Annotated in this window: 100 protein-coding genes and 1 other RNA gene (2 of these 101 running past the window's edge); 13 read left to right on the top strand and 88 right to left on the bottom strand. The window is 49.5% G+C overall.

Going from position 1 to position 115,343, the window contains the following annotated elements; all coding sequences use genetic code 11:
* The 3 genes from FGB90_RS09640 to FGB90_RS09630 form a co-directional block, all read right to left on the bottom strand.
* Positions 1-939: the 5' portion of a sodium:solute symporter family protein gene (locus FGB90_RS09640; RefSeq protein ID WP_138810602.1), read on the bottom strand. Its footprint begins 714 nt before the window's first position; only the first 939 of its 1,653 coding nucleotides appear in the window; the start codon lies at positions 937-939; its stop codon lies off the left edge, out of view.
* 94 nt (positions 940-1,033) lie between these two features.
* The gene (locus tag FGB90_RS09635; protein WP_138810601.1) at positions 1,034-1,339 is read right to left on the bottom strand and encodes a DUF4212 domain-containing protein; all 306 of its coding nucleotides are present in this window, start codon (positions 1,337-1,339) and stop codon (positions 1,034-1,036) included.
* Positions 1,340-1,384: 45 nt separating this feature from the next.
* Positions 1,385-1,567, bottom strand: a complete 183-nt coding sequence (locus FGB90_RS09630) for a hypothetical protein (protein WP_138810600.1) — start codon at positions 1,565-1,567, stop codon at positions 1,385-1,387.
* A 476-nt stretch (positions 1,568-2,043) separates the two neighbouring features.
* Here FGB90_RS09630 and FGB90_RS09625 point away from each other — a divergent pair, with 476 nt between their 5' ends.
* Entirely contained in the window at positions 2,044-2,586 is a 543-nt protein-coding gene (locus FGB90_RS09625) for a methyltransferase family protein (protein WP_138810599.1), read from the top strand.
* A 68-nt stretch (positions 2,587-2,654) separates the two neighbouring features.
* Here FGB90_RS09625 and FGB90_RS09620 read toward each other — a convergent pair whose 3' ends face one another.
* The 5 genes from FGB90_RS09620 to FGB90_RS09600 form a co-directional block, all read right to left on the bottom strand.
* The gene (locus FGB90_RS09620; RefSeq protein WP_138810598.1) at positions 2,655-3,248 is read right to left on the bottom strand and encodes a PH domain-containing protein; all 594 of its coding nucleotides are present in this window, start codon (positions 3,246-3,248) and stop codon (positions 2,655-2,657) included.
* Between the two features lie 99 nt (positions 3,249-3,347).
* Positions 3,348-7,130: a 5'-nucleotidase C-terminal domain-containing protein gene (locus FGB90_RS09615; RefSeq protein WP_138810597.1), complete on the bottom strand. Its 3,783-nt coding sequence runs from the start codon at positions 7,128-7,130 to the stop codon at positions 3,348-3,350.
* A gap of 623 nt (positions 7,131-7,753) precedes the next feature.
* Complete coding sequence (secY, locus tag FGB90_RS09610) at positions 7,754-9,055, bottom strand: preprotein translocase subunit SecY (RefSeq protein WP_138810596.1); 1,302 nt, start codon at positions 9,053-9,055, stop codon at positions 7,754-7,756.
* A gap of 329 nt (positions 9,056-9,384) precedes the next feature.
* Complete coding sequence (locus FGB90_RS09605) at positions 9,385-9,546, bottom strand: Fur-regulated basic protein FbpA (protein WP_138810595.1); 162 nt, start codon at positions 9,544-9,546, stop codon at positions 9,385-9,387.
* A gap of 97 nt (positions 9,547-9,643) precedes the next feature.
* On the bottom strand, positions 9,644-10,657 hold the full coding sequence (locus FGB90_RS09600) for an STAS domain-containing protein (protein ID WP_138810594.1): 1,014 nt from the start codon (positions 10,655-10,657) through the stop codon (positions 9,644-9,646).
* 371 nt (positions 10,658-11,028) lie between these two features.
* Here FGB90_RS09600 and FGB90_RS09595 point away from each other — a divergent pair, with 371 nt between their 5' ends.
* On the top strand, positions 11,029-11,697 hold the full coding sequence (locus tag FGB90_RS09595; RefSeq protein ID WP_138810593.1) for a C40 family peptidase: 669 nt from the start codon (positions 11,029-11,031) through the stop codon (positions 11,695-11,697).
* Positions 11,698-11,746: 49 nt separating this feature from the next.
* Here FGB90_RS09595 and FGB90_RS09590 read toward each other — a convergent pair whose 3' ends face one another.
* The 17 genes from FGB90_RS09590 to rpoN form a co-directional block, all read right to left on the bottom strand.
* Complete coding sequence (locus FGB90_RS09590) at positions 11,747-12,496, bottom strand: glucose 1-dehydrogenase (RefSeq protein WP_138810592.1); 750 nt, start codon at positions 12,494-12,496, stop codon at positions 11,747-11,749.
* A 110-nt stretch (positions 12,497-12,606) separates the two neighbouring features.
* Positions 12,607-12,970, bottom strand: a transfer-messenger RNA (tmRNA) gene (gene ssrA, locus FGB90_RS09585).
* A 170-nt stretch (positions 12,971-13,140) separates the two neighbouring features.
* Positions 13,141-13,605: an SsrA-binding protein SmpB gene (gene smpB, locus FGB90_RS09580; protein WP_138810591.1), complete on the bottom strand. Its 465-nt coding sequence runs from the start codon at positions 13,603-13,605 to the stop codon at positions 13,141-13,143.
* A gap of 161 nt (positions 13,606-13,766) precedes the next feature.
* Positions 13,767-14,102 (bottom strand): four-helix bundle copper-binding protein, encoded by a 336-nt coding sequence (locus FGB90_RS09575; protein WP_438502688.1) that lies wholly within the window; start codon positions 14,100-14,102, stop codon positions 13,767-13,769.
* 166 nt (positions 14,103-14,268) lie between these two features.
* A complete protein-coding gene (gene rnr, locus FGB90_RS09570) occupies positions 14,269-16,608 on the bottom strand; it encodes a ribonuclease R (RefSeq protein WP_138810590.1) in 2,340 nt (779 codons plus the stop codon).
* Positions 16,609-16,648: 40 nt separating this feature from the next.
* Positions 16,649-17,395 (bottom strand): alpha/beta hydrolase, encoded by a 747-nt coding sequence (locus FGB90_RS09565; protein WP_138810703.1) that lies wholly within the window; start codon positions 17,393-17,395, stop codon positions 16,649-16,651.
* Between the two features lie 111 nt (positions 17,396-17,506).
* On the bottom strand, positions 17,507-18,232 hold the full coding sequence (locus tag FGB90_RS09560) for an alpha/beta hydrolase (RefSeq protein ID WP_138810589.1): 726 nt from the start codon (positions 18,230-18,232) through the stop codon (positions 17,507-17,509).
* Between the two features lie 228 nt (positions 18,233-18,460).
* Positions 18,461-18,691, bottom strand: coding sequence for a preprotein translocase subunit SecG (secG, locus tag FGB90_RS09555; RefSeq protein ID WP_138810588.1), 231 nt, complete (start codon positions 18,689-18,691; stop codon positions 18,461-18,463).
* Positions 18,692-18,845: 154 nt separating this feature from the next.
* Entirely contained in the window at positions 18,846-19,901 is a 1,056-nt protein-coding gene (locus FGB90_RS09550; RefSeq protein ID WP_138810587.1) for a Gfo/Idh/MocA family protein, read from the bottom strand.
* 774 nt (positions 19,902-20,675) lie between these two features.
* Entirely contained in the window at positions 20,676-21,962 is a 1,287-nt protein-coding gene (eno, locus tag FGB90_RS09545) for a phosphopyruvate hydratase (protein WP_138810586.1), read from the bottom strand.
* A gap of 87 nt (positions 21,963-22,049) precedes the next feature.
* Positions 22,050-23,588 carry a 2,3-bisphosphoglycerate-independent phosphoglycerate mutase gene (gpmI, locus tag FGB90_RS09540; RefSeq protein ID WP_138810585.1) on the bottom strand — a complete coding sequence of 513 codons (1,539 nt, stop codon included), beginning with the start codon at positions 23,586-23,588 and terminating at the stop codon, positions 22,050-22,052.
* A complete protein-coding gene (tpiA, locus tag FGB90_RS09535; RefSeq protein WP_138810584.1) occupies positions 23,581-24,339 on the bottom strand; it encodes a triose-phosphate isomerase in 759 nt (252 codons plus the stop codon). Before tpiA ends, gpmI begins: the two co-directional genes overlap by 8 nt.
* Before the next feature lie 230 nt (positions 24,340-24,569).
* Complete coding sequence (locus FGB90_RS09530; protein ID WP_138810583.1) at positions 24,570-25,754, bottom strand: phosphoglycerate kinase; 1,185 nt, start codon at positions 25,752-25,754, stop codon at positions 24,570-24,572.
* A 213-nt stretch (positions 25,755-25,967) separates the two neighbouring features.
* On the bottom strand, positions 25,968-26,975 hold the full coding sequence (gene gap / locus FGB90_RS09525) for a type I glyceraldehyde-3-phosphate dehydrogenase (RefSeq protein WP_138810582.1): 1,008 nt from the start codon (positions 26,973-26,975) through the stop codon (positions 25,968-25,970).
* Between the two features lie 84 nt (positions 26,976-27,059).
* On the bottom strand, positions 27,060-28,091 hold the full coding sequence (locus FGB90_RS09520) for a sugar-binding transcriptional regulator (protein ID WP_138810581.1): 1,032 nt from the start codon (positions 28,089-28,091) through the stop codon (positions 27,060-27,062).
* A 235-nt stretch (positions 28,092-28,326) separates the two neighbouring features.
* Complete coding sequence (locus FGB90_RS09515) at positions 28,327-28,581, bottom strand: glutaredoxin family protein (RefSeq protein ID WP_138810580.1); 255 nt, start codon at positions 28,579-28,581, stop codon at positions 28,327-28,329.
* Between the two features lie 19 nt (positions 28,582-28,600).
* Positions 28,601-29,959, bottom strand: coding sequence for an RNA polymerase factor sigma-54 (rpoN, locus tag FGB90_RS09510; RefSeq protein WP_246056123.1), 1,359 nt, complete (start codon positions 29,957-29,959; stop codon positions 28,601-28,603).
* A 365-nt stretch (positions 29,960-30,324) separates the two neighbouring features.
* On the opposite strand from rpoN, the gene clpP reads away from it, so the two are divergent.
* On the top strand, positions 30,325-30,912 hold the full coding sequence (clpP, locus tag FGB90_RS09505; RefSeq protein ID WP_138810579.1) for an ATP-dependent Clp endopeptidase proteolytic subunit ClpP: 588 nt from the start codon (positions 30,325-30,327) through the stop codon (positions 30,910-30,912).
* A 111-nt stretch (positions 30,913-31,023) separates the two neighbouring features.
* Here clpP and FGB90_RS09500 read toward each other — a convergent pair whose 3' ends face one another.
* From FGB90_RS09500 to FGB90_RS09430, 15 genes are all read right to left on the bottom strand, one after another.
* Complete coding sequence (locus FGB90_RS09500) at positions 31,024-31,281, bottom strand: HPr family phosphocarrier protein (protein ID WP_138810578.1); 258 nt, start codon at positions 31,279-31,281, stop codon at positions 31,024-31,026.
* Between the two features lie 255 nt (positions 31,282-31,536).
* Positions 31,537-32,484, bottom strand: a complete 948-nt coding sequence (gene whiA / locus FGB90_RS09495; protein WP_138810577.1) for a DNA-binding protein WhiA — start codon at positions 32,482-32,484, stop codon at positions 31,537-31,539.
* Positions 32,485-32,562: 78 nt separating this feature from the next.
* Positions 32,563-33,507 (bottom strand): gluconeogenesis factor YvcK family protein, encoded by a 945-nt coding sequence (locus FGB90_RS09490; RefSeq protein WP_138810576.1) that lies wholly within the window; start codon positions 33,505-33,507, stop codon positions 32,563-32,565.
* A complete protein-coding gene (gene rapZ, locus FGB90_RS09485) occupies positions 33,504-34,418 on the bottom strand; it encodes an RNase adapter RapZ (protein WP_138810575.1) in 915 nt (304 codons plus the stop codon). Before rapZ ends, FGB90_RS09490 begins: the two co-directional genes overlap by 4 nt.
* 307 nt (positions 34,419-34,725) lie before the next feature.
* Positions 34,726-35,190, bottom strand: a complete 465-nt coding sequence (locus tag FGB90_RS09480) for an 8-oxo-dGTP diphosphatase (RefSeq protein ID WP_138810574.1) — start codon at positions 35,188-35,190, stop codon at positions 34,726-34,728.
* A 574-nt stretch (positions 35,191-35,764) separates the two neighbouring features.
* Positions 35,765-36,727 carry a thioredoxin-disulfide reductase gene (gene trxB / locus FGB90_RS09475; RefSeq protein WP_138810573.1) on the bottom strand — a complete coding sequence of 321 codons (963 nt, stop codon included), beginning with the start codon at positions 36,725-36,727 and terminating at the stop codon, positions 35,765-35,767.
* Positions 36,728-36,874: 147 nt separating this feature from the next.
* The gene (locus tag FGB90_RS09470; RefSeq protein WP_138810572.1) at positions 36,875-37,945 is read right to left on the bottom strand and encodes a tetratricopeptide repeat protein; all 1,071 of its coding nucleotides are present in this window, start codon (positions 37,943-37,945) and stop codon (positions 36,875-36,877) included.
* A gap of 431 nt (positions 37,946-38,376) precedes the next feature.
* Positions 38,377-39,042 carry a bifunctional phosphoribosyl-AMP cyclohydrolase/phosphoribosyl-ATP diphosphatase HisIE gene (gene hisIE / locus FGB90_RS09465; RefSeq protein WP_138810571.1) on the bottom strand — a complete coding sequence of 222 codons (666 nt, stop codon included), beginning with the start codon at positions 39,040-39,042 and terminating at the stop codon, positions 38,377-38,379.
* Positions 39,039-39,797: an imidazole glycerol phosphate synthase subunit HisF gene (gene hisF, locus FGB90_RS09460; RefSeq protein ID WP_138810570.1), complete on the bottom strand. Its 759-nt coding sequence runs from the start codon at positions 39,795-39,797 to the stop codon at positions 39,039-39,041. The genes hisIE and hisF overlap by 4 nt, the downstream gene beginning before the upstream one ends.
* Positions 39,794-40,519, bottom strand: a complete 726-nt coding sequence (hisA, locus tag FGB90_RS09455; RefSeq protein ID WP_171051768.1) for a 1-(5-phosphoribosyl)-5-[(5-phosphoribosylamino)methylideneamino]imidazole-4-carboxamide isomerase — start codon at positions 40,517-40,519, stop codon at positions 39,794-39,796. Before hisA ends, hisF begins: the two co-directional genes overlap by 4 nt.
* A complete protein-coding gene (gene hisH, locus FGB90_RS09450; RefSeq protein WP_138810568.1) occupies positions 40,519-41,154 on the bottom strand; it encodes an imidazole glycerol phosphate synthase subunit HisH in 636 nt (211 codons plus the stop codon). The genes hisA and hisH overlap by 1 nt, the downstream gene beginning before the upstream one ends.
* Complete coding sequence (hisB, locus tag FGB90_RS09445; protein ID WP_138810567.1) at positions 41,155-41,760, bottom strand: imidazoleglycerol-phosphate dehydratase HisB; 606 nt, start codon at positions 41,758-41,760, stop codon at positions 41,155-41,157.
* Positions 41,741-43,039, bottom strand: coding sequence for a histidinol dehydrogenase (hisD, locus tag FGB90_RS09440; protein WP_138810566.1), 1,299 nt, complete (start codon positions 43,037-43,039; stop codon positions 41,741-41,743). Before hisD ends, hisB begins: the two co-directional genes overlap by 20 nt.
* Entirely contained in the window at positions 43,036-43,725 is a 690-nt protein-coding gene (hisG, locus tag FGB90_RS09435) for an ATP phosphoribosyltransferase (protein ID WP_138810565.1), read from the bottom strand. Before hisG ends, hisD begins: the two co-directional genes overlap by 4 nt.
* The gene (locus FGB90_RS09430; RefSeq protein ID WP_138810564.1) at positions 43,722-44,924 is read right to left on the bottom strand and encodes an ATP phosphoribosyltransferase regulatory subunit; all 1,203 of its coding nucleotides are present in this window, start codon (positions 44,922-44,924) and stop codon (positions 43,722-43,724) included. Before FGB90_RS09430 ends, hisG begins: the two co-directional genes overlap by 4 nt.
* A 294-nt stretch (positions 44,925-45,218) precedes the next feature.
* Between FGB90_RS09430 and cax the strand changes: the two genes are divergently transcribed.
* Positions 45,219-46,274: a calcium/proton exchanger gene (gene cax, locus FGB90_RS09425; RefSeq protein WP_246056122.1), complete on the top strand. Its 1,056-nt coding sequence runs from the start codon at positions 45,219-45,221 to the stop codon at positions 46,272-46,274.
* A 135-nt stretch (positions 46,275-46,409) separates the two neighbouring features.
* Here cax and FGB90_RS09420 read toward each other — a convergent pair whose 3' ends face one another.
* From FGB90_RS09420 to cspD, 22 genes are all read right to left on the bottom strand, one after another.
* On the bottom strand, positions 46,410-46,940 hold the full coding sequence (locus tag FGB90_RS09420) for an acyltransferase (protein WP_138810563.1): 531 nt from the start codon (positions 46,938-46,940) through the stop codon (positions 46,410-46,412).
* 99 nt (positions 46,941-47,039) lie between these two features.
* Positions 47,040-47,726, bottom strand: coding sequence for a pyrophosphatase PpaX (ppaX, locus tag FGB90_RS09415; RefSeq protein ID WP_246056121.1), 687 nt, complete (start codon positions 47,724-47,726; stop codon positions 47,040-47,042).
* 48 nt (positions 47,727-47,774) lie between these two features.
* The gene (locus FGB90_RS09410) at positions 47,775-48,734 is read right to left on the bottom strand and encodes a nucleoside recognition domain-containing protein (RefSeq protein WP_138810699.1); all 960 of its coding nucleotides are present in this window, start codon (positions 48,732-48,734) and stop codon (positions 47,775-47,777) included.
* Positions 48,735-48,869: 135 nt separating this feature from the next.
* The gene (lgt, locus tag FGB90_RS09405) at positions 48,870-49,715 is read right to left on the bottom strand and encodes a prolipoprotein diacylglyceryl transferase (protein ID WP_138810562.1); all 846 of its coding nucleotides are present in this window, start codon (positions 49,713-49,715) and stop codon (positions 48,870-48,872) included.
* Positions 49,716-49,791: 76 nt separating this feature from the next.
* On the bottom strand, positions 49,792-50,730 hold the full coding sequence (hprK, locus tag FGB90_RS09400; RefSeq protein ID WP_138810561.1) for an HPr(Ser) kinase/phosphatase: 939 nt from the start codon (positions 50,728-50,730) through the stop codon (positions 49,792-49,794).
* 181 nt (positions 50,731-50,911) lie between these two features.
* Complete coding sequence (locus FGB90_RS09395; protein WP_138810560.1) at positions 50,912-51,268, bottom strand: phage holin family protein; 357 nt, start codon at positions 51,266-51,268, stop codon at positions 50,912-50,914.
* Positions 51,268-51,465 (bottom strand): PspC domain-containing protein, encoded by a 198-nt coding sequence (locus FGB90_RS09390; RefSeq protein ID WP_138810559.1) that lies wholly within the window; start codon positions 51,463-51,465, stop codon positions 51,268-51,270. The genes FGB90_RS09395 and FGB90_RS09390 overlap by 1 nt, the downstream gene beginning before the upstream one ends.
* Before the next feature lie 157 nt (positions 51,466-51,622).
* Positions 51,623-52,780: a DUF4097 family beta strand repeat-containing protein gene (locus FGB90_RS09385; RefSeq protein ID WP_246056120.1), complete on the bottom strand. Its 1,158-nt coding sequence runs from the start codon at positions 52,778-52,780 to the stop codon at positions 51,623-51,625.
* A gap of 414 nt (positions 52,781-53,194) precedes the next feature.
* Positions 53,195-56,074: an excinuclease ABC subunit UvrA gene (gene uvrA, locus FGB90_RS09380; protein WP_138810558.1), complete on the bottom strand. Its 2,880-nt coding sequence runs from the start codon at positions 56,072-56,074 to the stop codon at positions 53,195-53,197.
* A 7-nt stretch (positions 56,075-56,081) separates the two neighbouring features.
* Complete coding sequence (uvrB, locus tag FGB90_RS09375) at positions 56,082-58,082, bottom strand: excinuclease ABC subunit UvrB (protein ID WP_138810557.1); 2,001 nt, start codon at positions 58,080-58,082, stop codon at positions 56,082-56,084.
* Positions 58,083-58,326: 244 nt separating this feature from the next.
* Entirely contained in the window at positions 58,327-59,682 is a 1,356-nt protein-coding gene (locus tag FGB90_RS09370) for a hypothetical protein (protein ID WP_138810556.1), read from the bottom strand.
* A 143-nt stretch (positions 59,683-59,825) separates the two neighbouring features.
* Positions 59,826-61,337, bottom strand: a complete 1,512-nt coding sequence (locus tag FGB90_RS09365) for a S41 family peptidase (RefSeq protein WP_138810555.1) — start codon at positions 61,335-61,337, stop codon at positions 59,826-59,828.
* Between the two features lie 253 nt (positions 61,338-61,590).
* Entirely contained in the window at positions 61,591-61,956 is a 366-nt protein-coding gene (locus FGB90_RS09360; protein ID WP_138810554.1) for a hypothetical protein, read from the bottom strand.
* A 135-nt stretch (positions 61,957-62,091) separates the two neighbouring features.
* Positions 62,092-63,504 carry a murein hydrolase activator EnvC family protein gene (locus tag FGB90_RS20110; protein ID WP_138810553.1) on the bottom strand — a complete coding sequence of 471 codons (1,413 nt, stop codon included), beginning with the start codon at positions 63,502-63,504 and terminating at the stop codon, positions 62,092-62,094.
* 139 nt (positions 63,505-63,643) lie between these two features.
* Positions 63,644-64,537 carry a permease-like cell division protein FtsX gene (ftsX, locus tag FGB90_RS09350; RefSeq protein ID WP_138810552.1) on the bottom strand — a complete coding sequence of 298 codons (894 nt, stop codon included), beginning with the start codon at positions 64,535-64,537 and terminating at the stop codon, positions 63,644-63,646.
* Complete coding sequence (gene ftsE, locus FGB90_RS09345; RefSeq protein WP_138810551.1) at positions 64,527-65,213, bottom strand: cell division ATP-binding protein FtsE; 687 nt, start codon at positions 65,211-65,213, stop codon at positions 64,527-64,529. Before ftsE ends, ftsX begins: the two co-directional genes overlap by 11 nt.
* A gap of 800 nt (positions 65,214-66,013) precedes the next feature.
* Entirely contained in the window at positions 66,014-66,385 is a 372-nt protein-coding gene (locus FGB90_RS09340; protein WP_138810550.1) for a c-type cytochrome, read from the bottom strand.
* A gap of 72 nt (positions 66,386-66,457) precedes the next feature.
* Positions 66,458-67,354 (bottom strand): YitT family protein, encoded by an 897-nt coding sequence (locus FGB90_RS09335; RefSeq protein ID WP_138810549.1) that lies wholly within the window; start codon positions 67,352-67,354, stop codon positions 66,458-66,460.
* 318 nt (positions 67,355-67,672) lie between these two features.
* A protein-coding gene (gene prfB / locus FGB90_RS09330; RefSeq protein WP_138810548.1) for a peptide chain release factor 2 occupies positions 67,673-68,777 on the bottom strand; the annotation gives its coding sequence in 2 pieces (ribosomal slippage) (positions 67,673-68,704 and positions 68,706-68,777; 1,104 coding nt in all).
* 223 nt (positions 68,778-69,000) lie between these two features.
* Positions 69,001-71,532, bottom strand: coding sequence for a preprotein translocase subunit SecA (gene secA / locus FGB90_RS09325; protein WP_138810547.1), 2,532 nt, complete (start codon positions 71,530-71,532; stop codon positions 69,001-69,003).
* A gap of 334 nt (positions 71,533-71,866) precedes the next feature.
* The gene (gene hpf / locus FGB90_RS09320; protein ID WP_138810546.1) at positions 71,867-72,436 is read right to left on the bottom strand and encodes a ribosome hibernation-promoting factor, HPF/YfiA family; all 570 of its coding nucleotides are present in this window, start codon (positions 72,434-72,436) and stop codon (positions 71,867-71,869) included.
* 761 nt (positions 72,437-73,197) lie between these two features.
* A complete protein-coding gene (cspD, locus tag FGB90_RS09315) occupies positions 73,198-73,395 on the bottom strand; it encodes a cold-shock protein CspD (RefSeq protein ID WP_110521111.1) in 198 nt (65 codons plus the stop codon).
* Between the two features lie 989 nt (positions 73,396-74,384).
* Here cspD and ssb point away from each other — a divergent pair.
* Complete coding sequence (gene ssb / locus FGB90_RS09310) at positions 74,385-74,834, top strand: single-stranded DNA-binding protein (RefSeq protein ID WP_246056119.1); 450 nt, start codon at positions 74,385-74,387, stop codon at positions 74,832-74,834.
* Positions 74,835-74,906: 72 nt separating this feature from the next.
* Positions 74,907-75,161, top strand: coding sequence for a hypothetical protein (locus FGB90_RS09305; protein WP_138810545.1), 255 nt, complete (start codon positions 74,907-74,909; stop codon positions 75,159-75,161).
* A gap of 193 nt (positions 75,162-75,354) precedes the next feature.
* Here FGB90_RS09305 and manA read toward each other — a convergent pair whose 3' ends face one another.
* Positions 75,355-76,305 carry a mannose-6-phosphate isomerase, class I gene (gene manA / locus FGB90_RS09300; protein WP_138810544.1) on the bottom strand — a complete coding sequence of 317 codons (951 nt, stop codon included), beginning with the start codon at positions 76,303-76,305 and terminating at the stop codon, positions 75,355-75,357.
* A gap of 248 nt (positions 76,306-76,553) precedes the next feature.
* On the opposite strand from manA, the gene FGB90_RS09295 reads away from it, so the two are divergent.
* The gene (locus FGB90_RS09295) at positions 76,554-78,332 is read left to right on the top strand and encodes an alpha-glycosidase (protein ID WP_138810543.1); all 1,779 of its coding nucleotides are present in this window, start codon (positions 76,554-76,556) and stop codon (positions 78,330-78,332) included.
* 242 nt (positions 78,333-78,574) lie between these two features.
* Here the strand turns inward: FGB90_RS09295 and FGB90_RS09290 are convergent, their stop codons facing one another.
* Positions 78,575-79,510 (bottom strand): ROK family protein, encoded by a 936-nt coding sequence (locus tag FGB90_RS09290; RefSeq protein ID WP_138810542.1) that lies wholly within the window; start codon positions 79,508-79,510, stop codon positions 78,575-78,577.
* A gap of 666 nt (positions 79,511-80,176) precedes the next feature.
* On the opposite strand from FGB90_RS09290, the gene FGB90_RS09285 reads away from it, so the two are divergent.
* Positions 80,177-84,649: a S8 family serine peptidase gene (locus FGB90_RS09285; RefSeq protein ID WP_246056118.1), complete on the top strand. Its 4,473-nt coding sequence runs from the start codon at positions 80,177-80,179 to the stop codon at positions 84,647-84,649.
* Positions 84,650-84,938: 289 nt separating this feature from the next.
* Positions 84,939-86,462, top strand: a complete 1,524-nt coding sequence (locus tag FGB90_RS09280; protein WP_138810541.1) for a sodium/proline symporter — start codon at positions 84,939-84,941, stop codon at positions 86,460-86,462.
* A 501-nt stretch (positions 86,463-86,963) separates the two neighbouring features.
* Here FGB90_RS09280 and FGB90_RS09275 read toward each other — a convergent pair.
* The 7 genes from FGB90_RS09275 to hag form a co-directional block, all read right to left on the bottom strand.
* Complete coding sequence (locus FGB90_RS09275) at positions 86,964-87,353, bottom strand: DUF8042 domain-containing protein (protein ID WP_138810540.1); 390 nt, start codon at positions 87,351-87,353, stop codon at positions 86,964-86,966.
* 21 nt (positions 87,354-87,374) lie between these two features.
* Entirely contained in the window at positions 87,375-87,728 is a 354-nt protein-coding gene (gene fliT, locus FGB90_RS09270) for a flagellar protein FliT (protein WP_138810539.1), read from the bottom strand.
* Positions 87,725-88,126: a flagellar export chaperone FliS gene (gene fliS / locus FGB90_RS09265; protein ID WP_138810538.1), complete on the bottom strand. Its 402-nt coding sequence runs from the start codon at positions 88,124-88,126 to the stop codon at positions 87,725-87,727. Before fliS ends, fliT begins: the two co-directional genes overlap by 4 nt.
* A gap of 26 nt (positions 88,127-88,152) precedes the next feature.
* Positions 88,153-89,754, bottom strand: a complete 1,602-nt coding sequence (locus FGB90_RS09260) for a flagellar hook-associated protein 2 (RefSeq protein WP_138810537.1) — start codon at positions 89,752-89,754, stop codon at positions 88,153-88,155.
* Positions 89,755-89,848: 94 nt separating this feature from the next.
* Entirely contained in the window at positions 89,849-90,214 is a 366-nt protein-coding gene (locus tag FGB90_RS09255) for a flagellar protein FlaG (RefSeq protein WP_138810536.1), read from the bottom strand.
* Between the two features lie 103 nt (positions 90,215-90,317).
* Positions 90,318-92,090 carry a tetratricopeptide repeat protein gene (locus FGB90_RS09250; RefSeq protein WP_138810535.1) on the bottom strand — a complete coding sequence of 591 codons (1,773 nt, stop codon included), beginning with the start codon at positions 92,088-92,090 and terminating at the stop codon, positions 90,318-90,320.
* A gap of 56 nt (positions 92,091-92,146) precedes the next feature.
* Entirely contained in the window at positions 92,147-93,031 is an 885-nt protein-coding gene (gene hag / locus FGB90_RS09245; protein ID WP_138810534.1) for a flagellin Hag, read from the bottom strand.
* Positions 93,032-93,690: 659 nt separating this feature from the next.
* Here hag and FGB90_RS09240 point away from each other — a divergent pair.
* The gene (locus FGB90_RS09240) at positions 93,691-94,176 is read left to right on the top strand and encodes a competence protein ComK (protein WP_138810533.1); all 486 of its coding nucleotides are present in this window, start codon (positions 93,691-93,693) and stop codon (positions 94,174-94,176) included.
* A gap of 162 nt (positions 94,177-94,338) precedes the next feature.
* Here the strand turns inward: FGB90_RS09240 and FGB90_RS09235 are convergent, their stop codons facing one another.
* The 13 genes from FGB90_RS09235 to FGB90_RS09175 form a co-directional block, all read right to left on the bottom strand.
* Positions 94,339-95,037 (bottom strand): response regulator transcription factor, encoded by a 699-nt coding sequence (locus tag FGB90_RS09235; protein WP_138810532.1) that lies wholly within the window; start codon positions 95,035-95,037, stop codon positions 94,339-94,341.
* A 186-nt stretch (positions 95,038-95,223) separates the two neighbouring features.
* Positions 95,224-95,460, bottom strand: coding sequence for a carbon storage regulator CsrA (gene csrA, locus FGB90_RS09230; protein WP_138810531.1), 237 nt, complete (start codon positions 95,458-95,460; stop codon positions 95,224-95,226).
* Between the two features lie 2 nt (positions 95,461-95,462).
* On the bottom strand, positions 95,463-95,912 hold the full coding sequence (gene fliW, locus FGB90_RS09225; RefSeq protein WP_246056117.1) for a flagellar assembly protein FliW: 450 nt from the start codon (positions 95,910-95,912) through the stop codon (positions 95,463-95,465).
* A gap of 179 nt (positions 95,913-96,091) precedes the next feature.
* The gene (flgL, locus tag FGB90_RS09220; protein ID WP_138810530.1) at positions 96,092-97,246 is read right to left on the bottom strand and encodes a flagellar hook-associated protein FlgL; all 1,155 of its coding nucleotides are present in this window, start codon (positions 97,244-97,246) and stop codon (positions 96,092-96,094) included.
* A 29-nt stretch (positions 97,247-97,275) separates the two neighbouring features.
* On the bottom strand, positions 97,276-98,826 hold the full coding sequence (gene flgK / locus FGB90_RS09215) for a flagellar hook-associated protein FlgK (protein WP_138810529.1): 1,551 nt from the start codon (positions 98,824-98,826) through the stop codon (positions 97,276-97,278).
* A gap of 18 nt (positions 98,827-98,844) precedes the next feature.
* The gene (locus tag FGB90_RS09210) at positions 98,845-99,330 is read right to left on the bottom strand and encodes a flagellar protein FlgN (protein WP_171051767.1); all 486 of its coding nucleotides are present in this window, start codon (positions 99,328-99,330) and stop codon (positions 98,845-98,847) included.
* 15 nt (positions 99,331-99,345) lie between these two features.
* The gene (gene flgM, locus FGB90_RS09205) at positions 99,346-99,603 is read right to left on the bottom strand and encodes a flagellar biosynthesis anti-sigma factor FlgM (protein WP_138810527.1); all 258 of its coding nucleotides are present in this window, start codon (positions 99,601-99,603) and stop codon (positions 99,346-99,348) included.
* A 14-nt stretch (positions 99,604-99,617) separates the two neighbouring features.
* Entirely contained in the window at positions 99,618-100,022 is a 405-nt protein-coding gene (locus tag FGB90_RS09200; RefSeq protein ID WP_138810526.1) for a TIGR03826 family flagellar region protein, read from the bottom strand.
* Between the two features lie 80 nt (positions 100,023-100,102).
* Positions 100,103-100,816, bottom strand: a complete 714-nt coding sequence (locus tag FGB90_RS09195; protein WP_138810525.1) for a ComF family protein — start codon at positions 100,814-100,816, stop codon at positions 100,103-100,105.
* Positions 100,813-102,387, bottom strand: coding sequence for an ATP-dependent helicase ComFA (locus FGB90_RS09190; RefSeq protein ID WP_171051766.1), 1,575 nt, complete (start codon positions 102,385-102,387; stop codon positions 100,813-100,815). Before FGB90_RS09190 ends, FGB90_RS09195 begins: the two co-directional genes overlap by 4 nt.
* A 293-nt stretch (positions 102,388-102,680) precedes the next feature.
* On the bottom strand, positions 102,681-103,532 hold the full coding sequence (locus FGB90_RS09185) for a DegV family protein (protein WP_138810523.1): 852 nt from the start codon (positions 103,530-103,532) through the stop codon (positions 102,681-102,683).
* Between the two features lie 198 nt (positions 103,533-103,730).
* Positions 103,731-104,429, bottom strand: a complete 699-nt coding sequence (locus FGB90_RS09180; RefSeq protein ID WP_138810522.1) for a response regulator — start codon at positions 104,427-104,429, stop codon at positions 103,731-103,733.
* A gap of 141 nt (positions 104,430-104,570) precedes the next feature.
* Complete coding sequence (locus FGB90_RS09175) at positions 104,571-105,719, bottom strand: sensor histidine kinase (RefSeq protein ID WP_138810521.1); 1,149 nt, start codon at positions 105,717-105,719, stop codon at positions 104,571-104,573.
* Positions 105,720-106,030: 311 nt separating this feature from the next.
* Between FGB90_RS09175 and FGB90_RS09170 the strand changes: the two genes are divergently transcribed.
* Positions 106,031-106,666 (top strand): YigZ family protein, encoded by a 636-nt coding sequence (locus FGB90_RS09170; protein ID WP_138810520.1) that lies wholly within the window; start codon positions 106,031-106,033, stop codon positions 106,664-106,666.
* Positions 106,667-106,750: 84 nt separating this feature from the next.
* Positions 106,751-107,068, top strand: coding sequence for a helix-turn-helix domain-containing protein (locus FGB90_RS09165; RefSeq protein ID WP_171051765.1), 318 nt, complete (start codon positions 106,751-106,753; stop codon positions 107,066-107,068).
* A gap of 681 nt (positions 107,069-107,749) precedes the next feature.
* Here FGB90_RS09165 and FGB90_RS09160 read toward each other — a convergent pair.
* Positions 107,750-109,828 carry a penicillin-binding transpeptidase domain-containing protein gene (locus tag FGB90_RS09160; RefSeq protein WP_138810518.1) on the bottom strand — a complete coding sequence of 693 codons (2,079 nt, stop codon included), beginning with the start codon at positions 109,826-109,828 and terminating at the stop codon, positions 107,750-107,752.
* Positions 109,829-110,093: 265 nt separating this feature from the next.
* Here FGB90_RS09160 and FGB90_RS09155 point away from each other — a divergent pair, with 265 nt between their 5' ends.
* Positions 110,094-111,101 (top strand): LCP family glycopolymer transferase, encoded by a 1,008-nt coding sequence (locus FGB90_RS09155; RefSeq protein WP_138810517.1) that lies wholly within the window; start codon positions 110,094-110,096, stop codon positions 111,099-111,101.
* 61 nt (positions 111,102-111,162) lie between these two features.
* On the opposite strand, the gene FGB90_RS09150 is transcribed toward FGB90_RS09155, so the two are convergent.
* The 3 genes from FGB90_RS09150 to FGB90_RS09140 form a co-directional block, all read right to left on the bottom strand.
* Complete coding sequence (locus FGB90_RS09150) at positions 111,163-112,767, bottom strand: bifunctional metallophosphatase/5'-nucleotidase (protein ID WP_138810516.1); 1,605 nt, start codon at positions 112,765-112,767, stop codon at positions 111,163-111,165.
* A gap of 428 nt (positions 112,768-113,195) precedes the next feature.
* Positions 113,196-114,140 carry an NAD-dependent epimerase/dehydratase family protein gene (locus FGB90_RS09145; protein ID WP_138810515.1) on the bottom strand — a complete coding sequence of 315 codons (945 nt, stop codon included), beginning with the start codon at positions 114,138-114,140 and terminating at the stop codon, positions 113,196-113,198.
* A gap of 51 nt (positions 114,141-114,191) precedes the next feature.
* A protein-coding gene (locus FGB90_RS09140) for a sugar transferase (protein ID WP_138810514.1) crosses the window boundary here: on the bottom strand, positions 114,192-115,343 show its 3' portion. Its footprint extends 228 nt past the window's final position; 1,152 of the gene's 1,380 nt are visible here — the last part of the coding sequence; its start codon lies beyond the right edge, outside the window; its stop codon occupies positions 114,192-114,194.

Genomic DNA, 115,343 nt, shown 5'->3' with positions numbered 1-115,343 from the left:
ATCGTTGATCGGCTGTCCGACAACGTTTGTCATGAGCACAAAGCGTGAAAATGCGGCATACGCCGGTGCAGACAGGTAAAGAAGACCGATAAAGAGAAGAGCCCACGCCCCGGACCATCTCGCTGCCTTCATCGTTGAAACCGTGTAAAAACGGACGATGACGTGGGGAAGTCCGGCTGTTCCCGCCATGAGTGTAAACATAAGCGCCATAAACTGCCACCTCGAAGCTTCATCGAACGGTGCAAAATACTGCGACAGTCCGAGATCGGCGTCAATTTCCCCGAGACGGGATACAATTTCCCCGTAACTGATCCAGGGGATAGGGTTGCTTGTGAGCTGAAGGCTCATAAAAATGACCGGAACGAGGTAGGCGATAATTAATACGATATACTGCGCCACCTGCGTCCAGGTAATCCCCTTCATTCCCCCAAAAGCAGCATAGAAGGAAATAAGCACTACCCCGATCAGTGTTCCAACCGCTGCATCCACTTCAAGGAGGCGTCCGATTACGACCCCTGACCCTGAAAGCTGCCCGATGGAATATGTAAAACTGATAATAATTGTACAGACCGCCGCAATAACACGGGCTGTGTGGCTCCCATACCGGTCCCCGATGAATTCCGGTACCGTATAGCGGCCGTATTTGCGCAGCTGCGGGGCCAGCAGGAATGTGAGAAGCAGGTATCCGCCTGTCCATCCCATAATGTAGGCAAGGCCGTCATACCCGAGCAGCATGACTGTACCGGCCATCCCGATAAACGACGCGGCACTCATCCAGTCGGCACCAATCGCCATCCCGTTAAAGACCGGTGGCACTCCCCGGCTCGCCACATAAAAATCAGAAGTCTGTTTTGCCTTGTTATAGATCGCAATTCCAATGTAAAGACCGAAAGTGAGCAATATAAACGTCAGTGAGACAAGAAACTGTTCATTCCCCAACCGTCCATCCTCCTTTGCGCTCCATACGAATGCACGCTGTCCGGATCCTGGTGCTTCCCTTTTTCATCCGTACGTCTTCTCTGAGATCACTTGTCTAGTGGTCTGCTGTTTTTCCGTAGCTGATTTTTTCGTTTTCCCCTTCGTCGATGCCGTATTTTCTGTCAATGCGGTCACTCACTTTTGCACTTATAAATAAGAGCAGGATGAACGTAAGAACCGATCCCTGCGCGCCCATCCAGTAGTGAAATGGAAACCCGAGCAGCGGCATCTCAAACTGAAGCCGGTCTGCAAACAGAACCACGCCGTACGAAACGAGAAACCAGATAGTCAGGAAGATAACAATGTATTTGTTTTTCTCCCTGTAATAGGCATCGGCGGTTTTTTTGTCGATCTTTTTCACAGGCTGCCACTCCTTTGTAAAAGTCGTCCAGTATTCCATGGAGGACTACTGAAGGTTGAAAATAAACCGTACTGTTTCCCCGAACGGGGCGGGCACCATGATAATCTGAACAATCACATAACCAAACATGGCCAGTACAGGCACGGTAAGCCAGAGCCCCTGCTTTCTCCGGATCATCATGAAAATACTGAATGCCGTTACTGCAAGCAGAAATAGAAGTATAAACAAAGCTGTCCCTCCACTTGTAAGCGCTTAAAATTCCGGCCTTTTAGGCTGTTTTCGGAAAGATTGCTGTTTTTCTACGCTACAGACCGACGTTTTCCGCGGCAACACCTCAGCCGGGTGAAAGTTTCCTGCTTCTTCCTCTGCCGGTTAAGCTCCGAAGAAGGCTGCGTCGAAGCAACTCGGAGATAACTCACGGAGTAATCGCTCGTCGCTGGAGTCGCGGCCTTTCGCTTCTAAAACCCAATAGCAGCAATCTTTACGAAAAGAGCTTTAAAATTGCCCCCTTTTCCGGAGTAAGGTCTAAGCGCCCAGTCTTGTTATAGTACAGAAATTTCAGTAAATTCTGTTAAATAACATTATGGTTAGTGCGTGCAGGAAAATCAACAAATATCCCTCAAATGTCTCCAATTACAACGTTTTTCCTAGAAACACACATACAAAAATGAGTAAAACGGGTTAGAAATGCAGAAAGTATCACTATGACTATTACAACTGCACTTTTCCTGACCGGACTGCTGCTGTGGGGAGCGGAATGGATTGTTTTTAAGGGAAGTCCCAATTCAAGAGGGGAGGTATTACAGGAATACAGGGTTGCAAGAATCCTCATTGCGTTCACCTTTATTCTGTCTGTGGCAGCGGCTTTCTACCTTGGCTCCAGAACAGAGGAGCCGATGAGCGCCACACATTCCTGCGGACTTTTCTTTCTGCTTTCCGGCGTGTTCCTCCGTTACTGGACTCTCTGGCTCCTCCGTGGAGACCGTGAGGGAACACAGCCGCTCTATTACCACGGCCCGTTCCGGCTGCACCGACATCCCTGTCAGGCCGGCCTGTTTCTCATTTCTTCCGGAATTTCGCTTCTGCTGAGCGGTCACTGGCTTTCACTCGCTGTCACTTTCACCCTCCTCGGCAGCGCCCTTCATTACGTTATGGCAAAAGAAGAGAACCACATGCGCCTTCACTACGGTGAAATTTACGAGTACTGGTGCCGCCACCGTTTCAGACTGTTTCCGTTCATTTACTGAAACGCCCTCTTCTTTCTGCGTGACAAAAACAAAGCAGGAGCCGCTCTGTGGGCAGCTCCTGCTTTTCGTTATGCTGACTCTCCTTTTTTTCTTGCTGCAAGGCCATCAATAAAAGCTTCGGGATTTTCCGGGCTGATAAGGACGGTATCGTGCTTCCTCTCAATCATCACCCCTTCATCAATGGCAGTGGAATAGACAACAAGTGAATTGAAATCCCTGCTCCAGGTGGGAGTTACCTCTTTGACCACCCAGTACTTCCTGCCGTACAGAGGCGCCTTCATCCCTTCCAGCTTTGAAGGATCGTCCAGCTCCTTCACTTTCCTGATTGTTGAGTAAGGAAGTCTTCCGATGACTTTTTTACCGAACCTAACGATCACTTCTGTATCCGTCAGCTCGTACGTCATCATCCCGTCCCTGCGCTGATTCCAGCCAAGGACGGCACTCCAGTTGAAGGTCGTCAGAAAGGCAAGGTATAAAATCCAGACTGTAATTACCGGCGCCTCAAAAAAGGAAAGATCCGGGTGGATAAGAAACGTCAGCAGAACTCCTATTAAAAATACCAGGAGGGTCCTTTCAAAAACAGACATCCGGAAGTCGCTCTTTTTCGCTTTTCCGGTGAGCCTCGTTTTCCGGGCTGTATACACGGAACCTGAGATACGCATCCACCTCCCTGCACAAAATATACTCCTTTTGTATTATACACCAGTTTCCATTTTCAGGCACTAAAAAACCGGCCCATACGGACCGGTTTTTTTCTTCATTTACGCTGCATCATCGATCTTCTTCCAGAAGCGGTCGCGTGCATTTTGAATCTGACGCTCGCGGACTTCTTCGTTGTCGATGTTTTCAAAGTTGCTGATTACATTGGATTTTACATTGTAGAAGTGCTCCTGCTGCTCATTAAACCCTTCAGTAAAGTCCTCTTCACCACGTGGTTTAAGCTGGAATGTACCGTTGAATACAGAGGACATTCCTGTCAAAGTAACGATATCGCCTTCACTGTAAGTGAAACCATCGAACTCGAGCCCTGTACGGTTATCCACACGTACTCTTACTTCAGAGTCATCTCTCGCGGATACGGCATCAAACTCAAACGTACCGAAATTGTTCACCTCTTCAAGGTTTTCGATTTTTACATACTCAAGGTTTACAAGCTGCCCCTGATTTTCCTCCCCCAGTTCACCAGGTGACAGTGTAACTGCTGCCGGCACGTCGACCTCATCTCCGGTCTCTACAGATGAAACCTCCGTGATCTGCAGTTCACCGTTAAAGCTGCCGATTTTTCCGGTTACAGTCACCTCGTAACCTTTGTTGACATCAGCATCCGTCGTGTAGACGTAAATTCCTGCCTGATCATTCTGCATGTAGAAGCCGTTCCCTCCCCATGCACCTGCGTCTGTCGTACTGATTCCGCTCACAGTGACAAGCGTACCTTCTTCAAGGTTCCGGGCTTCGTCAACGGAAACTTCCTCAGGAACGACTTCTTCTTTCTCTTCGGAAGCAGTAATATCCATTTCACCGCGTGGTTTTACCTGCGGTGTACCTTGGAACTGGCTCGATGCTCCAGTCACATCGACTACGTCTCCCTCTTCAAAGGAGAAGCTGTCGTAATCAAGCCCTGAACGATTATCCACACGAACAAGCACAGATTCTTCCCCATAAACGGCGTCGAATTCAAACGTGCCGAAATTACCCTGAGCCTGAAGGTTTTCAATCGTTACTTCAGAAAGTTTGACAAGCTGCGCTTCGTTGTCACTTCCAACTTCTGAAGGAGTAAGTTCAAGCGGTGCAGGTACATCGGCAGTTCCCGTAACTTCAAGGGATTCAAGATCAGTAATCTGCAGCTCGCCGTTAAATTCTCCGCGCTCACCTGTTAATTTAACAGTATCGCCTTTTGAAACGGCTTCTTCATCAAACTGGTAAACATAAATACCAGCAGTGTCATCCTGCAGATAGAAGCCCTGCGCTCCCCATGCACCAGGTGCGGACGTTACTGTACCTTCGACCGTTACTGTTTCACCGTTTGCCGCACTGCGTGCATCGGCAATGGAAACAGGTTCGGAAGGATCTACAGGCTCTTCCTCTCCTACAAACTCCATGGAAGATGGACTTCTAAGACCCGGCTGCTGGAAGTACGCTTCCAGACTTCCGTCCACAAGTACACGTTCCCCAATGTTTCCTGGATTTGTTTCCAGACCAAAATCTCCCCGGAATCCAGCAGGAACCTGTACATAAAGCATTTTGTCAAGGTCTGTTTCACCAGGCTCGTCAGCAATGGCAAAGTTAAAGTCGTTACCAAACGGTGCCTCAAAGTCAACGTTTGTGCCAGAAATAACATGCCCGACAATATATCCTACTACTTCAGCATCCTGTCCCTGTGCTTCACGGGCTTCTGCTACCGTAAGGGCATCTCCCGGAGCAGGTCCCGGACCGGGCTCTTCGCCTTCAGCGTAGTCAATTGTAATTCTTTCGCCTTCCACGTAGTCAATCGGGCCGTCGTGATTTTCCACGTACTCCACAATTGACTCCCAGACCTTGCCGTAGTCATCGTTTACATTTTCATTTCCAAGGTTGTAAAAACCCTGTCCATGCATGAAGTCGTTGTAACCTGCTGTAAATACATCGTCGTCCTTTATCTCAGTCCCGTCTGCAAAATAAAGGTTCACTGTATCAAAACGGCCTGAAGTTTCATTTCCTTCCACAAGTTCATACTTAAGGCCGGAAACCTGAACGTCAACACCGTTATGATAGTTTGCCTGACCAAGAAGAACTTCTTTCATGCGTTCCCCTGTCGTATCCACAGTGACGATTTCGTTTCCAAATCCATCAAGACCTTCAATCATCGCGTCTGTAATCACACCAGGCGCGATTGTGCCATCGATAGAGGAAGCATTCAGAATCGCAGCGTCCGCATCTGTTTTAGTACGAACGGAATCTGTATAGAGATTTCCAAGTCCGCTGTCACCTGCTGCGTTGTTTACAGAACTTAATCCGTTCTCTGTTTCCCCAATTACATTCCCCTCAACAGGGGCATCCGGAGATACTGCAATGCTGATCCGGCCTTCGTTAGCAGAGTAATCGATATACTCATCTTGATCGGTAAGGTAATTTGCGTACTCAATCATCGCTTCTGTCATAAAACCGGCATCACCAATAACTTCTCCTTCAAAGTTATAGCCTCCGCCGCCGGTGCCGATGTAATCAGCTGCAGCTACAGTATAGGTTTCATCCATATCAATGGGTTCACCATTTACAGTAAGCTCTGAGTCGTAATAGTTTCCTGAGTCGTATGTGAGAATGTCATAGTGGAGACCGGAAGTCTGTAAATCTACTGAATTTCGGCGTCCATATGAAAACTCGATAACATCCTGAATCGCTTCACCGGTCATTTCGATAACCATAATTTCATTGGCGAATGGTTCAACTGTATAGATATCACGTTTCGTAATTTCACCTGCGGAAATATCTGCACGGATTCCTCCGTTGTTTGTGAGTGCGATATCCGCATCTGCTTTAAAGGCCATGGCGTCTGTCCAGAAGTTGCCCAGCGGGGCATCCCGGACAGTCCGACCCGCTCTGGAAAGGCCAGTATTGGAGTAACCAATAAATACGTCCAGCCTTTCTCCCATTATTTCGTTCCAGTAGTCAATTAATTCCTGTGTCGGCTCGTATGTTTCAGTCAGTGCCGAAGTTGACTGTAGGAAACCGTCAATTTCCGTAATTTCACGGGTTTCTCCATCTAAAGATACTGTCACATTACCAACATCCAGACCATTCGAGCCTGCCTGAACTATTGATGTACCGTTTACAACCTGAGGAGCAGTCAGTCTCGTGTGGGAGTGACCTCCAATAATCAGGTCGAAAAAGTCAACGGCTTCGGCAAGCTTGCGGTCTTCACTGTATCCAATGTGTGTAAGGGCAATAAACACATCTACTTCATCCGCTTTATGCTCGTACTCAAGAGCTGTCTCGATCGGATCGATGAAGTCGAGTCCAACAATACCTGACGGAGCTGTTGAAGGAGGTGTTTCAGTAAGGCCAAGAACACCTACTGTCAGACCATCCAGATCAAATTCCAGATAAGGATCCGGCTGCTCAATGGCAATTGAGTCATCAACAACTACTGTGTTAGCACTGATCCACGGAAAGTTTGATTCATCTTCACGGGCAGCAAAGTTCTCCTGACCGTAGTCAAATTCATGGTTTCCAATGACCATTCCATCAAGGTTCATTGTATTAAGTACTTGGATAATCGGTTTTCCAAACTCTAAATCTACTACCGGGTTTCCACTGAAAATATCCCCGGCATCAAGGTATAGACTTCTTTCAGCTGCTTCTCTCTCTTCATTAATATAAGCTGCTGCTTTACCCAGTGGGTCAATGCCTGAATGAATGTCATTCGTATGAAGAATCTTCAGTTCAAGATCGTCACTTTCTTCCGCGTGAGCGGTTGTAACCCCAATTGCACCTGTCAACGTCTGGAAGACAAGGGCAAAAACCAAAAACATTGCAAACATCTGTTTAACACCCGGTTGTTTTTTCATATTTCCCTCCCAAAAAAATTGTCCTGCAAAATCAATAATATAACACAATTTTCGAGAATGTTTTACTATTATGTAAAATTAGTATGAAAGATTATAACTAAGAGGGCCTTTTTATTCATAATTATATGATCACAAAGTCACAAATAGTGACATTTTCATATTTTTTTGTCAATTATACACAAAAGAAATATCATGTTGTGAAACCGGAGATGTGGTATATATATACATCTTTTGATTTTCGTTTGCATGGAAACTTCCAGGTATACCACTGAGCTTTTTTCATGACATGTGGCCACCATTCTTCCAGGATTTAATATGATTCAGCCATTTTTGTATCAGGTCGCCCAACCTCTTCCTGCAATTTAATATGATTCAGCCTTTTTCATATTATGTCGCTTATCATCCTTCCGCGATTTAATACAAGTCAGCCTTTTTCATATCATTTCCCCCACCCTCATCCTGCGTTTTAATACGATTCAGCCCCTTTCATATCATTTCACCTTCCTCTTTAAAGAGTCTTAATACCATACAAGAGTGCACCATCCATCCTCAACCCCGTTTCCCATCACATTACAGCAAAAAAGCTCCCGGCCATAATACGGCCGGAAGCTTCAAAGTATTCCTTATGATGTTTTCTTAAGAAACCCGGTATACTTTCTGTCGATGAGCTGGCTTTCAATCCGCTTCATTGTATCGAGAGCCACAGCCACGACGATGAGAAGACCGGTACCACCGATATGAATTGAAGACGGAAGACCCATCCCTACAGTGAAGAGGACCGGAATTACTGACACAGTCGCCAGGAAAAGCGCCCCCACAAATGTAAGGCGGTAAAGCACTTTTGTGATGTAATCCTGAGTGGCTCTTCCCGGACGGATACCCGGAATGTAGCCCCCCTGCCTTTTCAGGTTGTCCGCCATCTGCTCAGGATTAACCTGAACAAAGGTGTAGAAATACGTAAAACCGATAATCAGGAGACCAAAAACGATAAACCCGACAGGCTTCGTCTGGTCAAAGTTCTGTACAATCCATGCAGCTGCAGCGCTGTCAGGGCCAAAGAAGTTGGCAATGGTAGGCGGGAAAATAAACAGCGACATGGCGAAGATAACCGGGATTACCCCTGCTGCGTTCACCTTAAGCGGCAGGTGAGTGGATTGCCCACCCATAGGACGCCCCCCTGCAGCCATTTTTTTAGCGTACTGAACCGGTATTTTACGCAGGGCCTGTACAACGAAAATCACTCCAACTACGAGCGCCAGAATAGCAGCGGCCAGAAGACCGATAATCACCAGATTCAGGAAAAGCTGTTCCCCTGCACCCTGAATGTAGGTAGCGTAAAGCTGGTTCACGCCTCCCGGAATTGCAGCAGCGATCCCCGCAAAAATCAGAATTGAAATCCCGTTTCCTACACCTTTCAGTGTAATGTGTTCACCGAGCCACATCAGGAAGGCTGTTCCCGCTGTCAGCGTCAGGGCAATCATCAGGTATGTAGCTACGGAGGGACTCGTTACAAGACCCGGCATAATATTGTTAAATCCGATGGACATGCCCAGTGCCTGCACGAAGGCAATTCCGATCGTTCCGTAACGGGTAACCTGGGCAAGTTTTTTCCGCCCTGCTTCCCCTTCTTTTCCCCACTGGGTAAATTTCGGAACAACGTCCATACGAAGAAGCTGTACGATAATGGAAGCTGTAATGTAAGGCATAATACCGGTGGCAAAAATTGAGAAGTTTTCCAGTGCTCCACCGCCAAACGTATTCAGAAACCCAAGTGCGGCCATTCCGTCAAAGTTAAGAACTTCCGCGTTCACCCCGGGAGCCGGAATATGCGCTCCAATCCTGAAGACTACGAGCATCAATAATGTGAAAATAATCTTGTTGCGAAGATCCCCCACACGAAAAATGTTACGCATTGATCCAAACATACGTGCACCTCAATCCCTTCTGATGTCCTCTCCTGCAAAGAAGCTGAATACTTCGGGTAATAGCTCCGGCTGATTTCGAGGCTGTCTCTTTTTTTTTCAGCTGAAATCGGCTCTGATACCCGCTTTCTCAATCTTTAAACGTAATATTCTATATTCTAGCACAAAATTCTGATATTTTTTGATTATTTTTTATATTCGACAAAATTAACCAGAATCTTTTCTGCAAACGCCAGGATTCATAATAAATACTGAAAGACTGAGTATTACCCAAAAAAAAGAGACACCTGGTTACCAGGTGCCCGTTTCAGAATCTTTATTTTCCCTCTCTCTTATGAAGAGATCGATGAATGATATTTAGTTACGCCATATTCCGAAAGAAGCTCGATCAGTTCTTCGATAGCGACTTCATATAACTGACGTCCGTCCGCAGACTTATAGATTCCAAGAGACAGGCACTCACTGATGACCGTTTCTTTTTTTGCTGTTGCCATTACTGCTCCTCCTTTAAAGAATCTTTCGCTTCCCCAAGTGTCTTATACCCCCATTGCAGGAATCAAAACCAACAAAAAGGAAAATTAAACTCTGCAGTCAGCAGATGCTCAGGCCTTCCTGTTTAAGGGCATAGGTAATGCCATGCTGAAGAGTTGAAAAACATTTTGTATCTGCAAACACATGACTCAGTTTCGTCATCTTCATGCTCAGTTCCGGGGAAATCCCGACGAGAACCGTTTCCATCCCCAGAAGATGTGTCACGGAGATGAGCTGCCTGATCATTGATATACCGTATTCACTGATTTCTTCGCTTAACCCGGTAAGATCCAGCAGAAGGTAACGTGCTCTGTAGCCGGAAATGTTCTGTGTTGTTTTTTCAACCAGCTCTTTTGAACGGAATTCATCGTATCTGCCGAGAAGTGGAACGACCACAACCTGGTCCAGAACAGGAATAATCGGTGAACTGATATCCTTAATAGTTTTGGAGAGCTCTTCTGTCCGCTTTATGACCTTTTTCTCCAGTTCTGCGATCTCTTTTTGTTCCTGCTGTCTGGATAAATCGTGAATGTTCTGGATCACTGTCACCTCTGAAGGGGCAAAAACAAATTCACAGTACTCCTCCCCTTCCGCCTGACTCGATAAAACGTCGTACCATATGTTCGTATTGAAAAAACCTGAAAACATGCCTGCAAAATGTCCCGGAATAAATGTTCCGCGCCTTTTTTTATTCTGCAGCTTATTCACCCGGTACTCCCAGCTGTTTCTCATCCGGATTACGGCAATAGATTCCTCACTGTCAAGGCTTACCAGTTCAAAATTCCCCCACCCCGCAGCTGAATAAACAGCAGGCAGAAATGACAGTACATCCTCCGGCTTCTGGTCAGTGTTGAAGAAATGTTCGCCGACGATCAGCCCCATACGATACCCGGTCGTCTCCAGCACAACGCTTGCCGCATCCTCCCCTGACACCTCATCGAGCGTATCAAGAAATGTTTTAAAAGCGGAATTGAGCCAGAACAGGATTGCATCCTCTCCCTCAAATGCAAAAGTCCCTCCTTTCTGTTTCCACTCAAACTTTGCCCCGTCCAGTACTTTAGTCTCTGAAGTCATAAACTCTCCCCTTCTCTGTTCTCTATCAATATAAGCCCGCTCCGTCTCCCCCACTTCCTAACAACTTCCATACATTCTTATTTTAACCTTCTTTTTTAAAAAAGAATCGACCGCCACCGGTCGATCCTTTATGCATTCATTAGACATTTGTCTATCATATATGTACTTTTGTCGATCTGAATCAACGAAATTCGACATAAACTTGGTGGATGTTTCGATAATATTACAGGAAGTTTTTAGTTTTATAACGAGTGCAGAAAACCCCTTTTCTTTTATACCCGATAGGGAGTAATATAAAACCTGTGAAAGAGACAAATAGAAAAAGAGAGATAAAATACCAAATACAAAGAAAAAAGGGAGAGGAAAGTATTATGAAAAAGGTCATTATGAGTGTAGCTTTGGCGGGAGGACTTTTGGCAGTACCATCAATTACAGAGGCATCTCTAAGTTCAGGAGACCGTGGTCAGGATGTAAGAGATCTTCAGGTTGCTCTTGCAGAAGAGGGATATAACGGTGGAACTCAGGGAATTTTCGGTCCAAGAACCCTGTCAGCTGTACAAGCCTATCAGCTTGATAACGGTATTTCCAGTCCTGCAGGGAACTTCTACGGAGTAGCAGGTCCAGCTACCCTCGGTTCTCTTGGTCTAAACGGTTCATCATCTTCACCAGCAGTAGCAGGTGTCAGCACAGGAAGTGCGTCCGGTGTGATCGGAACAGCTGAAGGCTACCTCGGAACACCATATCAGTGGGGCGGAACAACCAGTTCCGGCTTTGACTGCAGCGGATTTGTTCAGACAGTTTATGCTCAGCACGGTAAACAGCTTCCACGTACAACGTCCCAGATGTACAGTGCGACAAGCCACGTGTCAAATCCACGAGTTGGAGACCTTGTCTTCTTTGAAACACGTACAGGTCCATCCCACGTGGGAATCTACATGGGCAACAACGAGTTCATCCATGCGGGTGCTTCAACTGGTGTAACTGTATCCAGCCTGAACAGCTCTTACTGGAGCAATGCCTACCTGGGTGCACGCCGCTAATAATATCAAACATAGAAGATAAGCTGCAGGGAAATCTCCCTGCAGCTTTTTAATGCTCGTACATCATCTTTCTTGTCATTCCTCCGTCCACGATTATGTTCTCTCCATTTATAAAGTCATTTTCCGGATCCGTGAGATAGAAGCACGCCTTTAAAATATCCCGGGGTTTTCCGACTCTCCCGGAAAGGTGCTGACTGTGATCCACATGCCTGAGTTCTTTTTCATCACCGGTATGAATCCAGCCCGGTGATACAGCGTTAACCCTGATTCGGTATTTCGCAAGGGAAGCAGCAAAGGAATGTGTCAGCCCGAGAATTCCACCTTTGGAAGCAGCATAAGCCTCCGAATCAGGTTCGCTCATCAGTGCCCTTGTGGAGGCAATGTTGACAATTGAACCATGTATTCCCTGTTTCTCCATAGAGCGGGCAGCTTCCCTCGTACAGAGAAAAACCCCTTTAAGGTTTGTTCCCAGGATCCGGTCCCAGTCCTCAGCTGAAAAATCAAATGCAGGATGGAACTCTGAAACACCCGCATTGTTGATCAGAATCTCAATCGCCCCGTATTTTTCCTCTGTGTGTTTTACAAGAGCTTTTACTTCATCTTCTCTGCTCACGTCGATTTTGAAGAATGTCGCACTGCCATTTTCCCTGAGAATACCGGCAGCGGTCTGCCGGCCGTTCTGTTCATCGATGTCTGCAATGACCACATTTGCCCCTTCTTTTCCATAGCCCTCCGCCAGAGCTGCCCCAATGCCGTTTGCACCACCGGTAATTACTACTGTGCGTTTTGAAAAAGTCATTCCTGCATCCATCCTTTTCTTTCAGTTCCTTATCTATACCCGTCATTTCATACTGCAAAATGCAAAAATCCCTCCGGTCGGCTAACCGGAGGGATAAATATATTATGTATTGGTGGAGACGGTGGGAATCGAACCCACGTCCAGAGATAACGATACCTAAGCGTCTACGAGTGTAGTCAGTTTATTCGTATTTCGCCTTCACTTCAGCCAGCTGACAGGCTTCCATGAGGCTATCCTGATTGATCTCTTCCTTTTGTCCTCAGGCGGTGGACGCAAGGCGTATCCCACTATAAGTGAGTCCCTGATCCTTCACATGGGCGATGAAGGGAGGAACCGCAATAAACAGGTGTTACGCTGCTACTGCGAAGTTGTTTTCTTCTTTGCCAACTATAGGCGATGAGCGTTTTTACGAGGACACTCAGCTCGACCCGCAACTTAAGCTCGACCTATCCCTGTCGAATCCAGAACGTCCCCGTATAAATGGGAATCTGGAGAAACAGAAACAGATGCTATTCTGTTTTCAAATCTACTCAGCCCTCGGGAAGAACCACCATTTCTCCCGCTGACAATTCCTATTATAACACACTCGAATCTTCGGTCAAATGGAAAAGCTCTCCGCCGGTGGCAGTGCTTTCCCTGTAGAATTAACGGCCGAGCTGATGGTCTTTAAACGCACGCTCGATGTCACGTTTGGCTGCTTTTTTCTTCAGATCCTCACGCTTATCGTATTTCTTCTTACCTTTTCCAAGACCAACGAGAATTTTTGCATATCCATTTTTCAGATAAACCTTCAATGGTACAAGTGTATAGCCTTTTTCCCGGGTAAGGCCGATCAGCTGGCTGATCTGTTTCTTGTGCAGGAGAAGCTTCCTTGTCCGAACAGGATCGTGATTGTACCTGTTTCCCTGCTCATAATGACTGATATGCATGTTGTGCACCCATGCTTCGCCGTTGCTCACCCTTGCAAATGAGTCCTTCAGGTTGATACGGCCGGCTCTGATGGACTTGATTTCCGTCCCGGTGAGCACCATGCCTGCTTCATACGTTTCTTCTATATGATAATCATGCCTTGCTTTTTTATTCTGGGCAACCAGTTTTCCGTCCGCCATTTGCTATGCATCCTTTCGCACGTACTTCGATTCCTTTATCATACCAAAAACACAGTGTTTTGTTCAATAAAGGAGGCTGCACCAAAAAGGTGAGTATTACCTTCAGGTGCAGAAACACAGAATCTCTCACGCAAAAAGCGTCCTCCTGCAGCAGAAGAGCATTACTGAACGTAGGCCATGCAGAGTTCGCTGCACTTGTGACAGGCTTCGGCGCAGACCTGGCAGTGTTCATGATCATGTTTGGCGCACTCTTTTCCACATCGCTCGCAGATCTGTGCACAGAGCCTGAGAATGTCCTTCATGCTCGGGCTGTCTGTAATAACCGCTTTCATCGCCAGTTCACACATATCCGCGCACTCACGGTCTGTGCGGATACAGTCACGCATATGTGTCGGATCCTCATCATTCAGGCAGGCTTCGTAGCACTGATTGCAGGCACGGAGGCAGTCCTCCAGCGCTTCATATACTTCTTCAAGCTGGCCATTCATGTGGTTCATCTCTTATCATCTCCTTTTTCACCTTTTATAAGAAAGTTCTACTTTCGTTTTCCCCTCCTGCGCCTCTGAAAAACAGTAATTTTGCTCTGCTTTTGAACGCCCTCTTTCAAAAAGGACGCAGAGAAGCGTTCGGCTTCCCTGCGTCCGGTATTGTCAGTGGTATTAATCAGCGTTTTTTCTTTCCTTTTTTCCCTTTTGGAGCCCGGTCGTAAAAAGGTTTATCTTTTTTCGGGCCGTTTCCTTTTCTGCCTTTCTTTTTCTCCCCGCTTCCGCCGAGTTTCAGTCCTTTGTCTTCCCCGGCTCCGCCTTTCTTTTTACGGGGTGAACGCTTTCCGCCCTGGATAACTTTCGGACGGTCCTGTTTCTTCGCTTTCCGTTCTTTCATCCCTACGATTTCGAAATCAATGATCCGCTCGTCCACATTCACATTCACGACACGGATATCGATCTGATCGCCGATCCGGAAGACCTTTCCGGTACGCTCTCCGATCATGGCATACTGCTTCTCGTCGTAGTGGTAGTAATCATCGGTCAGGTAACTCACGTGTACAAGCCCCTCGACGGTATTCGGAAGTTCCACGAACAGCCCGAAACCGGTCACACCGCTGATTATCCCTTCATACTCTTCCCCGACTTTGTCCTCCATGAACTGCACTTTTTTCAGCTCATCGGTTTCACGGGATGCATCCTCTGCCTGGCGTTCCATCTGCGAGGAGTGATCTGTCAGTGCAGGGAGTTTTTCTTCCCAGTGTGCACGCGTTTTTTCGTCAGTCTTCTTTTCAATCAGGTACGTGCGGATGAGCCTGTGGACAATCAGGTCAGGATAACGGCGGATCGGTGATGTAAAGTGAGTGTAGAAATCCGCAGACAGGCCAAAGTGGCCGATATTGTCGGGATCGTACTTTGCCTGACGCATGGACCTGAGCATCACTGTACTGATGACAGCCTCCTCGGGCTCCCCTTTTGCAGCGTCCAGAATATCCTGCATGGCACGGGGATGAACGCTGTTGGCGCTTCCCTTAACGACATATCCGAAGTTGGTGATAAATTCGAGGAAATGGTTGAGTTTTTCCTCGTCAGGATCTTCGTGAATCCGGTACACGAACGGAAGCTTAAGCCAGTGGAAATGCTCAGCGACTGTTTCATTTGCCGCAAGCATAAACTCCTCAATCAGTTTCTCGGCTACCGAGCGATCCCGAAGCACCACATCAGTCGGCTTCCCTTCCTCGTCCACCAGTACTTTTGCTTCCTTGAAATCAAAGTCGATGGCGCCCCGGTCAAACCGCTTTTTACGGAGAATCGCAGCGAGCTCTTCCATCCGTTTAAAGAATGGAACGAGCGGTTCATAGCGCTGGATGACCTCTTCATCCTCGTTCTGAAGGATTTTCCGGACGTCTGTATACGTCATCCGTTCGGTCGTTTTGATTACACTTTCGAAAATCTCATGATTCACCACTTCCCCTGATGGATCAATCTCCATTTCACAGGCAAGCGTAAGACGGTCGACCTGGGGATTAAGTGAACAGATTCCATTGGAAAGACGATGCGGAATCATCGGGATCACCCGGTCAACGAGGTAGCAGCTTGTCGCACGTTCATAGGCTTCCTGGTCAATCGGCGAGCCTTCCTTCACGTAATGGGAAACGTCCGCGATATAAACGCCGAGCAGGTAGTTCCCGTTATCGAGTTTTTCAACCCGGACGGCATCGTCCAGGTCTTTCGCGTCGGCTCCGTCAATCGTAACAATCGTCTCATTCCTGAGATCGCGGCGCCCGGCAATCTCCTCTTCGCTGATTTCATCCGGTACTTTGTTGGCATGGTCGATGGTTTCCTCGGCAAACTCACCAGGCAGTCCGTGTTTGTGAATAATGGAGAGAATATCCACCCCGGGATCATTTTTGTGGCCGAGAATATCCACCACTTCACCTTCTGCGCTCATACGTCCTTCCGGGTATTTCGTAATACGGACGACGACTTTATGGCCGTCCACGGCTCCGCCCTCTTTTTTCTTCGGAATAAAGATATCGTTCGGAATCCTCTTATCATCAGCTACGACAAAACCGTAGTACTTGTCATCCACATATGTACCGACCACTTCTGTGACACCGCGCTCAATGATGCGGATAATCGTCCCTTCCGGCTTTGAGCCGCCCGATTTGTTATGAAGGCGGACGAGGACCGTATCCCTGTTCATGGCACTGTTCATCTCTGAAGCTGAAATATAAACATCGTCATGCCCTTCACCGGTGCGTACAAATGCAAATCCTTTTGCGTGCATGATAACCGAACCGCGTACAAGATTCATCCGTTCCGGAAGCCCGTACCGGTTACTCCTTGTCCGCACCAGCTGTCCTTCCTCTTCCAGTTCGTTCAAAAGCTTAACAAACTCCTTAAACTGTGAGGAATCGCTGATTTCCAGTGCCTCTTCCAGATCTTTTACCGAAAGTGGCTTGTCTGCCTGATCTCTCATATAATCAAGCACGTATTCTTTGCTCAGGTCTGTCATGATAACCGCTCCCTTCCCTGAAAAATCACATGCTGCGGATTCAGTCGTTCCAGTCCAGACTCTCGAGGAACTGGTAGACATCTTCGTGCAGCTGATCCTTTTCTTTATCAAGTGTAATAATGTGGCCGGACTCCTCGTACCATTTAAGGTCCTTCTGGTCCGATTCCACTTCGCTGTAGATGATGTTCGCACTGTCAGTATCAATCATTTCATCGTGTCTTGCCTGGACGACGAAGACCGGTGCATAGATCATATCCACATGATCCCTTACTTCCTGATTGAGTTCCTGCAGTGCCTTTAACGTATTCATCGGCGTTTTTTCAAATTCCTTCATTTCTTTCTCAATCTGCTCTTCCGGCTTTTTTTCGTAGCGTTTAAACTTACGTGCATACTCAAGTACTCCCTGATACATCGTTTCTTCACTTTTAATGTACATTGGGGCACACATCGGCACAATTCCCTTTACTGGTAGTGTGTACCCAAGCTTAAGGGAAAATACACCACCGAGGGACAAACCTGCTACGGCAATCTCCTCATGCCCCATGTCCTTGAGGTGGTTATACGCTTCCTGAACATCCTCCCACCAGTCTTCAGGCCCTGTATGCACCAGTTCCTCCGGTGGTACCCCGTGCCCTTTATACTGCGGAGCGTGACAGGTATATCCCCGCTTTTCAAGGTACCGTCCAAGCATCCTGACATCGGCGGAATTTCCCGTAAATCCGTGCAGCAGCAGAACAGCACGGTCTCCCCCTTTAAAAGTAAACGGTTTTGGCTGTGAAATTTTCATCATTTCTGAGTCTCTCCTTTTTTCTGTTCCAGTCTCTGAAGTCCTGCCTGCCACCTGCCTTTCCAAAGAATGATGGCAGTCATGCTCACCCTGCGATCTGGTGAGCATGTTTCAACACAGACCCTCACCGGCATCCGGCGGGGCCTTGTCCTCGGATAAAAAAGAATCAATCGTTGAGAATAGTTCCTCTTTTTGCTTCCCGAACCAGATGTAATGCTTCGCGTTTTGAATGTAGTATACCCTTTTATCGTCAGATTGAATGTGTTCATAAAGATACTCCGCACTTTTCCTCGGCGGTACGAGTTCATCACTTTCCCCCTGGATAATCAGCGTCGGGGTTGTTATATCCTTCAGAAGGGGTCTGGCAGAACGTACGACCTTTGTAAACTCATACGCAGCGGCAATTGGCGTGTCCTTAATTTTTCTCCGGTAGAATTCATAAAGTTCCGGATCAAAAACAGGCCCTTCAAAGCCTTCCACCGCCCAGTCCTTCACGTCCTGGAGCAGCTGCTTCGGATTAAGGTAATAGGCTGATGAACTGATCAGTACGAGCCGGTCAACGGGGTATTTTGCAGCCAGGAATCCCGCAAGCATACCTCCCATGGAAAAACCGATCACATATACTTTTTCGCAGCGTTTCAGCAGTTCCTCCATGGCCACACTGGCAGCGTACAGCCAGTGCTTATAAGTAACCTCCTTCATCCCATCCTTCGAGCCGTGGCCCGGAAGATTCGGTGAATAGACAAGCCACCCCTCCCGTTTCTGGAGGTGGTGCGTGATGTCTTTTACCTCATCGGGTGTTCCTGTGAAGCCATGAATACATAAACATCCAATCATTTGATTCACATCCATTTGTGAAGTCTTGTTCTATCATACGTAACGATTTCCCCCGTTGTCACGTGAAGAGCTTTCCTCTGTTTCTGCTTTTCCCTCCACTGCAGGGGCAGAAACATAGACAGGCTCGCAAATCCTGACGTGACGCTCTCCCGAAGCTGACAGGTCAGCTCCCTGCCCACAGCAAAAAGCAGCAAGGGCACTATGCCCTTACTGCTGTAAATGACGTTATTACATGAAAAACGCAACGGTAAGTGTGAGGACGAAAAACAGTACTGCAAGAACGATTGTTGTCTTGCTTAGAACTGCTTCCAGACCACGCGCTTTCTGTTTACCCACCATCTGCTCGGCACCGCCCGAAATCGCTCCGGCCAGTCCGGCACTGCGCCCGGATTGCAGAAGTACTACTGCAATAAGCAAAATGGAGACAATTACTAGAAGTATTGACGCAAATGTTCCCAATCTCTCCACCTCCATCCGACTCTGAAAAGGACGTTAAGATCTGACTCGTCCATTTAATCTAATTCTGAGTTTATCAGAGTTGAGGAGCCGACGCAACACTATTTCTGCGGTTGCAGTTTAATTTTCAGACTTTTTCAAAACCCAAGGTGTGAGGTCATATAAGGCTTACTGCAGAGCTTTTTGCAGAGGACTCGTAAATGGCATTAACAATCCTCTGGACTGTGGTTCCATCGGCCGGTGTGGCAAGGGGTCTGCTTTTATCGAGACAGCAGTCAATGAAATGAGTGATCTGCCGCTCATAGCTTGACCCGGAATCTGTTTTCTCCAGGAACGCGGGAGCTGAGTCGAACAACGCGCCGTACCTTTCCTCATACAGGCGGAGCGGTGACGTGTCGGCACCACCTCTGTCGCCAAGCAGCCTGACGTTCAGTGTTTCCTCATCCTGCTGATTGGCAGCAAAGGAGGTTTCGATCACCATGCTCATCCCGTTTTGAAAACGGACCATGCCGGAAGCGAGATCTTCCACATTGTAGTTTTCCGGATCCCACTGCCCCATCAGTCCCGTACCAGGGCGGTTCCCGATCCGCTTATGTGTGGCTCCCATCACTTCAACAGGTTCGGGATAGCCGGTAAGGTAGAGGGCCAGATCCAGCATATGCACTCCAACATCGATGAGAGGGCCGCCTCCCTGGAGCTCTTTTGAAGTAAAGACACCCCACCCGGGAATACCTCTCCTTCTCATCGCCTGAACACTGGTATGATAAATAGAGCCGAGATCCCCTGACTCGATCGCCTTTTTGAGCACCCGGGTTTCCGGATTATAGCGGTGGTGAAACGCGTAGACAAGGTGCCGGCCTGCTCTTTCGGCTGCTTCTTCCATTTCCTCTGCTTCCTCTGCGGTCATGGCCGGAGGTTTTTCACAGAGGACATGACATCCGGCTTCCAGTGATTTGAGTACCATTTCCCGGTGAAACTTATTTGGCGTGCATATACTTACGAGATCCGGCTTTTCCGCTTCAAGCATCGTATCTGCGCAGTCGTAGGCGGCGGGAATATGGAACTCTTCCGCAAATGCTGCCGCTTTTTCATGGGTGCGCGATACGACGGCAGCTATTTCCGTTCTGCTGTCTTTTATGTAAAAAGGCGCATGGGCCCCGCGGGCAATTCCCCCGGGGCCGATGATCGCTGCGCGGAGTTTTGGGCTGGTCATTTTAATAGCCTCCTGTAATACTGTCTGTATTGGACTTTCTCCAGATTAACTTAACGTAAAAAAGGTTCTGTTGCCAGTGGAGCAGAATGATTAAGCCCGGATGTGGTCAATTGTGTTGTTTGTGATTGCCGTGACAGCAATGGTGGATGTAAGTTATGCTTTGTTGAGTGGAGTGGAGCCGGGATGCATCATTACTCCTTGTTTAATCTGGAGTTATGATGCGACTCGCCTTCTATCGTATTAGTTCCACTTCATTTTCCATCGTTTTAATGCAATTCGGCGGTTATCGTATTAAGTTCCTCCCCCTATCTCATCGTTTTAATACAATTTGGCGGTTATCGTTTTAAGTCCCACTCCCTATCCCGTCGTTTTAATACAATTTGGCGTTATCGTATTAAGTTCCTCTCCCTATTCCTTCGTTTTAATACAATTTTGCGGTTATCGTATTAAGTTCCTCTCCCTATTCCTTCGTTTTAATGCAATTTGGCGGTTATCGTATTAAGTTCCTCCCCCTATCTCATCGTTTTAATACAATTTGGCGGTTATCGTATTAAGTCCCACTCCCTACCCCGTCGTTTTAATACAATTCCGCGGTTATCGTATTTAGTTCCACTCACTATCCCATCGTTATGATATGATCCGGCTTCCACCAGTTCTACCCTTGTTTCCAGAATTATTATGTGAACCGCTTCTCTGACCAGATAATATATAGTTACGTATAAAGCAAAAAACCTCCGCCGGTGTAACGGCAGAGGTTTTTGTATCAGCATAGATTTACTTTTTACCAAGGTGGTAGAAAGCGTCGCGGCCTGCATAGCGGCCGATTCCGTCGAGCTCGTCTTCAATGCGGAGGAGCTGGTTGTACTTCGCTACGCGGTCTGTACGTGACGGTGCACCTGTTTTAATCTGACCGGCGTTTGTTGCAACGGCAATGTCAGCAATTGTGCTGTCTTCTGTCTCACCGGAACGGTGGGAGATAACAGAAGTGTAGCCGGAACGCTTCGCAAGCTCGATCGCTTCAAACGTTTCTGTAAGTGTACCGATCTGGTTCACTTTGATCAGGATGGAGTTGCCCACACCCTGCTCGATGCCCTGGGAAAGCTTGTTTGTGTTTGTAACAAACAGATCGTCACCGACGAGCTGTACTTTGTCGCCCAGTGCGTCAGTAAGTTTCTTGAATCCGTCCCAGTCGTTCTCGTCAAGGCCGTCTTCAATGGAAACGATCGGATACTTGGAGCAGAGGTCCTCGTAGTAGGAAACCATTTCCTCGGAAGTTTTGACAACACCTTCACCTTTAAGGTTGTATTTACCGTCTTCGTAGATTTCGGAAGCGGCAACGTCCATGGCAAGAAGAATGTCTTCGCCAGGCTTGTAGCCTGCTTTTTCAACAGCTTCCATGATGGTGGAAAGGGCTTCTTCGTTGGAGGAAAGGTTAGGAGCGAATCCGCCTTCGTCACCAACAGCCGTGTTGTACCCTTTTGCACCGAGTACTTTCTTCAGGTTGTGGAAAACTTCCGCACCCATGCGAAGGGCGTCTGTGAACGTTTCAGCCCCTACAGGCATGATCATGAATTCCTGGATGTCCACGTTGTTGTCCGCGTGCTCACCGCCGTTAAGGATGTTCATCATCGGCGTTGGTAGAGTACGTGCGTTGAACCCGCCAAGATAAACATAAAGCGGAAGACCAAGTGCTTCTGCGGCAGCACGTGCAACAGCCATGGATACACCAAGAATGGCGTTGGCCCCCAGTTTACCTTTGTTTTCTGTACCGTCGAGAGCGATCATAAGCTGGTCAATTCCAGCCTGGTCTACAGCATCGTAGCCCACAAGCTCAGGAGCGATAATTTCGTTCACGTTTTCAACTGCCTGGGAGACACCTTTACCCATCCAGGCATCGCCTCCGTCACGCAGCTCAACCGCTTCGTATTCACCAGTGGATGCACCACTTGGTACAAGTGCACGGCCGAGAGCGCCGCTTTCTGTTGTTACTTCCACTTCTACAGTCGGGTTCCCGCGGGAATCCAGTACCTGACGTGCGTATACATCAATAATTGCTGTCATAAGTCAAACACTCCTTATTTTTTCAGGTTTTTGAAGAACCAAAAAACGTATTCGTTCCTGCATGTGCGTTTACCTGCCGGAAACACGTTACTTTTTGATTAATGTTTTCCCGGTCATTTCTTCCGGTTTGTCCACACCGAGCAGATTGAGCATGGTTGGTGCCAGATCGCCAAGAACCCCGTCTTCGCGAAGGGCATTTTGCTGGTTGGTAACGATCACCGGAACCGGATTCGTCGTGTGGGCTGTCATCGGGCCGCCTTCAGGAGTTTCGATCTCGTCGGAGTTTCCATGGTCGGCTGTAATAATGGCATTACCGCCTTTTTCGTGGATTTTTTCCACAACACGTCCGAGACATTCGTCCACAGCCTCAATCGCTTTTACCGTCGGCTCCATTTTCCCGGAGTGGCCGACCATATCCGGGTTCGCGAAGTTCAGGATGATCACATCGTGCTTGTCCTGATTAATTTCGCTGAGGAGAGCATCTGTTACTTCATAGGCGCTCATTTCCGGCTTCAGATCATAAGTGGCCACTTTGGGTGAATCGATCAGCACTCGCTCCTCGCCTTCAAACTTCTCCTCGCGTCCGCCGCTGAAGAAGAATGTAACGTGGGGATATTTTTCCGTCTCCGCAATCCGGAGCTGGTTCAGCCCCGCTTCGGATACGACTTCCCCGAGTGTATTCGCCAGGTTCTGGGGCTCGAAAGCCACATAGCCGTTTACCGTTTCACTGAAGTGGGTCAGGGTGACGTAGTGGACATCTTTTGGAAACCTGTGCCCTTTGTCAAAACCCTTGAACTCATCATTTGTGAAGACCTGGGACATCTGGATCGCACGGTCCGGTCGGAAGTTGAAGAAAATGATGCCGTCTCCGTCCTGAATCGTGCCTACCGGCGTCTCTCCGTCCTCTTTCGTCATTACAGAAGGGAGCAGGAACTCGTCGTGGATGTCATTTTTATAGGAATCCTCAAGTGCTTCGATGGCGCTTTGGTATTTCAGACCTTCACCGTAAACCATGGCGCGGTAGGATTTTTCAACCCGGTCCCATCGCTTGTCACGGTCCATCGCATAATAGCGCCCCTGGATCGAAGCAATTTCACCGAGCCCGAGTTCTTTCATCCGCTCTTCCGTTTCACGGATGTACTTCTCCGCTGACTGGGGGCCAACATCCCGGCCATCAAGAAAACCGTGGAGATAGACTCGTTCAATCCCTTTCTTCTTCGCCATTTCAAGCAGGGCAAACATGTGATTGATGTGGCTGTGGATGCCTCCATCCGACAGGAGCCCATAGATATGAAGGCTTTTATCATTTTCTTTCACATAATTCATAGCGTCCATAAACGTCTGGTTTGCCGCGAACTCCCCTTCACGGATACTCATGTTCACCCGGGTGAGACTCTGGTAAACAACGCGTCCTGCACCGATGTTCAGATGGCCGACTTCAGAGTTCCCCATCTGGCCTTCGGGAAGCCCAACAGCTTCCCCGGACGCTTCAAGCGTGGCGTGGGGATACTCATCCCAGTAGCGGTCAAAATTCGGCTTTTCCGCTTTTTTTACTGCGTTTCCCTTTGTTTCGTCTCGCAGCGCAAAACCATCAAGGATGATTAAGGCAGTCGGTTTCTTACTCATTTCCCGCCTCCACAAGCTGTAAAAAGGATTGTGGATCAAGGCTTGCTCCACCTACAAGGGCACCGTCAATATCGGATTTTCCGAGAAGTTCATTAATGTTGGCCGGTTTTACACTGCCGCCGTACTGAATGCGGACGGCTTGGGCTGCATCTTCTGAAAAACGGGATTTAACAACTTCGCGGATGACTGCGCACGTATCGTTTGCGTCGTCGGCAGAAGCTGTTTTTCCCGTGCCGATCGCCCAGATTGGTTCGTAGGCAATAACAGTCTTTTTGACCTGCTCGTCAGTAAGGCCGTTCAGTGCTTTTTCAACCTGCTCCGTTACCACCTGGGCTGTTTCATCCGCTTCTTTCTGTTCAAGGGATTCTCCTACGCAGACGATTGGCGTCAGGTTATGCTTAAATGATGCGTGGACTTTCTGGTTCACACTCTCATCTGTTTCCCCGAACAGTTCACGGCGCTCGGAATGTCCGAGTACAACATAGCTTACTCCGATATCGGCAAGTGCTTCCGGGCTTGTTTCTCCTGTGAATGCACCGCTTTCTTCAAAGTACATGTTCTGTGCTCCGATTTTAAGGTCTGTTCCTTCTGTTTCGTTAACGAGTGCGTCAAGGAAAAGAGCAGGAGAGCATACGACTGCGTCTACTGTTTCCGTTGAAGGAATCAGGCCTTTAATTTCCTGGGTAAAATCAAGCGCTTCACGCTTTGTTTTATTCATCTTCCAGTTTCCTGCAATGATTGGTTTACGCATTTTCAAGCCTCCTGTATTTGAATGGCTGTTTAATATTCCCGATGCAGTCTCCGCTTCGGCTGCCGCTTTCCGCGGGCAGGGCTTCAGCCTCCTCGGGAAGGGCCCCCTGCGGGGTCTTCCGCTCCTGCTTTTCCCGCAGGAGTCGGCCGCCTGCGCTCCACTCTTTTAAAAAAGCATGAGGCGATAATACAGCGGCAGCCTGCAACTTGGGTCAGCTCCGGTGTGTCTGCTTATTTATCGTTCAGTGCGACGACGCCAGGCAGGTCTTTGCCTTCCATAAATTCAAGGGAGGCACCGCCGCCTGTGGAGATGTGATCCATGCGGTCCGCCATACCGAACTTTTCAACTGCAGCTGCGGAGTCACCGCCGCCGATCACTGTGTACGTGTTCTCTGCGCTGGCAAGAGCTTCGCCCACAGCCTTAGTACCGTTGGCAAATGTTTCGAGTTCGAATACACCCATCGGTCCGTTCCACATGGCAAGTCTGGATGAAGAAATGACTTCTGCGAATGTTTCACGGGTTTTCGGTCCGATATCAAGACCTTCCCAGTCCGACGGAATGCTGTCGATGGCCACAACCTGGGTGTTTGCGTCTTCGCCGAAATCATCGGCAACAACAATATCTTCAGGCATATAAAGGTTAACGCCGTTTTTCTCGGCTTTTGCCATGAACTCTTTTGCAAGATCAATCTTATCTTCTTCAAGAAGAGATTTCCCAATTTCATAGCCGCGTGCTTTGATAAACGTGTAGGCAAGTCCGCCGCCGATGATGAGGTTGTCCACTTTATCGAGAAGATTTTCGATGACCCCGATTTTATCCTTCACTTTTGCACCGCCGATGATGGCTGTGAACGGGCGCTCAGGCTCTGAAAGGGCTTTTCCGAGAACATCAAGTTCTTTTTCCATCAGCAGACCTGCCACAGCTGGAAGGTGGTGAGCCACCCCTTCGGTAGACGCGTGTGCTCGGTGAGCTGCTCCGAATGCATCGTTTACATAAACATCGGCAAGCTCAGCAAAAGCACCGGCAAGCTCAGCGTCGTTCTTTTCCTCGCCTGCTTCGAAACGGACGTTTTCCAGAAGAACGATATCTCCCTCGCCAAGCTGTTCGATAGCTCTTTTCGGTTCATCACCATAGACTTCGTCTGTTTTGAGAACTTCTTTTCCAAGAAGATCACTGAGACGCGCAGCTACAGGGTCAAGGCGGAGTTCTTCCACTGTTTCACCCTTGGGACGGCCAAGGTGGCTGGCAAGGATCACTCTGGCCCCCTCTTCAGTAAGGTACTGAATGGTAGGAAGTGCCGCACGGATACGGGTGTCGTCAGTGACTTCGCCGTCCTTCATAGGCACGTTAAAGTCAACACGGCAAAAAACCCGTTTACCCTTAAGGTCGAGGTCACGAATTGATTTTTTGTTCATGAAGATGGCCTCCTCATACACTTGTATTTTTGACCGGCGATGCCGGAATCGCTTCAGGCTTGCGCTTTCCGCTGGTAACGCCGGAGTCGCCGCCTTGCGCTTCTTATTGGGTTGATAACCAATACAGTTGAAAATAGTTAAGTAAGGATGAAAGAGGAAAGCGGAGCAGTTCCGTTTCCTCTTTCGGAATATTGATGTGGAATCGCGGGAGGCTTACAGGCCTTTTTGAGCCATGTATTCAACAAGGTCAACAACGCGGCTGGAGTAGCCCCACTCGTTGTCATACCAGGAGATCACTTTTACCATGTTGCCTTCCATAACCATAGTGGAAAGAGCATCGATTGTGGAAGACTCAGGGTTTCCGTTGTAGTCACCGGATACGAGCGGCTCTTCGCTGTAACCGAGTACGCCTTTAAGGTCACCTTCAGCAGCTTCTTTAAACGCAGCGTTTACTTCTTCTGCTGTTACTTCTTTGTCAAGCTCGGCTACAAGGTCAACAAGGGATACGTTTGGTGTAGGAACACGCATCGCACCGCCGTTAAGCTTGCCTTTAAGCTCAGGAAGTACAAGTGCTACTGCTTTTGCAGCACCAGTGGTAGTAGGGATGATGTTTTCAGCTGCTGCACGGGCACGACGGTAGTCCTTGTGAGGAAGATCAAGGATCTGCTGATCGTTCGTGTAGGAGTGAACAGTTGTCATCATACCGCGGCGGATGCCGAATTTGTCGTTAAGTACTTTTGCAAATGGAGCAAGGCAGTTAGTCGTACATGACGCATTGGATACCACGTGGTGGTTTTCTGCATCGTACTGATTTTCGTTTACACCCATAACAACAGTGATGTCTTCTTCGGATGCCGGTGCAGAGATAATAACTTTCTTTGCTCCTGCTTCGATGTGCTTGGCAGCGTCAGCGCGCTTAGTAAAACGGCCTGTTGATTCCACAACTACCTCAACGCCAAGGTCGCCCCAGCCGAGTTTTGCAGGGTCGCGCTCAGCAAGTACTTTAATTTCCTTGCCGTTTACAACAAGATTGTCGCCGTTTACTTCAACGTTTCCTTCAAGCTTTCCGTGAACAGAGTCGTACTGCAGAAGGTGCGCAAGCATGTCTGCGTCTGTAAGGTCATTTACAGCCACCACTTCCACATTGTCGTTGTTTAATGCTGAACGGAACACGTTACGTCCGATTCGTCCGAAACCATTGATACCGATTTTTGTTGCCATAATAATAGCTCCTCCTTAAGTTGGTAAAGAAAGTTTTATATTTCAAAGGGTATTCCCCTTGATTCACATATTAAAAGCCTTTTTTCAGGCCTTGTCCGCTTTTCCCAGTATGGTCTTCGCGGCCCCTTCGTCCGTGACAAGAACTTCGCTCGGCCCCTGCTTCATGTAGGCGCGGATCGCATCTCCTTTTGACGATCCTCCGGCTACTGCAATTACGTTTGGCAGAGCAGCCAGATCTTCCATTTGAAGTCCGATCGTAAGCACTTTATGGATAATATCCCCGCTATGATCGAAATAATAACCAAACGCTTCTGCTGCCGCCTTTTTTCTCTGGAGCTTGTCAATAACGTCTGCCGGGGACTGCCTGCGCTCGGCCATCGTTTCTGCTTCCCCGATCCCGTGAACAACCATTGTTGCAGACCGTATAAGACTGAGTATTTCCCGAACGGAAGGTTCTTCAATCAGGGACTTATACGATCCCTGTCCCAGCTGGTCGGGGACGTGAAGCAGCCGGTACCTGCCGGAGGCTCTTTGGGCCATCTCGGCGCAGATAGTGTTGGCCTGGTTTTCCACCTGTTCCCCCAGCCCGCCGCGAGCCGGTACAAACAGTGCCTCCCGGAAACCGGCATCCGGTACCATCATCTCAGCCACCGCGGAAATGGAGGTCCCGCCGGTTACGGCAATAACGTCGCTTTCAGACAGGTTTTTTTTCATAAAGGAAACACAGGCGCGTCCCATTTCTTTTTTGACCCAGGGAAAATCATCACTGTCCCCTGGAACAATTACGACCTGTTTGAGCTGAAAAAGAGAAGCCAGCTGTTTTTCCATGGTGCTTAAATCAAACGTCTCTTTCATGACTTCTTCCAGCTGAACAAGTAAATTGTGCCCTTCTTCTGTCAGGGTCATTCCTGAAGTGGCAACGTTCAGGAGGCCCTGATCCTTGAGGAACATCACTTCACTTCTGAGCACACGCTCACTCATCTCCAGACTTGCTGCCAGGTTTCGTCTGCCAATCGGCTGCATTAACCGGACGAAGCGGAGAATCCGATATCTCATGCCCATCGTGTCCACGAGTTCGGGAAGCAGCTTTTTTTGAATATCCAGCAGTCGGTTCATAGGCTGCAGCTCCTTTTTTAATTTGTCCGTTTATATGTAACGATCCCCGGGCATAGTGAAACGAGCGAATACGCATAGCTCGGGATCGGGACACAAATAGTCCCTCATAGACATATTATGTCCCAACAGGTCGAAAAAAAAGATCCTTTTTCCTGCAATATGGAAATGATCTGCGGAAAATCGTTTTACGACTTTCCAAAGTCATTGTAGCAAGTAAAGAATCCTGATTCAAGAATTATATTGTTAACAGTTTGTTCAGATTATGTTTCAGCGTTTCCGTTGAAAGAATTCCTTCATCGAGAACCGCTCCGTTTTCAGCTTCCACCACCGGAATGCGGATCTGGTATTTTTCAAGATCGGCTTCATTGCGGTAAATGTCCACTTCCTCCACCTGAAAGCTGTACTCTTCCTGAAGGGAAAGAAGAAGAGCAAGACCGCCCTCACAGAGAGGGCAGTCTTTTTTTGTGTAAAAAGTAAGTGTTGTTTTCATGGTACATATCCTTTCCGGTCTATGCGTATCGTTTCCTTCTGGACGAGGAAGGAATGTGCATTTCATCACGGTACTTCGCTACTGTTCTGCGGGAGACATGAATGCTGTATTCCGATTTCAGCAGATCGGCAAGCTTCTGATCCGACAGAGGTTTATTTTTTGATTCCTGATCGATCAGGCGCTTCAAATAGATCTTCACCTTCTCGGAAGAATCTCCATCACCTTCTGCAGAACCTCCGCCTACACCGGAAGTAAAGAAATACTTAAGTTCAAACACGCCCTGGGGCGTCTGAACGTATTTTCTTGAGGTGGCACGGGAAACGGTTGACTCGTGTACATCCACCTCTTCGGCAATCTGCCTCAGGGTGAGCGGCTTCAGATGACCCGCCCCTTCGTCCAGAAAAGCTTCCTGACGTGAAACGATCGCTTCCGTTACTTTACGGAGGGTTTCCTGACGCTGGGCAATGCTTTTTATAATCCATTCCAGCTGTTCTTTTTTCTGCTTCAGATAGTCATTCAGCTCCGCATCCTTCTGCTGAAGCATCTTCTCATAATTGCGGTTCATGTGCACCTTCGGAAGATAGTGGTCGTTCAGCAGAACTTCGTACCGGCCTTCGACTTTCCTTACGGTCATATCCGGCGTAACGTATTCGGCAGGCTCATCGTAAAACGCAGCGCCCGGTTTTGGATTCAGCGTCTGGATCAGATCGGCGACACTCTGTACATCCTGAAGAGTGACCCCTTCCTGCTTTGCGATCTTTTTATACTGCCGGCCGGCGAGAAGATCAAGATCGTGCTCTACAACCCGCTCTGCAAGGGGGTCGCGGTTCTCAAGCCGTCTGAGCTGCAGAAGCAGACAGTCTTTAAGTGACAGGGCTCCGACACCTGACGGTTCAAGACTCTGCAGGATATAAAGGGCCGCCTGGGTATCCTCTTCCGTTTCATTCAGCTCTTCGGCAAACGTTTCAATGCCGTAGGGCAAATAGCCGTTTTCATCCACATTAAGCGCGAGATACACAACAATCCGACGCTGCTGATCAGCAATATCGAGAAACCTGATCTGATGAAGCAGTGCGTCCTGCAGCCCTTCTGTCCGGCTGCTTACATTATCTATAGGAGAATAAACATCATCCGAATCGTGATGGCTGTTACGGTTATCATACTGCGGTGTCTGAAGGTTCATACTGTCCCGGACGAGCTCTTCACGTGCCCGGTCCTCCTTCAGTTCAATAAGCGGATTTTCAAGCTGCTGTTCGTGTAAATAATGATTTAAGTCCAGCGCAGAGTACTGCAGGATCGTAATCGCCTGCCTCAGCTCGTTTGTCATTACAAGTTTCATTGTCTGCTGCTGGTAAAGCCCTAAATCCATATTCATCATGAGGTAAAACCTCCCTCACTTCAGTATACATGATGTGACAAAGTGTTGAAACAACCGCTCGGTCTCTAATGCGGCACGGGTTTATTCTATCATATAATGTATGCGCTTTCCCTCTGTAATATCTGTAAGTTAAAGGTCCGGGTGAGCAGGCGTTGCCTGTCCGGAGCAGTGATTTGTTTGACTTGCTCTATTATTGAGGATAAGGTGTTTGAACAGGCGTGGATTAGGCTATCATGAAAAGTGTCGATTTATTTATCACTTACATAGGGCGTAATTATTTGACCTTCATTGACCATTGCGGTTATGATAAAGGTACCTTCATCAGGAAAAATACGCCGTTAAAAAAGACCAGAGGAGGATTTTACATGAACTTAATTCCTACAGTAATTGAACAGACAAACCGGGGAGAACGTGCATACGATATTTACTCCCGCCTGCTTAAAGACCGTATCATCATGCTCGGATCCGGAATTGATGACAACGTGGCCAACTCCATCGTTGCCCAGCTTCTGTTCCTTGCAGCAGAAGATCCGGAGAAAGACATTTCACTTTACATTAACAGCCCGGGCGGATCCATCACCTCAGGTATGGCGATCTATGATACGATGCAGTTCATCGCGCCGAAGGTACAGACAATCTGTATCGGAATGGCAGCCAGCATGGGCGCCTTCCTTCTCGCTGCCGGTGAACCCGGGAAACGTTTTGCCCTTCCAAACAGTGAAGTCATGATTCACCAGCCGCTCGGCGGCACCCAGGGTCAGGCTTCCGATATCGAAATTCATGCCAAGCGTATTCTTGAAATGCGCGAAAAGCTGAATCAGATCCTTGCGGAACGTACCGGCCAGCCTCTTGAAGTCATTCAGCGCGACACAGACCGCGACAACTTCATGACAGCTGAATCTGCCAAGAAGTACGGTCTGATCGATGACGTAATGGCAAAAAAACCTGAGTAACTGATATTCTCTGTACACCACGAACGGGGTACCCCATGAAGGTTCAAACCTTCGGGGCACCCCGTTTTTTTGAATTCGGCTGCTGTGAAAACGGTTGCTCAGACCGTTACACTATTCCTCTTTCTCAACAAACTCCTTAAGTGCTGCCATGGCTTCCTCTTCGTCGCTGCCTTTAGCCGTGAGGGAAATGGACTTCCCTGCTCCGACAGCCAGACTCATAATCCCCATAATGCTTTTTGCATTCACCTTTTTGCCGTCCCGCTCGATAAAGATTTCAGATGTGAAGCGGTTTGCTTCCTGGACAAAAAGTGCTGCCGGCCGGGCCTGAAGTCCTGATTTTCTTTTTACCGTTACGTTTTCTTCGATCATGTCTCTTCCTCCCTTTTCCCCGTTTATCTGATTTATTTTTTGTGAGCCTGGCTAGCCGCCGGCCCGTTTTTCCGCTCTTAGCAGGTTTCACCTGTCTCTCGCAGGGGTTTAGTTGTACTATTTTGGGTTTACTTGTACTTAGCCGAATTGGTCCGCTCTTAGCAGGTTTTACCTGTTCCTGAGTGCTGCCGCCCCCGCCTCCCATAGACGGGCTAGTACAGCGCTTTCATATAAGGGCGGGAAAAGGGACAGCCGTTACGGCTGCACCTTCTCGCCTGCTCTCAGCTTCATAGCGTACTCGTCTATTTTCCGGAGGCGGTGGTTAACGCCTGATTTGCTCACTTTGCCGCTTTCCACCATTTCCCCAAGTTCCTTAAGTGTTACGTCCTGATGATTTACCCGGAGTTCTGCAATTTCACGAAGCTTGTCCGGGAGCACTTCAAGACCTACTTCCGCCTTAATGAATTTAATATTTTCCACCTGCCGGAGTGCGGCTCCGACTGTTTTATTCAGGTTTGCGGTCTCGCAGTTTACGAGACGGTTAACGGAGTTCCGCATGTCCTTCATAATCCGTACGTCCTCAAAACGCAGCAGGGACTGATGGGCCCCGATCACGTTAAGAAAGTCACTGATCCGCTCCCCCTCTTTCAGATAAAGGATGAACCCTTTCTTCCGTTCGAGCATTTTGGCATTCAGGTGGAAGTGGTTCATCAGTCTCCTGAGTGAATCGTTATGCTCCTCATAAAGAGAGAAGATCTCAAGGTGATAGGAAGACGTCTCGGGGTGGTTTACGGAACCCCCGGCAAGAAATGCACCTCTCAGGTAAGCCCGCTTGCAGCAGTCCGAGTCGATGAGATCCGGTGAAATTTCACGGGTAAAGGTAAATGCCTCATCCATGATTTTCAGTTCTTCAAGGAGCATCATCGCTTCCCGGGAGATCCTGACGACGTACACATTATTTTTTTTCAGTCTCATCTTTTTACGGACGAGAAGTTCTGCATGCAGGGGAAAACACGATTTAATCAGTGAATAGATCCGCCTTGCAATCGCAGCATTCTCGGTCTGAATATCGAGAATAAGCTGTTTGTTTCCAAATGACAGAGAGCCGTTCATCCGTATCAGTGCGGCCAGTTCCGCCTTCCTGCAGCACTGGTCCACTTCAAGCTGGGTAAGCTCCTTTTTTGTCATGGAAGCAAAGGACATATGCCCCACCCCCGACGCAGTCAGCTCTGCTGTCCAAAATGCTGACTGCCAATATAATTTAAGCTGTCCGGATGCACGTTACAGCATACTCACAAGCCTCTGTGACACTTTGCCCGCATCGTGCCTTAACAGTTGATTATTAAAGTATAACAGTTCATCCCCGATCACTTCCACTGCCAATGTTTTCAGACGGTCGGCGTCCACTTTTACTTCCATGGCACCTTCTCCCGCATAACGTTCGGCATAGGAATGGGGAATCGGCTGGGTGTTAACCAGAATTTTATCAAGCAGGTCATCTCCGACATGGTCCACGAGAGCCTGAACATGATCGCCGGCTGTAAAGTGATCGGTTTCACCCGGCTGGGTCATAACATTGCAGATGTAGACCTTTTCCGCTTTGGCCTGCTTGATGGCCCGGGTAATGCCGGGTACGAGAAGGTTCGGCAGAATGGAGGTGTAGAGGCTGCCGGGGCCGATCACGATCAGGTCCGCCTGCTCAATGGCTTGAACCGAGTCGGCAAGGGCCGATACATCCGCAGGTTCGAGAAACACACGTTTGATCCGCTTTCCTGCCTGGGGTATTTTTGACTCCCCCTCCACAAGGGATCCGTCTTCCATTTCCGCATGCAGCACGATACTCTGGTTTGCTGCCGGAAGTACTTTCCCTTTCACGTTCAGTACGCGGCTCAGCACCTGCACCCCTCTTGCAAAGTCACCGGTTATGGATGTCATTCCGGCAAGCAGGAGATTTCCAAGTGAGTGACCGGTAAGGCCGTTTCCATTCTCAAAACGATGCTGGAACAGTTCCTCAACTATCGGCTCCACTTCGGAAAGGGCCACAAGAACATTTCTCACATCCCCCGGAGGAGGAATATCCAGTTCCTTTCGCAATCGCCCCGAGCTCCCCCCATCATCAGCAACTGTAACAATCGCTGTGATGTCTACGGGAAACGATTTAAGCCCTCTCAGCAGAACGGATAATCCGGTTCCGCCTCCCAGGATGACGATATTGGCTTTCTTCAACCTTCTTTACGCCCCTTCTCAACATCCCGGTGGGTTACATAGGTCATGTAACCGTGATCGGCAATCTTCTTTTTAAAGTATTCAGCCAGAGTAACAGACCGGTGTTTCCCGCCTGTACAGCCGATGGCCACCACAAGCTGGCTTTTCCCTTCTCGCTTATAGTGGGGAAGCATGTAGGTAAGAAGGTCTTCAAGCTTGCTGTTAAACTGCTGAGTCTCCGTCCATTTCAGTACATAGTCGGACACTTCCTTATCGAGCCCGGTTTTCGGACGCATATGGTCAATGTAGTGCGGATTCGGCAGGAATCTTACATCGAATACGAGATCCGCATCAATCGGGATGCCGTGTTTGAATCCGAATGACAGAACCTGAACGGCAAACACCTGTTTTTCGGGTGAGGTGAACCGCTCAATAATTTTTTCCCTGAGAGCAAGTGGTTTCAGCTCGCTCGTGTCGAGAATATACTGGGCCTGCCCTTTCAGTTCATCGAGCATGGACCGCTCCAGTTTTATTCCCTCAAGCGGCGATCCGTCACCTGCGAGCGGGTGAGAACGGCGGGTTTCCTTGTACCTCCGGACGAGCACATCATCCTTGGCATCCAGAAACAGTATCTGTGGATTTACGTCCACTTCCGAACTGAGAAGATTGATCGTTTCAAAAAGTTCGTCAAAGAAATCCCGTCCACGCAGGTCAATGACGAATGCCACTTTATTCATTTTCCCCCCTGAGTTTTCAATCAGGTCGATAAATTTCGGAATAAGTGCCGGCGGCAGATTGTCCACGCAGAAATAGCCGAGGTCCTCAAAACTCTGTACGGCTACCGTCTTCCCGGCTCCGGACATTCCCGTAATGATGACAATTTCCATCTCGTCACCGTGCAAGTTCTCCTGTTTCTCTCTATTTTCAGTCATACTCCTCACCTCTCCCAGGTTCAGCTTTTATTTAAATCGCCTCTGTAACGCTTATTGTTAAGCTGTTTTCGGAATGATTGTTGTTTTATTCCGCTGCAGGCGGACGCTTTCACCACAGGCACAAGTACGACATCCGTTCATGCTTCACGGTGTCTTCTATGCCGCGGGCATCACTTCAGCCTCCTCGGGAAAAACGCCCTGCTGGGTCTTCAGCTTATGCTATTCCCGCTGGAGTCGCCGCCTTTCGCTGCATAATTAATTTGGTCAATAACAACAATCTATACGAACACAGCCTATTGTTAAGAGCCTATTCTTTCTCCGGATCCAGCTGATACGAGAGAAGCCGGTACTCTCTCGAATAGACAAAGGTGCCGTAAATGAGCCCCTCGTGATTCAGAATATGGTCAAAGAAGTAATGGTCTCCTGGTGCCATCGGCAGATTCTTAATGTTTTCCTGACGCTGCCACTCAAGGTGACCTTCAGGAGACTGTTCAAGTAGGGTGCCGCTGTAATTCTCCGCGTAGAACGTAAACAGCATCCATTCATCCACCGTTTCCCCGTCTTCTTCAATCACCACCGTGAAAACACCCCGGAGTGTCGGGGCATGCAGATCGATGCCCGTTTCTTCCTTATATTCACGAACCGCACTTTCTTTGACAGATTCTCTTGTTTCCATTTTACCGCCTGGTGCCACCCACCAGCCTCTGCTCGGCTTCCGGAGCATGAGCACCTGGTCCTGGTCGCGCAAAATACAGTTTGATACCCGTCTCATCGGGTTCACCTCAATCTTTCATGGCCTGTTCAGGCGCAACTCCCCGAACAATGCTCTGATTTATGGTTTGTTTTCGGAAGGTTAGCTGTTCTATGACGCTGCAGGTGGACGCTTTCCGCCCCAATATCAATTTATAGCAGCAGTCTGTACGAAAAGAGCCTATGGCTTTATATGCCGGAATGTATGATCATTTTTTCACAATGAATACTCTCAGATATATATCTGCTCTTTATTATACTATATTATGCCGACTGAACCAATGGAACGACAGGAGAATGCGTTCATCAGAACGGCAGGAGAAGAGGTGATCTGCAGCCGTCCTGCGTAATGAGGAGACCGGAAAAAAGGCAAAAAAAGGGGCACAGACAGCGAACGTCTGTGCCAAAATATATAAAAGGGGGTCAATTACTTATTATCTATATTACCCCTCCTGTGTTGCATAATTGTTACAGAGCGATTAAGACGGAGTTACGAAGCACGCATAGCGTCTGACTTCGCCCCCCCGGCACACACGTATACAGAACGCAAAAAACCGCACTCCAGTTCCATCTCTCCGGAGTGCGGCTGTTTCAGTTTATGACTGGCCGGCTTTTTCCTCTGCCAGCTCTTCTGCGAGGTTTTCCACGTAATGCTGGATGGACTGGGCAGCGATACTGCCGTCGCCTGTAGCTGTAACGATCTGACGAAGCGTTTTTTCCCGTACATCCCCGGCTGCGTAAATACCCGGAATTTTCGTCTCCATCTCGTCATTCGTTTCCACATAGCCGTCTTCGTTCGTGATGCCGATATTTTTAAACGGCTCATTCAGCGGCAGCATGCCGATATAAATGAACACACCGTCTGTGCTGAATTCTCGTTCGGAACCGTCTTTCGTACTGACAAGCGTGACGCTGCCCACTTTGCCGTCCTTATCGTTGATCTCTTTTACTGTCGTATCCCAGATAAAGTCGATCTTTTCGTTGGCAAAGGCACGGTCCTGAAGAATCTTCTGGGCGCGCAGTTTGTCACGGCGGTGCACAACGGTCACCTTGCTCGCAAAACGGGTCAGGTAGACCGCTTCCTCAACAGCAGAGTCACCTCCGCCTACTACGACGAGTTCCTTATCCTTAAAGAACGCACCGTCACATACGGCACAGTAGGATACACCGCGGCCGCTCAGTTCCTTTTCGCCTGGAACGCCCAGTGCCTTATATTCCGCACCGGTCGCGATAATTATCGAACGGGTTTTTAACTCACCGTTTCCAAGCACGATGCGCTTGTATTCTTTTCCGTCCACGATTTCTTTTACATCACCGTATTTATATTCCGCACCGAACTTCTGAGAGTGTTCGAACATTTTTGTGGAGAGGTCTGGGCCGAGAATGCTGTCATATCCCGGGTAGTTTTCCACATCCTCTGTGTTGGCCATCTGACCGCCCGGCATACCGCGCTCGATCATTACGGTGGACAGGTTGGCACGGGACGTGTAGACAGCCGCTGTCATGCCGGCAGGTCCTGCTCCGATAATGACAACATCGTAAATGGTTTCTTCAGTCACAACGTTCACTCCCTTAAAAAACATATTATTCTTTTGCCCGCAGGCATTAATTTCTGTTAGTTGAAAACCACATATATATCCTATGGCAAATGCGCAGTGAAGTCCAAAATCATGCTCACACGTTAGTGTGAGCTTTGACTGTGCTTATTATGAACGGACCGGTTCGGGGCTGAGACCGTACAGGAACCATTCCTGATCCGGAGACTCCACTCCCTGTTCAACCTGCCGGATACACCAGTCCGCAAACCCCTTCTGCTGACTGTCAAACTGGCCAACTCTTCTAAAGAGCTCTGCAGCTTTCGTAACCTTCCCGTTCATCCATGCTGCAACTGCCATCTGGTGGTAAAACCGCGGCCGTTTGGAAAAAGTGTGGCGGCGGCTCAGGCGGTTGAACCATTCGAATGCCCGTTCACTTTCACCGAGATGGAACCACGTTTTCGCCAGATGATAACTGTGCCAGTCATTTACCGGCCGGGCGATTTTAAGCCCCTCCGCGAGCATTTCCCAGCGGCTGTCGCCGGCGTTCTTCAGAAAAACAGCGGCGTTGCACCTTGCCATAAAGCCGGCTTCTTCTTTTTCAAGAAGATCGGAAAGAATTTTCATCGCCTGCTCTGTCTCCCCCTGGGCATGCATGGCTTCAGCCATATAGGCGTACAGCTCCCACTGCGTCGGCTCCTCTGACAGGGAGGTTGTAAGCTCCCGCTCCGCTTCCTCATACCGGCCGCGGTCGAGAAGATCTGCTGCACGCTCCATCCGGCTCTGGGCAAGCTGCTCTTCGGTCTCCTCAGTCTCTTCCAATTCCTCTTCCTCATCTTCAAGCATTTCAAGAAGTGTGGCGGCGTCCTCGGCAAAATCACCCTTCGGATCCAGCCTGAGGTACGTATGAAGATGTTTTACTGCCGTATCAAACTCCCCCGCGTGGGCAAGATTGTTTGCAAGGAAAAAATAGCATTCAGCCATGTTTTCATCAAGGTCGTTAATAACTTTTTCCAGCCATTCATTTGCCTCATCAAACTGGCCTTTTTCCGCAAGCACGATAGCCAGCTGACAGAGAAAAACCGGCTCTTCGGGTTCTATCCGTACAGCGCGGCGGATGTACTGCAGCGCCTGGCCCGTATTTCTGTTCTGGTAAGCTTCGATCCCTTTTTTATAGTAGTATGCACCGTCCTGCCAAAAAGGAAGAACCTGCCCTGTTTTCTGCTTGTTTATATTTCGCACTTAATTGTGCCCCCATTTCACCTTAAAACCTTTTATATCAATGAATAATCGTCAAAAAAACACATAGTCCAGTATAACACGGGGGAAGGGGACATTCTACCCTGTGAGGTATGGTTAACCTTTCCGGAGGTCGGGCTGAGACAGGGCGGAACTAAGGAGAGGAGCGTTCGCTTATTTGTATTTTCGCGTGTAAATCGGGATTTCCGCGCATATCTCCGGATTTTCATGTATAAATTTCCGGCAGGGTACAGGGGACAACTGTTCTCCATCCTTCCCCCCAGTCCTGAACAGCAAAACAGAGCAGGGCAAAAATCAGCCCTGCTCCGCGGTTATTTTCAGCTGTTTTCGGAAAAGATTCTTGTTTTTTTTGCTGCAGGCGGAGGCTTTCCGCGGGCGGGGACTCAGCTTCCTCGGGAAAATCACCCACAGCCTTATTTTTTCAGATGCTGTTTTCCGAACCGGTCCTCAAGCCGCTCCAGAATGCGGTCGAGGGGCAGCTTCTGCTCTTCAAGAAGAACGAGAAGGTGATAGAGAAGATCCGCCGTTTCCCAGGTGAGTTCTTCCTTTGAACGGTTTTTGGAAGCGATGATCACTTCCGACGCTTCTTCGCCCACCTTTTTCAGAATCTTGTCGACGCCCTCATCGAACAGATACGTCGTATACGATCCTTCAGGGCGGGACACTTCCCGTTCTTTAATCGTCCGCTCCAGCTGCTCGATGATCGCAAAACGGCCAGTGTCTTCCTCGGAGGCTGCATTCTCTTCTTCCCGGTTTTCCATAAGCGTTTCTGTAAAACAGCTTACCGTCCCCCGGTGGCACGCCGGCCCTTCCGGAGATACAAGTACAACAAGCGCATCCTGGTCACAGTCAAAACGGATTTCACGGATCGCCTGGGTATTCCCTGATGTGGCACCTTTATGCCACAGTTCCTGACGGGAGCGGCTGTAAAACCACGTTTCCCTGGTCTCCAGACTTTTTTGAAGTGACTCTTCGTTCATGTAGGCAACCGTCAGCACCTCTTTTGTGCGATCGTCCTGCACTACCGCCGGAATGAGGCCGGCACTGTCAAAATTCAGCTGTGAAATATCAAATGTCATCGTATATTCAGCCCCTTTTCCCTGAGCCAGTCCTTCACTTCCGCCACGCTCGTCTCCTTGTAGTGAAAAATAGACGCTGCAAGCGCGGCATCAGCTTCACCTTTCGTAAATGCATCGTAGAAGTGTTCTTTTGCGCCGGCACCACCTGAGGCAATGACCGGGACAGTGACCGCCCGACTGACGGCGCTTGTTAGGGAAAAATGGAACCCGGTCTTCGCCCCGTCCTGATCCATACTTGTAAGCAGAATTTCCCCTGCTCCAAGTGCGACTGCCTGTCTGGCCCACTCAACGGCGTCAAGATCTGTCGGAGTTCGTCCGCCGTGGGTGTATACCCGCCAGGAGCCCATCTCCTCATCCCACTTTGCATCGATTGCCACAACAATACACTGGGACCCGAAGTAGTCGGCTCCTTCCTTGATCAGTTCCGGCCGCTTTACCGCAGACGTGTTCATGGATACTTTATCCGCTCCGGCTCTAAGAACCCTTTTCATGTCGGCAAGCGAGTTAATGCCGCCGCCCACGGTAAACGGGATTGCCAGCTCACCGGCCACCTGCTCAATCACGTCAACCATCGTTTCCCTTCCTTCATGGGAAGCTGAAATGTCGAGGAACACAAGCTCATCGGCGCCCTGTTCATCGTAAAAGGCCGCCAGCTCAACCGGGTCCCCCGCGTCACGCAGACTGACGAACTGAACACCTTTGACCACACGCCCCTCTTTTACATCAAGGCAGGGAATAATCCTTTTGGTGATCATCGCTTCGCCTCCTTCAGCGCTTCATTCAGTGTGAACCGCCCTTCGTAAAGCGCTTTTCCGATGATTGCCCCTTCAATCCCGGCGTTTTCCTTCAGCCTGCCGAGATCTTCCAGGGAGCTAACGCCGCCTGAAGCGATGACATTTTTACCGGTAGCCTCCGCAAGCCCGGCAATGGCACCGGTGTTCGGTCCGCTCAGCATACCATCCCTGGAAATGTCGGTCATAACAAACCACTCCGCTCCGAAACGGGCCAGTTCGGCGGCCAGTTCTTCCGCCCTGACAGTGGATGTTTCCAGCCATCCGTGGGTTGCCACATATCCGTCGCGGGCGTCGATGCCGATTACAACCCGGTCACCTCCGTATGTACGAAGCATGTTTTTAACAAATTCAGGATCACTGATAGCGGAGCTGCCTAGAATTACCCGGTCCACTCCTGCATCCAGATAGCGGGCAGCCGATTCGGCTGACCGGACCCCGCCGCCGATCTGGATGCGTGCTTTAAGCTCTTTTGCCGCGCGGATTACGTGTTCATCGTTTACCGGGCGGCCCTCTTTCGCACCGTCTAAATCAACCATGTGAATCCAGTCCGCTCCTTCACGGTCAAACCGTGCAGCCATTTCAAACGGCGAGTCGCCGTAAACGGTCTCCTGATCGTAATCACCCTGCAGAAGACGGACACATTTTCCTCCCCGCATATCTATAGCCGGATAAATCGTAAACATCAGATCCTTCCTCCTTCTGCCGCCCGGGCAAAGTTATTGAGCAGCGTTACTCCTACAGGACCGCTCTTTTCCGGATGAAACTGCGTTCCCCATACGTTCTCCTTTGCGACTACTGCCGGTACACGCTCATAGTAGTCAGCATAGGCAATAAGATCAGACGGTTCTTCCCCGTTCACGGCGTAGGAATGGACGAAGTATACGTGTCCGCCGCTGAGATTTTTCATAAACGGGTGTCCGGGCTGGGTGACATGAAGCTCATTCCACCCCATATGAGGCACTTTGTACCGTTTTCCTGTGGCGCTCATACCTGTAAGCTTTTCCACACGCCCCCGGAGAAGGCCCAGTCCTTTCGTAAGCCCGTTTTCCTCACTTTCGTCAAAAAGCAGCTGCATACCAAGACAAATGCCGAGAAGCGGCTTCCCTTCAGCCGCCCATTCCCGGACAAAACCGGTCAGTCCCGACTCATCCAGCTCCGTCATGCCGTCCCGGAACGACCCTACTCCGGGTAAAATCAGGCTCTCTGCCCGCTCAAGCTCGGCTTTTTCACCTGAGATGACGTAGGGGTAACCAAGACGCTCAAGTGCTTTTGATACGCTGTGAAGATTCCCCATCCCGTAGTCGATAATTCCGATCATTTACAGTCGTCCTTTCGTTGACGGCACCCCTTTAACACGGGGGTCGCGCTGTGTCGCCTCATCGAGGGCCCGGCCCAGTGCCTTGAAAATTGCTTCAATGATGTGGTGTGTGTTGTGCCCATAAGGAACGTTTACATGGAGGTTCATCCGCGCCTCCAGCGCCAGTTTCCACAGAAATTCATGGACAAGTTCCGTATCAAACGTACCCACGCGGTCAGCCGGCATCTCAACCCGGTATTCAAGGTGCGGACGGTTGCTCAGATCAATGGTTACCTGGGCAAGGGCGTCATCCATCGGCACGAAGGCGTTTCCGTAGCGCCGGATTCCTTTTTTATCACCGAGCGCTTCGCGAATGGCTTCCCCGAGAACAATCCCGATATCTTCTGTAGTGTGGTGATCATCGATTTCCGTATCACCGTCTGCCTGTATCGAGAGATCGAAGAGACCGTGGCGCGTAAACAGATCCAGCATGTGGGTCAGAAACGGCACCCCGGTTTCGAGCTGGGACTGCCCGTCTCCGTCAATGCCCAGTGAGAGATTGATTCTCGTTTCGTTTGTATTTCTTTTTTTCGTCGCATAGCGCTGTTCAGTCTGTTTTGCTGTCATCCGGGTTTCCCTCCAGTCGTTTTTCCACTGCCCTTGCATGGGCTTCCAGTCCTTCCAGCCGGGCGAAAGTGGCAATTTTTGCGGCGTTTTCCTCCACTGCTTTCCGGCTGTAGGAGAGAATACTGCTTTTCTTCGTAAAGTCGTCCACGTTCAGCGGGCTCGAGAACCTGGCAGTACCGTTTGTCGGAAGAACATGGTTAGGTCCTGCAAAGTAATCCCCCACCGGCTCCGAGCTGTTTTCCCCGAGAAAAATCGCCCCGGCATGACGAATGGAACCGATAAGATCAAACGGAGCTTCTGTCTGGATTTCAAGGTGTTCCGGAGCCAGCTCGTTTACTGCCTCCACTGCTTCGTCGAGGGTGGCAGTTACATAGATCGCCCCGAAATCCCGAATCGAGTCTCCCGCAATCTCTTTTTTCGGCAGTGTAGCAAGCTGGCTCTCCACTTCTGCAGCCACTCGTTCCGCAAGCGGCCGGTCAGGTGTGACAAGGACAGCTGAAGCCATCGGGTCGTGTTCGGCCTGACTCAGCATATCTGCTGCAATATAATCTGCCCTTGCCTTACTGTCGGCAAGGACGACAATTTCACTGGGACCGGCAAACATATCGATATCAACGGTACCGTAAACGAGCTGCTTGGCAAGGGCCACGTAGATGTTTCCCGGACCGACAATTTTATCGACCGGTTCCACGGTTTCTGTTCCGTACGCCAGAGCCCCAACAGCCTGGGCTCCGCCGGTTTTGTATATTTCCTTTATGCCGAGTTCACTGGCAGTCACAAGAACGACATCGTTCAGGCTCCCGTCCGCCTGGGGCGGTGAGACCATAACAATCCGGGAGACACCGGCTACAATAGCGGGGATGGCGTTCATGAGGATGGTGGACGGGTACGAGGCACGGCCTCCGGGAACATATATCCCGACTGCATCAAGAGGGGTGATTTTCTGTCCGAGGATCGTCCCGTCCGCTTCTGTTGTAATCCACGTCTGCCGCTGCTGCCGTTCATGAAACCGGGTAATGTTCGCTTTTGCTTCCCGGAGAATAGCAAGTGTCTCCTGATCCACTTTTTCGTACGCGGTTTGGATTTCCTTTTCCGTAACCCGGCGGGTTTCCGAGGAGAGGTCTGCTCCGTCAAACTGCCTCGTGTACGCGTCAACCGCTGTGTCACCTTCTGCTTTGACACGGGCGAGAATGTCCTCCACTGCCCGGCGCTGGTCTCCTGTTCCCTGATCAACGGAACGCTTAATGGAGATGTCCCTGGAATAATCGACTATGTTCATGACTGGCCATCTCCTTCCACCACTTTTTCAAGTCGCTCGACCATATCATCGATCCGCTCCGCTTTCATACGGTAACTCACGGGATTAACGATGAAACGGGACGTTATCGGCATCATCGTCTCCGTTTCCACCAGGCCGTTTTCCTTAAGCGTCCGTCCGGTGGAGACGATATCCACGATCCGGTCAGCAAGGCCTATCAGAGGGGCAAGCTCAATGGAGCCGTTCAGTTTGATGATCTCCACCTGCTCTCCCTGCTCCCTGAAGTAGCCTGCTGCCAGGTTCGGGTACTTGGTGGCGATTTTCGGAGCAATATCAGCCTTGGAATCATACGAGGGAAGGGCAGCTACGGCCATATAGCATTCACTGATTTGCAGATCGAGCACCTCATACACGTCACGCTCCTCCTCGATCATCACATCCTTGCCTGCCACGCCTGCATCGGCGACCCCGTGCTCCACGTAAGTCGGCACGTCCATCGGTTTGGATAAAATAAAGCGGAGTTCCGCTTCCGGAACGTCGATAATGAGCTTTCTCGAATCGTCAAATTCCGGCGGCAGTTCATATCCCGCACGGCGGAGCAGGCCGAGTGCCTCTTCAAAAATACGTCCTTTCGGCATGGCCACCGTCAGGTAATTGTCCTCATTCGGTGAGGCCGGAGCTGTCTCCGGGTTGTAATTACGCGTCATAATACTGCACCTCCCCGGCTGTTTTCCGAACCATTGGTTCCGATCAGGTACTCCACGTTATCAAACTGGGCACAATAAGCGTCCAGATCCGCGATCCCGCGAACATCCTGCATGACAGCAGCCTGCCCTTTTTCCCGCAGCTCTGCTGCTTTTTTCATCGCTTCGGTACGCCGTTCGTTGCTGTAGACGATCGCATAGCTCACTGTAACGGATTCCTTGGCACGTCCGAGAGCCTCAGTCAGACGATCGAGGCGGACAGCAAATCCGGTTGCCGGCTCGGGCCGGTGAAATTTTTCAAGAAGCTCGTCGTAGCGTCCTCCCCCGCCAAGAGGAAAGCCGAGCTCGTCGCTGTATGCTTCAAATACCATTCCTGTGTAGTAGCTCATGTGCATGACCAGGTTGAGGTCAATTACAACCTCATCCTCCAGTCCGTAGGCACGAAGGACATCAAGAAGCGCCCGAAGTTCTCCGAGAGCAGCCGCTCCTGCTTCCGTTTCCACAAGCCTCTCGGCATCTTCAAGAATGTCAAAACCGCCTCTGAGGTTTAACAGTCCGCTCAGACGCTGACGGTCAATGGAGGAAAGCGGGAGCTGTTTTACTGCCTGCTTGAATCCGACATAGTTTTTTTCATATAAGTAACGGCGGAACGTATCGGCACGTTCTTCCGTACCGAGAATCTCCCTCAGAAGTGTATTTACAAAGCCGATATGACCGATTGCCACTTTGAAGTTCGGGAGTTCTGCTTTTTTAAGAGCTGCAATCATAAGGGCAATCACTTCCCCGTCAGCGCTTGCCGTACCGTCTCCGATCAGTTCCACTCCGAGCTGCTCAAACTCCGCAGGCTTTCCCCCTTCGCGCTGCTGGGCCCGGAACACGTTCGCATCATACGTAAGACGTGCCGGCCGCTGTACTTCCTCCAGGGTGGAAGCGGCAATCCTCGCAATCGGTGCGGTCATATCCGGACGAAGGACGAGAGTGTGCCCCTGCTGGTCCAGCAGTTTGAACAGCTGTGTGTCGGATGTAGCCGAAGCCTCCCCGATCGTGTCATAAAACTCAAGGGCCGGAGTGGCAATTGGGGCGTATCCCCAGCGGGCCACTTCCCCTGCCACAGTGCTTCTCACCTGCTGTCTGAGCAGGTACAGTTCAGGCAGCGTATCCCGCATGCCGACAGGTTTTTCAAACATAAACGGCTTTGTCATATCAAGTCACACCTTTATAGTAAAGTCAGTGCATCGCTTTAGTTCGCTAATGTAATATCGTAATAAAGTTATATACTGTAGTGTACAGACCTGCAGAACTTACGTCAACCGAAATGATATTCTTTTTCCAAACATTCTGCTTTCAGAATGTAAACTGTTTCTGCCCGTGCTGCGGGTGACCACGGGTGGTTTGTTGGACTTATGCACGAAATCTGCCCGATGTTTGTTGTTCCCGGTTTGTATTCCCGCTTTTCTGCCACACTAAGAGCAAATGATGTCCGGAGGTGCACCAATTTGCTTTTTACCTGGGTTCCCCGCATTCTCGTGTTCGGCGGCCTCCCGCTTGTTGCACTCGCAGACTGGCTCGGCTGGAATGTCAATTTGATGTTCGCCCTGTGTGCGCTCGCCATCGTCGGTCTCGCCGCTTACATGGGGCGTGCAACAGACAGCGTGTCCATCCACACCGGCCCGAGGATCGGCGGCATTCTGAATGCCACATTCGGAAACGCCGTTGAGCTGATCATCTCTATCTTTTCCCTAAAAGCAGGTTTCATCACTATCGTTCTTGCCTCCATGGCCGGTGCTGTGATCAGCAATCTGCTGCTCGTATCCGGTCTCGCCTTTCTCGTTGGAGGGATCCTTCATAAGCGCCAGGAGTTCAATATTTTTGATGCCAGGTTCCATGTCGGTATGCTTATGTTCGGGATCATCGTTGCCTTTGTGATTCCCAGAGTGTTTAATCTCGATGGGGTCGGCCGGGACGGGTTTATTCTGAGTGTGGCCGTGTCCATTATTCTCATTGTTCTTTATGTCCTCGGCATTTATTTCCGCCTGTTTGCCCAGCGGGGCGCGTACCCTGTTGATGAGGAAAGCCAGGACAAAGAGGATGCCGAATGGACGAGGAAGAAATCGATCGCCGTGCTTGTTGCTGCGACGGTCGGCGTCGGCTACGTCAGTGAAAACCTCGTGGACACTTTTGAAGTAGTTGTCGCCAGCTTCGGCTTTACGGAAGTGTTCGTTGGTGTCATTCTCATTGCGATTATCGGAAATGCAGCTGAAAATGCCTCCGCTGTCTACATGGCTTACCTGAACAAAATTGAAGTGAGCATCGAAATTGCCATCGGCTCCTGCATTCAGATCGCCATGTTTGTTCTTCCGCTTCTCGTGCTTCTATCCTTTGCTTTCGGCAATCCGATGCCCCTCGTTTTCTCCTTTCAGGAGCTTATCGCTATGGTTCTGGCAGCGCTTCTTTCCATCGTTATGATTAACGACGGCGACACCAACTGGTTTGAAGGTGCCACTCTTCTTGCAGCCTACCTCATAATCGGTATCGGGTTTTATCTTGTTTAGTTTTATGGGACGGACACCAGGTGACGGACAGTTCGCCGGGGGTTAAAAGCTGAATCGCCTTGAATAATCACCAAATCAGACCCTCACTCGGGAACAAATACAGCAAAACCTCCGGCAATGGAGCCGGAGGTTCGTTTATGGGTCGGGATGTTCATTTTTTTCAGAGACAGCTGCCTCCATCTCCTCTTTCGTCCGGATCATCTGCATCGGGTTGCCCCCGACAAATGCTCCGGGCGGCACGTCTTTATGGACAAGGGTGGCAGCACCGACGATGGCACCGTCCCCGATCGTGACGCCTGGAAGAATAGTCGTGTTGGCGCCGATCAGAACATTGGAGCCGATATTCACCTCGCCGAGGCGGTACTCTTTAATCAGGTACTCGTGGGCCAGAATTGTTGTGTTATAGCCGATGACAGAGTTCTGTCCGATCCGGATTTTTTCAGGAAACATCACGTCCATCATGACCATCAGGGCCACGCTCGTTTCCTTTCCCACGTCCATGCGGAGAAAAGTCCGGTACAGCCAGTTCTTCATCCCGAGAAACGGTGTGTAACGGGCAAGCTGAATGACGATGAAGTTTTTGACCACTTTTAAAAATGGGACGGTCTTATACACGTGCCAGAGGGAATTGGCTGTTTTAACCGGATACCGTTTCGTATTCCTCATCGTTACACTCCCTGCTTTCCTTTCCCGGTACTGACTGGCTTCAGGCGCACCGGGACTATGATTTTAACGTTCTGATTCGTCGTCTTCTTTCAGTTAGGATCAGCCGCGGTTTCCGGCGTGGACGTTCAGCACTTTCAGAAGATCAGGCATCGTTTCCAGAAGCACGTCCGGCTCGTACATTTCCATGTACTCCCGGCCCTTGACGGACCATGCCACGCCTGCTGTTTTCGTACCGGTATTTTTCCCGCCGAGAATATCGTGGTGGCTGTCCCCCACCATCAGCGCCCGGTCAGCAGAGCTGCCCAGCTGCTTTAACGCTTTTTCCAGCGGCTCCGGGTGTGGTTTGTAATTTTCAACGTGATCCAGCGCCACAACCACATCAAAGAAACGGTCCAGTCCCATGAGTCTGAGTCCTTTCAGAGCCGTATCGGAGCGCTTTGTCGTCACGATCGCCATCTTGTAGCCCTGGCGGTGAAGGAGTTCCACCGTTTCATAGACACCTTCGTAGTCCTTTACCAGTTCGTCATGTTTCTCATGGTTGAACGTCCGGTACGTGTCGGTCATTTCCTGGATCCGCGCCGGGTCGAGCTTTTCAAACGTCTCGGACAGCGGCGGTCCAATAAAGTGAATCACGTCCTTTTCCTCGTACTCACCCGGATAGTAAGTTTCCATCGTGTGCATAAAGGAAGCCACAATCAGATCGACTGTATTTATGAGAGTCCCGTCGAGATCAAACAGAATCGTATCCACATGCTCCATCGGCTCAAACGCTTTATTATCTGTCATTATCATCAAGTCCTTTTTCAAAAAGATATCTGCCGGGAGGAAAAAGTTCTATGCTCCCGGATCGGTTTTCCATTCCTTATTCTGCTGCTGCTCATTCTTTTCCATTCGGTTCCAGATAAAGGCCACGGCAATCGTCAGAAGAACGGCTGTGACGAGCCTGATCGCCAGAAGCGGCCAGAGAGGGATCCCGAGCGGGGCAAAAATGAGTGTATCCTCAATGACTGCGTGACAGGCAACGAGAAAGATAAAGACAAGGTACAGATCCTTCTTACTCACGCCGTCCTCTTTTACAGCCTGAATCATAACACCGGCCCCGTAGGCAAGACCGAATACAAGCCCTGCAGCCAGGGTGGTACTCGTATTTTCACGGATACCGAGCACTTTCGTGAACGGACTCATCCACTTTGAAAATACGTCGAGCCATTTCAGATCCTTCATGATCTGGATGAAGACCATAATGGGAATAACAATCGCCGCGAGCTGGACGATCCCGAAAAAGGCACTTTCCATTCCCTGCATGAGGATCGCGCCAATGCCTGACGGCTCCTCCCGGGGACCTCCGCCGACAAATCCGTAGCGCGCTGTCTCGCCGCCTCCCTGCCAGACGAGGTGGATTACCCACGCCGAAAGTACAGCAAGGCCGATCCTTACAAGCAGAACCACCCAGATTTTCAGGCCGACCTTCTTCGCCACAGCCGATTCCACGATAAGATTATGTGAAAACGACAGCATCACTGCCAGGATAAACACTTCCTTGACGGTCAGATCCATGGTCAGGATGGCTCCGATTGCTGCGTATAAATTCAATAGATTCCCGAGTACAAGGGGGATGGCCGCTTCACCGGAGAGACCAATTGCCCCCATAAAAGGGGTCAGCAGCCCGACGACCCAGTCCATCACCGGTGTATAGCTGAGAACCGTCACGATCAGGGTAATCGGAAAGATGATTTTCCCTAATGTCCAAGATGTCTGAAGGCCGACTATCAGCCCTTTTTTCAATGTTTCGATCAACCTGACCGCTCCTTTCCGTACACATTTCGCCTCACTTAACATTATCATAAACCCGTTTCGGCATAAAGAATGGAAACACTCTTCCACCACAAACAAAGCCGGGACCTGCAGAAACAGTCCCGGCCATCATCATTATTTCTTCTTTTTATTTTTCTTCGGGGCAGGTTCATCATCGAGATACCGCTGGTCTGCAAGCCCCGTTTTTCTTCGGTAGACAATCAGGATGATTGAGCCTGCAATCAGAAGCAGGGACATAACCTGTGCTGTCTGGAGAAAACCGAACATCATCAGACTGTCTGTTCTCAGGGATTCGATAAAGATTCGGCCGAAGGAATACCAGATCAGGTACGTAAATAACAGTTCACCGTTGCGCAGATTGACCCTGCGAAGGTAAAGAAGCAGCGCCACACCGGCCAGGTTCCACAGCGATTCATACAAAAACGTCGGGTGATAGTAAGCCCCGTTAATGTACATCTGATTGATAATAAATTCCGGAAGCATGAGACTTTCAAGAAAATTCCGGGATACTTCTCCGCCGTGAGCTTCCTGGTTCATAAAGTTTCCCCAGCGTCCGATAGCCTGGGCAAGCAGGATACTTGGAGCAACGATATCCATCAGTTTCCAGAAAGAGACGTTATGCCTGCGGCAGAAAATGTAAGCCGTCAAAATTCCCCCGATCAGTCCCCCGTGAATAGCCAGACCGCCTTCCCAGATGGCAAAAATCTGGGCCGGGTTCTGGGAATAGTAGTCCCACCGGAAAATAACATAGTAAATGCGGGCCCCAATAATCGCAATCGGCAGGGCAAAGATCAGCATATCAGCCAGGAAGTCCTTAGGCAGCCCCCGCTTTTTTCCCTCCGCGTTGGCAATCAGGTAGCCGATGAAAGCCCCCAGACCGATCAGGAGACCATACCATGCGATGGAGATTGGCCCCAGTTCAAGTGCCACCGGATTCAGCGGCTGTATATTCAAAAGCATTCTCCTACACCTCGTTTAATTTTCTATTTCTTACTGATTTGTTAGCCGGAATCCGACTCCCTTCCAGTTCAGGAGATCAGAAATCCTCTTTGTCGCCTTCTTCAATAACACTGTTAAGCCGTTCTGTAAACTGCTGGGCAGCGTTAATGCCCATCCGCTTCAGACGGAAGTTCATAGCCGCCACTTCAATAATAACAGCGAGGTTACGTCCCGGACGCACCGGAACCGTCAGCTTCGGCACATCTGTCTCAAAGATGGTCATCATATCCTCATCGAGCCCGAGGCGGTCGTATTGTTTTTTCTGATCCCAAAGCTCAAGATGAATAACCATACCGATCCGCTTGTAGTTCCGTACCGCTCCCGCTCCGAAAAGCGTCATCACGTTAATGATTCCAAGTCCCCGGATCTCGAGAAGGTGCTTGATCAGATCCGGCGATGAACCAACAAGCGTTCCTTCGTGCTCCTGCTTGATTTCCACACTGTCGTCCGCTACCAGTCGGTGTCCACGGCGGACAAGGTCGAGTGCTGTTTCACTTTTCCCCACACCGCTCGATCCGGTAATCATGACACCAATTCCGTAAATGTCGATCAGTACGCCATGAATCGCCGTCATCGGGGCAAGCTGAATTTCCAGATAGTTTGTCAGCTGGGAACTCAGGCGTGTTGTCGTCATTTTTGAAATGAGAATCGGCACCCCTACCTCGTTGGCAGCCTCGATCAGCTCCTGTGGTGCTTCATTTCCCCTCGATAGAATAATTCCCGGCGTATCGTAAGTGGAAAGCCGGGTCATCCGGTCCACCTTTTCTTCCTCCGTAAGCTGACTGAAGAAAGTCAGCTCTGTTTTTCCGAGCAGCTGAAGACGTTTGGCCGGATAATAGGTGAAATACCCTGCCATTTCCATCCCCGGTCTTGAAATATCACTCGTGGTAATTGCTCTGAACACCACATTATCTTCGTCGTTTACGAGCTCCAGTTCAAATTCATCGATCAGGTCCTTTACAGTCACTTTGGACATTATGTATTACCTCCCGGCTTTTGGGCAGCTGTTTTTATCTGGATGGTGTGCCCGGCACTTGTCCAGCCAATTCTAACCACTATATTTTATCACAACTCCACAGTCTGCAAAAATCAGCTGAACCAGCCACGGAAAAAAGACGGAAAACAGCGTGAGCCGTCTTCCGTCCTCCCGGTCTGATTTACCTTTTTGTAATCGGATCCACAATAAATGTATGAATCAGCGCACTCAGTATGGCAAAAATGATCGCTGCTATGATGGCAAGACCAAATCCGTCAATCGTAAAGGCGCCGCCCATGAAAAACTGCGTGATCATCAGGGCAATGGCGTTAATGACGAACAGGAACAGACCCAGCGTCAAAATTGTAACCGGCAGTGTCAGTACAATGAGAATCGGTTTCACAATCAGATTCACGATGGCAAGAATAAAGCTTGCGAGGAGCGCTGCCATGACCCCGTCAATCTCAATGCCGGAAAATAAACGGGCGATAATCATCAGAACGACTGCGTTAACGACAATCTGAATCAGCCAGCCCATCAGTTCCGGGCATCCGTTTCATTCGGAATGATGAAGATGCCGATCACATACGCAAGAACGGTAGCGATATTTCCAAAGATTAGTGCAATAATGGCAATAATACGAACGAGGGTCGGATCAATATTAAAGTACTCACCGAGCCCGCCGCACACGCCGGCAAGTTTCCTGTCGTTTACAGTGCGGTATAGCCGTTTCATATGTTCACACCCTTTCAGATAGTCGTTTCTGCAAAATCGGAAGGAGAGCGTCCTTCATCCCTCCTGCCGGGACGAGCCGCTCTCCTTGTTATTCTGGCTCTGCACTTTAAATTTACCCCTTCTGTTTTCGCCCTAAACAGGAGTAAAAAACTTGAAACTAGCGGCTGCGGATATTCACCGAACCGGTGGTTGATTCGGCCTCCAGGTAAAACGGTGTTTCAGCATCCTTATTTGCAAGGAAACTCATACGCTTACTTGCAAACTCCTTCTTTTCATCGATCACCGTCATTCCCGGCAGGTCACAGTTCAGACCGCCAACCGAAGACTTGAGGTTCCCTTCCACCTTCAGGGCTTCAGGCAGCTCCACCGACACGCTTCCGGTCGTTGTCTTAAAGTAGGCTTTCGACTGAACCGGTTCTGTCAGCGTATAGTTGATCGTTCCGTTCAGCGTTTCCACATCAAGTTCTCCCCGTGCGACACGCAGATCAATGGTACCGTTCACTGTTTTCGCATCGCAGTGGTCCACCTCCAGGCTGTCGGTGGCAATGGTGCCGTTGACGGTTTCAAGGCGCACATCACGGCCCCTGATTGTTTCAAAACCGATTCTTCCATTGACTGTCTGTGCCTCTACATTGTCAGCCTCGATTGTCTCACCGGAGATTCTGCCGTTGAACGCGTAAAGCTTGATCTTTTCGAGATCCTTCCGCGGTACGTAAACAACTGAATTGACTTTCATGGACTTGGAAGGAGATTTAATTCTCAGACGCCCGTCAGTTACATCGAAAATGACTTCGTTGAGAAAATAGCGGCGCGCTTCGTCCCCGTCGTTCACTTTATAGACTTTTACGTTACATTCAACGCGCACGTCCGGTTCCTCCCATGGACGAAACAGGATGCTCCCGTTTTCCACATTAACGTCCACCTGACTGACTGATGCACCGGTATGCTGAAAAATATGCTCAATTTCCACTGAGGACCCAAAGTTGAAATCAAGGTCGAACTCTTTAATTTTATGAACCGCATCTTCAATAAATTCCGTGAAGCGGCTGGCAAAACCCGACTGCCTTGTACGCGAACGATACCCGCCATCGCCGTTTTCCCAATCCACCTTAGTCGAAATTTCAGTCTGCGGGTCCTTATGAGAGTCAGACTGATCCTGAGCTGCGCTCTTACCTGACTGTCCATCATCTTTGAGAGCATTCAGCAGCTGCAGCCCCTCTTCCGCCGAAATCTTCCCGTCCTCGATCATCTTAAGAATCATCTTCCGTTCTTCCTGCATGATCATCCCTCCAACCGGATTAAGTTCTACTTCCATCTTAATACGTCTTTACGAATTGAAAAAGAAAAAGTTTCTTAGAGGTTGACAGAAAAGGTAAGCTTCATCACCTTTTCTGTCAACCTCTTTCGCCCTGCGCGCAGCCGCTTCACGGTTTAGCAGTCAGACCGGTGCTCTTCCGGTCTGACCGAAGCGCGCTGAGCCAGGGCAGCTTCCAGGTAAGATTTTCAACCGGGGCTGTCAACCTCTTTCGCCCTGCGCGCAGCCGCTTCACGGTTTAGCAGTCGGACCGGTGTTCTTCCGGGCTGACCGAAGCGAGCGGAGCCAGGGCAGATTCCCGGCCGTAAGTAATTTTAAGACCTCTCTCCATGACATTGCCTCCTCCATGAAAATAGCTGACACAAAAAACACCTGCACAGCTAAAGCCCATGCAGGTGGGGAAATACATATTCCCTACGAAGTCGATCCGACAGACTCCCGTTCTTTCATCCGCTTTTCCATCCGGGCCCGGTCACGCTCCAGAATCGGCTTCAGGTACTCCCCGGTGTAGGAGCCCTTCACCCCGGACACGTCCTCAGGCGTTCCGGAAGCGACCAGCTTCCCGCCTTTGTCGCCGCCTTCCGGACCAAGATCAATGATATGATCCACCGTTTTAATAACGTCCAGATTGTGCTCGATCACAAGAACCGTGTCACCGTTTTCCACGAGCCGCTGCAGTACTTTCAGGAGCCGGTCGATGTCATGAACATGGAGACCGGTCGTCGGCTCATCAAGAATATACAGCGTACGGCCGTTTGATCGCCGGTGCAGCTGGGAGGCAAGCTTGACGCGCTGTGCTTCCCCGCCGGACAGTGTTGTTGCCGGCTGGCCGAGCGTCATATAAGTCAGTCCCACGTCATACAGAGTCTGAATTTTACGCTTGATTTTCGGGATATTTTCAAAGAACCCGAGAGCATCTTCCACGGTCATAGCCAGTACATCGGCAATCGTTTTACCCTTGTACGTAACTTCGAGCGTCTCCCTGTTGTAGCGCTTGCCTTTACATTCCTCACACGGAACATACACATCAGGAAGGAAGTGCATTTCGATTTTAATAATCCCGTCTCCGCGGCAGGCCTCACAGCGGCCGCCTTTCACGTTAAAGCTGAAACGCCCTTTCTTGTAGCCACGGACTTTCGCCTCGTTCGTCATGGCAAACACGTCACGGATATCATCAAACACCCCTGTATAGGTAGCCGGATTAGAACGCGGTGTTCTTCCAATCGGGCTCTGGTCGATGTCCACCACTTTATCGAGATGATCGATCCCCTTAATCTTCTTGTGGGCACCGGGCTTCTCTTTTGCCGTCGTCAGCTTCAGAGCAAGTGATTTATAAAGAATGTCGTTAATCATTGTACTTTTTCCCGAGCCGGATACACCCGTCACGGCCACGAAAACACCGAGAGGAATGTCGATCGTCGTATTCTGCAGGTTGTTTTCCGTTGCCCCTTCGATTCTGATCGTTCGGCCGTCCTGCTTGCGCCGTTCAGGAGGAAGAGGAATAAATTTCCGGCCTGACAGGTATTCCCCTGTTAATGACTCCGGCTCGTCCATGATTTCCGACGGTGAACCGGCAGCGGAAATGTAACCGCCGTGGGCTCCCGCACCCGGACCGATATCCACGATATGATCCGCTGCAAGCATCGTATCCTCGTCGTGCTCCACGACAATCAGCGTGTTCCCGAGATCCCGCATTTTCTCAAGCGTCCGGATCAGCCGCGTATTGTCCCGCTGATGAAGCCCAATGGAAGGCTCATCGAGGATGTAGAGGACACCCATAAGCGAGGAGCCGATCTGGGTCGCAAGACGGATCCGCTGGGCTTCGCCGCCTGACAGCGTACCGGCCGACCGGGACAGCGTCAGATATTCAAGCCCGACATTGATGAGAAAGCCGAGACGTTCCTCGATCTCCCGGAGAATGAGGCGTGCAATGGTCATATCCTTCTCGGAAAGCTCCAGCCCCTCAAAAAACGCTTTTGCGTCCTTAACGGAAAGCTCCGTCACCTCACCGATCTGTCTTCCGCCCACAAGTACACTCCGGGATTCCTTTGTCAGACGGTAGCCTTTACAGGTCGGACACGGTTTCTGAGTCATGTACCCTACCATCTGTTCGCGGATATAGTCCGAGCTCGTTTCATGGTAGCGGCGGGAAATATTACTGAGAACGCCCTCAAAATAGATCTCTTTTTCCCGGACGTTGCCGAACTCATTTTCATAGCGGAAGTAGATCTTTTCCCGGCCGCTGCCCTGCAGAATTTTATCCATCTGATGCTTCGGCAGCTGCTCCACCGGCGCATCCATATCTATTCCGTAATGATCGCAGACACTTTTCAGAAGCTGCGGATAGTATTGGGAGCTTACCGGCTGCCATGGCACGATGGCATTCTCGTTAAGAGACCGGCTCCAGTCCGGAACCACAAGGTCCTGATCCACTTCAAGCTTGCTTCCCAGTCCGTCACACGACGTACAGGCACCGAACGGACTGTTAAATGAAAACATCCGCGGCTCCAGCTCGCCGATGGAGAAACCGCAGTGTGGACAGGCATGCTTCTGGCTGAACGTGAGTTCCTCGTCTCCGATCACATCCACAACGACCCGTCCGTCAGCCAGGTTGAGTGCTGTTTCAAGAGAATCTGCAAGGCGTGAATCCACGCCTTCCTTAATTACGATGCGGTCAATGACGACTTCAATGGAATGCTTTTTGTTTTTCTCCAGCTCGATCTCCTCAGCTGCTTCACGCATTTCCCCGTTTACACGGACCCGCACATACCCCTGCTTCTTAATATCCTCCAGGGTTTTGGCGTGGGTACCTTTACGTCCTGATACGATCGGTGCAAGAATCTGCATTTTCGTCCGCTCGGGATATTCGAGCATCCGGTCAGCCATCTGCTGAACCGTCTGGGAGCTGATTTCAATGCCGTGCACCGGACAGATCGGTTTACCGACACGGGCATAGAGGAGGCGCAGATAGTCGTAAATCTCCGTTACCGTTCCCACTGTGGAACGGGGATTCCGGCTTGTCGTTTTCTGGTCGATGGAAATGGCCGGGGAAAGCCCTTCAATGGCATCCACATCCGGCTTGTCCATCTGACCGAGAAACTGGCGGGCATAAGCAGACAGGGACTCCACATAGCGCCGCTGCCCTTCTGCGTAAATCGTATCGAAGGCGAGAGACGATTTCCCTGAGCCCGACAGCCCTGTAAAGACGACGAGTTTATTACGCGGGATCGTCACATCCACGTCTTTTAAGTTATGGGACCTTGCTCCCTTGATTTCAATGTTTTCAAGCGCCATGTAGTCCTCACCCTTCCGCTTTCAGTTCGATAATCACATCACGAAGTTCGGCAGCACGTTCGAAGTCCAGTGCTCTCGCTGCTTCCTTCATTTCCGTCTCCATCCGCTCTATCACTTTTTCACGCTCTTTTTTGCTCATTTTCTCCTGAGGCTTCTTCACGCCGGCCTGCGCATCGTACTCTTCCCCGTCCTCAGCCGCATAAGTAGCCTGGATAAGCTCAGGAATGGCCTTCTCAATCGTCCGGGGAATGATGCCGTGCTTTTTATTGAAATCTTTCTGCACAGCCCGCCGGCGTTTTGTTTCCTCAATGGCAATCTCCATTGACTTTGTCATTTTATCGGCATACATAATAACGTGTCCGTTTGAGTTCCGGGCGGCACGCCCCATCGTCTGGATGAGAGACCGCTCGGCGCGGAGAAATCCTTCCTTATCCGCATCAAGGATGGCCACAAGTGACACCTCGGGAATATCCAGACCTTCCCGAAGCAGGTTGATCCCTACGAGCACATCAAAATCACCGCGGCGGAGATCCCGGATAATCTGGATCCGGTCAAGCGTTTTAATATCAGAGTGAAGGTACTTTACCCGGATCCCCAGTTCCTTAAAATAATTTGTCAGGTCCTCACTCATCTTTTTTGTCAGCGTTGTAACAAGAACACGTTCGTCCCGTTCTTTGCGGACGCGGATCTCCTCGATCAGATCATCAATCTGACCTTCGATCGGACGGACATCCACAGTAGGGTCAAGAAGACCTGTCGGCCGGATGATCTGCTCGACCATTTCAGGAGTATGTTCAATTTCATACGGTCCAGGCGTGGCGGAAACGAAAATCGCCTGATCGATGTGCTTTTCAAACTCCTCGAATTTCAGCGGTCGGTTGTCTTTCGCCGATGGCAGACGGAAACCGTGATCCACGAGCACACCTTTTCTCGCCTGGTCCCCGTTGTACATCCCCCGCACCTGTGGAAGCGTCACGTGGGACTCGTCTACAACGAGAAGGGAATCATCCGGGAAAAAGTCCATCAGCGTGTAAGGCGTCGCACCCGGTTCACGGAATGTAAGGTGACGGGAGTAGTTTTCAATCCCCGAACAAAATCCCATTTCCTGCATCATTTCAATGTCGTACCTGGTCCGCTGCTCAAGACGCTGCGCTTCCAGAAGCTTGCCTTCCTCGTGCAGCTTTTTCAGCGTCTCCTCCAGTTCTGCTTCTATGTTTACAATTGCTTTTTTCAATTTTTCCTCGCGGGTTACGAAGTGGGAGGCCGGGAAAATCGCCACATGGTTCCGTTCACCGAGCACCTCACCGGTGAGTGCATCCACCTCGGTAATCCGGTCCACTTCATCACCGAAAAACTCAATCCGCAGACAATGCTCATCCCGGGAAGCCGGGAAAATTTCCACGACATCCCCGCGGACTCTGAACGTTCCCCGGGTAAAGTTTATATCGTTACGCTCGTACTGGATATCCACCAGGTTCCGAAGCAGGGCGTTTCGTTCAAGTTCGACTCCTGTGCGAATCGACACGACGAGGTCGCGGTATTCTGTAGGCGAACCGAGGCCGTAAATGCAGGACACACTCGCAACGATAATGACATCATTACGCTCAAAGAGAGAACTCGTAGCAGAGTGACGCAGCTTATCAATCTCATCGTTAATGCTCGCATCTTTCTCGATGAACGTATCGGACTGCGGGATGTACGCCTCCGGCTGATAGTAATCGTAGTAGCTCACGAAATACTCAACAGCATTGTTGGGGAAAAACTCCTTGAACTCGCTGTAAAGCTGCCCCGCAAGTGTTTTATTGTGTGCAATGACAAGTGTCGGTTTGTTTACTTCCTTTATAACATTGGAAACTGTAAAGGTCTTACCCGTCCCGGTGGCACCAAGAAGCGTCTGGAATTTATCCTTACGCTGTACGCCTTCCACCAGTTTTCTGATCGCTTCGGGCTGATCGCCCTGCGGGTCGTATTTTGAAACCAATTCAAATACTTTTGATTCCCCGTCCAATGGAAACGCCTCCTTCAACTCGTCCACGTCCCGCCTGCAGAGAGCCGGGATCTTCCTTTTATCAAATATAAAAGCATCTCATTAATCCATTACCCATTCTTAACATATGTACATCATTATATCACAGATAGCGCTCAAAAAGACAAAAAACACGAACGTATGTTTCGTTATATTCGATCCTCAATTGTCTCTGTCCCATAATAAAAGGAAGCCCGCACGATGCGGACTTCCTGTTTAATTCCAATCAGTGACTTGCTGCCGGTGAGTCAGGCCGTTTCCTGCCCGCCGGCTTCTTTTTCCTCTGTTTCGGTGACTCCTTGGAAGCAGCAGCTTCACGGCTGTGTTCGTCTGCAGGACTGTCGGAAATCGCAGCCCGGTCACGCTGAAGGACGAGTGAATACCTCAGTGCCCGGTTTGACAGCGTTCCCTGATCCGGGTCAGGGACAAAGATCAGGCCAAGCTGGTAGTGATCATTTTCGTATAAGGAAGACTGAACAAACCTCACCTGTGCCTCACGGTCAATGACTTCCAGCCTGCAATAGGCACTGTTCAGCTGAAGTGCTTCATACAGTTCCACCTGGGTACTTACCGTTTTACCATTTACACGCTGTAATTGTTCCCCGATTTTCACACCGAGCTTGTCTCCGATCAGACCGGGGATAACACCGAGGACAACAAGGCCCTCTTCTCTTGCAAAAAAGAGCGTCTGCCGCTTTTTTCCCCGCTTCTGCTGAAAATAGGAAACGAGTTCCCGGCCCCCTAAAAGGACAGCCGGAACCGCCAGTGCAGCTGCAGGAAAAAACAGGGCAAGCGCTGCCAGTCCTGCTGCAGCAAGTGCCACAGCAAGCAGACCTGCACCTGTCTTCTTCACTTCCTCATCCGGGTATCCTGCCCCGGAGCGCACTTTGAAACCGAGAACAGCTGGAAACAGCAGCAGTCCGACTGCAGCAGCCCCGTCCGCAGTCAATGGCCATGCGCCCGCTTCAGTTAAGGCAATCCCGCCTGCCGGGAGTAAAAACATTGAAGGTGCAATCCACAGACGGTTCAGTTCATGAGAACCGGCCGTTTTACCACGCTTTGTTTTTACAAGCAGCGGGTTCGTCCGTCGAGGACCGCTGATGAGGACCAGCCCGGCTTCTGCAATCATGAGAAGAGCAAGCAGCCAGGCCATGCTCACAGCACTCATTTCTGCAATTGAAGTCAGCTGTGTATCAATCCAGGGGTTTCCCCAACCAGAAACGGGGAGAAATTGAGCAGCTATAAGCGCAATGCTTCCGGTAAACGTTAAACTGAGCCAGCGGCTATTCCGAAATGGAAGCAGAAGGACCCACACCGCCGCTATAAGAAAAAATATGGATGAAGGGATAACGATCCCGAGTCCCAGCACAGCCACAGTCAAAAATGCACCTGCAGCGAGCCCTGCCGTGACTGGGAAAAACAAATCATGAACCGTATCATAAATTCTCGTATGAAAATCATTACGCTCCCGCCTGACTCTCCGGATTCCGATCCAGAGTGCCGTGAGGACAGCGAGATAAAGCAGCGGCTGAGTAAACAGCCTGCCGATGCCCCTGATCAATTCCTGTATTAAGCCTTCCATATCCTCACCCCTTTTTTAAAAGCCTTGTCTTACTTCTCTCTGTTACGTTTCATTTTACTGGAAAAGCATCAAAAGAGCATCATTTTTTAAGAACAAAAAAGCCCAAAAGGCACAGGGGTACCTTTTGGGCTTTTAATCAGCCGTTATTGTTCGAAGAGTTCAAGTGCACGGTTAAGCTGACGGTCGTTTTCAGGGTCACGGACCATGTCGACGATCTCATCACGGAGAGCAAGAGCCGTATCCTCATCAATCACTCCTGTAACGTCCAGTTCCACGTCAGCCTGGAACTGCTCAACTGCTTCCTCTGTATCCCGGCTGAAATAGCCGTCGGTCCGTCCCGGGTCATACCCGAGACCTTCAAGCATGAGCTGGGCGTTTCTCACCTGCTCGGAGTTCTCGTCAAACTCAAGCGGTTCTTCTGCCTGAACCGGTGACAGATAGAAGTATTCGGGCTGCCTTACTTCTTCAGTAGGGTCTACGCCGACTTCATTAATATCATTGCCGCCTGCTGTGAGCCACTTAAATACGGTAAGCTTCAGTTCACTCTCGTCGCCAAGATCAAAGGTCTGCTGCACGGTTCCTTTACCGAACGTTGTTTCACCGACAACTTCGTGGCCGCCTGATTCCTTCAGGGCTGCCGCAAGAATTTCCGAAGCAGATGCGCTTCCTTCATCGATCAGGGTGACGATAGGATATTCCTTTTCACCTTCCTGGGTGGAGAGGTGACGAAGGATGTCCCCGTTGCGGTCCTGGCGCTGCACGATCGGCTCATCTTTCGGAATCAGCAGATTACCGATTTCCTCCACACTCTGGAGCAGACCGCCCGGGTTTCCACGGACATCAATCACAAGCCCGTCGATCCCCTGTTCTTCCAGCTCGTCGAGTTCCTCTTTAAATCGGTTTGCAGTATCCTGCGCAAATGAACGGATTTCCAGGTAGCCGATCTGTTTATCTCCGGCCTCGTACCGTTCACTCGTTACTGTCTCAACAGTAATTTCGTCGCGGATCACATCAATCTGAAATTCATCACTCATGCCCGGCCGTTCGATAGTAAGGGTAACGGTAGAACCTTTTTCCCCTCTGATTTTAAGAACCGCTTCATTAAGGGTCAGCCCTTCGATACTCTCCCCGTCCACTTCAAGGATCATATCGTTTGGCCGCAGTCCGGCGTCTTCTGCCGGCGAATCACGAATCGGGCTCACAATCGTTACCTGTCCATTAATCATATTGACTTCAGCCCCGATCCCCTCAAATGAAGGATCAAGTGACTCCATAAATTCACGGGCACTTTCCTCGTCCATATATACAGAATAAGGATCATCCAGCGTTTCAAGCATGCCGCTGATTGCTCCTTCCAGCAGCTCATCTTCATCAGGAGCTTCCACATAAGCTTCCATAATTGTGGCATATGCACGCTGGAATTTCTCCATCTTATCCTCTGAAAGTTTGCCTGAGGTTTCCACCGCAGCTGATGGTTCTTCTTCACCGGCATCTTCCCCCACTGCATCCGATCCCGTCTCCGGCTGGGCAGGTTCCTGCATAACAGGTTCTGCGGTCTCGCCACCGGTGACCTGAAGCGTGATAAACATCCCGGCTGCACCAAGCAGAACAGAAACGGCTACAATAATCGGAAGAAGTTTTTTCTCAACGTTCATGTCTTCACCTCATCACAGAATACAAGGTAACACCGGCTGCTTATGCTTCCCTGTTTAATCTTGTTTGCCACTGACTTGTCCAGCCGACTTTCATCTTTGTTCAATCATACCAAATGTAAGCCCGGGAATAAATTGCTTAGCTGAAAATTCTGCCGGGGCCCCTTGGTTATTATGCGGTCATCTCTTTCTGCAGCCCTGTGGAAACTTCTGTTAGTGTATGCCGGGAGCGGGAAGTTATGTAGAAGGGAGCTGTCTAATGAGGTTTTTTCTTCAGGTAGACAACGTTACTCCCTTTCACTGCGATATAACGCCGGAGGGATCGCCGAAACAGGAGGGCGACTACCGGATAGATGGACAGAAGAAAGGGCAGAGGTACGATGACAGAATGATAAAGAACAGGCAACCACCCTTCTGTGATCAGATCCGTCCCCAGGAAACCGCGGATGATCACTGATGGGAGTGCATACATCATCCAGCTGAACATGATGTTTGGAAAATGGAGAACGGCGAGACTCTGCTTCTCATTTGTAAAAACCCTTTCCAGAAGCACATGTATGTAAAGTGCTGTAAACATTGTGCCGATTGAAATGAACGCCGGAACAGCAACTGCTGCAGCCAATTTGATCCCTCCCCAGGTAAAACTGCCCTCGCTGTTATAATCCCCCCATTTAATAGAAAACAAAACCCGCACTACCGATTGTCTGACTTCGATAGTGCGGGCTGTGTCGTGTTCGACTTATTTCCCGGAAAATATTTAAAAATCTACATAGTTTCTCGGATCTACAGAATTGGACTTCGAGCTGTTCCAGCCTCCCGGATGCACTTCAAAATGAAGGTGCGGGCCGGTTGAGTTTCCTGTGTTACCCATGATACCGAGCTGCTGGCCGCGGCTTACACGGTCTCCCTGGGATACGTCAAACGAATCCAGGTGTGCATAAAGAGTAGTTACAGATTCTCCGTTAATCGTATGCGCCACCATTACGGTATTTCCATAGCCGTTCATATAGCGGGCAGAAATAACCTGTCCGGATTCAGCCGCAACGATCGGTACATTCGAACGTCCACCCTGGCCGATATCAATACCATGGTGCGTGCGTCCCCAGCGAGGACCATACTCTGATGTAACACGGCCCGTTGCCGGACGCATCATCGTACCACCACTGTCTGATGGTGAAGCAGATGATCCACCGGAGGAGGAGCTGTTTGAACTGGAGGAATTATCCGAGCTCGATGAATTACCCGAGCTGGAGGAACTTCCCGAATCTGAAGAAGAGGCTGCCGCTTCTTCTTCAGCACGGCGTTCTTCCTCGGCACGCTTTTCCTCTTCCTTGCGCTTTCGCTCCTCTTCTTCTTTACGCTTGCGTTCTTCCTCAAGTCTGCGCTGTTCTTCTTCCCACTCTTCCAGGTCCTGCTTAGCAGCGGCTTCCTGGGCAGCGAGAATGTCCTGCTCTTCTTCCAGAGAAAGAATCGCTTCTTTTATGTTTTCACCTTTTTCCTCAAGTTCCCCTACAAGACGGTCCTTTTCCGCGGACTGTCTTTCAAGCTCTGCCCGGAGGTCTTCAAGCTCGTGCATCTGCTCTTCAAGAGCATTCAGCTCGCTTTCAAGCTCTACCTTTGCCGCTTCAACAGCTTCCATATCTTCAATATGCTGCTCAAGAATATTCCGGTCCTGGCGGGAAATTGTTGAGAGGGCATTGATCCGCTCAATCAGATCTCCGAAACTCTGGGCCCCGAGAAGGACCTCGAGGTAGTTTACACTGCCCCCGTTCCTGTACATCGAGTTCACGCGGTCCTTAAGAAGCTCGTCACGTTCTGCGATCCGCTCCTGAAGCATCTCAATTTCCTCACGAAGCTCCTCTATTCTTTCGTTTGTGAGGTCTATTTCTTCCTGTTTGCTGTTTATATCACTATTAGTCTGCTGTGTCTTTTCATCAAGTTCGCGGATTTCATCGTATAGCTCTTCAATTTCCTCTTCCACTTCCGCAAGTTCTTCCGCTCTTTCCTCTGATTCTTCCTGTTTCTGCTGCTGTTCCTTCTGTTTTCTCTCGATTTCCTCTTTCAGTTCGTCTCCGGTGTTTGCTTCTGCTGTTGACCAGTGACTGGCTCCGGCAAAAGTCGAGAATGCCAGAATAACAGCAAGCGCCACAAGCGTCAGTCTGCGATTCATCGAAACAACTCCCCCTTAACTGCACATTTCTGCTTTATTTCTCCGGCAATAGACACAAGCCGGTACTGCTTTTTCTATCCTGTTATGTACGTGACAGGCAGGCTGTCAGAAGATGTGCCTGCCTGTAAAACTGTTAATCTTATACTTTAAGAAACTTCCGTACGCTCATCATACTTCCCCAGATACCGATAAACGCGCCGATCCCCAGTAACAGAGCTGCCATCTGCAGTGTCAGCGGGTTTGCAGGCAGCATCGTGAGAAATCCGAGTTCAGGCGTTCCTTCAACGAGGTCAACGAGACGGACATATCCGTAGGACAGTGCACTAACCGGGATTACTGCCCCCAGCAGGCCAAGCAGCAGTCCTTCCACAAAGAATGGCCAGCGGATAAAGCCGTTCGTTGCTCCTACAAGCTTCATAATCTGAATTTCCCTTTTACGGGCAATAATCGTGATTTTTATCGTATTGGCGATCAGGAACATCGCTGTAAACATGAGTCCGGCGATCACAGCAATACCTGCGTAGCGCAGAATATTTGTCACGGAAAAGAGCTGATCCACGATGTCTGCTCCGTATTCCACATCATCAACATTTTCCAGCGTCTGAATTTCATCGGCCAGAACCTGTGTCTGCTGTGGATCCTCAGCCTGGACGACGAATACATCATTCAGCGGGTTTTCCTCCCGGAGCGCCTCAAGTACCTGACCCTGATCCCCGAAACTGACGATCAGGTTTTCAAGCCCTTCCTCTCTCGGAACAAATTCCACTGTATCCACCTGACTGAGTCCGGCAATCTCCGTTTCAAGTTCATCCTGCTGTTCCTCATCCGCTGTCAGTTCAATAAAGACCCTGAGCTCAACATCGTCTTCAAGGGAGTCGGCAAAAGCATTCATGTTCATAATAAGCAGCAGAAATGCGCCTACCACGAACAGCATAATAGTTACGGCACTGACGGAGGCAAAAGTCATCCAGCCGTTTCTGCCGATATTTTTAGCACCTTCTTTTAAATGCCTTACGAATGTTCTACCTTTCATAACCGTAGTCCCCCTTAACCTCATCACGGGCAACCCGGCCGCCTTCGATGGCGATAACACGTTTACGGATGGTGTTTACAATCTCCTTGTTGTGGGTAGCCATGACTATAGTGGTTCCACGGTCATTGATTTCCTCGAGTATTCGCATGATTTCCCAGGATGTTTCGGGATCGAGGTTACCGGTAGGCTCGTCTGCAATTAACACAGACGGGTTGTTCACGATTGCTCTGGCAATGGCAACCCGCTGCTGTTCACCGCCGGAAAGTTCGTGCGGAAGAAAGCGGGCCTTGTTTTTAAGACGGACAATATCGAGCACCTGCATGACACGTCTTTTTATGTTTGCTGAGCTTTCCTCAATTACTTCAAGTGCAAAAGCGACATTTTCATAGACTGAGAGGGATGGAAGCAGTTTAAAATCCTGAAACACAACCCCAATCTTTCTTCTCAGACGCGGGATATGCCGCTCCTTGAGGTCTGCAAGCTGCTCCGTATCGATTGTAATCGTCCCCCGCGTCGGTTTTTCCTCGCGGTACATCAGTTTTATAAACGTTGATTTGCCTGCGCCGCTCGGACCGACAACGTAGACAAATTCACCCTTATCAATGTGTATATCAATGCCATTAATGGCCATAACACCGTTCGGATAGGTCTTCCAGACTTCATTCATCGTAATCACGTACATCACATCCTGATTTGTAAATCTCTATGGTGGTGTCTCCTGTTGAATTCCAGCAGTCACATTTTCGTATGTTTCTGAAGGATTTTGTCGAATAACAAAGAAAATCAGTGTCTTTTGTCAAACAAAACAGCAGGCCTGCAAGCTCAGCCTGCTTTTCCTTCTATATTTCAACATTATATCATCTTAAATGAACTGTGATTGGTTACTTTCTTTACAATTTCATTTCAAAACTGTCATCTCACGACAACATCAGACTTTATAACAGGGAAAAACCCTTCCACTGCAGGGAAGAGAACAGCTCCAGTCCTTCCCCGCAAAGCTTTTTTTACCATTTGCATTAGAAAATACCAATAACAACGCTCTTTTTGTAAAGCTGTTTTCGGATAGATTGTTTTTTTATTGCGCTGCAGGCCGATGCTTTCCGCAGGCATCGCTTCAGCCGGCAGAGTAGTTATCGTGCTTCTTCCTCTGCCCGAAACGCTCCGAAGCGTCTGTGTCGAAGCAGCTCGAAGCAATCACAGGCTGTAAACGCTCGCACCTGATGGTTTTCCCGCTGGAGTCACCGCCTTTCGCTCCATTAAGAATGTGACCAATAGCAACAATCTATACGAACACAGCCTTTCGTAAAGATTGCTGTTATTATGCCGCCGAAGACATCGCCTTTCGCTTCATATGTACTTGGCAGCAACCTTTACGAAAACAGCTTTTCAAAAGGTAAAAAACTCTGATTCATACCAGTAAGCACATAAAAAAACAGCCATCGACACAATGCGTCAAACAGCTGTTTCATTTGCTGATTAATCCAATTCCTGTTCCACGTACGCAGCTACGTGGTCCACTTCATCACCTTCAACGAGATCGGCCGGCATGCTTCCCGGTCCTTCCTGAATGGCTGAACGCACTTCATCCATGCTGAGTCCCTGGATTGCCGGTGCACTTGCGCCGCCGCCATCATCACCGTGACAGCTCAGGCAGTTCTGCTCATAAAGTTCCTGTCCTGCAGCAAGGTCAACCTCACCGTCTGCTGCATCCTCTTCCATGTGATCCTCTGTTTCTTCCATGTCGTCGCCGTCATCCACTGGTGCTGTATCATCGTCACCATCGTCTGCGCCGCCGCAGGCACCAGCGATCATCGCAGCTCCGAGCATGGCCATAAGCATTTTTTTCATCGTAACCCTCCTGTTCAGTAAACGTTGTTGGCAAATGTTTCTACACGCCAATTCCTAGTTATTATAACCGATTTACTCTTTATTGAAACCCTCCCCAAGTACCTCCGACGCATTGCTTACAATGACAAACGCCTGGGGGTCGATTGTCTGTATGGTCTTTTTGAGCTTTGCCACTTCGTTTCTGCCTACTACGCACATAAGTACAGGTTTCTCGTGATTTGTGTATCCGCCGTAGCCGGTCAGTTTCGTTACGCCTCTGTCAACCTGAGTAAGAAGTCCCTGACGCACTTCTTCCTCGTAGTCGGATATTATTATGGCCATTTTTGAATATCCAATTCCAGTCTGTACAATATCAATTGTTTTCCCAGTGGTAAATAGGCCAATGAGGGCATAAAGAGCGAATTCAAAACCGAACACAATAGCCGCAGCCGTAACGACAAGTCCGTCCATGAGAAATACACAGGCCCCAAGGGACATCCCTGTATACTTGTTGACGATCTGCGCAGCCAGGTCCGTTCCACCTGTTGAGGAATGAGATCTGAAGACAATTCCCAGACCCAGGCCAACCCCGATTCCCCCGAAAATGGCAGCCAGCAGCGGATCCATCGTTGCCGGTTCAAGGTTTCTCGTCATCAGAACGACAGCCGGAAGGAAAAGCGTTCCTGTAAGAGTTTTCAGGCCGTACATGAGGCTTCCTGCAATACTGCCCCCGAGAAGCAGGACACCTGCTATGAAGAGTGGTATGTTAAATGCCCACTGTGTGTAGGCAGGTTCAAACCCGAATGTGTACTCCACAAGCGTTGAAATACCCGCAACACCGCCTGAAGCAATCTGGTTTGGTAAAAGGAAAATATTAAAGCTGATCGCAACAATCGCTGAGCCGAGGAGAACGTGGCCAAATTCAAATAAAATTCTTCCCAGCGGACTGATCGGCTGCTGATCTCTTCGCCGTTTCATTGCTTTCATCATCTTACGTTCACCTGTTTCTTTTCAAAGTAGGGGGAACGTACAGTTTTTGAACTTTACGTACCCTTTAGCCTGCACCCGGAACAGCTGTATTATCCTGCCGCACCGAAGCAGACCCAGAGTAGTATAGCACCGCCCGCCCCCCTTGTAAACGCAATCAGGATACCGCGTTAGCGGGGTAAAGGGGGTGTGAAATTGAATAGCAGACAGGTGTCTCCGGAGGAGTTTTGACGCCTCTTTTACAAGGCGGGCGTGACCGGGATCAGCAATAATGGCCGGTAAAACAAAAAAGTGCCCTGCAATGTGCAGGGCAGCTTGTGATCAGTCTATTTTAGAGCGTAGATAGGCGTCGATAAACGGGCTCAGTTCCCCGTCCATGACTGCCTGGGTATTGCCGGTTTCATGGTTCGTGCGGTGGTCCTTCACCATGTTGTATGGATGGAACACGTAGGAACGGATCTGGCTTCCCCAGCCGATATCGGACTGTTCACCGCGGATTTCATCGAGCTCCTTCTGCTGCTGTTCGAGCTTCAGCTGAAGAAGCTTTCCTTTAAGCATTTTCATTGCCTGTTCGCGGTTCTTGATTTGTGAACGCTCGGACTGGCACGTGACTACTGTATTGGTCGGTACGTGGGTAATCCGGACCGCGGAATCGGTTGTGTTAACGTGCTGTCCGCCGGCACCGCTTGAGCGGTACGTATCGATTTTCAGCTCATCAGGTGAGACTTCAATTTCACTCACATTATCATCGAGTTCAGGCATTACTTCACATGAAGCAAACGAGGTATGGCGGCGTCCGGAGCTGTCGAACGGTGAAATACGGACGAGGCGGTGTACGCCTTTTTCCGCTTTCAGATACCCGTATGCATTGTGGCCCTTAATCAGGAGGGTTACGCTTTTTACGCCGGCTTCATCTCCCGGCAGATAGTCCATCGTTTCGACTTTAAATCCTTTGGACTCAGCCCAGCGCGTATACATCCGCAGCAGTAGTGATGCCCAGTCCTGGGACTCGGTACCTCCTGCTCCCGGATGAAGCTCGAGGATGGCGTTATTTTTATCGTAAGGCTCGCTGAGAAGAAGCTGCAACTCGAACTTGTTCATCTCTTCAACCATACTTCTAACACCGTCTTCAAGGTCTGCTTTCAGCTCTTCATCGCCTTCTTCCTTGACGAGTTCAAAGCTGACTTCAAGATCCTCGTACTCACTTTCGAGCTTCCGGTACGTTTCCGTTCCTTCTTTCAGCCGGTTACTTTCGTCGATCACCTGCTGGGCTTTGTCCTGGCTGTCCCAGAATCCCGGCTCGGCCATTAGTTCCTCGAGTTCGGCTATGCGGGTCTCTTTGTTTTCGAGGTCAAAGAGACCCCCTGAAGTCCGCTAATCGCTTAGCCATAGTCTGCAGTTCGTTTTTAATATCCGACATTTCCATTTACGAACACCTCTTTACCGAAAAGAAAGCCGCACTCCGGTTTTTGCCGTCCGCGGGCTTTCTCTTCTAATATTTTTTCCAAGCAGCCTGTCTTTCCTATTCCCGTAAAAATGGCGGTCCATTCGGGGAATTTATAAATTTACTCTGTCAATCTTCAGAACCCGGTTTCAGCACGCTTTCTCAAAGAGCTCCCGGTTTTCTGTCTGATTCCAGAAACTGCTGCTTATTCCGCTGCTGCTTTTCCGTGGCAGTTTTTATACTTCTTCCCGGATCCGCACGGACAAGGGTCATTGCGGCCGATTGTCTGGGCTTTCTGGAACGGCACTTTTTTCTTTTTCTCCTGCTGCTGGTTGTTGGCACTGCGGTGGACCGGTTTGCCTTCTGCTACAGGTTTACGTTCAAGGTTGGCTTCGATCTGCGCATTCATTACGTAGCGGGTGACGTTTTCTTCGATGGAGGCAACCATCTCTTCAAACATTTCAAATCCTTCAAATTTGTATTCACGAAGCGGATCGTTCTGTCCGTAGGCACGCAGGTGGATTCCCTGGCGAAGCTGGTCCATCTGGTCGATGTGGCTCGTCCATTTTGAATCAACCGTGCGAAGAAGAACGACTTTTTCGAACTCACGCATCCGCTCAGTCGTGAACTCTTCCTCACGGGCTTTATATTCTTCCATGGCACGGTCCGTAATGAGCTCGATCATTTCCTCCGGTTCAAGACCATTAAGATCCTTCTCTTCGATTTCCTTATCGTTCAGAACTGTGGCGTTAATGTAATCCACGATCCCCTGCAGGTTCCAGTCCTCCGGCACTTCAGCTTCCGGCGTATAGAGCTGGACGTTGCGCTCGATAGTGGATTGGATCATTTTTTCAACAATCGGACGGAGGTTATCGGACTCGAGCACTTCGTTCCGCTGCTGATAGATAATGTCACGCTGTTCGCGCATAACATCATCGTACTGCAGAAGCTGCTTACGTGCGTCAAAGTTGTTACCTTCCACACGTTTCTGAGCCTGTTCCACTGCACGGGACACGAGCTTACTTTCAATCGGCTGATCTTCCTCGAGGCCGAGCTTCTCCATCATATTGGCCATATTCTCACTTCCGAAGCGGCGCATAAGCACGTCTTCAAGAGACAGGTAAAACTGCGATTTACCCGGGTCTCCCTGACGTCCGGACCGTCCCCGGAGCTGGTTATCGATCCGTCGTGATTCGTGACGCTCGGTTCCGATCACATATAGACCGCCAAGCTCTTTCACGCCAGTGCCCAGTTTAATGTCCGTTCCGCGTCCCGCCATGTTTGTGGCGATGGTGACTGCTTTCGGCTGACCGGCGTTTTCGATGATTTCCGCTTCTCGGGCGTGGTTCTTCGCGTTCAGGACGTTATGGCGCACACCTTTTTTCTTAAGCAGGCCGGAAAGAAGTTCGGACGTATCCACACTCACTGTACCAACGAGAACCGGCTGGCCGCTCTCGTACAGTTCCTTGATTTGCTCCACGATGGCCTTGAATTTCCCGTCCATTGTCTTATAAATCAGATCCGGGCGGTCATCACGTGCAATCGCTTCGTTCGTCGGGATCGAGTACACGTTCATATTATAGATGTTACGGAACTCCTCTTCCTCCGTCTTGGCGGTTCCGGTCATCCCTGCAAGCTTTGCATACATCCGGAAGTAGTTCTGGAACGTGATGGATGCCATCGTCATGCTTTCGCGCTTAATTTCGAGACCCTCTTTCGCCTCGATCGCCTGGTGAAGGCCGTCACTGTACCGGCGGCCTTTCATGATCCGTCCGGTAAACTGGTCGATAATCGACACTTCACCTTCCTGAACCACGTAATCATCGTCACGCTTCATCACTACGTGCGCCTTAAGTGCCTGATTGATATGGTGGTTCAGCTGAACGTGAGCCTGGTCAAACAGGTTGTCGATTTTAAATACACGTTCTGCTTTGCTGACCCCTTCGTCCGTAACCTGGACGTTTTTTGTTTTTTCATCGTATGTGTAATCTTTCTCTTCCTCGAGCATTTTCACAAATGAGTTGGCTGCCGTATAAAGCTGTGTCGATTTTTCAGCAGAGCCGGAGATAATGAGCGGCGTCCGGGCTTCGTCAATTAAAATGGAGTCAACTTCATCCACAATGGCAAAATTCAGTTTGCGCTGGACTTTCTGGCGGGAGTAGATCACCATGTTGTCTCTCAGATAGTCGAAACCAAGCTCGTTGTTTGTTGAGTAAAGCACATCACATTTGTATGCTTCACGCTTTTCGTCCTTGGACAGGCCGTTGTAGTTCAGCCCTACGGTGAGACCGAGAAATTCGTAGAGTTTACCCATTTCAGTTGAGTCACGGCGGGCAAGATAATCGTTGACCGTTACGACGTGAACTCCGTCTCCGGAAAGAGCGTTCAGATAAACGGCGAGTGTCGCCACGAGCGTTTTACCTTCACCGGTTTTCATTTCCGAGATATCGCCTTTGTGGAGGCAGATCCCCCCGAGAAGCTGCACGTCAAAGTGAGTCATGCCGAGCACACGGGTGGACGCTTCACGACAGACCGCGAAGGCTTCCGGAAGCAGATCGTCGAGTGATTCTCCCTTTTCACAGCGTGACTTGAATTCTTCCGTTTTGTTTTTCAGGTCATCATCCGAGAGCTTTTTTACACTCTCGCCGAGTTCGTTAATTTCATCCACCGTTTTCTGCCATTTTTTAATCTGGCGTGCATCGGTGTCACCAATCACTTTCTTCAGTAAACCTAGCATTGGACATTGCTCCCTTATCGTATATTCCGATGGGCGATTCCCATAATGAATGCGTCAAGCTTCGCGCAGTCGCGTGTGAAACCGTCTGACAATTAACTTTCATTTTATCAGTTTCACGCCCCCCTTACAAGAAGAGCAGGAAGCGGGGAGCAGAGGGAAGTCCCTCGGAACAGCCGGATTTTTCACCGGAAAATAAAAGTACTGCGTCGTCACTCCTGTAAAACGCCAGGATAACGTAATTAGAGGGACACACCTGGGACAGAAGTGCTTTTAAAGAAGCCTATATAAAAGACGTTCCTTCTATTATAGAAGGAACGCCCACTTGAGATATTATTTATTCAGCTTCGATCAAGCCGTACTTGCCGTCTTTTCGCTTGTAGACGACGTTTGTGCCGCCGCTGACGGAATTTGAGAAGACGAAGAAGTTGTGGCCGAGCATGTCCATTTGAAGAACAGCTTCCTCGGCGTCCATCGGCTTCAGGTCGAAACGCTTTGTGCGGACGATATCAATGTCGTCCTCGTCCTCATACACAGGTGCGTCGTTCGGCACTTCTTCCATAGTCGGTTCAAGATCGTTTTTAAACATATACTTAAGACTGTTATCCTGACGGAATTTGCGGTTTACTTTTGTTTTATGCTTGCGGATCTGACGCTCGAGTTTTTCAATAACGAGGTCGATTGCCGCGTACATGTCAGTATGGGTTTCCTCGGCACGAAGCAGCAGCTTCGGCATCGGAATTGTAACCTCCACCCGCTGGTCGTTGTTAAGGATCTGCAGTTTAACATGCACATCAGATGATGGAGTCTGGTCGAAATACCTTTCAAGTTTGCCTACCTTTTTTTCAACATAGTCCCTTAGTGCGGGAGTCACCTCTACGTTTTCTCCTCGAATGTTGTAGTTCATAAGCAAACTCCTCCTTTTCCGTTATACAAATACTTATTCGATAGAACCAATTCATTATCCTGCTGAAAACGAGAAAAACATCAAATCTTTTTGTCGGATGCAGTCGGAAAGTTTAGGAAGAAAATGCACTGCCTCAGACTGCACTGCCATGCTCACTCCCTGCATGATTGGTTTCTCCCACAACTGGAGAGTACTCTGCTAATTCCACTATGCAGGTTCTGTTAAACCACGGATGTGCAGCTTCTTCTATTTACTGTCAGCGTAACAGTGTGCAAAAAGAGACCTCCCCGCAGAAAGGTGGGAAGGTTTGAAAAACTATAAGATCGCTGCTGCACTGCTGAACAAAAAGCTTCGCTTCGCGCGGTCCGTTCGCTTTCCGCGCGGTCCGGGGAGCCTCCTCAGGCCATCGCCCTGCGGGGTCTCCCCCTGTCCCCGACTGCCGCAGGAGTCTCACTGCCGGCGTGAAGCTCCGCATGTCTATATTTATTGGCTGTAGGTGCGCTTCACTCCTGCGGGAACAGCAAAGAACATCTGCTTCACTAGTAGCTGTAGTGGTTCCCTCGGAAAGGGAGAGTTATGAGCGTAAATCAACAATACAATAACGGGGTTCTTATTAATAAATTTCACGTACGAAAAAACCTGCCCGAAAGCCGGATTGGCTTAAGAGCAGGCTTTGTGTTCGCTTACATTTTACCCCTAACAAAAAGCTTCGTGCAATCGAATGAACGACCACTACCTCTATTTAAGGGAAGTGCGAATCATTAAAGCTTCGTTACGTTCGCTGCCTGAGGTCCGCGAGCACCTTCTACGATTTCGAACTCAACGTCCTGACCCTCTTCAAGACTCTTGAAACCTTCCTGTTCGATCGCAGAGAAGTGAACGAATACATCGTCTCCACCTTCGCGCTCGATGAAACCAAAACCTTTTTCAGCGTTGAACCATTTCACTTTTCCTTGCATGTTTCTAACACATTCCCTTCGTATTAAAATCTTGTGTGGCTTTGACCACACTTTTAATATAGCAACGGTACAATTCACAGTCAATTTCTTTCGACCGCCTTAATTCGACACCTGTCCATAAAAATGCAAATAAGCATGAGACCTTAGTTGCACATATTTATTTGCAGAATAATCCGGAAACCGGCACCCTGGGCACGGTTATTTCATATGATCCAGGTGCACAATTTGTAATTTTTTGAATATTTAACCGAAAAACAGTTGAATATATTTTCTCCTTCATCTACTATTGAAAGTAAGAACAGCGTCTTGCTCTCCAGTACACCCGGGCGCCGGTGTTCACTTAAGAGCACAGACCTGCCATCACGATTCACACCTGATCCTTCCTCTTCACTTCTCCTGTTACCGTTTTCCTGTCAGGATCCCCCCCTCTTCTTTCCCGACATGATACGGCCAGCCCTGCCAGCCCTTCCTCTGCAATGGAAGTTTTCACTGTCCCCACTGGTATGAGCTGAAAACCGTCTTCTGGTGACTGTTACCGGCACAAAATATGGACAATACAGATTTCAGGGTGTTTTTTCGCCACTGCGCTTTTTTTTGTCCGATTTCAGCCCTTTCACCAGCCACCACACGTTTTTGGCGTTTGTACACAAAATACTTAATGTTTCATTCAGCCAGCGTGAAGTTTCACCAGGGCAAACTTCATTTTTCCCGTTTGCCATACCGCTCCTGTTCACTGACCAGTAATAAGCCTTCATACTGCCCACCGCTGAAAGCACCCCAATTTGATCCTCAGGGAGTGAACCTCCGTGCCCCAATTTCCCCGTCAGTGGTTACAGGAAGCAGCAGCTCACCTTCTCTTCAGCTGCACCAGGTCCAGCCGTTTTTCAAGGCCATTCTGCACAATGTCCGAAACCCGCAGACTGGCCGCTCCTGCCTCGGCATTTACCGCAAGGAACCGGGCACCGCCTCACTCAAGGAGGTGAAAACTGATGTCTCTATTGAAAAGTGGACTGCCCGTCAAAAAATCTGATTTCAGGAGAGTGGAAAATATGCTGAACCAGGTAAGCCTTGTTGGAAGACTTGTAAAAGATCCGGATCTTTACTTCACGAAGGAAGGTGTAGCACTATCAAAATTTACAGTGGCCGTCCAGCGGAACTTCAGAAACCCGGACGGCGAATACGACGCCGACTTCATCCCCTGCATTATGTGGAAAGGGAGCGCCGAGCGTCTAACCTCAGTCTGCGGGAAAGGTTCCATGATTTCTGTCAATGGGCGGCTGCAGACAAGCAACTATACGAACAGCGAAAACCGGAGAATATTTAAGATGGATATGGTGGCAGAAGGTATTCACTTTCTGCAGATTAAACCTCCGGAATCGACGACGCTTAAAAAGGAACACGAAGAGGAGCAGGCCCCTGTCCCATCTGCTGCACCTTAAACTTTTCTTATCGCACGGCCCGTTTCCCCCGGCTTTACCCCAACATTAAACCGCCAAAGGAGCGATTCCCCAGTGACTGATACAGATCTTCTCAAAACCCTGATTCATAAAGTAGCCCAGATTGAAAAACGGATGACGTGCAAGGAGGATCTCGTGCCTGTGAAAAACGGCATCGGTGAAACGATTGAACAGATGGCTTTTCTACAGGAGGAAGTGGAGACGCTGAAAACGAGCGTGGAGTTAAAGCATATTGAGAATATTAATTCGGATGAAGTGATTCTTCATTCTTTTATGGAGATGGCCCATCAGGGGCCTTCGAAGGTATAAATCATGCAGGCGCCCCCTCTTCTTAGTTTGCTCTGGAGAGGGGGCGCCTTCGTGTTCCCGCATGCGGGTGCGGGTTTTCTTTTGGCTGTTCTCGGAAAGATTGTTGTTTTTCTGCGCTGCAGGCCGACGCTTTCCGCTCCAAAAATGATTTGCGAATAGCAGCAACCTGTGCAAAAACAGCTTTCTTTTATCCTCAGCGGGTGGTCTGGGAGGACATGATGGTCAGGCTGCCGCTCAGGTCATAGCTTCGGACGGTGGCGGGGATGATGAAGTGGTCGCCTTTTTTTAATTTTTGCGGTTCGCCGTCTGCAGTGATGGTGCCTTCGCCTTCGATGACGCTCATGAGCAGGTAATGATCGTTTGTCTGCGATGTCTGTCCGTTAAGTTCCCAGCGGTCCACAGTGAAGTAGCGCTCGCGGATGAGGCGGGTAACGCTGAGGTCGCCGTGCTGTGTTTCGGTACGCTCCGGGCGGACGTCTTCATGGGGAACCATTGAGCAGGCTACGGAATCTTCAATGTGAAGGTCCCGGGTGCTGCCGGTGTCATCGGTCCGGTCGTAGTCGTAGAACCGGTACGTAATGTCAGAGCTCTGCTGAATTTCAAGGATCATGATGCCTTTGCCGATGGCGTGAACGGTGCCGCTCGGAACGTAATAGAAGTCGCCTTTCTCTACAGGCACGTCGCGGAACAGTTCGTCCCACTGTCCTTTATCTACCATCCGGGAGAGTTCCCCGCGGGTTTCGGCGCTGTGGCCGAGGATCAGCTTTGCTCCGGGATCACGGTCCAGGATGTACCAGCATTCGGTTTTTCCGAAGGCGTAGTTTTCATGTTCCTTTGCGTACTCGTCGTCCGGGTGAACCTGTACGCTCAGGTCGTCCTGGGCGTCGATGATTTTGACGAGGAGCGGGAATTCATCCCCGGGTTCGCTGTTAAAAAGCTCTCTGTGGTTTTCCCATAGCGCGCGGACAGTTTTGCCTGCGTAAGGACCGCCAAGGACCTCATTTGTGCCGTTTTCATGGCCGGAAATTCCCCAGCACTCCCCGGTCTGTCCGGATGGAATCGGGTAATTGAACTGTTTTTCGAGACGGTCACCGCCCCAGATTTTTTCCTTGAAGACAGGTGACAGAAATAGGATGCTGGACATGTATATTCCTCCTGTATGTATCGATATCTGCTGGGCCCCATGGTTCGTGGACGCGCTTTCATGCACCGTGGTATACTCTTCGTAAGTGCCGGTTTTATTTTTTTGATCGAGTGCAAGCGGTTGCACTATTTTTCTATGCGCTTTACGGCAGCCGCCGCCTGTCTATTGTAGCCGGTATGCACGCGGGAATCAACGCGGCCCTGGAGGGCTGTGCAGTGAATAATAAAAATTGCAGGAGGGGTATCATCATGTTACTGGAAGCTGTGTTTCACCAGCCTAAATCACATTACGCCTATGCGTACGACAAAGAGACGCTCCACATCCGGATCCGTACGAAGCGGAACGATGTGGACCGTGTGTACGTGGTGCACGGGGACAAGTACAGGTTTGTTCCGGAGCACATTCAGACGACGAAAATGGAGAAGTTCGCAAGTGACAGCCTGTTTGACTACTACCAGGCTGCGGTGAAGCCGAAATACCGCCGCTTTGCCTACGCGTTCCGCCTGGAGAGCGGTGACGAAACCCTCTATTATAACGAGGTCGGTTTTCAGAAGGAGGGTGCCCAGTCCCAGGCCGGGATCGGGATGCTCGAGTCTCCTTCCGGTATGTTTGAATTTCCGTTTTTGAATCCGGTTGACGTGAACGAACCCCCATCCTGGGTGAAAAATGCCGTGTTCTATCAGATTTTCCCGGAGCGTTTTGCCAATGGGGATCCATCCCTGAACCCTCCGGAAACAGAAGAGTGGAAGCCTGACGGGGAACCGACGCGAGATAATTTCTTCGGGGGCGATCTTCAGGGTGTGATCGATCATCTGGGTCACCTCGAGGAGCTGGGGATTACCTGTATTTACTTCACACCGTTTTTTGAGGCGAAATCAAATCACAAATACGATACGATTGATTATCTGAAGGTGGACCCGCAGTTCGGGGACAACGAAAAAGCGAAGGAACTCGTGCGCGAGGCCCATAAGCGCGGGATTAAGATCATGCTCGATGCGGTGTTCAATCACAGCGGCTACTACTTCCCTCCGTTTCAGGATGTGCTGAAAAACGGCCGGAAGTCGCGGTTCGCCAGCTGGTTCCACCTCCGGGAAGACGAAGTGGTGACTGAGCCGGATCCAAACTATGACACGTTCGGTTTCGTGGCATCAATGCCGAAACTCAACACGGAAAACCGCGAAGTGAAGGCTTATCTTCTGGAAGTTGCCCGCTACTGGGTGGAGGATGTTGGTGTTGACGGCTGGCGCCTGGATGTGGCGAACGAAGTTGATCATCAGTTCTGGCGTGAGTTCCGCGATGTTGTGAAAAAAGCAAATCCGGAAGCTTACATTCTCGGCGAGATCTGGCACAACTCCCTCGCCTGGCTCGGTGGCGACCAGTTCGACGCCGTCATGAACTATCCGGTGACAAACGGCATTCTTGAGTTTTTTGCCATGCGGGAGATCGATGCGGAATCGTTCATGGGACGTCTCGACGCGATTCAGGTGGCGTATCCGAAACAGGTGAACGAGGCTGCGTTTAATCTGCTCGATTCCCACGACACGCCGCGCCTGCTGACGATTGCCGACGGCGACAAGGATCTTATGAAGCTTGCGGCCACGTTCCAGCTCACCTACACCGGTGCGCCTTGTATTTACTACGGCGACGAGTTCGGGATGGCCGGCGGACACGATCCGGGCTGCCGGGCGCCGATGATCTGGGACGAGGATCATCAGGACCGTGAGCTGTTCGATTTTTACAGGGAGCTGATTGCCCTGCGGAAGCAGCACCGTGCGCTTCGTGACGGCACATTCCGTTTTCTGTCCGCAGAGAAGGACAGCCGTCTGGTGGCGTACGAGCGGACCGATGACCACAGCCGATTTGTGTTCGTACTGAACAGTTCTGACCGTAAGGAAACGGTTACGCTGGACGGACTAGGGAAAGGCACGTTCCGCGCCGTGTTTGAAGAGGGTCGTTACGAGGTTAAAAAGGGCAGGCTCAAGGTGTCTGTTGAGCCGAAGAGTGGTGTGATTCTGAAGGAGCAGTAATTTTCCTTGGAGCGATTAGGCTGGGCTTTAGAGCGATTGGATTCTCCATTGGAGCGATTAGCTTAGACTTTAGAGCGATTGGATTCTCCATTGGAGCGATTAGCTCAGGCTTTGGAGCGGATAGTCCGGTATTTGGAGCGATTAATCCGAGTACTATAGAGGTTCAGCTTCTATTAGAACGTTATTCCACCTCTGCTGTCAAAGGAGGCTGATCACAGCGATCAGCCTCCTTCCTTTATTCCTTATTCATCCATCTGCCGGTACGTCGGCAGGAGCGCTGCGCCGATAACGCCGGCATCCTGACCGAGTGCAGCGGAGCGGATGTCGAGGGTGCCGGCGAGGCTCGGGTACAGACAGCCCCTCGTCAGCTCAGCCAGTTTTGGAATCACGCTTTTCTGCTTCATCACGCCGCCGCCGAACACAAACACATCCGGGTCGAGTGTGTTTGCGAGGTTTGCTGTGGCGATGGCGAGATAGCCGATGGCTCTGTCAATGATCGCCTGTGCCCCGCTGTTTCCTTCGCCAGCCAGCTCGAAAACCTCCTCCGCTTTACCACTCAGGCCAAGCTGCTCTTTTCCTGCAAGACCGATGGCAGTACCGGAGGCCAGCCTTTCCAGTGTGCCGCTGCCCATATGACCCGAAGAAGTTATCTGCTCGCCTGAAAATCCCGGGTCTACAATCATATTGCCGATTTCCCCTGCATTACCGGTTTTTCCGGATACGAGACGGCCGTTCAGCGTAATGCCGCCGCCTACACCGGTGCTGACAGTCACATAGACCGCGCTTTTTTCTCCGGAAGCTGCACCAAAATGTGTTTCAGCAAGAGCTGCGGCGTTTGCATCGTTATCGACCGTTACCTTCATTCCCGTCATTCGTTCCATTTCGTCTTTTAATTTTACCTGGTGAAGTCCTGCAAGGTTCGGCGGGTCGAGAATTGTGCCGGTAAACGGGTCGATCGGGCCGGGACAGCCGACGCCAATTTCGTCTGGACGTGCCTCAATCTGGCCCATTACCTTTTCAATCGCCTCCGAAGTTCTCGTTAAAAAGCTTTCTGCCCCTTCAAGTGGGTCTGTGAAAAAAGATTCCTTTTCGATAATAGTCCCATTTCCCCGGTCCACGGCGGCCACTCTCGTATTTGTGCCCCCGATATCGACGCCAATCGCTGGTGTGCCTGTCATTACGCTCTCTCCTTCGCTTAAATACTCTATAATCTATTATACTTTTTTTCATGATTCTGCGCCTCCCTCTGTCCGGTGGTTCGTACTGCGAAACAGTTTAATGTCCCATGGAACGAAAGCCCCCCGGATTCGACTGCAGCCATTCTGGCCCCCGTGAGAAAACTGGCAAATTATGCAATCCACCTATTCCTATCATGTTCTATTAGTCCTATAAAACGCATTAATATATACACCTTTGGATGTATACTCCTGGTCAGGCAATCGACACGAATCCCTACATCTTTTGGCATAAGTACGTCTTGTTTTTTGCTTATAGTGGTAAATAACTACATCTTTTCGACCTCGCCCCCTCTTCTCCCAAACTTACATCCTATTTGCGCCAATTTTCAGAATTCTTTAGCCTTATTTTGTCATTTTGCTAGTGATTTCCCTGAAATTGTTCTATAGAATGCACAATATCAGCAGGATTCACCTTCACCGACACGTTATAACGAAAGGAGGGCCGGATTTCCAGAAGCACAGCACGCGATCATCAGTGAGTATTTTTATTCACACAGGCTGCCGTACATAGGACTCTCGTTTCAGTGCGGATCCGCCACTTAATGAAGACCTGTTTTCACATTGCAGGGCATGCCCCGCAATGACAAAAAAAGAGGAGTGATTGATGTGCCGAGGAAACGAACGATGCGCCAGTGGATCATCTTTATGATGATTTTCGCGCTCATAGTGCCGCTCATGATTCCGCAGAACGCTGGAGCGCAAAGCTCTTCAGACAATGCGTCTGTCTCCTATCTGCAGGAAACGAACAAAGATGCGGCTGTTGAAATTAATGCCGATGTGGTAAAAGAGTTTGAGGATGAGAGATTCGTCTCCTTCCTGGTGAAGATGAAAGATCAGGTCGATACAGCAAAAGTAGCAGCCGACGTGGCGAATAATACAATCCAGGTAGCCAACACGTCGGATCAGACACTTGCACAGCGTACCGCTATTGTGTCTGAACTCCGTTCCACAGCAATGGAGTCCCAGAAGGAACTGAAAGCGTTCCTTGAAAAAGAACAGGAAGCCGGTAACGTTGAAAGCTTCCAGTCTTTCTTCATTGTTAACGGACTTGAAGTAACAGCTACAAAAGAGGTCCTTGAATCTTTGAAAGGATTTTCCGAGATTCTTGAAATTACGCCAAATGAAGAGTTTCATATTCTGAGTGCAGGCGGCCCCGGCCTTCAGGCAGAAGGTGCCCCTCTTGAAACACCGGAAACACAGAACGAAAACACAGAATGGAACATCGAGCAGATCGGTGCTCCTGAAGTATGGGATATGGGAATCGACGGTTCCGGCATCACTGTGGCCAACATGGACACCGGTGTTCAGTGGGACCACCCAGCCCTTAAAGAGCAGTACCGCGGATACGATCCGGCTACTGACACTGTGGATCATACATTTAATTTCTTTGACGCGGTAAACGGTCAGGAAGAGTCCTACGATGATCACGGTCACGGCACACACGTAAATGGAACTACACTTGGTGGTGAGCCGAACGGCACGAACCAAATCGGTGTCGCTCCAGGTGCAGACTGGATTGCGGTTAAAATCCTCAGTGCTTCCGGCGGCGGTTCTCAGGCCGACATCCTTGCCGGTGGTGAGTGGGTTCTTGCTCCTACTGATGAAGACGGCAACCCGCACCCTGAAATGGCTCCGGACGTTGTGAACAACTCATGGGGCGGTGCAGGCGGACTGAATGAATGGTTCCGTCCAATGGTACAGAACTGGCAGGAAGCTGGTATTTTCCCTGTATTTGCAGCAGGTAATACAGCAGGACCGGGAACAGTCGGCGTGCCGGCAAACTACCCTGAATCCTATGCTGTAGGTGCAACAGATGCAAACATGAACCTTGCAAGCTTCTCATCTCAGGGACCATCCCCTTACGATGAAATGAAACCTGATGTAAGTGCTCCTGGTGTCAACGTACGTTCTGCAGTACCGGGATCCGGTTATGAAGGCGGCTGGAATGGAACATCCATGGCAGCTCCTCACGTAGCAGGACTTGTGGCACTCATCAAACAGGTCAACTCCGATCTGTCACATGATGACATTGCTGAAATTATGGAAGAAACAGCTACACCACGTACGAACGATCAGTATCCTGAAGCACCGAACAACGGTTTCGGACACGGGATCATTAACGCTTACGATGCTGTAGCCGGTATCCTTGACGGACTCGGCTCCATCTCCGGAAGCGTCCTTCAGGAAGGTGAAGATACAGAAGCACCAACGTATCAGCACACTGCTCCTGAAGAAACTTACGAAGGCCTGAACCTTCCACTTACAATTGATGTTCAGGACAACGTAGCTATTACAGACGTCACACTGAGCTTTGAAAAAGACGGCGAGTGGCACGAGCTTGAAGCGAACCGCACAGGCGGAAACTACCGCGATGCCACGTATTCCGTAAACATTCCGGGAAGCGACATTGACGCCCCGGCAGTTGAATACTTCTTTACAATTGATGACTTCGGCGGTAACACCGTTGAAACTGAAGTATTTGAAGTGGCTGTAAACGAAGCCATTTCCACAGGCTACTACCAGGACTTCCAGACAACACCGATCGGCTGGATGAGCTTCGGTGAAAACGACAGCTGGGAGTGGGGCGAGCCGACGTCCGGACCGGGTGAAGCCTACACAGGTGACCATGTGTACGCGACAAACCTCGGCGGTGACTACGGTAACAACATGAACGCCACCCTGATCATGCCTCCGGTACAGGTTCCTGACGAAGGTGACTTCTACCTTGAGTATCAGGAATGGTACAACTTTGAAAACAACTATGACTACGGGTACCTTGTCGTATCCGATGACGGTATGGACACGTGGGAAACTCTTCACACGGTTAACGGAACATCCGGTGACTATGTGGATGCTTCCATCGACCTGAGCGAGTATGCAGGTGAAAGAATCGTGGTCGGCTTCAACGCCTACTCCGACTTCATCATCACACGCCCGGGCTGGTACATCGACCATGTATCCCTTACTGATGAAGCACCGGTTGAAGAAGACGAGTTTGGCGGCAGCGTCGGAATTATCGATTCCGGTACGAGCCTGAACGGTGTCAATTCAATGGCAGCCGGTATGGACATGGCGCCAATGAACCGCGGAAACGGCGTAGGTGTTGGTCTTGAGCGTAAGCGCACAAATCCTGAAGACCACGTTTCCCCATCCGGTAACGGAGCTGAATTCACTCCACCTGGACGCGGCGGAGACAATCCGGGACGCGGACGTGGTCCTGGTCGCGGCGGAAACGATCCTGATCCTGAACCGGGTAACGGCGATACTGCAAACGGCGGGCTTCCACTTGCTGCAACAGTACACGTGCTCGAGTCCGGACGCTCTGTTCAGACGAACCCGGCTGACGGAAGCTTCGGCATGATTCACCCTGCAGGTGACTACACAGTCCGTGCAGAAGCATACGGCTTCCATCCTGAAGAGGAAAGCATTGCAGTAGAAGCTGACGAAACTACTGAAGTTCACTTCGTCCTTGACGAACTGGATGCAGGTACTGTAGCAGGTACAGTATGGAACGAAGCAACAGAAGAGCCGATCGAAGGCGCAACGCTTCTTCTTAAAGAAGATCCGCGTGTAGCTCCGGCTCACACAGATGAAAACGGTGAATTCAGCATCGACGCTTACGAAGGTACTTACACCCTTCAGGTGTTTGCACCATCCTTCTACAGTGACGAAACTGAAGTTACGATCACTGGCGACGAAGTAACAGTTGCCGACTTTGCTCTTACTCCGTTCATCGGATTCCCTGGTGAAATCGGATACGATGACGGTACTGCTGAAAACGCACGTGCATTCTTTGATGCCGGCAATGGCTGGGCTGTCCGCATGAGCCTTGAAGAAGGACAGGACAGCGCACTCATTACAGGCGGTCTGTTCCGATTCTGGGATACAGAATGGCCTGATCCGGGCGGTACTGAGTTCCAGGTAGCAGTTTATGACGCTACAGGTACGAACGGTGCTCCAGGAAACATGATTGCAGGACCAGTTGATGCCGAAGCCAACCGTGACGGCACGTGGACTCAGGTTGATCTGTCTGCTGAAGGTGTTGTTGTAGAGGGCGACTTCTACCTCAAATACATCCAGACTCAGCCGAACCCATACGCTCCGGGTCTTGGAACTGACGAAGACGGTCCAAATGCCGAGCGCAGCTGGCAGTATGTGAGCGGTGCATGGTCACAGGCTCCTTCTGCTGAAGGAAACTACATGATCCGTGCCCTTGTGAACTACGAAGTAACGGTTCCGGAGATCACTTCTCCAGAAGACGGACTTCACACAAATGAAGACACTGTTCTTGTTGAAGGTGACGCTTCTCCTGGAGTTGACGTACACATCAGCAACAACGGTGAGGAAACAGCTCACACTGAGGCTGACGAAAGCGGACACTTCTCCGTTGAAGTCGACCTTGAAGCCGGCGAAAACGTTCTGACTGCTGCTGCAAGCACAGAAAATGGACGTACCGGTGAGTCTGCTCCGGTAACGGTAATTCTTGACCAGGAAGGTCCTGAACTTGTGGTTACAAGCCCAAGTGACGGTGATCTTGTGAACACGGAAACGGTCCGCGTTCAGGGTCAGGCAACGGATGAAAACCTCCGCCGTGTCAATGTAAACGGACAGCGTGCCGACATTGACGAGGACGGCAGCTTCAACCACCGTCTCCTTCTTGACGAAGGTGAAAACCTGATCCGCGTAGTGGCCATCGACCATGCCGGAAACCGTACGGTGGAAAGAATGACGATCCACGCTAACTTCGGTGACTATGAAATTACGAATGTGACACCTGAGGAAGATATGAATCTGAACGCAGGTGAAACCGTTCTTGTCAGCTTCAACGCTGAAGAAGGACTGGATGCTACGTTCGTAATCCGTATGCCGCTGACGAACCTGCCTTCTGCTTCCAACCAGACGCAGAACGCAACTGAGCTTCCGATGCAGGAAACTGAGCCTGGCTACTACGTCGGTTACTACACAGCCACTGCCAATGTGGAAGCACCTGGTGCCGAAGTGGAAGTAATCGCTCGTGATGACTACGGTAACGAGGTCAGAGAGCTTGCAGAAGGAAAGCTTTATATCAACGTTGAGTAACTCCTGATTGTTTTCAACTATTCCAGACCCTCTCCCATTGAAGCAGCACCCGGGCGGCATGCCCGGGTGCCTTTTTTTGCAGCTGGGTCAGAGGTGTCAATTTTCTGTATTTTCTGTTTTGTACTATACTAGTTAAAAAGGAGGTGAACGCGTTGACTTTTGGTATTTTCTTCGGGCTGATTATCGTACCACTGGCCATACTGGGCCTCGGTCTTGCATGCTACGCCATTACCGGGCGGCAGGATCAGCAGAACTGACAGCTTCAGAAAAACAAGAGGAGGAATGACAAATGGATATTACCGCACACCCGCTAACAGTAGGTGTACTCATCGCATACCTTGTGCTGCTCGTTGGCATCGGTATTTTCAGTTCGAAAAAAAGTTCTGGAGGACTGACGGATTTTTTCCTCGCCGGACGGAGCCTGAATAAGTGGACCGTCGCGCTCTCAGCCGTAAGTTCCGGCCGGAGCGCCTGGCTTGTACTGGGAGTCACCGGTACCGCCTATCTGACCGGACTGAATGCGGTCTGGGCCGTTGCCGGATACATAACTGTTGAAGTGTTTATGTTTTTCTTTGTCGCCCGCCGGTTCAGGACCTTCAGTGAGAAAACAGGGAGTATCACAGTGCCTGATATTCTGGAAAACCGTCTCGGTGACAGAACTAAGATTATCCGCCTTGTCAGCTCGCTGATTATCCTGTTTTTTATGGTTGCCTACGTAGGAAGTCAACTCGTCGCGGGCGGTACAGCCTTTTCCGGAAGCCTCGGCATTACGACCTCACAGGGCATGTGGCTTACAGCTGCAATCATTTTTCTCTATACCATTCTCGGGGGCTTTCATGCCGTCAGTAAGACCGACGTTCTTCAAATCGGCTTTATGTTCTTTTCACTCATCATTCTCCCGATTGTCGCCCTCATTCAGATGGGCGGATTCGGGCCGGTTCTTGATACGATGCAGGCAGAAGGCGGTGGGTTTACCAGCCCGTTTGCGTTTGCATTCGGAGCCATCATCGGACTTATCGGTATCGGATTCGGAAGTCCGGGTAACCCCCACATTATCGTTCGCTACATGAGTCTCAAAAACGTAAAGGAAATGCGTCAGGCAGCACTCATCGCAACGTTCTGGAATGTCATCATGGGCTGGGGCGCGATTATGGTCGGTCTCATCGGCCGCGTCTACTTCCCTTCCGTGGACATGCTTCCCGGCGAGAACAATGAGCAGATATTTACGTCACTCGGCGCTGAAGTCCTAAATCCGTTTTTTGCCGGGATCCTGCTCGTCGCCGTTCTTGCTGCTATTATGAGCAGTGCCGACAGTCAGCTCCTCGTTGGGGCAAGTGCTGTCGTACGTGATATTTACGACAAAATGTTTGCCAAAGGAAAAGAGATATCCCAGAAAAAGCTGATCGCTTTCAGCCGTCTCGTTATTGTCGTCCTGATGGGTCTTTCCATCTGGCTCGCCTCCACCGCGACGGATTTCGTATTCTGGATGGTGCTGTTCGCATTCGGTGGTCTCGGAGCGTGCTTTGGACCGGCACTGATCCTCAGCTTTTACTGGAAAGGGCTTTCCCGTGCCGGCGTGTTAACCGGAATGATTACCGGTCTTTTCACCGTGGTCATGGTCGCCCAGCAGCCGGAATGGACGTACGCGATTATCGACGTTCACGCGTTTTTGAACGATTATTTCTTCGGCATTACCTATGAAGCGGTACCAGGCTTTCTCGTAGCCACGTTCTTCACGGTGGTCGTGAGTCTGTTTACTAAAAAACCGGACAATGCCGATAGCCTTGTGGATGAAATGAAAGATGCAGGGTAAGTGAGGAGATAGGAGCCCGCCTTGATGGCGGGTTTTTTCTATTAAATAAGAGAGGGTTACGTGCAAAGTATATATTTCGCTGCAAGCGGATGCTTTCCGCGGGCAGGGTCTCAGGCGGCAGAGTAGTTATCATGCTTCTTCTGCCCGAATCGCTCCGAAGCATCTGCGTCGAAGCAGCTCGAAGCGAACTCACGATGTAAACGCTCGTCCCTGGGGGTCTTCTGCTCCTGCTTTACCCGCAGGAGTCACCGCCTTTCGCTTCATATACGTTTATGCGGGGGGCGAATCACACTAATAAATACAATTTAGTTAAACAAGCGGAGTGAAGCGTCAGCCGCGAGACTCCTGCGGCAGTCGGGGCCATGGTGAGACCCCGCAGGCGAAGCCGAGGAGGCTCACCGGACCGCCGCGGAAAGCGAGCGGATGACGTGTAACGGAGCATCATAATGCCCCAAATGACGTTTTTCTCTATTTTCCGGAACCAAAAAAAGAACCCTCACCTTAACCCGAGGATTCCATCTCACTCTTCTTCTTTTTCACTACACTGTACCACAGCTTATAACGTACAATCAGCACTTCATGAAGCAGATGCATGCGCTCGCCCGGGTCTTCAAGGTTCCCGGCATCGGCACCCTGCTGCGCTGCTTCGTGAAAACAGCCCAGCGTCTCAAGAGCTTCTTCCTCCTGCCCGAAGATCGACACGATCGTCAAGTTCTCCGGATGATACGGAAGCATCCCCTTCATCACGTCCGCGAGAAGACGGTCGCCGATTTCGTAATCGTCCTTAATGTAACACTCGCTTACATAGGCGAGCACATCATCCAGCTCCCCGAGCAGCTCCGCGTAATTGTTCAGAAACGCCAATTGGGCGCGGTCCAGTCTGGCAGTCATAGAAACCCACCTTTACATCTGTCAGTTCCTCCGGTCAAAAAATGCCCCGTCCACCTGCGCTGCCGTGTAAGGATTTTCGTAACGGCGGCCGGTTTCCCGTTTTACTTTCAGCCGGTTCATTTCTATCTTAATATCAGCCAGATCTTCTTTCAACCGCCCTTCGATCTCCCCGTTTAGAACGATCGCTTGTCGAAGGAGCGCTTCTTCCTCGCCCGGTGCGACAGTACCTTGCATCCCTGCAAGCACCTCTTCCCGCTCATGAAGGAGATCGGCCAGTGTTTCAATGTAGACTTCACGTTCATCATCGTCAGGTTTTCTCTGCACATTGTGATGCAGCGTCTGTGTAACAGCCAGGAGGCGGGCAGCTTTCGTCATACCCGGTTCGCACCTCCGAAACGGTTCTGTCTATCACGCTTAAGAGCCTCGACCCAAGTGTCACGGAACTCCCGTACAAACCGCTCCGCTTCTTTAAGCGCTGCCGGATCGTTTTTCATGTTCGCATCAACAAGACGGGACATAATGAAATCGTACATCTGCATCATGTTCCTGGCTACTTCCGATTCACCTTTAAGCGTAACCATGAGTTCGGAAATGATCGCCTGTGCTTTAATGAGATTTTCGTTTCGCTTTTCCACCTGATTGGCTTCCATCGCCTCACCGGCGCGACGGATAAACTTCAGGCAGCCATCGTAAAGCATGAGTGTCAGCTCTCCCGGTGACTTTGTCTGCATGTTCTGCTGCTGATAGTTTGCATACGGATTTTTCAATGCCATCTATATCTCCTCCTGTCTCACTTTTCCTACATCATTCCGCCCGGCATCATGGAAAACATCTGCTCTGCCTGGGAATTGAGCTGCTGTACCGCTTTTTCCATGGCGGTAAACTGATTCCAGTAGCGCTGTTCGGTCTGCTGCATTCGTCGCTCGAAATTACTGATCCGGTCGTCCATCCGGAGAATATCACGGCCGATGGAAAACTGCTGCGGCGTCCGTCCTTCCCGACCAGCTCGGTCCGTCACACCGTTTATTGCCGTCCGCAGATTGTCCCGTATCGATGGGATGATTCCCTGCTCCGACTGAGGGACTCTGCCGTTTTCGTCTTCGGTACCTGAAGCGTTAAAAAGCTGATACATATCCTCGGGATGGTTTTCGATCGCGTAGCGGAGCCGGTCCTCCCCGCTCCTTCTCACACCATCCGGCATGGTCATCTGCCGATCATCGAATACGATTTTGCCTCCGTCCCTGTAGTCACGGGAGGTTGTGAGACCGATCTGTGAAAGCTGATTGAATACACCGTCCACATTTTCCACGTTACTGAACAGGTTTGTACGCATCCGGTCCATGGCAGAGGAAAGCACCGGATCCCTGCGAAGGAGTCCGCTGTCGGACTTCTCTTCCCACAGTTCGATTTCGTGTTCGGTCATTTCTGCACGCTGTTCGGACGTGAGAGGCGGGTAATCCCGATGACGTTCCTCGTTGAGCTTCCCATTCACAAAATCAACAAGCTCGTTGTACTCGTCCACAAACGACATGATCTCGTCAAAGATCGCTTCTGAATCCGTCGACGTATTGATTCTCACCGGTCCGGTCGTTTCACCGTGGAGCGTGTAGCTCACACCGTTGATCGCGAACTCATTTGATTCCCGCTCCATGTTAAAGCCGTTGTATGTAAACTGAGCGTTCCGACCTTCAACTTCGAGGTGGTTCTCGTTGAGCGTTTCACCAGGTGCGGTCTGAAAACCGAGCGATGCCATAAAACTTCGGGTAGCCTCGTCACCGAATGCAAGATCGGCCCCTTTTCCCGTTGTCGTACTCGTCATTACCATCTGATTGCTCCGCTCATCAACAAAGGAGCTGACTCCAAGGGCAGAGCGGTTCATCCGGCTGATCACATCGTTGATTCTGTCGTTTTCATTCACCTGGATCGAGACGGTTTCCGGTTCCTCGGCACCGGGACGAGTGACCTGAAAAGCCAGTTCACTAGAGCCGTTTTCATCCCAGTCAAAATCCGGGCCGTCCTCCCACTCCCCAAGCCTGCGGGTGAACATTTCTTCATCTTCTTCAAACGTACCCGATACCCATGTGGACGCCTTGGCAAGCTGGGCCACTTCAATCTCGGCACTGGCGTTCTGTGCGTTAGCCGATCCCGTAGCCGTCACCTTCGATTCATCGGTACTGGTGACGATTTTCTGATTGAACGAGGAACGGAGCCCGAGACCGCTGGCAGAAAAAGAATCCCGGAGTGACATAAACTTAAGGTTCACTTCCCGGTATGCATCCCGCTGCATCTCCATCGTCGTTCTGTCCTGGACCATTTTCTGCATCGGAATACGCTCCGCCTCCATGAGCTGCCGCACCATATCCTGAGTGTCCATTCCGGACGCCAGTCCCCCTATCCTCATCGCCGTCCACTCCTTCTGTCTCTTCGTTACCCTTTATATCGGCTAAGGCCGGTAAAAATAAAGATGTGATGCTTTATATGCATCTTTCGAACTACTAAATCTTTTCGTCAATGATAATGCCGGCAAATTCAAGCATGGCCGATACCATATCGAGAAACTTTTCAGGCGGAATCTCTTTAATCACTTCCTCAGTATTCCGATCCACCACAGCTACGTATGTGCGGTTCAGATCTTCGTGGATGTTAAACCTGTAGGCTTTATCCTGGGCTTCGAGCATCTGATTTAACGCCTCTGCTTTTTCAAGTACTTCCTCTTTGCCTGCTGTACGCTGTGGTTCCCCGTTCTTCACGTCCTCCTGAACGCGGTTCTCCCCCTTCTGTGTCACCGGTTCAACCCTTTTATCAGCCCCGTAACCCAGACGGTCTGTCGATTCCCTGATCATAGACTTTGAAATTTCCATGCAAGCTCCCCCTATTCACTTTTTCTGTCAATTATATCGGCACATCACGTTAAGGTTTTTAGCAAAACAAAAAAGCCTCGGATAGAATCCGGGCTTCCAAACCTTAAACATGAGTTAGAGTTTTATCAGAAGCGTAAAAACTATTCTCCTTGAAACCAAGGTCTTTAACTCTTTCTATACCATTTAACTTAAAGAATATGTCAAACAGGGCTCCTGCCTGCAATTTACTGTAAACACCATTTTGTACCTGTGACCAAGACTCGACCAATTTCCGACGGACAATCCGAGGGTCTTTTTCAGACGTACTGAATCTAACTTTTATTTTTGAATACCCAAGACTAGCCATAACAGCTATTCGATGCTGCCCTTCTGTAATAACAAATCGATAATCATCTTTTTGTTTCAATAAGTATCCTGTTACATACCCGTCCGAGAATACTTCAGGGATATAGCCAACTTCTTTTATGTTTCTTAGGTTGGTAACAAGCCTCTTCAGTTCCTCGGCACCAAAATCCTCCGTATTGGGACCAAAGAAATGATTTCCCCCTTCCCTGGTTGTCCCTATCCATTCGTTCATTGATACCTGTTTTCCTCCACTTGAAACATGCCAAGGGTACCCAATCCAACCTCTTTTCAAATCTGTAAAAAAATCTTGTTGTAATTCTAGTGCATCATAAAGGTTTTCAGGTTGAAAGCATTCATAGAACCTATTAAGAACAGAATCTTTGTAATCTAAATTTGGTTTAACCTCTAATTGATTAACCGCTGCAACGAATGGGTGGAAACCACCGGGTCGATAGGAAAATCCATAGTTATCTATACATTTGTTGATATCTACTTCCATAATGCTTGAATTTCTCTTCCCAATATTGTCGGGTTGAGGAATAAAGAACCTGTTGTTGAGTACATCATTTCTTTCAAACAAACACAAAGCCTGACTTCCTTCTGTCAAAATTGGTTTCACTAAGTAAATTCCATTATATTTATTAACAATACAAGATAATTCAGTATTATCTACAAATGTGAATAGTTGTTTAACCCCTTTATACAAGAAATTAGATACAATGCTTTCGTGTAGGTCAGAGTTGCTTCTATAGCGTGAGGATTGTTTAGGTAAAAAGATAACAACATCGTAATGCTTCATTTTCGTAACATCCTCAGGTTTTACGCTTTTATAAAAATAGCTCGCTTTCTTTTGATCCGGGTTTCTTAAGTTTTCCTGCCACTCATTACAAAATATATCTAGTATCGACTTCCTATCAGCATCAACAGCTTCCACTTCATAACCATAGAGATTTAAGTTTTTACTGAGGACACCCGTGCCAAAATCAATTTCAAGTATGGTAACGGCATCTATTGATAAATAGGCTGAAATTGCGTTGAGATACCCTAAATGCTTTCTTGCTTTACTTAAGTCTCTATTAGTTTCAATTGTATTATCCCCACTGCTTATTCTGGTTACAATTTTATTTTGACTTGAGTCGAACCAGACCCACCCCTTAAAAAAAGGTTTTAATCGTCTTAGAGAAGAAACAATAATTTCTCTTTTATCTTTATCATTATTTACGTACTCACTTTTCATAAAAAAGTGATAAGCTTCTATATAATTTCCTTTTCTTTCATAAAATAAAGCAAGATTGATAAACAAATCCACTTCATGTGGAAAATTAACAACACCTTTTTTTAAATGTGAAATAGCACTATTTAGCTTATCTTGAGCACATAGGCACATTGCCTGTAGAGTATACATATCAGGATGTTTAATTTTTTTCTTTTCAAGCTCAGAAAGCAACAACTGCGCTTCTTTAATGTAGCCTTGCTCAACTAATTTGGATATCTTATTTAATATCCGCTGCAAACTTTTACTTGTACTCATATCTTCCCCTCCAGAAAACTACAAAGCCAGAGCGAATTGCTCTGGCTTCATTTATATTATCCCAGAAGCTGAAGAACCTGCTGTGGAAGCTGATTGGCTTGCGCCAGCATAGACTGTGACGCCTGATTTAGAATGTTGTTCTTTGTGAACTCCATCATCTCTGAAGCCATGTCTACATCACGGATGCGGGACTCTGCAGCTGTGAGATTTTCAGAAGCGTTGTTGAGGTTGGAAATAGTGTGCTCTAACCGATTTTGATTTGCCCCAAGTTCTGAACGCTGTGAAGACACCAATTGAATAGCACCATCAATTGCTTGAAGTTGTTCATCAAAACCACTAGTATCGGTAAATTCTGTTACATTAATATCGTCGATGGTGATTCCATTAGTATCTAACGCACCATTACTGTCTATCGCACCTAGAGCCGATGCACTCATATCATCTATATTCAGCTCCACCTGTTGGCTTGCGTTAGCGCCAATTTGAAGTATAAGTTCTGCACCTGTTGATTCCCCATCCCACTCACCATCTAATAGTGTTTTACCATTAAATTCAGTTCGCTCAGCAATTCCGTCAATTTCTTCCGCTAGTTCTTCAATCTCATTTTGTATTGTTTGCAGATCTTCAGTTTGATTTGTACCTTCATTCCCTGCCTGAACAGTCAGTTCACGAATTCTCTGAAGAATACTGTGTGTCTCATCAAGAGCACCTTCCGCGGTTTGGATTAAAGAAATTCCATCCTGAGCATTTCGGCTAGCCTGGTCAAGTCCATTGATCTGAGCACGCATTTTTTCAGAAATGCTTAGGCCCGCCGCGTCATCAGAAGCCTGGTTGATCCGCTGACCTGAAGAAAGTTTCTCCATAGAATTCTGCATGTGGTTCTGGTTGATCCCGAGCTGACGGTGAGCGTTCATTGCGCTCATGTTGTTGTTGATAATCATAATAAAATTCCTCCCTGATATTTGCTTCCGCCCACGTCCGTGTGATTGGAAGGTTCTTTAGTTTTGTCTACAATAGAGAACGATCGAGCGTACCTCCGTCGTAAACTATTATTTATATCGGCACAGTTCCTTTCATGTTTAGGAAAATTAAGAACTTTTTCCAGAAATCTGTGTTTATGTTCAATAAAGCTGATTGGAGCGAATGCGCGACACTCCTGCGGGAACAGCAAAGAACATCTGCTTCATGAGTATGCTGTGATCTGCTTCGACGCAGGCTGCTTCGGAGCTTTTCCTGCAGAGGAAGAGGCACCAACGGAAGACCCCGCAGGGACGAGCGCTTACATCGTGAGTTTGCTTCGAGCTGCTTCGACGCATACACTTCAAAGCGATACTGGAAGAGGAAGAAGCACGCTGACATATGTGCGGGCTGCAGTGGTGCCCGCGGAAAGGGAGCGCAGTGAGCGTAAATCAATTCTTTAACTCCACCAAATGTAAACCACAACCAAAATCCAGTAAACAAATATTACCAAATATTAAGGAATTGTAAATTTTACGTTAAAAACCTCAAAATAAATAGAAAATTGTAAAAATTAACAATAAAATGGTTATATGGTAGTATTTACCTACCTAGCTGAAAACAGAATAGGAGATGAAGCAAGATGAAAGAAGTATTCACTGAAGATTACCAAGCCGGTTACCAGACACTGATCCTGATGCCGAATATCGATCCGGTATATGTGTCCAAGGCTGTGGAAACAGACCGAGTGGTGTACATTGCCAAACCCTGCCTCAAAATTATCGAAGACGCCTGCCTGACCGGCGGTGCCTCTTATAACGGCAGAAGGGAAGCCGTCTTCTATCATACCGGATTTCAAAAGCGTGTTCCGGTACCTCTGTCCGTATCCAAAAGAGTTTGCGCGTTTCCTACTCAGTCACCAAACGTTCACGGATGTGCGTGGATCTTTTCCCAGCACCTCCGCAGAGTAACTGAGATTGAGAAAGAAACACCTGCGAAAAAACGCGCCCTCCGCTCCAGGGTTCACTTCTCATCCGGCCAGGAAATCGATGTGAATGTTTCAAAACATATACTCGACAAGCAGATGACGAGAGCCTCCCACTGCATGAACCTGTTCACGAAGCTTTAGGGAATAGGAAAGGACTTTCTCAATGGACTTCGAGGACAACAGCAGCGCAATAAGACTATACGAAAATAGCGGTATAAAAACCCATAAAAAAAAGAGACTTGCCAGTCTCCAATCAAAATCACTATTACCCGAGCGTTCACTTTTGTGAACGCTCTAGTTTAATTAACGGTATGCGTCGACCCAGCCGTTGCGGATGGAAGTGACCAGTGCATCCGTTCTGTCCGAAGCATTCAGTTTTTTTAATAAGTGGCTGATAATCGTGCTGATCGTTGAAGGGGCCAGAAACAGCTGCTGTGCAATATGTATATTATTATAACCTTCCAGAAGCAGCTGAAGGACGTTCTGTTCGTTCATCGTCAGTACACCCTCAACCTCCTCTTTCTGAAGCACCAGCCTTTTAATCGGCTGTTCTTTCAGCTTCACCCGTTCAATTTCCCGGATCAGCATAGCGTGAAAGCGCGGCTCGAGAAAAGCAGAGGCTCCGCTCTGTCTGAAAACAAAATCGAGCTCTTTTTGAAAGTATTCAAGGGACATAAGGCCCGTCAGGCTCTCGGCCATTAAGTATGGAAACAGGCTGACAGGCTCAGTTTCCGATGGTGCCATTACGAAAAGCTTTGTTCCCGGCACCGCTTCTGCCGCTGTTTCTATTGCATCTTTAGTTTCCCGTTTATATCCGTTAACAACGAAGACGATTGCTTCACAGTCATCTGTCGGCAGGGTGTATGTATCATGATGAAGGAACCTGTAATCACTGTTCGTTCCGGAAAGCTGGGAGAGGCCGCTATTTTCCAGGATATGTTCAGGATCAAGGAAAAGAATGGTCTTTGTACTTACAGCTGAAGTACTCGTCATCGTAATCATCGTCCTGTTCTCCTCTCTGTAAGTTCATAATACAAGACTATCAAACTCTGCTAAAATTAAACAAGATTCGATTGTCGTTGATTGTTTATGTCGGTACTAGGTCTATTTTTGATTTTTTACCCAGGAATAGCTCTTAAGACCGAAAATTCCGACTACTGTACTTTTTATCAGTGTCAAAGGTCCTGGTTATTTTGTTCTTTTCACAAATGCCTGGAGGTCATTAATCAGATCCTCCGAATGCGCTTTTGATGCTGCCCTGTTTTCGGCCTGGATCGCTTCGTAGACTTCCTTACGGTGAATTTCCACATCTGCAGGGGCTGTGATGCCGATTTTCACCTGGCCGCCGTCGGTTTCCACGATCCTCACTTCGATCTCATCACCAATTTTAATCGATTCACCCGGTTTTCTTGAGAGTACAAGCATGTCTAACGTCCTCCGTGTGCTGCCGGCTGCTGAATCCCGTGGCGCGTAGTATAGTCGGGGTTTTGAAGAACAAACTGAGAGCCCCTCATCGCTTCATTATTAATTACAAGCGGGCCTTTCAGGTTTGCCGTCGTTTTTTCAAACGGGCTCTGGACGGTAAGCATAACGAAAATCGATACATCCTCTTTTCGTACAATATGAAGCTTTTCCATGAGGGAATCGTTTAATTTCACTTCGTAGTCCGGGAAGAATAAAAACGGATCTGCCAGCACAAATGCGAGATCCGGAGTGTCCACCGATTGCAGCTGAAAAAATGGTGCGGCCTGTTCACCGAATGGAAGCAGTACAAACTGCCTTTCGTTTTCAAAGCTGGGGAGCCCCTGGGGGAAAAAGACGATGTCCTGCGGATCTATTTCGATGCTGCCCATATACTTCGTTGAAACGTTCAACATTATCACTCCAAACGTGCGTTATTTCTATTTTAGGAAAATTTTCCCCAAAAACCAAGTGTTTCTGCGATATTTTTACATATTTCTTCATCTACTTGAAATATTTAATCCATAACAACTCTACATCAGCCTTAATGGAATTTAAAAAACAGCAGCCGTTCAGAGCTGCTGTCGCATTCGTTCTACCTCAGAAAATCAAGAAGAGACGGCTGCATGATCCTGGCCGATGAGGCAAGGCTTGCCTGATGGATATTTTCCCTCGCCATCAACTCGGTGATCACTTTCGACATATCCGCGTCCTCGTTTTCGGACTGCATCCTTTTTGTGAGCAGTTCCTGGTCGTTCACGCGGTCGGTAATCATATCGACCCTCACCTGCCTGGCACCGAGTTCGGATCTTGCGTTTACCACCTCATCCAGACGTCCGTTTACCGTTCCGATCAGCTCGTTGAGGGTATCCTCACTTGTCTCCGGATTCCTCAATGCCTCCTCCAGTACCGTCAGGTCTGCAAAAAGACCGGCATTAAATACAGACTGGGGATCCACGTTGGCCTGGATATTTACGCCTTTCTGCATTTCAAAGGCAACAGGGTCGCCGTTCCGGGAAACCCCTTCCGAAGAGGAGAGAACAACTTTGTATGCTTCCACAGCTTCCGTCATCAGTGCCGGGCCTTCCTCCGTTTCCTCCGTCCATTCACGGGTAAAAGCAGGGGAATCAGGCAGTCCATCAACTGTAATCCGTTCACCGTTTTCATTGCGGAATGCAATCTGCTCATCACCGGTTTCAAATTCATAGCGCTCACCGCCGAAATATACCGCGTAAGGCCCTGCTTCTTCCCCGCCTTCCTCAAGCCAGTCCGCAAACGGCCCTTCAGTAAATGACAGGCTGAGCATGTCGTCGTTTACCGGCTTACTGCCTGTATCAGTACCGTTAAACAGATACTTGCCGTTTGACTGTGAATTTGCCAGCGTCACGATGTGATTTCTGATTTCCTTCACTTCCGCAGCGATATCGGTCCGGTCTTCCGGGGTGTAGCTGCCGTTTGCCGCCTGAACCGACAGCTCCCGTACACGCTGAAGTGAACCTGCTGTCTGATCGAGGGCTGCTTCGGAATCCGCGAGCCAGTTGTTTACCTGTGAGGTGTTACGCTGGAACTGCTCAATTTCAGCAGCCTGGGAGCGGTAGCCGTGTGCGGCCATGGCAGCAGAAGGATTCTGTGACGGCCTGGTATACTTTTTGCCTGTGGAGGCCTGATTCTGCAGGTCATGCAGTTTCTGAAAGTTCTGGTTGATGTGCTGGATCGATCTTGAAGTGATCATTGACTGTGTTACACGCAAAACATTCTCCTCCTTCCTTCGGTTACATATTACCTGCCCACTACACCCATGCCGTTAATGATGCGGTCAAGCATTTCATCCATGGCGGTCATGCTTCTGGCAGCGGCGTTATATGCATGCTGAAACTGTACGAGATTACTCATTTCCTCATCGAGCGATACACCGCTCACGGATTCCCGGCGGTCGCCGACAGCACTCTGAATGTCAGCGGCAGTCTTTGCCATTCTGCCTGCTTCACTCGTTTTGACCGCTGTATCACCGACGATACTCTGATAAAAGCTCTGTGCGTCCGTTTCGGTTCCCCCGAAGGAAAACGTTTTGTCCCTCATGTTCCCGAGTGCCGCGGCGTGACTGCCGTTACCTGTCGCCCCCTCCGGAGAAGAGGAAGCTGCGATATTGTTCACGTCATCCAGGATGTCCTGGTGAACAGTGATTCTTCCTGCTGCTCCTGAAATTTCCCCTTCAGGAAACGGTTCGAAAAACGGTCCACCACCCTCGCCATCAAGTGAGAACCCTTCTTCGTGGAGCGCGTTAAACTCAGTAATGTATGTATAAGCGAGTGTATCGAAATCGTTCTGAATATCCACCAGCGTCCCTTGGGCGTTACCGTCATTGGTATAGCCGAAAAATTCCGCCTGGGCCCTGAGTTTTCCTGAAGACGTGAAATCACTGACGGAAAAAGCAGTCACGCCTGCTTCTTCACCGGCATCCAGCTGCTCAGGGGTACCGGTGGAGATGCTGTCAAGGAGTCCCGATTCCCCGTTAAATCCGAGGCGGATTTCCTTATGAGTGCCTTCAGCTCCGTCCACAAGTGTATCCATCCTGAGACCGTTCTGATCGAGCAGATTTATGGTGTAGCCACCGGCCATGGCACTTTTGCCGCTGCCGGCGGGTGCACTTCGATCCACAGAGATGTTCATAAAACCTGACAGCTCATCGACCATCCGGTCACGTGCATCGTAAAGGTCGTTCGGTACCTGGCCGTGTGATTCCAGTGAGGTTATCTGTTCATTAATCGCGCTGATCTGACCGAGAAGACCATTGATTTCACTTTCACTCGCTTCAAGTTCCCGGGATGTCTGGCGGCGGATCGAATCCAGTCCGTCGGATGTATATTTAAATGACTCTGCCAGGGCTGTCCCGTTTTCCTTCAAAACAGTACGAAGGCCTGTATCGGACGGGTCAGTGCTCAGATCCTGCAGTGACTGCCAGAACCGGTCCATCGAAGTGCCAATCCCGGTTCCTGACGTTTCATTGAAAAGATCCTCCACCCGCTCAAGGGAACTGTGCCTGGTGCTCCATTCTCCGTGACGGCTTGTTTCACTCCGGAAACGGTCATCGAGAAAGTCGTCTCTCACACGTGCCACTGACTGAGCCTCAACGCCTGTTCCGATCTGCCCGGGAATGCCGGGACGGTTCATTCCTGTACCGGGAAAAGCCTGTGAGGGAGACATATTTACCCGCTGGCGCGAGTATCCTTCCGTCCCTGCGTTTGCAATATTGTGTCCGGTCGTATGTATGGCGGTCTGCTGCGTGTTAATTGCACGGCGCGCCGTTTCCAATCCATGAAATGTAGACATGGTACCTCTCCTTTTCCGTCAGGCCCGGGAATCAAAAAGCACCCGCTCTGCCACTCCGGCCTGTTCTTTTCCCCGGTTCGAGTAATGTCCCGAATGCCTCCGCGGCACGGCCGCTTCAAGAGTCATGTTAACCAGGCGAAGTGAGTCTTCCAGAAGTTCATCGTTTCGTCTGTTCCGCTCCTGCAGCTCCCGAATCGTTTCAAGCAGTCTTTCTCTCAGATGTCTTAATGTTTCTGCTTCCGAGTCGGTTAAGTGCGGAAGAAGATCCTCAACAGCCGGGTTTTCCACTTCTGCCTGGTTATTCAGGACCGCTTTCGCAGCATCAATGCGGAGGTTTTCCAGCTCAGAAGCCCGGCTGACGAGTTTCGTTTCCTCCCGGACGATCTCCTGCAGACGGGAAAACTCCCCCCTGATGATTACACTGCTTTTTTCCTCTGCCAGTAATAAAAGCTCCTTGTGCACCTCGTGAAGAAGCTCAATCGTTTCGTTCAGTTGACGGGCCACAGCTGTCACTCCTTTTTAGGAACCCCAGAATTCGTACATTTTCCTGGCTGTTTCCTTATGGTTTAAGTCATAGGTGCCGTTGGCAATCTTCTGCCTGATTTCCTCTGTTTTTGCCAGTCTCTCCGGTGAAGCCACCGTATCTTTCTGCATCGTTTTCGCTTCGTGTGAAATCTGCACTTCATCGGTTTTCGCTTTCTCCGGCTCCTTTTCAGCACCTCTGCCTTTCATCTGGTTCTGATAGTGCTGAATCGGCTGATAGGGATTGATTTTCATACCGTTCACCTCGCTTACGTGCGGTTATTTGTATAGTATACCGATGGTCCCGGTTCTGTTTTCCGCTGTTCGAACTGCTTTTCCCGTTCGGACTTTTCCAGATCGTCCAGGATCGTCGTCCGGCATGTACGGCAGAGTCTCGCCTGCCGGATCGGACTTCTGCACGACTCGCACGGATACGCAAGTGCCGGGAATTTCGCCAGGCGGATCCGCCCCGCTTTTATAAAGGAAATAATCCGTTTTTCCGCAACGCCGGTTTCGTTTGTCACTCTCTGGAGTGTTGCATCATTGTTTTGGTCAAGATACCTGAGCACTTTTGAAAAAAGATCTTCGGTTGCTTTATGGCAGCGGATACAGACGGGCTGTGAATGTTTAATAAACAGTTTTCCGCAGTGCTCACAGTTCGCCAGGTTCTTCATCCGCCCACCTCCAGTCGTCTCTTTCTTTATTATCGGTCTTTCCCTGCTAATTGTTAAGACCGGATTTCAAAATCTTCAACCTAAGCTCTCGCAAGTGTCAGGCCCGATACAGCTTCGGCACCGCCTTCGTAGAGAACCCGGGCAGCGCTCCTGATTGTGGCTCCTGTCGTGTAAATGTCGTCGATCAGGATAAACCCTTTATTATCAGGCAGGGATACAGGGTCAATCCGAAATACCCGGTCTGCGGTGCCGATCCGCTCACGCCTGGAGCGCTTGCTCTGTTTTCCTGCCTGGCCGCTGCGTGTGAGTATATTTACCGGCCTGCATGCAGCTGCGAGAAGTTCCGCCTGGTTGAAGCCCCGCTCGTACTGACGCTCTTCAGAAAGGGGAATCGGGACAACGCAGGCCTCTGCTGCGGCCGAGCCGAGCCTACGGGCGATTTCACCGGTGAACAGCTCTGCCAGGCACGCATCGCCGCGGTATTTAAAACGGGCAATAAGCTCTTTCATCCAGCTGTTATATTCGTAGAGGGAGAGGTTTGTAAATGGGTGATCGGCCCAGAACCTGTCCTCTTTCCAAGCTCTGCAGTCGCTGCAAAGGATAGGGGAGCCGGTCCGGCTGCATCCGGGACAGCTGGAGAGGGCATCGATGGAGATGAGCTTATCCGTACACGCCGGACAGAGTCTGCGCTCTTCACCAAGGCCGAGGACCGCCTGCCAGCTCACCGGCTCTGCATAGCCGTTTCCACAGTAGAGGCACCGATCTGTTTCATTTAATAAGTCTTTCCAGTTCATCTGCTTATGCCCTCCCGTTCGCGATTCATCGCTTCAATCTGCTGCCGGGCCCGTACCATCGCTTTAGTTGACCCGTCGTGAAAAAAGCAGACGTCTCCTTCCGGCTCATCCGGGCTCCGTCCTGCCCGGCCGGAAATCTGAACGAGAGCAGATTCTGTAAACCGGCTGTCATCTGCCCCGAGGACACCCACCTGCACTCCTTTTACCGTAACACCCCGCTCGAGTATGGTAGTCGTCAGAAGCAGCCTCGTCTTCCCCTGCCTGAAACGGGTGACTTTCTCTTTTCTGTCCGGATCCTCTGAATACACACTTTCCACTGGAACGCGGAACTGTTTTTGAGCGGCAGGAAGGATCTGCTTCAGGAGCTTCACAGTGGGAACAAAGAGAAAGATCTGCTTTTCATTTTCAAGGTGGCCTCTGAGCCATCGGGTAACTGCTGCCGGGATCTCCTGCTTTTCTGCTTTTTTCCGCCAGCGGAAAGTCCAGACGAACCGGGGCACCGGAAGATCATAGCCGTGGTAGCGTCGTGGAACGATTACCGACGGCAGGGTTCCGCTGATCGAGGCACGCTGCATCCGGCGTTCCGGTGTGGCTGTGAGGTATACTTTGTGACTGTTCAATTTCGCGGCGTTCTCCACTGCAAAATGCAGCATCGGTTCGTGTGTATAGGGGAACGCATCGACTTCATCGATAATGACAGCATCGAACGTCCGGTAAAACCGGAGCAGCTGGTGAGTCGTGCTGATAGTAAGGTCTGCATCGGCAAAACGGTCGGAGGAGCCGCCGTAAAAAGCAGCGATCTCTGTGTCCGGAAACGCCTGGTCAAAACGGGGCTCCAGCTCCCTGACCACGTCTGAGCGGGGAGTGGCGACGAGCACTCTTTTCCCGCTCTTCAGGGCTTTTTGAATACCGCTGAACAGCATTTCGGTTTTCCCCGCCCCGCACACGGCCCAAAGGAGACATTCGCCCGGTGGGCCGTTTTGTAACCGGTTCGTGAGAAAATCGGATGCATGCTTTTGTCCTGGCGACAGTGTGCCTTCCCAGGCGAGCGTGTGGGCTGCATTTTTTGGGTCTTCCGCTGCCGGCACGTTGGAGGTGACGAAAATCGAACACTCCGACACGCGGCCCATCATGATGCATTTTCTGCAGTAGGTGCAGTGTTTTCTACACCGGAAACAGTGAAACAACGCCTGATCGGCTGGCGAGTTCGCCCCGCAGCGGCGGCACTGCTTATCTTTTGTGAAGCCGGTCGTAAAACGGATAAAACCTTTGGCAAAGTGTTTCTGAATCGTTTCCAGTGAAGAATCCGGGAGAAGTTCGTCAAGAAGTAGGCGACGCCCTTTCAGCATGTGCATGAGCCGGATGTCCGGTTCGAATCCAGGTGCAGGGTCAGGCGTGAACAGGGTTTCTACCGGAATGTCAGGCAGGCGGAGAAATTCTGCGGGAACGTGGCTGTTTACGAGTGGTTCCATCACCGGCCAGACCCGGCCTCGTGGAATCGGCTGTTCGGGGAGGAAATGGTGATCTGCGGGGAAATGATGGTCAGGGGAGTTTACGGGCAGGAAACGCATGAAACGATCCCTCCATGGCTTGGCATTATGTATATGCCTGATTTTAGATTTTTGCAGTGCTGGTGTCGAATGAGGAAAGTGTGTGTTTACGGGAGAGGATGTCAGGTTTTGGTAGTTGATTTGTGAGATTTGCGGCGGGGTAACCGTAGATTTAGTTATATATAGAGGGAAAGCGAGGTATTTCGGAGCTGCAATTTCAGCGGATAAATCCAAAGTATCGCCCATCTCCCAACCTCCCAATTCATACAAAATAAAAGCACCCCGCATCAAAACGGGGCGCTTCAGTATGACAATTACGCTGTCGGCTTGATCCAGCCGATTCCGAGGCTGCCTTCGCCGAGGTGGGTGCCGATGACCGGGCCGAAGTAGCTGATGTAGACGTTCGCTGACGGGTATTTCATCTTCAGATCGTCGGCAATTTCCTCTGCTTTTTCCGGACGGTTGGCGTGGATCACCACGATGTCGAGCGCTTCGCCGTGGCGGGCATCTTCGTCAAGAAGCCCTTCAATGCGGGCAAGGGCTTTCTTGGCCGTACGCACTTTTTCAAACGGCACGATCACTTTATTCTCAAAGTGAAGCACGGGCTTGATCTGGAGAAGGCTGCCCACGAACAGCTGGGCGCCGTTCAGCCGGCCGCCGCGGTGCAGGTGGCTCAGATCATCTGCCATAAAGTAGGCGCGCATGTTGTCTTTCATCTTATATAAATAGTCCATAATCTCTTTGCTCGTTTTGCCTTCGCGGATCATTCTGGCAGCCGTCAGTGCAAAGAAACCCTGGGGCATGCAGCTGATTTCGGAATCGAACACGTGAATCTCGATGCCCTCCATCATGTTCGCTGCGCTCACCGCTGTCTGATACGTACCGCTGATGCCGCTGGAGAGGGTAACCACAATAATTTCGTCATGCTCCTCGGCAAGTTTGCTGTATGTTTCCTCGAAAAGTCCAACAGATGGCTGAGACGTCTTCGGCAGTGTTTCTTTCGTTTTCATTTCTTCATAGAACTGCTCGGTTGTAATGTCGAGCTCTTCTTTATACTCTTCATCGCCGAACACAACATTAAGGGGGATCATGGCGATGTCATGCTCTTCACGAAGCTGCTTGGGTATGTAGGATGTACTGTCTGTCAGAACAGCAATTCTATTCATCGGCTGCTTCCTCACTTTCCATAACTATGGTTTAATGGTCACGATCTCTTGTAGTCTTGATAAAATAGTAGCAGGTAATAAGCCGCCTTGTCTATCTTTTATTTACAGGGGAAACAATAAGCGCCGCCTGCATTTTTACAGCGTTAAAATAACGGCCAACAGAAAGACGGCGCACTGATGCGCCGCCGTGGTAAAGAATTAATTTACTTTTACCCAGCCATTTTTAATAGCGTCCACAACCGCCTGGGTACGGTCGTTCATGTTCATTTTCTGAAGGATGTTGCTGACGTGGTTTTTGACCGTCTTTTCGCTGATGTAGAGCGTTTCCCCGATTGCACGGTTGCTCTTGCCGTCTGTCATCAGCTGAAGCACTTCACACTCCCGGCGTGTCAGAAGATGCAGCGGGCGGCGGTATTCCACTTCACGGAAGCCGACTTCCGCTTCTTCCTTGTCATCGTTGGCAAGGCGGCGGTACTCATTAATGAGGTTATGCGTGACCTTCGGATGGATGTAGGCACCTCCGTCTGCCACTACTTTTACCGCTTCAATCAGTGCGTCGGTATCCATCTCCTTGAGAAGATAACCATCAGCCCCTGTTTTAAGGACGTGTGTGACGTAAGTCTCATCGTCATGGATGGAAAGAATGAGCACCTTCACTTCAGGAAACGTTTCAACAAGGCTTTTCGTTGCTTCCACGCCGTTTACATTCGGCATGTTAATATCCATCAGTACAACGTTTGGCTGATGTTCCCTCACGAGCTCTACAGCTGTATCGCCGTCGCTCCCCTCCGCTACAATGTCGAATGATTTCTCCATTGCAAGAATCCGTTTTACTCCTTCACGGAAAAGCTGATGATCATCGACTATTACTATTTTAATATTATCTCTCTCGCTCATATCTGTACTCCTCCTCCAGGTCCTCTTACCCTCAATAATGATCTGCTCTGGTTTATTGTTGTATTCTATCATTTTATCGGATATTACAGTATCGCTTTCGCGAGCCTTAAGACACAGGTCAATCTATTATGCTCTCATTCGTCAGCCGGAAATAGGGATTTGAACCATGATCATAGTCCCTTCTCCGGGCTTTGAGTTGATCGTGAGCTGCCCGTCGAGCATGTTCACGCGTTCTCTCATACCCATAAGACCGAATGAGCCTTCCTTTTTTTCTTCCGGATTAAAGCCTCTTCCATCATCTTTAATCACAGCCAGCGCCTGTGTCGGCTCCAGCTCGATTTTGACAGTTACGTGCTTCGGTTCGGCGTGCTTAAATGCATTCTGGACCGATTCCTGGATAAAGCGGAAAATCGCCACTTCCATTTCGGAGGGAAGCCTGATTTCCCTTCCTTCATTGCGGAATGTAATACGAAGGCCGCTCTGTTCCTGAAAATTCTTCAGGTACTTGGCGATCGTTGGGACAAGTCCAAGATCATCAAGGGCCATTGGCCGAAGATCATAAATAATCCGCCTGACTTCCGCAAGTGATTCCTTCACAAGGCCGCGAAGACTTTTAATTTCCGCAAGAGCTTCATCGATCCCCTGCTGGTTGTATACCCGCTCCACAAGTTCGGAGCGAAGCAGGATATTGGCCATTGTCTGTGCGGGACCGTCGTGAATCTCACGGGACAGACGCTTACGCTCTTCTTCCTGCGCTTCGATAATCTTCAGGCCGAATTTCTGCATTTCACGGGCGTCAGCCACCATTTCACTGATGTTCTGCAGATCGCCGGTGAGATAATGGATCACAATATTAATCTGTGCCGAAATCGTATCAGCTTTTTCCAGTGTGCCTTTCAGCTTCATCAGACGGCGCTCAATGCCGTCCTGTTTTTCACGGAGCTGCTTGTCCTCTTGTCTGAGGACGGCGAGCTGGACCTGATAATCATTGGCAATTTCGTATGCTTCCTTTACCTGAATATCGCTGTAGTTGGAAACGTGATTGCTCACTTCGGCAAGACGGTTTCTTGCAAATCGGGAATGGCGCTCCATTCTGCTCGTTTTTCCCACAAGAGAAAGAACCCGCTCCTGGAGATCACTGGCTTCCGCTTTTAACTGTTCATATTCCGTCCGTGAACGTTCACTGATCGCAAAGATCTGTTCTTTACTCTCTTCCACTTTCGCAACCATGACGTTCAGTATGTCGTCGAGCTGTTCGGTTGCAGAAAGTTCTTCTGTCTGATTCTCCATCGGTTACACCCCCGGACATCAGTGCCTGCCGGCCTAATGCTCTGGCATCCCCTTGTATACTCGTTCGCAAAGTCGCGTGTATTTATGGGGATGAAAATTCCTTATTAAGGGAACGCACTTCAGATGGGCCGGTCCGAGCCTTGGAAATCAAGGCTTTACAACCGTCATGAAAGGGTATCTACTTGACACCAATTCTCTTCCATCTTAACCTAAAACTATCGTTCAAGGACGGCTTGACGGCACTTTATAGATTTTTTCATAAGTTTCGCACAGGTTTTCACCTGGATCCGACAAAGCAAGGGAGACTTCGTATGCTTACTTCTTATTATACAGTAAAAGGCTACAGTGAACATGAAATTACCATACAAAAATCACGGTTTATCGCGTATGTACAACGTGTCACTACCCCGGAGGACGCTGTATCTTTTATAGAGGAAATTAAAAAGACACACTGGGACGCCAATCATAACTGCTCCGCGTACATGATCGGCGAGCAGGATCAGATCCAGAAAGCAAACGATGACGGGGAGCCCTCCGGAACTGCCGGTGTGCCGATGCTCGAGGTACTGAAAAAACGGCAGCTCAAAGACACCGTTGTTGTGGTAACCCGGTACTTCGGTGGAATCAAACTCGGTGCAGGTGGACTGATCCGGGCTTACGGGACATCCACTTCGGAAGGAATCAACGCTGCAGGCGTCGTGGAGCGCAGCCTTGCACAGATATACAAAACGTCCATGGACTATACCCTCCTCGGCAAAGTGGAAAACGAGCTGAGGGGCTCCGAGTTTCAGATCAAGGAAATTCACTATCTTGATCGGGTGACGATTGATTCCTATGTAAAATCCGGACGGGAGGAAGCGTTTGAAGAAATGCTTACCAACCTGACGAGCGGACAGTGCGAATTTGAAAAAAGCGGCCAGGTTTATCTTGAAACTGACGTTCAGTAACACGAATTGTGGATTGCAAACACGCACCGTGTGATCAGGCCTGAAACCGGCTCTTTCCGTGATACATTTGAGCTGGTGATGATCATGGAAACTTTTGGTGAGCGCCTTCGTCTGCTGAGAATTGAGCAGAATATCAGCCAGGAAATGCTGGCACAGAAACTTAACATCAGTAAAAGCACCGTAAGCATGTACGAACGGAACGAGCGCCAGCCGTCTTTTACGACAGTCATCAATCTGGCAAGGCTGTTTGGTGTGTCCACGGACTACCTTCTCGGTATGAAGCCGTATGACCGTGGCGGCAACGGTGTTCTTACGGAAGCTTCTCTTTCAAGTGAAGAAGTGGAATACTTGCGGGAACAGCTGAATCTGTACCGTACACATATTCGAAAAAGGCAGAGATAAAGCCACTGGGCGGGTAGAAGCTCAGTGGCTGTTTTATGTCTATTACTATATATACCATGGAACGTAAAGCTCCGCTTCACGCCGTGCGCTTCGCTGGAACAATAAGCGTCTAATTAAATTTCTCTGAAAAGTAAAGCTCCGCTTCACGCCGTACGCTCGCTTTCCGCGGCGATGCCGGCAAGCCTCCTCGGGCTTTGCCCTGCGGGGTCTCGCCTGGCCTCCATTGCCGCAGGAGTCTCGCTTCCGGCGTTTCGCTTCGTTGGTAACCACGGGACTATTTTTTTACTCTGAGGCTTGAAGTTTATATCATAACTTTCTGGCTGAAGAGCGTTTTAATACGTTTTCGCTTTTATCGTATTATAACTTCCTGGCTGCAGCGTGTTTTAATAGGTTTCCGCTTTTATCGTATTAAAACTTCCTGGCTGCAGTGCGTTCTAATATGATTCTGCTCTTATCATATTAGAACTTTCTTTGCTCTGCGCGTTTTAATTCAATTCTGCTCTTTTCGTATTAGAACTTCCTTTGCTTCTTCGCGTTTTAATACGATTCTGCTCCTATCGCATTATAACTCCCTGGCTGCAGCTCGTTTTAATTCGTTTTCACTCTTATCGTATTAAAACTTCCCGGCCGCAGCGCATTTTACGCCGCGACATACAGGAAGTCATTTTAACATGCAGCTGGTTATTCCATTTCCGCCCAGAATTCGTTCGCACGATCTACTACGGTACTGCTTGGTTCTCCTTCAATCATCATCGTCACGATGTAGTTTTCGGCGTCGGTGCTGACATACCAGCCGATCCGGTCCCCGTCCACTTCTTCTTCGATATCCTCGGACTGCTCAGGCGCGTCCAGCTCGGCTGTACCGGTCTTGCTGGCCAGTCTGAAGCTGTGTCCCGGGCTGGAGCGGTATGCCGTACCGTTCGGGTCTTCTGTCACAGCGTAAAGAGTGTCCAGGACAGTGGAGGCGGTTTCCTCGGAAATCACGCCCTCTTCCCAGGTTCCACCTGCTTCATCGATAAGAAGTGTCGGCTGGACGACGTCCCCGGCGTTCACAAACATGGAATAGAGAACGGTTAAGTGGACAGGCGACATGAGCACTTCACCCTGGCCATAGGCTGTATCCGCAAGCAGCGTCTCACTGGACAGGCCGTCGTTTGAAAGCTGTGACGGCCAGAATGGATATTCCAGGTTCATTGAAGTCCCGAAACCGAACTTTTCAGCCCACTCTTCCATAACCTCCCCGCCAAACTCAAGAGCCTGCCGGGCGAAGTAGATGTTATCCGAGTATTTCATACCCGCAGTCAGATCCACTTCATCTGTATTTTCCTCTACCCGCGTAATTTCCCGATCCCCCCAGCCGCCGTCTTCCGGCTGCCACTGTTCTCCCTCAATGTGAAGGATCTCTTCGGGGTCAAGTGTGCCTTCTTCCATTCCGATTGCCGCGGTGAAAGGTTTGAATACCGAGCCGGGAACAATCGGCTGGTTAAACCGCCTGTCTGTAACCCCCCTGTCGTCTGCGCGCCATTCTTCACGTTCAGGTGATGCTGTTCCAAGATAGGTCTGGTTAGGTTCAAATGTTGGCGTACTCACCATCGCAAGCATCTCACCGGATGAAGGATCCATTACAACTGCTGCTCCGGCATCATCGCCAAGGATGTCCATCAGTGTCCATTGGAGTTTGCTGTCGATTGTTGTATGAATTTCCTCTCCGTCTTCAGGTTCTTCACTGCTGAGCCGTTCCCGGTAGTTTCCGTCCTGGTCCACCACCTGCAGGTCTTCACCTAATGTTCCACGGAGCTGTTCTTCAAATTCCCGTTCCAGCCCGAAGCGGGCCCATTGACTCCCCATTTCATAACCAATCCAGTCTGCCTCCTCCAGGTCATCTGCCTGCATATCCTGCAGAAAACCAACCAGCTGGGCAGTAGCGTAGGACTGCGGGTACACGCGTCCCGAATAGGTGCTGATACTGAGCCCCGGGATGTCCGCCTGACGAAGCTCTTCCACTCTTTCGTCTTCAAGGGGCATACTCATAACGGGTGCATGCCAGTCCGGATTATCCTCATGCCTCTTAATTTCAGCCAGTACATCTGAAGATTCGATCCCTAATATCTCCGCAAATGTCTCCGCTTCTTTTTCGGCATCCTCCACATTCATGTACACGAAACCGGCATTGTGATACTCACCATTCACTGCAAGACCATCCCCGTTACGGTCAAAAATCTCACCTCTTGTAAGACTGTCTTTACCGGTTGTCTCCAGCTGCAGCCGATCCGTCACCTCCTGCATTCCGGAGAAGATGTGGTCCGCCTGCCATTCCACTCGCCACTCGCTGTTCTCATCGAGCGTTAGAAAAACATCGGTTATGTATTCCCGTTCCCCGATCCCTGTTTCCATTTCCACAGTCACCGGATAAGTAAGAGATGTAATATTCTCCTGCTCTGCCGTGCTTTCCTCCGCTTCCTCGTCCTCTTCAAACAGATGATTCTGACTTTCATAGTTTACCTGGATGGAAGAAACCTCAATTGTCTCCCCTATTTCAGAGAAAGCGCGGTTAATCTGTTCAGCATCCACTTCTTCCAAGGAAGATTCACTGAACAGCTCAGCCATACCTTCTCCGTTCCGCTCTTCCCAGGCCGATACGTAGTTTTCCACCACACCATCCGGATTGAGCATCGACTCCGAATCTTCTTCCGGTGAGCAGGCGGATATTAGCAAAATCACTGAAACAGCACTGGTTATCAGATACCTTTTTGTTTTCATAGAAATCTCCTTTCCTCCCAGATAAAGTTATTCCACTGCTGAAATTTTACCATTATTTATGTATTTATGTAACATCAGAGCATTAAGGATCCAGCCATCCACTGACCATGTAACTATTTTCACTCTTCAGCGTCTATTTATATATGTAAAGACCGGATCCCGTCTTTACTCAATCGACAAGTTACGGTAAAATTTGATAAGTGTAAAAGATCTATAAAACTTTGAAATTGCATCACTTTGCAGTTCACATAGAGGAGTGTCTAAATTGACACAATCACGAATAAAGAGGCGAAAACAGCGAAAACGTACTCCTTTTAAAAGGTTTCTGAAAGTCACATCCCTTACACTGTTAACTCTGATAGCAGTGACCGGCGGTTATCTGTTCTGGAAAGTAAACGAAGTATCCCAGAGCGCCCAGGTGGATCTTGACCGGGGCGAGCATTCAGATTACAGAGATGAAGCAGTTAATCCAAACAGCGATCCATTTTCCGTGCTGATTCTCGGGCTTGATACCCGGGACGGGGACTTGTCCGGGATATCCGACGCCATGGTCCTGGCTACATTTAACCCGGAAGACGGCTCCATAAAAATGCTTAATATCCCCCGGGACTCAAGAGTGGAAATTGTGGGCCGCGACCGTACCGATAAAATCAACCACGCACACGCATTTGGCGGTGTTGATATGAGTATTGCTACTGTTGAGAACCTGCTGAATATCCCGGTGGATTACTTTGTTTCACTTAACTTTGACGCCTTTATGAAGATCATAAACGAACTTGGCGGTGTAGAGGTTGATGTTCCAATGACATTCACTGAAACCGACAACGCAACATACGGTACCATTACACTCGAAGAAGGACGCCAGACATTAAATGGCGAAGAAGCTCTTGCCTATGTGAGAATGAGAAAATCAGACCCACAGGGTGATCTCGGCCGGGGCGAACGTCAGAAGGAAGTAATCGAATCAGTTGTGCGTGAAGCAGCCTCCTTCAGTTCCATTACCCGGTTTGGTCCACTGATGGATGCCCTTGAAGGAAACCTGTATACGAACATGAGCTTTAATAATGTTCTGGGGATGCATTCTTATGCCAACGATCTCGACCAGATCGATTCATTGAGCCTTGACGGGACGAACTCGAGGGATGGCGGCATTTACTACTATATTCTCAATGAAGAATCTGTAGCTGATACCTCTTCCAGACTGCGTACTCATTTAGAGCTGGAAGAAAACAATGAAACTGCCGAAAGTGAAAGCACCAGTTCAGAATACTGATTCAAAAAAAGGCGGCCGTCAAATGACGGTCGCCCTCTTTATATTGAAAGTGTCTTCCGAATTAAGGACGTCCCGCATGTTCAGGCGGTCCCGGAGTTCCTGCATGAGGAGGCTTACCAGGCTTGCCGGCATGAGGAGGCCGCTTGGACTCGTCATCTTCCTCTTCTTCATAAAGTTCCACCGTGATCCGCCCTTCACTGGTGTAATCAATATCTTCACCCTGTGAAGTAAATGTCTCGGCAAAATCGATCATGGCGTTGGTCATGAACCCTGCGCCAGGACGGATGACGTTTCCTTCAAAGTTATATCCGCTTCCACCAGTGCCAAGGAAGTCAGGAATAGCCAGTACATACTTATCATCAAGATTCATCGGTTCTCCCCCGAGGTACATGTCGACATCTACAAGCTTTCCTTCCTCATCAGTCAGAATGGTATAATGCATACCCGAAGTCTGCAGGTCGAGCTGATCTCTTCTGTTATAGGAATACTCGATAACATCTTTAATCGCATGCCCGGTCATTTCAATCTCCATAATTTCGTTTGCAAATGGTTCAATCGTATATATATCTCCGGCTGTGATCTCTCCCGGCTCTATGCTGGCACGAATTCCTCCGTTGTTTGTCAGGGCAATATCCGCCTGAACATATTCACGCATGGCATCTGTCCAGAAATTACCCAGTGGCGCATCTTCCTCGTATCTCGTATCTCTGTCGAGACCAGTGTTTGTATATCCAATGACTTCTGCCAGAATTTCATCCATTTCAGCGTTGTAGTCATCGATCATTTTTTGAATTTCGCTGTTAGCTTCGGTCAGTTCTTCCACTTCCTGAAGGAAACCCTCAACTCCGACTACTTCTTGCGTCTCTCTATCAATTTCAATGGACAGGTTTCCAACGTAGTTATTGTTCGCACCGGCCTGTACGATCGGTGTACCGGTTTCTGTATTAGGTTCCTGCAGGACAGTATGTGTATGACCGCCGACAATCACATCAAAAAGACCCGGGAAGCTCTCGGCTACCTGCCGGTCGGCGCCAAAGCCAATGTGATTTAACCCAATAAGTACATCCACTTCATCTTTTAAGTATTCATACTGCTCCACAGTTTCTTCATAAGGATGGAACTCCAGTCCCACGATTCCTGCAGGCGCTGTTGCCGGGGGAGCCTGAGTCAGAGCAAGAATTCCTACTGTAAATTCGCCCATATCCTTAATAATATAAGGATCCGGCTGTTCAATTGGAATATCCTCGTCGATAACTTCTGTATTGGCACTCAGCCACGGGAAGTTAGCGAGGTCTTCATTCCTTGCAAAAGCTTCCTGACCGTAATCGAACTCATGGTTGCCGATGACCATGGCATCCACGCTCATTTCATTCAGAATATTGATAAGGGGCTCACCCTCCTGAAGATCAACAACCGGGTTCCCGCTGAAAATATCTCCTGCATCTAGATAAAGCGAGTACTCCGAATCATCTCTAACACTATCAATATATGCTGCCGTTTTTGCCAGATCATCGATTGAGGAATGGATGTCGTTCGTATGAAGTACATTCAGCTCAAAGTTTCCTTCTTCTGCAGACCCGCTCCCTGCCGGAATCATAAACGGGGAAAAAAGCAGACCCAGAACCAGCATCATGGACATAACTTTCCTGTGACTTTTGTGTAACATCTAATACCTCCTGATTAGTTTTTGCCCCCTTCAGGGCATGACACCTTATAGAAAGGAATCTACTATCTACTATAACGGAAGAATGTAAAGTTTTACTTTACACATTGTTACAAAATAATATATTTTCCGTCAATTTTAAATAAAGAAAGCACAAAAAGTGGCTAGGACAGAAGTATTTTTACAGACGAAAATCCGAACAACTAATATGCGGTGCAGGTAAATCGCTCCTGAAATATTCGCCGCTTTCCGCGGGAAGCGGCTGAGCATCCGCGTGCTTCGCACTGCGGGGTCTCACCTGCGCTTTTCCTCCCGCAGGAGTCGGCGAATATTTCATCCGCTTATCAGCTTTTGTTCGGATTCTAATCTAAACACTATACTTATGTCCCAGCCTTAATAGATTTACTTATGAGTTTCCATGGAATGTAACATCACTTCAGAGTTCTGATGTAATCCCGGATCGTTTCAATCAGCCCTTCCCTGAAGGCAGTCTCAGGACGCCACGAGAAAGCAGAAGCAAGTGATGATGGATCCAGGCAGCTGCGTCTGATGTCTCCTGGTCTGCTTTCCTGAAAGTCAGGCGCATACTCCGTTTCCTGAATGTCACAGAGATGCCGGAGCATGTTTTCCACCGTGATCTCCTTTCCGGTTCCCACGTTAAACACTGCCGGGCTGCTCTTCACTTCCTTCGTAAGAACAGCCTGTACGGCCCGTGCTACATCCTTCACGTAGACAAAATCACGCGTCTGTTTTCCGTCTCCGAAAATGACCGGACGCCTGCCGTGAAGGATATCATTCATAAAGATGGTAATAACGCCCGACTCAGCTGCCGCTTTCTGCCTCGGTCCGTAAACGTTGGCAAAGCGGAGGACTGCTGTATCCATGTTATAGAGCCTTCCATAGGCCTTAACGTACTCTTCCCCCGACAGTTTTGAAACACCATAGGGGGATAACGGAGCCGCTGGCGCTGTCTCGGTAACCGGAACTATTTCCGTATCACCGTAAACAGCGGCAGATGAAGCAAAAACGAAGCGTTCAACGCCATATTCCCTTCCCAGTTCAAGGAGGTTAATGGTTCCCTGAATATTGATTTCAGCATCGTACCCGGGATCCACCAGAGATGGTCCTACTTTACTCTGTGCGGCCAAATGCACAATACCGTCAATATCAGGGTGGTTCCTGAATACATCCTTAAGAGCTTCCCTGTCGGTTACATCAGCTTCATAAAGAACTTCAAAGGATCCATCTGTCAAATTGGCACGATCTCCTGTAGACATATTATCCACGATAACCGTTTCAATTCCGCACGCACTGAGGATATCAGCTGTATGTGAGCCGATAAACCCGGCTCCTCCAGTTATAACTGCTTTTTTCATCGTTTGCGCCACCTCTTATTAAGAAGCCTGAATAAAAAAGAAAGGCCAGCCTTATTTAGAAGCCTGGCTGACCCGGTTTTCAACCTTCTGCTGATCTTTTTTCTGTTCTGTCCCTTCCGCTTTGGACTTGTCGAACAGGACGATAAACGTCTTCATCAGGATGACGATATCAAGCCAGAAGGTATAATTTCTAATGTAATACAGATCGAACCGGAGCTTATCCTCCACGTCTGTACTGTATTTACCCATGATCTGGGCATACCCGGTAATCCCCGGTTTTACTTTGTTGCGGTAACCGTAATGGTAATACTGCTTTGAGAGCTGTTTAATGAAGAATCCCCGCTCCGGTCTCGGACCCACAAGGGACATATCCCCTTTAAACACATTAAAAAGCTGCGGCAGTTCGTCCAGGCGTGTCGATCTCATGAAACGGCCCACCTTGGTAATCCGGTCATCATTTTCAACAGCAAGCATAGGGCCTGTTTTATTTTCTGCCCCCTCGATCATAGAGCGGAATTTATAGATAATAAACGGCTTGTTATCTTTTCCGAATCTTTCCTGCTTGTAGATGATACTGCCTTTTGGATCTTCCGCTTTCACAATAAGGGCTGTAATGAGCAGGACCGGTGACAGAAGCACAATGAGAAAGGCTGAAGCAGCCAGGTCACAGGCTCTTTTAACCACCGTCTGGTCCCAGGTAAGCCCAAAAGGTTTTACGGACATAACCAGTGTATCATCAAGGGGCGAAACGGAAGCCCGCTGCATGAGGAGCTCGTACAGGGTAGGTACTACATAAACCAGCTTATTCTGGTTCATCGCGTGATAGATAATCTCCGACTTCGTTTCTTTTGATATATCAGCACAGAGAAGAACGTAATCTGTGTGCCGCATATAAGCCGCTATTTTGGACGCCGGGGCCTGGGAGGACAGTCTCGTAACCCTTGTCCCTTTCAGCATCGGCTGTCTGACTTTGGCCAGAATCTTATCCGAATCCTCTCCGTCACCAATGAAAAGTACATTGCCCACTACATTCCCTCTTGTAAGTTTCAGATAAAGTAATTTTGAAGAGGTCATTAGAATAATGGAAAAAATACTTGCAATAAGAATAATGGATCTCGGCATGGCAAATTCCCGGAACAGATAGGAAGCGGACATTGTCAGAAACGCCATGAAGATAACCGCTATGACGATCTTAACGGCGAT

Source organism: Alteribacter natronophilus, from assembly GCF_006007885.1.
Classification (GTDB): Bacteria; Bacillota; Bacilli; order Bacillales; family Salisediminibacteriaceae; genus Alteribacter; species Alteribacter natronophilus.
Note: the sequence above shows the minus strand (reverse complement) of the source record. Positions and strands in the feature narration are given on the sequence as shown.

What these genes read in the sequence shown, in the direction of transcription:
- FGB90_RS09625 (WP_138810599.1), top strand. Translation starts at nt 2,044, where the DNA reads ATGACTATTACAACTGCACTTTTCCTGACCGGACTGCTGCTGTGGGGA.
- FGB90_RS09620 (WP_138810598.1), bottom strand. Translation starts at nt 3,248, where the DNA reads ATGCGTATCTCAGGTTCCGTGTATACAGCCCGGAAAACGAGGCTCACC.
- FGB90_RS09615 (WP_138810597.1), bottom strand. Translation starts at nt 7,130, where the DNA reads ATGAAAAAACAACCGGGTGTTAAACAGATGTTTGCAATGTTTTTGGTT.
- secY (WP_138810596.1), bottom strand. Translation starts at nt 9,055, where the DNA reads ATGTTTGGATCAATGCGTAACATTTTTCGTGTGGGGGATCTTCGCAAC.
- FGB90_RS09605 (WP_138810595.1), bottom strand. Translation starts at nt 9,546, where the DNA reads ATGGCAACAGCAAAAAAAGAAACGGTCATCAGTGAGTGCCTGTCTCTT.
- FGB90_RS09600 (WP_138810594.1), bottom strand. Translation starts at nt 10,657, where the DNA reads ATGACTTCAGAGACTAAAGTACTGGACGGGGCAAAGTTTGAGTGGAAA.
- FGB90_RS09595 (WP_138810593.1), top strand. Translation starts at nt 11,029, where the DNA reads ATGAAAAAGGTCATTATGAGTGTAGCTTTGGCGGGAGGACTTTTGGCA.
- FGB90_RS09590 (WP_138810592.1), bottom strand. Translation starts at nt 12,496, where the DNA reads ATGACTTTTTCAAAACGCACAGTAGTAATTACCGGTGGTGCAAACGGC.
- smpB (WP_138810591.1), bottom strand. Translation starts at nt 13,605, where the DNA reads ATGGCGGACGGAAAACTGGTTGCCCAGAATAAAAAAGCAAGGCATGAT.
- FGB90_RS09575 (WP_438502688.1), bottom strand. Translation starts at nt 14,102, where the DNA reads ATGAACCACATGAATGGCCAGCTTGAAGAAGTATATGAAGCGCTGGAG.
- rnr (WP_138810590.1), bottom strand. Translation starts at nt 16,608, where the DNA reads ATGACAGACCTGAGCAAAGAATACGTGCTTGATTATATGAGAGATCAG.
- FGB90_RS09565 (WP_138810703.1), bottom strand. Translation starts at nt 17,395, where the DNA reads ATGAAAATTTCACAGCCAAAACCGTTTACTTTTAAAGGGGGAGACCGT.
- FGB90_RS09560 (WP_138810589.1), bottom strand. Translation starts at nt 18,232, where the DNA reads ATGATTGGATGTTTATGTATTCATGGCTTCACAGGAACACCCGATGAG.
- FGB90_RS09550 (WP_138810587.1), bottom strand. Translation starts at nt 19,901, where the DNA reads ATGACCAGCCCAAAACTCCGCGCAGCGATCATCGGCCCCGGGGGAATT.
- eno (WP_138810586.1), bottom strand. Translation starts at nt 21,962, where the DNA reads ATGACAGCAATTATTGATGTATACGCACGTCAGGTACTGGATTCCCGC.
- gpmI (WP_138810585.1), bottom strand. Translation starts at nt 23,588, where the DNA reads ATGAGTAAGAAACCGACTGCCTTAATCATCCTTGATGGTTTTGCGCTG.
- tpiA (WP_138810584.1), bottom strand. Translation starts at nt 24,339, where the DNA reads ATGCGTAAACCAATCATTGCAGGAAACTGGAAGATGAATAAAACAAAG.
- FGB90_RS09530 (WP_138810583.1), bottom strand. Translation starts at nt 25,754, where the DNA reads ATGAACAAAAAATCAATTCGTGACCTCGACCTTAAGGGTAAACGGGTT.
- gap (WP_138810582.1), bottom strand. Translation starts at nt 26,975, where the DNA reads ATGGCAACAAAAATCGGTATCAATGGTTTCGGACGAATCGGACGTAAC.
- FGB90_RS09520 (WP_138810581.1), bottom strand. Translation starts at nt 28,091, where the DNA reads ATGAACCGACTGCTGGATATTCAAAAAAAGCTGCTTCCCGAACTCGTG.
- FGB90_RS09515 (WP_138810580.1), bottom strand. Translation starts at nt 28,581, where the DNA reads ATGAAAACAACACTTACTTTTTACACAAAAAAAGACTGCCCTCTCTGT.
- rpoN (WP_246056123.1), bottom strand. Translation starts at nt 29,959, where the DNA reads ATGATGAATATGGATTTAGGGCTTTACCAGCAGCAGACAATGAAACTT.
- clpP (WP_138810579.1), top strand. Translation starts at nt 30,325, where the DNA reads ATGAACTTAATTCCTACAGTAATTGAACAGACAAACCGGGGAGAACGT.
- FGB90_RS09500 (WP_138810578.1), bottom strand. Translation starts at nt 31,281, where the DNA reads ATGATCGAAGAAAACGTAACGGTAAAAAGAAAATCAGGACTTCAGGCC.
- whiA (WP_138810577.1), bottom strand. Translation starts at nt 32,484, where the DNA reads ATGTCCTTTGCTTCCATGACAAAAAAGGAGCTTACCCAGCTTGAAGTG.
- rapZ (WP_138810575.1), bottom strand. Translation starts at nt 34,418, where the DNA reads ATGACTGAAAATAGAGAGAAACAGGAGAACTTGCACGGTGACGAGATG.
- FGB90_RS09480 (WP_138810574.1), bottom strand. Translation starts at nt 35,190, where the DNA reads ATGAGACGGGTATCAAACTGTATTTTGCGCGACCAGGACCAGGTGCTC.
- hisIE (WP_138810571.1), bottom strand. Translation starts at nt 39,042, where the DNA reads ATGACATTTGATATTTCACAGCTGAATTTTGACAGTGCCGGCCTCATT.
- hisF (WP_138810570.1), bottom strand. Translation starts at nt 39,797, where the DNA reads ATGATCACCAAAAGGATTATTCCCTGCCTTGATGTAAAAGAGGGGCGT.
- hisA (WP_171051768.1), bottom strand. Translation starts at nt 40,519, where the DNA reads ATGTTTACGATTTATCCGGCTATAGATATGCGGGGAGGAAAATGTGTC.
- hisH (WP_138810568.1), bottom strand. Translation starts at nt 41,154, where the DNA reads ATGATCGGAATTATCGACTACGGGATGGGGAATCTTCACAGCGTATCA.
- hisB (WP_138810567.1), bottom strand. Translation starts at nt 41,760, where the DNA reads ATGACAGCAAAACAGACTGAACAGCGCTATGCGACGAAAAAAAGAAAT.
- hisD (WP_138810566.1), bottom strand. Translation starts at nt 43,039, where the DNA reads ATGAACATAGTCGATTATTCCAGGGACATCTCCATTAAGCGTTCCGTT.
- hisG (WP_138810565.1), bottom strand. Translation starts at nt 43,725, where the DNA reads ATGACGCGTAATTACAACCCGGAGACAGCTCCGGCCTCACCGAATGAG.
- FGB90_RS09430 (WP_138810564.1), bottom strand. Translation starts at nt 44,924, where the DNA reads ATGACAAAGCCGTTTATGTTTGAAAAACCTGTCGGCATGCGGGATACG.
- FGB90_RS09420 (WP_138810563.1), bottom strand. Translation starts at nt 46,940, where the DNA reads ATGAGGAATACGAAACGGTATCCGGTTAAAACAGCCAATTCCCTCTGG.
- ppaX (WP_246056121.1), bottom strand. Translation starts at nt 47,726, where the DNA reads ATGACAGATAATAAAGCGTTTGAGCCGATGGAGCATGTGGATACGATT.
- lgt (WP_138810562.1), bottom strand. Translation starts at nt 49,715, where the DNA reads ATGCTTTTGAATATACAGCCGCTGAATCCGGTGGCACTTGAACTGGGG.
- hprK (WP_138810561.1), bottom strand. Translation starts at nt 50,730, where the DNA reads ATGTCCAAAGTGACTGTAAAGGACCTGATCGATGAATTTGAACTGGAG.
- FGB90_RS09395 (WP_138810560.1), bottom strand. Translation starts at nt 51,268, where the DNA reads ATGGGCTGGCTGATTCAGATTGTCGTTAACGCAGTCGTTCTGATGATT.
- FGB90_RS09390 (WP_138810559.1), bottom strand. Translation starts at nt 51,465, where the DNA reads ATGAAACGGCTATACCGCACTGTAAACGACAGGAAACTTGCCGGCGTG.
- FGB90_RS09385 (WP_246056120.1), bottom strand. Translation starts at nt 52,780, where the DNA reads ATGGAAGTAGAACTTAATCCGGTTGGAGGGATGATCATGCAGGAAGAA.
- uvrA (WP_138810558.1), bottom strand. Translation starts at nt 56,074, where the DNA reads ATGGCGCTTGAAAACATTGAAATCAAGGGAGCAAGGTCCCATAACTTA.
- FGB90_RS09370 (WP_138810556.1), bottom strand. Translation starts at nt 59,682, where the DNA reads ATGGAAGGCTTAATACAGGAATTGATCAGGGGCATCGGCAGGCTGTTT.
- FGB90_RS09365 (WP_138810555.1), bottom strand. Translation starts at nt 61,337, where the DNA reads ATGAACGTTGAGAAAAAACTTCTTCCGATTATTGTAGCCGTTTCTGTT.
- FGB90_RS20110 (WP_138810553.1), bottom strand. Translation starts at nt 63,504, where the DNA reads ATGAATCGCAGACTGACGCTTGTGGCGCTTGCTGTTATTCTGGCATTC.
- ftsX (WP_138810552.1), bottom strand. Translation starts at nt 64,537, where the DNA reads ATGAAAGGTAGAACATTCGTAAGGCATTTAAAAGAAGGTGCTAAAAAT.
- FGB90_RS09340 (WP_138810550.1), bottom strand. Translation starts at nt 66,385, where the DNA reads ATGAAAAAAATGCTTATGGCCATGCTCGGAGCTGCGATGATCGCTGGT.
- FGB90_RS09335 (WP_138810549.1), bottom strand. Translation starts at nt 67,354, where the DNA reads ATGATGAAAGCAATGAAACGGCGAAGAGATCAGCAGCCGATCAGTCCG.
- secA (WP_138810547.1), bottom strand. Translation starts at nt 71,532, where the DNA reads ATGCTAGGTTTACTGAAGAAAGTGATTGGTGACACCGATGCACGCCAG.
- hpf (WP_138810546.1), bottom strand. Translation starts at nt 72,436, where the DNA reads ATGAACTACAACATTCGAGGAGAAAACGTAGAGGTGACTCCCGCACTA.
- cspD (WP_110521111.1), bottom strand. Translation starts at nt 73,395, where the DNA reads ATGCAAGGAAAAGTGAAATGGTTCAACGCTGAAAAAGGTTTTGGTTTC.
- ssb (WP_246056119.1), top strand. Translation starts at nt 74,385, where the DNA reads ATGTCTCTATTGAAAAGTGGACTGCCCGTCAAAAAATCTGATTTCAGG.
- manA (WP_138810544.1), bottom strand. Translation starts at nt 76,305, where the DNA reads ATGTCCAGCATCCTATTTCTGTCACCTGTCTTCAAGGAAAAAATCTGG.
- FGB90_RS09295 (WP_138810543.1), top strand. Translation starts at nt 76,554, where the DNA reads ATGTTACTGGAAGCTGTGTTTCACCAGCCTAAATCACATTACGCCTAT.
- FGB90_RS09290 (WP_138810542.1), bottom strand. Translation starts at nt 79,510, where the DNA reads ATGACAGGCACACCAGCGATTGGCGTCGATATCGGGGGCACAAATACG.
- FGB90_RS09280 (WP_138810541.1), top strand. Translation starts at nt 84,939, where the DNA reads ATGGATATTACCGCACACCCGCTAACAGTAGGTGTACTCATCGCATAC.
- FGB90_RS09275 (WP_138810540.1), bottom strand. Translation starts at nt 87,353, where the DNA reads ATGACTGCCAGACTGGACCGCGCCCAATTGGCGTTTCTGAACAATTAC.
- fliT (WP_138810539.1), bottom strand. Translation starts at nt 87,728, where the DNA reads ATGACGAAAGCTGCCCGCCTCCTGGCTGTTACACAGACGCTGCATCAC.
- fliS (WP_138810538.1), bottom strand. Translation starts at nt 88,126, where the DNA reads ATGGCATTGAAAAATCCGTATGCAAACTATCAGCAGCAGAACATGCAG.
- FGB90_RS09260 (WP_138810537.1), bottom strand. Translation starts at nt 89,754, where the DNA reads ATGAGGATAGGGGGACTGGCGTCCGGAATGGACACTCAGGATATGGTG.
- FGB90_RS09255 (WP_138810536.1), bottom strand. Translation starts at nt 90,214, where the DNA reads ATGGAAATTTCAAAGTCTATGATCAGGGAATCGACAGACCGTCTGGGT.
- FGB90_RS09250 (WP_138810535.1), bottom strand. Translation starts at nt 92,090, where the DNA reads ATGAGTACAAGTAAAAGTTTGCAGCGGATATTAAATAAGATATCCAAA.
- hag (WP_138810534.1), bottom strand. Translation starts at nt 93,031, where the DNA reads ATGATTATCAACAACAACATGAGCGCAATGAACGCTCACCGTCAGCTC.
- FGB90_RS09240 (WP_138810533.1), top strand. Translation starts at nt 93,691, where the DNA reads ATGAAAGAAGTATTCACTGAAGATTACCAAGCCGGTTACCAGACACTG.
- FGB90_RS09235 (WP_138810532.1), bottom strand. Translation starts at nt 95,037, where the DNA reads ATGATTACGATGACGAGTACTTCAGCTGTAAGTACAAAGACCATTCTT.
- csrA (WP_138810531.1), bottom strand. Translation starts at nt 95,460, where the DNA reads ATGCTTGTACTCTCAAGAAAACCGGGTGAATCGATTAAAATTGGTGAT.
- fliW (WP_246056117.1), bottom strand. Translation starts at nt 95,912, where the DNA reads ATGTTGAACGTTTCAACGAAGTATATGGGCAGCATCGAAATAGATCCG.
- flgK (WP_138810529.1), bottom strand. Translation starts at nt 98,826, where the DNA reads ATGTCTACATTTCATGGATTGGAAACGGCGCGCCGTGCAATTAACACG.
- flgM (WP_138810527.1), bottom strand. Translation starts at nt 99,603, where the DNA reads ATGAAAATCAATCCCTATCAGCCGATTCAGCACTATCAGAACCAGATG.
- FGB90_RS09200 (WP_138810526.1), bottom strand. Translation starts at nt 100,022, where the DNA reads ATGAAGAACCTGGCGAACTGTGAGCACTGCGGAAAACTGTTTATTAAA.
- FGB90_RS09195 (WP_138810525.1), bottom strand. Translation starts at nt 100,816, where the DNA reads ATGAACTGGAAAGACTTATTAAATGAAACAGATCGGTGCCTCTACTGT.
- FGB90_RS09190 (WP_171051766.1), bottom strand. Translation starts at nt 102,387, where the DNA reads ATGCGTTTCCTGCCCGTAAACTCCCCTGACCATCATTTCCCCGCAGAT.
- FGB90_RS09185 (WP_138810523.1), bottom strand. Translation starts at nt 103,532, where the DNA reads ATGAATAGAATTGCTGTTCTGACAGACAGTACATCCTACATACCCAAG.
- FGB90_RS09180 (WP_138810522.1), bottom strand. Translation starts at nt 104,429, where the DNA reads ATGAGCGAGAGAGATAATATTAAAATAGTAATAGTCGATGATCATCAG.
- FGB90_RS09175 (WP_138810521.1), bottom strand. Translation starts at nt 105,719, where the DNA reads ATGGAGAATCAGACAGAAGAACTTTCTGCAACCGAACAGCTCGACGAC.
- FGB90_RS09170 (WP_138810520.1), top strand. Translation starts at nt 106,031, where the DNA reads ATGCTTACTTCTTATTATACAGTAAAAGGCTACAGTGAACATGAAATT.
- FGB90_RS09165 (WP_171051765.1), top strand. Translation starts at nt 106,751, where the DNA reads ATGGAAACTTTTGGTGAGCGCCTTCGTCTGCTGAGAATTGAGCAGAAT.
- FGB90_RS09160 (WP_138810518.1), bottom strand. Translation starts at nt 109,828, where the DNA reads ATGAAAACAAAAAGGTATCTGATAACCAGTGCTGTTTCAGTGATTTTG.
- FGB90_RS09150 (WP_138810516.1), bottom strand. Translation starts at nt 112,767, where the DNA reads ATGTTACACAAAAGTCACAGGAAAGTTATGTCCATGATGCTGGTTCTG.
- FGB90_RS09145 (WP_138810515.1), bottom strand. Translation starts at nt 114,140, where the DNA reads ATGAAAAAAGCAGTTATAACTGGAGGAGCCGGGTTTATCGGCTCACAT.